112 protein-coding genes and 1 pseudogene (1 of these 113 cut by a window edge) are annotated in these 115,343 nt (G+C 29.7%); 82 read left to right on the top strand and 31 right to left on the bottom strand.

From position 1 onward, the window contains the following. From RSD37_RS03735 to RSD37_RS03710, 6 genes are all read left to right on the top strand, one after another. A protein-coding gene (locus tag RSD37_RS03735; protein ID WP_346945349.1) for a GNAT family N-acetyltransferase crosses the window boundary here: on the top strand, positions 1-665 show its 3' portion. Its footprint begins 334 nt before the window's first position; 665 of the gene's 999 nt are visible here — the last part of the coding sequence; its start codon lies beyond the left edge, outside the window; it ends in the stop codon at positions 663-665. A 5-nt stretch (positions 666-670) separates the two neighbouring features. Beyond that, positions 671-2,113, top strand: a complete 1,443-nt coding sequence (locus RSD37_RS03730) for a polysaccharide deacetylase family protein (protein WP_346945348.1) — start codon at positions 671-673, stop codon at positions 2,111-2,113. Between the two features lie 70 nt (positions 2,114-2,183). Then, positions 2,184-3,575 (top strand): O-antigen ligase family protein, encoded by a 1,392-nt coding sequence (locus RSD37_RS03725; RefSeq protein WP_346945347.1) that lies wholly within the window; start codon positions 2,184-2,186, stop codon positions 3,573-3,575. A gap of 1,086 nt (positions 3,576-4,661) precedes the next feature. Beyond that, the gene (locus tag RSD37_RS03720; RefSeq protein WP_346945346.1) at positions 4,662-5,684 is read left to right on the top strand and encodes a glycosyltransferase family 2 protein; all 1,023 of its coding nucleotides are present in this window, start codon (positions 4,662-4,664) and stop codon (positions 5,682-5,684) included. Positions 5,685-5,905: 221 nt separating this feature from the next. Next, on the top strand, positions 5,906-6,076 hold the full coding sequence (locus tag RSD37_RS03715; protein WP_346945345.1) for a transposase: 171 nt from the start codon (positions 5,906-5,908) through the stop codon (positions 6,074-6,076). 445 nt (positions 6,077-6,521) lie between these two features. Next, positions 6,522-8,003 carry an IS66 family transposase gene (locus RSD37_RS03710; RefSeq protein ID WP_346945370.1) on the top strand — a complete coding sequence of 494 codons (1,482 nt, stop codon included), beginning with the start codon at positions 6,522-6,524 and terminating at the stop codon, positions 8,001-8,003. 155 nt (positions 8,004-8,158) lie between these two features. On the opposite strand, the gene RSD37_RS03705 is transcribed toward RSD37_RS03710, so the two are convergent. Both RSD37_RS03705 and RSD37_RS03700 read right to left on the bottom strand, forming a co-directional pair. Further along, complete coding sequence (locus RSD37_RS03705) at positions 8,159-8,662, bottom strand: group II intron maturase-specific domain-containing protein (protein ID WP_346945344.1); 504 nt, start codon at positions 8,660-8,662, stop codon at positions 8,159-8,161. Then, positions 8,611-9,294: a reverse transcriptase domain-containing protein gene (locus RSD37_RS03700; RefSeq protein ID WP_346945343.1), complete on the bottom strand. Its 684-nt coding sequence runs from the start codon at positions 9,292-9,294 to the stop codon at positions 8,611-8,613. Before RSD37_RS03700 ends, RSD37_RS03705 begins: the two co-directional genes overlap by 52 nt. 462 nt (positions 9,295-9,756) lie before the next feature. Here RSD37_RS03700 and RSD37_RS03695 point away from each other — a divergent pair. From RSD37_RS03695 to RSD37_RS03655, 9 genes and pseudogenes are all read left to right on the top strand, one after another. Then, positions 9,757-10,103, top strand: a pseudogene (locus RSD37_RS03695) (ATP-binding protein). 840 nt (positions 10,104-10,943) lie between these two features. Next, positions 10,944-12,668, top strand: coding sequence for a methyl-accepting chemotaxis protein (locus RSD37_RS03690; RefSeq protein WP_346945342.1), 1,725 nt, complete (start codon positions 10,944-10,946; stop codon positions 12,666-12,668). Between the two features lie 493 nt (positions 12,669-13,161). Continuing rightward, positions 13,162-14,637, top strand: coding sequence for a Na+/H+ antiporter NhaC (gene nhaC, locus RSD37_RS03685; RefSeq protein ID WP_346945341.1), 1,476 nt, complete (start codon positions 13,162-13,164; stop codon positions 14,635-14,637). A 518-nt stretch (positions 14,638-15,155) separates the two neighbouring features. Continuing rightward, positions 15,156-15,569, top strand: coding sequence for an adenosylmethionine decarboxylase (speD, locus tag RSD37_RS03680; RefSeq protein WP_346945369.1), 414 nt, complete (start codon positions 15,156-15,158; stop codon positions 15,567-15,569). Positions 15,570-15,583: 14 nt separating this feature from the next. Next, positions 15,584-16,429 (top strand): polyamine aminopropyltransferase, encoded by an 846-nt coding sequence (gene speE / locus RSD37_RS03675; RefSeq protein WP_346945368.1) that lies wholly within the window; start codon positions 15,584-15,586, stop codon positions 16,427-16,429. 335 nt (positions 16,430-16,764) lie between these two features. After that, on the top strand, positions 16,765-17,547 hold the full coding sequence (locus tag RSD37_RS03670) for a M15 family metallopeptidase (protein ID WP_346945340.1): 783 nt from the start codon (positions 16,765-16,767) through the stop codon (positions 17,545-17,547). Between the two features lie 149 nt (positions 17,548-17,696). Further along, positions 17,697-19,454, top strand: a complete 1,758-nt coding sequence (locus RSD37_RS03665) for a DUF4153 domain-containing protein (protein WP_346945339.1) — start codon at positions 17,697-17,699, stop codon at positions 19,452-19,454. A 108-nt stretch (positions 19,455-19,562) separates the two neighbouring features. Further along, on the top strand, positions 19,563-19,988 hold the full coding sequence (locus RSD37_RS03660) for a hypothetical protein (RefSeq protein ID WP_346945338.1): 426 nt from the start codon (positions 19,563-19,565) through the stop codon (positions 19,986-19,988). Between the two features lie 371 nt (positions 19,989-20,359). Continuing rightward, entirely contained in the window at positions 20,360-20,725 is a 366-nt protein-coding gene (locus RSD37_RS03655) for a helix-turn-helix domain-containing protein (protein WP_346945337.1), read from the top strand. A 122-nt stretch (positions 20,726-20,847) separates the two neighbouring features. Here the strand turns inward: RSD37_RS03655 and RSD37_RS03650 are convergent, their stop codons facing one another. Then, positions 20,848-22,014, bottom strand: a complete 1,167-nt coding sequence (locus RSD37_RS03650; protein ID WP_346945336.1) for an iron-containing alcohol dehydrogenase — start codon at positions 22,012-22,014, stop codon at positions 20,848-20,850. Between the two features lie 334 nt (positions 22,015-22,348). Here RSD37_RS03650 and RSD37_RS03645 point away from each other — a divergent pair, with 334 nt between their 5' ends. The 9 genes from RSD37_RS03645 to RSD37_RS03605 all read left to right on the top strand — a co-directional run bounded on the left by RSD37_RS03645 (position 22,349) and on the right by RSD37_RS03605 (position 30,588). Then, a complete protein-coding gene (locus RSD37_RS03645; protein ID WP_346945335.1) occupies positions 22,349-23,500 on the top strand; it encodes an MFS transporter in 1,152 nt (383 codons plus the stop codon). Between the two features lie 177 nt (positions 23,501-23,677). After that, a complete protein-coding gene (locus RSD37_RS03640) occupies positions 23,678-24,568 on the top strand; it encodes a serine hydrolase (protein WP_346945334.1) in 891 nt (296 codons plus the stop codon). Between the two features lie 232 nt (positions 24,569-24,800). Beyond that, entirely contained in the window at positions 24,801-24,968 is a 168-nt protein-coding gene (locus RSD37_RS03635) for a hypothetical protein (RefSeq protein WP_346945333.1), read from the top strand. A 95-nt stretch (positions 24,969-25,063) separates the two neighbouring features. Next, a complete protein-coding gene (locus tag RSD37_RS03630; protein ID WP_346945332.1) occupies positions 25,064-25,897 on the top strand; it encodes a class I SAM-dependent methyltransferase in 834 nt (277 codons plus the stop codon). Positions 25,898-26,226: 329 nt separating this feature from the next. Continuing rightward, on the top strand, positions 26,227-26,931 hold the full coding sequence (locus tag RSD37_RS03625) for a response regulator transcription factor (RefSeq protein WP_346945367.1): 705 nt from the start codon (positions 26,227-26,229) through the stop codon (positions 26,929-26,931). A gap of 121 nt (positions 26,932-27,052) precedes the next feature. Then, positions 27,053-27,973: an ABC transporter ATP-binding protein gene (locus RSD37_RS03620; RefSeq protein WP_346945331.1), complete on the top strand. Its 921-nt coding sequence runs from the start codon at positions 27,053-27,055 to the stop codon at positions 27,971-27,973. After that, complete coding sequence (locus RSD37_RS03615) at positions 27,966-28,745, top strand: ABC transporter permease (protein ID WP_346945330.1); 780 nt, start codon at positions 27,966-27,968, stop codon at positions 28,743-28,745. The genes RSD37_RS03620 and RSD37_RS03615 overlap by 8 nt, the downstream gene beginning before the upstream one ends. Before the next feature lie 21 nt (positions 28,746-28,766). After that, positions 28,767-29,708, top strand: coding sequence for a HAMP domain-containing sensor histidine kinase (locus tag RSD37_RS03610; protein ID WP_346945329.1), 942 nt, complete (start codon positions 28,767-28,769; stop codon positions 29,706-29,708). Between the two features lie 142 nt (positions 29,709-29,850). Continuing rightward, a complete protein-coding gene (locus RSD37_RS03605; protein ID WP_346945328.1) occupies positions 29,851-30,588 on the top strand; it encodes an alpha/beta hydrolase in 738 nt (245 codons plus the stop codon). Positions 30,589-30,776: 188 nt separating this feature from the next. Here RSD37_RS03605 and RSD37_RS03600 read toward each other — a convergent pair whose 3' ends face one another. Further along, positions 30,777-31,478 (bottom strand): hypothetical protein, encoded by a 702-nt coding sequence (locus tag RSD37_RS03600; protein ID WP_346945327.1) that lies wholly within the window; start codon positions 31,476-31,478, stop codon positions 30,777-30,779. Positions 31,479-31,501: 23 nt separating this feature from the next. Beyond that, complete coding sequence (locus RSD37_RS03595) at positions 31,502-31,660, bottom strand: matrixin family metalloprotease (RefSeq protein ID WP_346945326.1); 159 nt, start codon at positions 31,658-31,660, stop codon at positions 31,502-31,504. A 232-nt stretch (positions 31,661-31,892) separates the two neighbouring features. Here RSD37_RS03595 and RSD37_RS03590 point away from each other — a divergent pair, with 232 nt between their 5' ends. The 3 genes from RSD37_RS03590 (at position 31,893) to RSD37_RS03580 (ending at position 33,645) form a co-directional block, all read left to right on the top strand. After that, a complete protein-coding gene (locus RSD37_RS03590) occupies positions 31,893-32,054 on the top strand; it encodes a DUF4351 domain-containing protein (protein ID WP_346945325.1) in 162 nt (53 codons plus the stop codon). 264 nt (positions 32,055-32,318) lie between these two features. Beyond that, positions 32,319-32,513, top strand: a complete 195-nt coding sequence (locus RSD37_RS03585; protein ID WP_346945324.1) for a DUF4177 domain-containing protein — start codon at positions 32,319-32,321, stop codon at positions 32,511-32,513. 325 nt (positions 32,514-32,838) lie between these two features. Next, positions 32,839-33,645 carry a protein phosphatase 2C domain-containing protein gene (locus RSD37_RS03580; RefSeq protein WP_346945323.1) on the top strand — a complete coding sequence of 269 codons (807 nt, stop codon included), beginning with the start codon at positions 32,839-32,841 and terminating at the stop codon, positions 33,643-33,645. Positions 33,646-33,881: 236 nt separating this feature from the next. Here RSD37_RS03580 and RSD37_RS03575 read toward each other — a convergent pair whose 3' ends face one another. Continuing rightward, positions 33,882-34,211: a hypothetical protein gene (locus RSD37_RS03575; RefSeq protein ID WP_346945322.1), complete on the bottom strand. Its 330-nt coding sequence runs from the start codon at positions 34,209-34,211 to the stop codon at positions 33,882-33,884. A 232-nt stretch (positions 34,212-34,443) separates the two neighbouring features. Between RSD37_RS03575 and RSD37_RS03570 the strand changes: the two genes are divergently transcribed. The 9 genes from RSD37_RS03570 to RSD37_RS03530 all read left to right on the top strand — a co-directional run bounded on the left by RSD37_RS03570 (position 34,444) and on the right by RSD37_RS03530 (position 40,322). Next, entirely contained in the window at positions 34,444-34,653 is a 210-nt protein-coding gene (locus RSD37_RS03570) for a DUF6774 domain-containing protein (RefSeq protein ID WP_346945321.1), read from the top strand. Positions 34,654-34,971: 318 nt separating this feature from the next. Further along, positions 34,972-35,841: a DUF4037 domain-containing protein gene (locus RSD37_RS03565; protein ID WP_346945320.1), complete on the top strand. Its 870-nt coding sequence runs from the start codon at positions 34,972-34,974 to the stop codon at positions 35,839-35,841. 128 nt (positions 35,842-35,969) lie between these two features. Then, positions 35,970-36,539 (top strand): hypothetical protein, encoded by a 570-nt coding sequence (locus RSD37_RS03560; protein ID WP_346945319.1) that lies wholly within the window; start codon positions 35,970-35,972, stop codon positions 36,537-36,539. Positions 36,540-36,702: 163 nt separating this feature from the next. Beyond that, positions 36,703-37,554 (top strand): hypothetical protein, encoded by an 852-nt coding sequence (locus RSD37_RS03555; RefSeq protein WP_346945318.1) that lies wholly within the window; start codon positions 36,703-36,705, stop codon positions 37,552-37,554. 78 nt (positions 37,555-37,632) lie between these two features. Continuing rightward, complete coding sequence (locus RSD37_RS03550) at positions 37,633-37,812, top strand: hypothetical protein (RefSeq protein WP_346945317.1); 180 nt, start codon at positions 37,633-37,635, stop codon at positions 37,810-37,812. A gap of 118 nt (positions 37,813-37,930) precedes the next feature. After that, a complete protein-coding gene (locus tag RSD37_RS03545; protein WP_346945316.1) occupies positions 37,931-38,362 on the top strand; it encodes an N-acetyltransferase in 432 nt (143 codons plus the stop codon). A 45-nt stretch (positions 38,363-38,407) separates the two neighbouring features. Beyond that, positions 38,408-38,563 (top strand): DUF4351 domain-containing protein, encoded by a 156-nt coding sequence (locus RSD37_RS03540; RefSeq protein WP_346945315.1) that lies wholly within the window; start codon positions 38,408-38,410, stop codon positions 38,561-38,563. A gap of 225 nt (positions 38,564-38,788) precedes the next feature. Beyond that, complete coding sequence (locus tag RSD37_RS03535) at positions 38,789-39,358, top strand: hypothetical protein (RefSeq protein WP_346945314.1); 570 nt, start codon at positions 38,789-38,791, stop codon at positions 39,356-39,358. A 73-nt stretch (positions 39,359-39,431) separates the two neighbouring features. Beyond that, complete coding sequence (locus RSD37_RS03530; RefSeq protein WP_346945313.1) at positions 39,432-40,322, top strand: hypothetical protein; 891 nt, start codon at positions 39,432-39,434, stop codon at positions 40,320-40,322. Positions 40,323-40,665: 343 nt separating this feature from the next. Here the strand turns inward: RSD37_RS03530 and RSD37_RS03525 are convergent, their stop codons facing one another. Further along, positions 40,666-41,976, bottom strand: coding sequence for a helix-turn-helix transcriptional regulator (locus tag RSD37_RS03525; protein WP_346945312.1), 1,311 nt, complete (start codon positions 41,974-41,976; stop codon positions 40,666-40,668). Positions 41,977-42,372: 396 nt separating this feature from the next. Here RSD37_RS03525 and RSD37_RS03520 point away from each other — a divergent pair, with 396 nt between their 5' ends. The 21 genes from RSD37_RS03520 to RSD37_RS03420 all read left to right on the top strand — a co-directional run bounded on the left by RSD37_RS03520 (position 42,373) and on the right by RSD37_RS03420 (position 64,911). After that, a complete protein-coding gene (locus RSD37_RS03520; protein WP_346945311.1) occupies positions 42,373-42,564 on the top strand; it encodes a hypothetical protein in 192 nt (63 codons plus the stop codon). 399 nt (positions 42,565-42,963) lie between these two features. Further along, complete coding sequence (locus RSD37_RS03515; protein ID WP_346945310.1) at positions 42,964-43,113, top strand: hypothetical protein; 150 nt, start codon at positions 42,964-42,966, stop codon at positions 43,111-43,113. A 177-nt stretch (positions 43,114-43,290) separates the two neighbouring features. After that, positions 43,291-43,866 carry a C39 family peptidase gene (locus RSD37_RS03510; RefSeq protein ID WP_346945309.1) on the top strand — a complete coding sequence of 192 codons (576 nt, stop codon included), beginning with the start codon at positions 43,291-43,293 and terminating at the stop codon, positions 43,864-43,866. An 87-nt stretch (positions 43,867-43,953) separates the two neighbouring features. Further along, entirely contained in the window at positions 43,954-45,162 is a 1,209-nt protein-coding gene (locus RSD37_RS03505; RefSeq protein ID WP_346945308.1) for a hypothetical protein, read from the top strand. A 378-nt stretch (positions 45,163-45,540) separates the two neighbouring features. Next, on the top strand, positions 45,541-46,257 hold the full coding sequence (locus tag RSD37_RS03500; RefSeq protein WP_346945307.1) for a replication initiator protein A: 717 nt from the start codon (positions 45,541-45,543) through the stop codon (positions 46,255-46,257). A gap of 65 nt (positions 46,258-46,322) precedes the next feature. After that, positions 46,323-47,621 (top strand): replicative DNA helicase, encoded by a 1,299-nt coding sequence (gene dnaB / locus RSD37_RS03495; RefSeq protein WP_346945306.1) that lies wholly within the window; start codon positions 46,323-46,325, stop codon positions 47,619-47,621. A 101-nt stretch (positions 47,622-47,722) separates the two neighbouring features. Further along, the gene (locus RSD37_RS03490) at positions 47,723-49,240 is read left to right on the top strand and encodes a type I restriction-modification system subunit M (protein WP_346945305.1); all 1,518 of its coding nucleotides are present in this window, start codon (positions 47,723-47,725) and stop codon (positions 49,238-49,240) included. A 13-nt stretch (positions 49,241-49,253) separates the two neighbouring features. Beyond that, positions 49,254-50,498, top strand: a complete 1,245-nt coding sequence (locus RSD37_RS03485) for a restriction endonuclease subunit S (RefSeq protein ID WP_346945304.1) — start codon at positions 49,254-49,256, stop codon at positions 50,496-50,498. A gap of 20 nt (positions 50,499-50,518) precedes the next feature. Beyond that, positions 50,519-51,040, top strand: a complete 522-nt coding sequence (locus tag RSD37_RS03480; RefSeq protein WP_346945303.1) for a hypothetical protein — start codon at positions 50,519-50,521, stop codon at positions 51,038-51,040. 200 nt (positions 51,041-51,240) lie between these two features. Next, a complete protein-coding gene (locus tag RSD37_RS03475; RefSeq protein ID WP_346945302.1) occupies positions 51,241-52,188 on the top strand; it encodes an ABC-three component system protein in 948 nt (315 codons plus the stop codon). 15 nt (positions 52,189-52,203) lie between these two features. Next, entirely contained in the window at positions 52,204-52,440 is a 237-nt protein-coding gene (locus tag RSD37_RS03470; protein ID WP_346945301.1) for an ABC-three component system middle component 6, read from the top strand. Then, positions 52,431-54,173: a DUF2326 domain-containing protein gene (locus tag RSD37_RS03465; protein ID WP_346945300.1), complete on the top strand. Its 1,743-nt coding sequence runs from the start codon at positions 52,431-52,433 to the stop codon at positions 54,171-54,173. Before RSD37_RS03470 ends, RSD37_RS03465 begins: the two co-directional genes overlap by 10 nt. A 231-nt stretch (positions 54,174-54,404) precedes the next feature. Next, positions 54,405-56,126 carry an AAA family ATPase gene (locus RSD37_RS03460; protein ID WP_346945299.1) on the top strand — a complete coding sequence of 574 codons (1,722 nt, stop codon included), beginning with the start codon at positions 54,405-54,407 and terminating at the stop codon, positions 56,124-56,126. After that, positions 56,123-56,866, top strand: coding sequence for an HNH endonuclease signature motif containing protein (locus RSD37_RS03455; RefSeq protein ID WP_346945298.1), 744 nt, complete (start codon positions 56,123-56,125; stop codon positions 56,864-56,866). Before RSD37_RS03460 ends, RSD37_RS03455 begins: the two co-directional genes overlap by 4 nt. Before the next feature lie 253 nt (positions 56,867-57,119). Further along, positions 57,120-60,314, top strand: coding sequence for a type I restriction endonuclease subunit R (locus RSD37_RS03450; RefSeq protein WP_346945297.1), 3,195 nt, complete (start codon positions 57,120-57,122; stop codon positions 60,312-60,314). Positions 60,315-60,342: 28 nt separating this feature from the next. Further along, positions 60,343-61,056 carry a SprT family zinc-dependent metalloprotease gene (locus RSD37_RS03445; RefSeq protein ID WP_346945296.1) on the top strand — a complete coding sequence of 238 codons (714 nt, stop codon included), beginning with the start codon at positions 60,343-60,345 and terminating at the stop codon, positions 61,054-61,056. 31 nt (positions 61,057-61,087) lie between these two features. Next, positions 61,088-61,639: a DNA-3-methyladenine glycosylase I gene (locus RSD37_RS03440; protein ID WP_346945295.1), complete on the top strand. Its 552-nt coding sequence runs from the start codon at positions 61,088-61,090 to the stop codon at positions 61,637-61,639. A gap of 135 nt (positions 61,640-61,774) precedes the next feature. Then, complete coding sequence (locus tag RSD37_RS03435) at positions 61,775-62,398, top strand: dihydroxyacetone kinase subunit L (RefSeq protein WP_346945294.1); 624 nt, start codon at positions 61,775-61,777, stop codon at positions 62,396-62,398. A gap of 53 nt (positions 62,399-62,451) precedes the next feature. Beyond that, a complete protein-coding gene (locus RSD37_RS03430; RefSeq protein WP_346945293.1) occupies positions 62,452-63,450 on the top strand; it encodes a dihydroxyacetone kinase subunit DhaK in 999 nt (332 codons plus the stop codon). A 149-nt stretch (positions 63,451-63,599) separates the two neighbouring features. After that, positions 63,600-64,523: a 3-hydroxy-5-phosphonooxypentane-2,4-dione thiolase gene (gene lsrF, locus RSD37_RS03425; protein ID WP_346945292.1), complete on the top strand. Its 924-nt coding sequence runs from the start codon at positions 63,600-63,602 to the stop codon at positions 64,521-64,523. Positions 64,524-64,590: 67 nt separating this feature from the next. Beyond that, positions 64,591-64,911 carry a hypothetical protein gene (locus RSD37_RS03420; RefSeq protein ID WP_346945291.1) on the top strand — a complete coding sequence of 107 codons (321 nt, stop codon included), beginning with the start codon at positions 64,591-64,593 and terminating at the stop codon, positions 64,909-64,911. Between the two features lie 126 nt (positions 64,912-65,037). Here RSD37_RS03420 and splB read toward each other — a convergent pair whose 3' ends face one another. Then, positions 65,038-66,060, bottom strand: a complete 1,023-nt coding sequence (gene splB / locus RSD37_RS03415) for a spore photoproduct lyase (protein WP_346945290.1) — start codon at positions 66,058-66,060, stop codon at positions 65,038-65,040. A 196-nt stretch (positions 66,061-66,256) separates the two neighbouring features. On the opposite strand from splB, the gene RSD37_RS03410 reads away from it, so the two are divergent. Continuing rightward, the gene (locus tag RSD37_RS03410) at positions 66,257-66,568 is read left to right on the top strand and encodes a DUF1540 domain-containing protein (protein ID WP_346945289.1); all 312 of its coding nucleotides are present in this window, start codon (positions 66,257-66,259) and stop codon (positions 66,566-66,568) included. Between the two features lie 507 nt (positions 66,569-67,075). Continuing rightward, positions 67,076-67,933, top strand: coding sequence for a YitT family protein (locus RSD37_RS03405; protein ID WP_346945288.1), 858 nt, complete (start codon positions 67,076-67,078; stop codon positions 67,931-67,933). A gap of 372 nt (positions 67,934-68,305) precedes the next feature. Here the strand turns inward: RSD37_RS03405 and asnA are convergent, their stop codons facing one another. After that, positions 68,306-69,319: an aspartate--ammonia ligase gene (gene asnA / locus RSD37_RS03400; protein WP_346945287.1), complete on the bottom strand. Its 1,014-nt coding sequence runs from the start codon at positions 69,317-69,319 to the stop codon at positions 68,306-68,308. Between the two features lie 213 nt (positions 69,320-69,532). Then, complete coding sequence (locus tag RSD37_RS03395) at positions 69,533-69,703, bottom strand: 4Fe-4S binding protein (protein ID WP_346945286.1); 171 nt, start codon at positions 69,701-69,703, stop codon at positions 69,533-69,535. 249 nt (positions 69,704-69,952) lie between these two features. Here RSD37_RS03395 and RSD37_RS03390 point away from each other — a divergent pair, with 249 nt between their 5' ends. The 5 genes from RSD37_RS03390 (at position 69,953) to RSD37_RS03370 (ending at position 74,857) form a co-directional block, all read left to right on the top strand. Then, positions 69,953-70,690, top strand: coding sequence for an SDR family oxidoreductase (locus RSD37_RS03390; RefSeq protein ID WP_346945285.1), 738 nt, complete (start codon positions 69,953-69,955; stop codon positions 70,688-70,690). A 137-nt stretch (positions 70,691-70,827) separates the two neighbouring features. Further along, the gene (locus RSD37_RS03385) at positions 70,828-71,157 is read left to right on the top strand and encodes a hypothetical protein (protein WP_346945284.1); all 330 of its coding nucleotides are present in this window, start codon (positions 70,828-70,830) and stop codon (positions 71,155-71,157) included. A 179-nt stretch (positions 71,158-71,336) separates the two neighbouring features. Further along, on the top strand, positions 71,337-72,023 hold the full coding sequence (locus RSD37_RS03380; protein WP_346945283.1) for a response regulator transcription factor: 687 nt from the start codon (positions 71,337-71,339) through the stop codon (positions 72,021-72,023). Next, entirely contained in the window at positions 72,024-73,421 is a 1,398-nt protein-coding gene (locus RSD37_RS03375) for a HAMP domain-containing sensor histidine kinase (protein ID WP_346945282.1), read from the top strand. After that, positions 73,418-74,857, top strand: coding sequence for a hypothetical protein (locus RSD37_RS03370; protein ID WP_346945281.1), 1,440 nt, complete (start codon positions 73,418-73,420; stop codon positions 74,855-74,857). Before RSD37_RS03375 ends, RSD37_RS03370 begins: the two co-directional genes overlap by 4 nt. Before the next feature lie 306 nt (positions 74,858-75,163). Here RSD37_RS03370 and RSD37_RS03365 read toward each other — a convergent pair whose 3' ends face one another. The 5 genes from RSD37_RS03365 to RSD37_RS03345 all read right to left on the bottom strand — a co-directional run bounded on the left by RSD37_RS03365 (position 75,164) and on the right by RSD37_RS03345 (position 79,429). Next, positions 75,164-77,038, bottom strand: a complete 1,875-nt coding sequence (locus tag RSD37_RS03365; RefSeq protein ID WP_346945280.1) for an FtsX-like permease family protein — start codon at positions 77,036-77,038, stop codon at positions 75,164-75,166. Then, positions 77,031-77,699 carry an ABC transporter ATP-binding protein gene (locus tag RSD37_RS03360; RefSeq protein WP_346945279.1) on the bottom strand — a complete coding sequence of 223 codons (669 nt, stop codon included), beginning with the start codon at positions 77,697-77,699 and terminating at the stop codon, positions 77,031-77,033. Before RSD37_RS03360 ends, RSD37_RS03365 begins: the two co-directional genes overlap by 8 nt. Next, the gene (locus tag RSD37_RS03355; RefSeq protein WP_346945278.1) at positions 77,686-78,282 is read right to left on the bottom strand and encodes a hypothetical protein; all 597 of its coding nucleotides are present in this window, start codon (positions 78,280-78,282) and stop codon (positions 77,686-77,688) included. The genes RSD37_RS03360 and RSD37_RS03355 overlap by 14 nt, the downstream gene beginning before the upstream one ends. Before the next feature lie 79 nt (positions 78,283-78,361). Continuing rightward, complete coding sequence (locus tag RSD37_RS03350; protein WP_346945277.1) at positions 78,362-78,757, bottom strand: hypothetical protein; 396 nt, start codon at positions 78,755-78,757, stop codon at positions 78,362-78,364. A gap of 177 nt (positions 78,758-78,934) precedes the next feature. After that, positions 78,935-79,429: a VanZ family protein gene (locus RSD37_RS03345; RefSeq protein ID WP_346945276.1), complete on the bottom strand. Its 495-nt coding sequence runs from the start codon at positions 79,427-79,429 to the stop codon at positions 78,935-78,937. A 486-nt stretch (positions 79,430-79,915) separates the two neighbouring features. On the opposite strand from RSD37_RS03345, the gene RSD37_RS03340 reads away from it, so the two are divergent. Further along, complete coding sequence (locus RSD37_RS03340; RefSeq protein WP_346945275.1) at positions 79,916-80,677, top strand: Nif3-like dinuclear metal center hexameric protein; 762 nt, start codon at positions 79,916-79,918, stop codon at positions 80,675-80,677. Between the two features lie 327 nt (positions 80,678-81,004). Next, positions 81,005-81,559 (top strand): AAA family ATPase, encoded by a 555-nt coding sequence (locus RSD37_RS03335; RefSeq protein ID WP_346945274.1) that lies wholly within the window; start codon positions 81,005-81,007, stop codon positions 81,557-81,559. 260 nt (positions 81,560-81,819) lie between these two features. Here RSD37_RS03335 and RSD37_RS03330 read toward each other — a convergent pair whose 3' ends face one another. Further along, entirely contained in the window at positions 81,820-84,801 is a 2,982-nt protein-coding gene (locus RSD37_RS03330) for a vitamin B12-dependent ribonucleotide reductase (RefSeq protein ID WP_346945273.1), read from the bottom strand. Between the two features lie 521 nt (positions 84,802-85,322). Between RSD37_RS03330 and RSD37_RS03325 the strand changes: the two genes are divergently transcribed. The 4 genes from RSD37_RS03325 to RSD37_RS03310 all read left to right on the top strand — a co-directional run bounded on the left by RSD37_RS03325 (position 85,323) and on the right by RSD37_RS03310 (position 88,615). After that, a complete protein-coding gene (locus RSD37_RS03325; RefSeq protein WP_346945272.1) occupies positions 85,323-85,835 on the top strand; it encodes a gamma carbonic anhydrase family protein in 513 nt (170 codons plus the stop codon). A gap of 30 nt (positions 85,836-85,865) precedes the next feature. Then, positions 85,866-86,363 (top strand): GAF domain-containing protein, encoded by a 498-nt coding sequence (locus RSD37_RS03320; protein ID WP_346945271.1) that lies wholly within the window; start codon positions 85,866-85,868, stop codon positions 86,361-86,363. 62 nt (positions 86,364-86,425) lie between these two features. Continuing rightward, a complete protein-coding gene (locus RSD37_RS03315) occupies positions 86,426-87,262 on the top strand; it encodes a S1-like domain-containing RNA-binding protein (RefSeq protein ID WP_346945270.1) in 837 nt (278 codons plus the stop codon). A gap of 393 nt (positions 87,263-87,655) precedes the next feature. Continuing rightward, positions 87,656-88,615, top strand: coding sequence for a hypothetical protein (locus tag RSD37_RS03310; RefSeq protein ID WP_346945269.1), 960 nt, complete (start codon positions 87,656-87,658; stop codon positions 88,613-88,615). A gap of 115 nt (positions 88,616-88,730) precedes the next feature. On the opposite strand, the gene RSD37_RS03305 is transcribed toward RSD37_RS03310, so the two are convergent. From RSD37_RS03305 to RSD37_RS03295, 3 genes are all read right to left on the bottom strand, one after another. Beyond that, on the bottom strand, positions 88,731-89,318 hold the full coding sequence (locus tag RSD37_RS03305) for a hypothetical protein (RefSeq protein WP_346945268.1): 588 nt from the start codon (positions 89,316-89,318) through the stop codon (positions 88,731-88,733). Between the two features lie 140 nt (positions 89,319-89,458). Next, positions 89,459-90,541: a hypothetical protein gene (locus RSD37_RS03300; protein ID WP_346945267.1), complete on the bottom strand. Its 1,083-nt coding sequence runs from the start codon at positions 90,539-90,541 to the stop codon at positions 89,459-89,461. Continuing rightward, entirely contained in the window at positions 90,525-91,061 is a 537-nt protein-coding gene (locus tag RSD37_RS03295) for a sigma-70 family RNA polymerase sigma factor (RefSeq protein WP_346945266.1), read from the bottom strand. Before RSD37_RS03295 ends, RSD37_RS03300 begins: the two co-directional genes overlap by 17 nt. 254 nt (positions 91,062-91,315) lie before the next feature. Here RSD37_RS03295 and RSD37_RS03290 point away from each other — a divergent pair, with 254 nt between their 5' ends. The 4 genes from RSD37_RS03290 to RSD37_RS03275 all read left to right on the top strand — a co-directional run bounded on the left by RSD37_RS03290 (position 91,316) and on the right by RSD37_RS03275 (position 93,646). Next, positions 91,316-92,191 (top strand): metallophosphoesterase, encoded by an 876-nt coding sequence (locus RSD37_RS03290; protein ID WP_346945265.1) that lies wholly within the window; start codon positions 91,316-91,318, stop codon positions 92,189-92,191. A 192-nt stretch (positions 92,192-92,383) separates the two neighbouring features. Continuing rightward, positions 92,384-92,833, top strand: coding sequence for a DUF2975 domain-containing protein (locus tag RSD37_RS03285; protein WP_346945264.1), 450 nt, complete (start codon positions 92,384-92,386; stop codon positions 92,831-92,833). Between the two features lie 38 nt (positions 92,834-92,871). Continuing rightward, positions 92,872-93,066, top strand: coding sequence for a helix-turn-helix transcriptional regulator (locus RSD37_RS03280; RefSeq protein ID WP_346945366.1), 195 nt, complete (start codon positions 92,872-92,874; stop codon positions 93,064-93,066). Between the two features lie 64 nt (positions 93,067-93,130). After that, positions 93,131-93,646, top strand: coding sequence for a hypothetical protein (locus RSD37_RS03275; protein WP_346945263.1), 516 nt, complete (start codon positions 93,131-93,133; stop codon positions 93,644-93,646). A gap of 192 nt (positions 93,647-93,838) precedes the next feature. Here RSD37_RS03275 and RSD37_RS03270 read toward each other — a convergent pair whose 3' ends face one another. From RSD37_RS03270 to RSD37_RS03240, 7 genes are all read right to left on the bottom strand, one after another. Then, positions 93,839-95,347, bottom strand: coding sequence for a UDP-glucose--hexose-1-phosphate uridylyltransferase (locus RSD37_RS03270; RefSeq protein WP_346945262.1), 1,509 nt, complete (start codon positions 95,345-95,347; stop codon positions 93,839-93,841). A gap of 436 nt (positions 95,348-95,783) precedes the next feature. Then, positions 95,784-96,854: a tetratricopeptide repeat protein gene (locus tag RSD37_RS03265; protein WP_346945261.1), complete on the bottom strand. Its 1,071-nt coding sequence runs from the start codon at positions 96,852-96,854 to the stop codon at positions 95,784-95,786. A gap of 250 nt (positions 96,855-97,104) precedes the next feature. Continuing rightward, positions 97,105-97,239, bottom strand: a complete 135-nt coding sequence (locus RSD37_RS03260) for a hypothetical protein (protein ID WP_346945260.1) — start codon at positions 97,237-97,239, stop codon at positions 97,105-97,107. A 78-nt stretch (positions 97,240-97,317) separates the two neighbouring features. After that, entirely contained in the window at positions 97,318-98,592 is a 1,275-nt protein-coding gene (locus tag RSD37_RS03255; protein WP_346945259.1) for a helix-turn-helix domain-containing protein, read from the bottom strand. 277 nt (positions 98,593-98,869) lie between these two features. Then, the gene (locus RSD37_RS03250) at positions 98,870-101,521 is read right to left on the bottom strand and encodes a cation-translocating P-type ATPase (protein WP_346945258.1); all 2,652 of its coding nucleotides are present in this window, start codon (positions 101,519-101,521) and stop codon (positions 98,870-98,872) included. 335 nt (positions 101,522-101,856) lie between these two features. Next, positions 101,857-102,411, bottom strand: a complete 555-nt coding sequence (locus RSD37_RS03245) for a chromate transporter (RefSeq protein ID WP_346945257.1) — start codon at positions 102,409-102,411, stop codon at positions 101,857-101,859. After that, positions 102,412-102,981: a chromate transporter gene (locus tag RSD37_RS03240; RefSeq protein ID WP_346945256.1), complete on the bottom strand. Its 570-nt coding sequence runs from the start codon at positions 102,979-102,981 to the stop codon at positions 102,412-102,414. Positions 102,982-103,082: 101 nt separating this feature from the next. Here RSD37_RS03240 and RSD37_RS03235 point away from each other — a divergent pair, with 101 nt between their 5' ends. Next, a complete protein-coding gene (locus RSD37_RS03235; RefSeq protein ID WP_346945255.1) occupies positions 103,083-103,505 on the top strand; it encodes a YaaR family protein in 423 nt (140 codons plus the stop codon). 218 nt (positions 103,506-103,723) lie between these two features. Here the strand turns inward: RSD37_RS03235 and RSD37_RS03230 are convergent, their stop codons facing one another. The 3 genes from RSD37_RS03230 to RSD37_RS03220 all read right to left on the bottom strand — a co-directional run bounded on the left by RSD37_RS03230 (position 103,724) and on the right by RSD37_RS03220 (position 107,700). Beyond that, positions 103,724-105,628 carry an NAD(+) synthase gene (locus tag RSD37_RS03230; protein WP_346945254.1) on the bottom strand — a complete coding sequence of 635 codons (1,905 nt, stop codon included), beginning with the start codon at positions 105,626-105,628 and terminating at the stop codon, positions 103,724-103,726. 51 nt (positions 105,629-105,679) lie between these two features. After that, positions 105,680-106,501: a flavin reductase family protein gene (locus RSD37_RS03225; RefSeq protein ID WP_346945253.1), complete on the bottom strand. Its 822-nt coding sequence runs from the start codon at positions 106,499-106,501 to the stop codon at positions 105,680-105,682. A gap of 170 nt (positions 106,502-106,671) precedes the next feature. Continuing rightward, complete coding sequence (locus RSD37_RS03220; RefSeq protein WP_346945252.1) at positions 106,672-107,700, bottom strand: aldo/keto reductase; 1,029 nt, start codon at positions 107,698-107,700, stop codon at positions 106,672-106,674. A gap of 231 nt (positions 107,701-107,931) precedes the next feature. On the opposite strand from RSD37_RS03220, the gene RSD37_RS03215 reads away from it, so the two are divergent. Both RSD37_RS03215 and RSD37_RS03210 read left to right on the top strand, forming a co-directional pair. Next, positions 107,932-108,507: a TetR family transcriptional regulator gene (locus tag RSD37_RS03215; protein WP_346945251.1), complete on the top strand. Its 576-nt coding sequence runs from the start codon at positions 107,932-107,934 to the stop codon at positions 108,505-108,507. Positions 108,508-108,590: 83 nt separating this feature from the next. Then, a complete protein-coding gene (locus RSD37_RS03210) occupies positions 108,591-109,259 on the top strand; it encodes a hypothetical protein (protein ID WP_346945250.1) in 669 nt (222 codons plus the stop codon). A 122-nt stretch (positions 109,260-109,381) separates the two neighbouring features. Here RSD37_RS03210 and RSD37_RS03205 read toward each other — a convergent pair whose 3' ends face one another. Continuing rightward, positions 109,382-109,606 (bottom strand): hypothetical protein, encoded by a 225-nt coding sequence (locus RSD37_RS03205; protein WP_346945249.1) that lies wholly within the window; start codon positions 109,604-109,606, stop codon positions 109,382-109,384. Positions 109,607-109,994: 388 nt separating this feature from the next. Between RSD37_RS03205 and RSD37_RS03200 the strand changes: the two genes are divergently transcribed. The 3 genes from RSD37_RS03200 to trxA all read left to right on the top strand — a co-directional run bounded on the left by RSD37_RS03200 (position 109,995) and on the right by trxA (position 112,610). Then, a complete protein-coding gene (locus tag RSD37_RS03200; protein WP_346945248.1) occupies positions 109,995-111,440 on the top strand; it encodes an ABC transporter permease subunit in 1,446 nt (481 codons plus the stop codon). A gap of 14 nt (positions 111,441-111,454) precedes the next feature. Then, complete coding sequence (locus RSD37_RS03195) at positions 111,455-112,192, top strand: amino acid ABC transporter ATP-binding protein (RefSeq protein WP_346945247.1); 738 nt, start codon at positions 111,455-111,457, stop codon at positions 112,190-112,192. 106 nt (positions 112,193-112,298) lie between these two features. Beyond that, complete coding sequence (gene trxA / locus RSD37_RS03190) at positions 112,299-112,610, top strand: thioredoxin (RefSeq protein WP_346945246.1); 312 nt, start codon at positions 112,299-112,301, stop codon at positions 112,608-112,610. Positions 112,611-112,960: 350 nt separating this feature from the next. Here trxA and RSD37_RS03185 read toward each other — a convergent pair whose 3' ends face one another. Continuing rightward, complete coding sequence (locus tag RSD37_RS03185) at positions 112,961-113,122, bottom strand: DUF3006 domain-containing protein (RefSeq protein WP_346945245.1); 162 nt, start codon at positions 113,120-113,122, stop codon at positions 112,961-112,963. Positions 113,123-113,317: 195 nt separating this feature from the next. Between RSD37_RS03185 and nudC the strand changes: the two genes are divergently transcribed. Continuing rightward, complete coding sequence (nudC, locus tag RSD37_RS03180) at positions 113,318-114,154, top strand: NAD(+) diphosphatase (protein ID WP_346945244.1); 837 nt, start codon at positions 113,318-113,320, stop codon at positions 114,152-114,154. A 344-nt stretch (positions 114,155-114,498) separates the two neighbouring features. Further along, entirely contained in the window at positions 114,499-115,254 is a 756-nt protein-coding gene (locus tag RSD37_RS03175) for a 4Fe-4S dicluster domain-containing protein (RefSeq protein WP_346945243.1), read from the top strand. Positions 115,255-115,343 lie beyond the last annotated feature (89 nt).

The raw sequence follows: 115,343 nt of genomic DNA, 5'->3' as shown, positions 1-115,343 counted from the left end.
AAAATTTTAGCTATAATTTTAAAAATTGGTTACCTCTTTACTGGAAAGAATTTAAGCAGACTACCCGATACAGCTATATAATAAATAAAAATTGTGATATTGAAGAAGTATATAATAATATAGATTCTAGTACTAAAAATTTAATAAGAAAAGCAGAAAAATCTGTTATAGTCAAAAGAGATATAAGTATATATGATTTTTATAAAATTAATTTAATGACCTATTCTCGGAAGAATATACAAATTCCATACTCTTTTAAGTTAGTCGAAGATTTAGATAAAGAATGTGAAAAACGAAATTGTAGAAAAATACTGGCTGGTATTGATGAACAAGGAAATATACATGCAGCTATATATATAGTTTGGGATAAACAGTATATGTATTATTTAATGGGTGGCGTTAATACGGAATTTAAGGCATCTAATGCTACTTCATTATTGTTATATAATGCAATCCAGTTATCTAAAGAAAAGAGATTGAATTTTGATTTTGAAGGTAGTATGGATGAAGGAATAGAAAAGTTCTTTTCTTCATTTGGTGGAGAACAAACAGCCTACTCTAATATTTCAAAGAGGTATAGGATGAATTTAAAGAGTGAATTGTCTAGATTTATATCTAATACACAATATTTAAAATCTCTTTTAGGCAAAATCAAAAGGAGGTAATATTAATGATTTATATTGATGTTGAAAAAGATGAATTTTATAATCAAGCTAAGTATGCATTAGAAGAATTATTGAGAATTACCGGGATAACTTATAAGCAGTATGAATTAAGTTCTTTGTCAGAAAATGACATTCTTATTACTTATGGGCGTAGAAATATAAAAGTAATAGGATGTAAAAATTTACATATAAAAAATTGTGGTAAATTATTTAATGATTTTTATAAAACAGAGAAAACATTACCTAAAGATGTATTTAATTATGAAGATGTTTTTTCTTTTTATTCAAATAGTGATTTAAATATAGTAATTCATCAAAAAGATTTTATAGAGATAAATATCGACATTATTTCAGATATTTTCTTTATGTTATCTAGATATGAAGAGTATATAATTGGAAATTCAGTTGAAAATCACAAAAGATTTTCTTATAAAGATTCAATCTTTTTCAAGGAAAAACTTATGAATAGACCGTTGGTTAACGAGTATGCAAATTTATTATTTGATTTGTTAAAAAAATTAGATAACAACATAATTTCCAATAAAAATTTAAAAGACAAAGATTTTATTCTTTTAATAAGTCACGATATTGATTCTATATTTAAGTATAAGGATAAAGCTTTAAAAAATATACTTATAAAAATTATAAAGGAAAGAGATTTAAAAGGAGCCTATAAGTTAATTCGTAATTATATTAAAGTTATGCAGAATTTAAGTAGTGATCCATATTGGACATTTGATTATTTGACGGAATTAGAGAAAAAGTATGATATGTCAGCATCTTATTATTTTATGTCCGGAGGAAATAGTTGGCGAGATAACTATTACAAAATTAGTAATAAAAACTTAAAAAGTGTTATGAAAAAAATTAAAGATCAAGGATCTGAAATTGGATTACATGGGAGTTTTAATAGCTATAATAATAGGGATTATTTAAAAAAAGAAAAAGAAATTCTAAGCAAATATGCTAATGTTAAAGGCATACGTCAGCATTTTCTGAGATTTAGTGCTCCAAATACATGGATAGAGCAAGCTTCAGTTGGTTTAGAATATGATAGTACGGTAGGATATGCCGAAATTCCGGGATTTAGATGTGGAATTTGTACACCGTTTAAGCCATTTGATTTAAATAATAATTGTAGAATTAATATTTGGGAAATACCATTAATCGTAATGGATACAACTTTAAATAATAATTCATATCAAGGATTTGATATTGACCAAGCTGTTGAGTATTGCAATAATATGGTTGATGTTGTTAGAAAGTATAATGGTGTTTTTTCATTATTATGGCATAATTCATCATTTGATAATGAAGGAGATTGGAAAGGCTGGAATAAGGTGTATGAAAAAATTATCAAGTATTCTATAAGTAAAAATGCTTTGTGTATATCAGGAGAAAAAGTTATTGAGTTAGTTAAAATTACGGAAGAAAAAGGTGGGGTTTAAAATAAAAATTAATAAAAAGATAATTAGGTATAATGTTGTTATTTGTTTATTCTTAGAGGTTTTATTGTTTATGACACTAGGTAAAACAGGAGGGATATTTACTCTGCTGAGTGGAGCAGTTTCGATTCCAAGTGTAATCTTATTGTTAAATATTATGTTTTATTCGCTTGAGAGTGCATTATTAGTTACTATATTTGCACTGCCATTACTACCAGTTTTAGGTTATTTAATGAATAGAATAAATTTATTACAATATCAGTGGGTTGGTTATTTGGCATTTTATATAGTAGTATTTATTTTACTAATACATAATGGATTATTAAATAGGATTAATCTAAATAAAATTATTATTAAAAACAAAATAATAAAACTATTATTATTGTTTTTAATAATGATAAATATTATATTTGCATATAATAAAACTTTATCATTTATGATAGTTTCATTATCGTTCGTACCGTTTATAATGTATTTTTTGATTTTAAAGAGTGTTGAAATTAGTAATAAAAAAGAATTTTATAATAAAGTTATAGTAGCATTTTCATTAGGATGTATTATTTCATCTTTACCAGATATGATAATATTTATATATACTTGGATTAATGGAAATAAGTCTATTAGATTGTTTGGGCCATTAGGTTCTAATTTTATTTTAGTATATGATTTAATTATGTTTGTAATTATAATAAATAAGTGGGTTAGAAACAAGGAAATAAAAAGTTATTGGACTATTTTAGTTTTATCATTAGGCTTTATAGTTTCTATGCAAATGTCTAGAGGGGCATTGGTATCGTTCATAGCTATATTTATAACTTATTTGATTTTTGATTCTAAGAACTGGAAAAAATATATGTCTGTGATGCTTGTGTTTGGAACTATTCTTACACTGAATGTTTCTACTAGAGGAGATATTACAAATGACGAGAATATTAAAGAGTTTGGAGAAACTATTTCATCAAATAAATTCGAACACCCAAATGAAGAGTTCTTTACTCAAGGCGCATTTGGAGAGATTATAGTAAAAGTAATGAACAGTCAAAGTAGATCAAGACAAATAATTTGGAAAACGGCTATATCAATAACGAAGGATTACTCAGCTACTGGAATTGGAATAGGTAATTTCAAATATTTATTTGATGAATATTCTGGCACTAATAAAGGATACAGTGATGCTCATAACATTCTCTTAAATATGTCATCAGAATTGGGCGTTCCTTTTATGTTACTTGGATTATTGTTACTTATTATAATTGGATTAGAAGCTTTAATCACATTCTTTAAAGAAAAGGATACAGATAAAAAACTAAAACATTTATCACTTATCATTATAGTTGGCGTTATATTTTTGTATGGAAATTTTACAGGAATTGCATTTCAAACAACTAATTTAATATATAGCTTTTCTCCAACTTTAATAATTTTATTTATTCTATTTTACAGAGATTGTTTGGACGAGTTTTAAAAGAGTAAAGAAGCATAATAAATTAATGTTAGTATAATATTATGGACACGGAAAGTCGAACACTTTAAACTATATATAAGATAGGGAAGTGTTAATGGTGGCAATAATTAACAAATGATATACATATGAATTCAAAAATACCATATTAAAACTTTATAATTCTGGAAAGAACTTATCAGAGTTAAGCAGTGAATATGTCCTATAAAAATCAACAATTACTGGATGGATAAAGAAAAAGCAACATATTAATATGTATAATGATACAATCATAACTTCAGAGGAATATCAACCAATGTTAAGAAAAAATGCAAAGCTTGAAGAGGGAATAGAAATACTAAAAAAAGCTATGGGTATATTAGCAAGGAAGTAACAAGTATATTTGAATTCATTGCTAGCAATAATAAATATTATGATATTAAGCTTATGTGTAAGGTTTTAAAAGTTCTTACTACAGTTATTTAAATAGAAAACCCTCTAAACGTGAATTGAAAATCCAAACAATATTCGCTAGGTTTTGGATATACATATTGCTAATGGAAAGCTATACGGTGCGCCTAAAATCTATAAAACCCTTGAAGCCAAAGGTATTATTATAAGGCTTAAAAGAACTCAAAGAATTATGTGCAAACTTGGTATTAGGTAAATAGTTGTAAAAAAACATAGATACAGAAATAGATATAGGTGCTGTAAAGAATGCTATATTACTAAAAAAGTCTATTGCTACAGTAATTTTGGATGCCAATATACTAGCAATGAATTTCATACGTACATAGCAAATTCAAAGGTACTTACGCATTCATTCAGAGGTAAAGGATGTCCATATGACAATGCTTGTATAGAGTCGTTTCATGCCTCATTAAAGAAAAAAGAAGTAAAAATTGTTACCTATTATAACTTTGACGTAGCAAAACTAGCAATATTTAAATATATCGAGACTTGTACAATAATAAAAGAATCCACAGTAGTATAGGGTACATAACTCCATAACAATGTGAAAATAATGTCTAATATATTGATATAGGTCCAAATTATACAATATTGTATAATAATTATAGCTTAGATTAAACTTAAATAGGATGTGAAATAATGACTAAAACAGTTTCAATAGTTATACCATGTAGAAATGAAGAAAATTTTATTGGTAAATGTATAGATTCATTTATGATACAAAGTTATCCTAGAGAGTTAATTACAGTAGTAATTGCTGATGGGATGTCCACCGATAATACGAGAAGTATAATAAAAGATTATAAAGAAAAATACAGTAATATAATTTCAGTTGATAATTTAGACTTTATAGCACCTAAGGGAATGAATAGGGGCATAGAGGCTACATCAAGTGATATAGTTATTATTTTTGGTGCTCATTCTTTTGCTGATAAAGATTTTGTATTAGAGAATGTTAAGGCTCTAGAAAATGAAGAAGTTGCATGTTCAGGAGGATCAATTACAACCATAAATGATAGTGACAAAGGAACGGCTATAGGACTTGCAATGAGTTGTCCATTTGGAGTAGGAAATGCATTGTTTAGGTTTGCAGATAAGGAAACTTTTGTGGACACAGTAGCATTTGGGGCTTATAGGAGAAAAGTTCTGGAGGAAATAGGTTTATTTGATGAAGAACTTACAAGAAATCAAGATGATGAACTAAATTTAAGAGTTACAAATGCTAATAAGAAGATACTACTTACACCTAAGGTTAAGTCTACTTATTATGGCAGAGCGTCCTTTGGTAAGCTTTGGAAACAATACTTTCAATATGGGTTTTGGAAGGTAAGAGTTATACAAAAACATAAGAAACCAGCAGCTATAAGGCATCTTATACCACTACTATTTGTGTTATATTTAATAGTTTGTGGAGCTTTAAGTATATTTTCAAAGCCAATAAGAATAATATTCTTATGTGTTTTAGCATTATATATATTAATGGACATATGTTTTGCGATTAAACTATCGTTAAAAAAAAGACTTAAATATATACCGCATATTGTAATAACATTTCCGCTATTACATATCTCTTATGGTCTTGGATTTATATTAGGAATATGGAATTTTTATATTGTAAAAAGTAAAAACATAGTTAAAAACAATACAGATATGTCTAGATAAAATTTGTAAGTTAAAGTCAAGAGAATTATTTTAAATAGTTATTAAAGAATTCTAACACATGTGGATTTTAGAAATCATTTTTTAGACGTAAGCGGTAAATAACTAGTCACAGTGACACACTTTGACGCTTATCTATTTTTACTCTATGGTGTTAGTATATAATTGTGGACATAAAAAGTTGAACAAAGTAAAATATAACTATAAAAAGGAGATGTTCAACAATGCCACAGAAAAAATATACAGAAGATTTCAAACAGCAAATAGTGGACCTATATAACATGGGCAATAAATCCATTAGTAAATTAGAGGGTGAATATGACATTTCTAAATCAACAATGAATGGGTGGATAAAAAAATATCACCAATTAAGATTAGTGAGTCAGAAACTGTAACAATGAAAGATTATAAAGCTCTTCAGAAAAAAATGAGAGAGTTAGAACTTGAGAATGAAATATTTAAAAAAGCTATCGCCATATTCACAAAAAATCTATAGCTGAGATTGTTAATTTTATTGATAAATACAAAGAAAAGTATACAGTAAAAAGGATATGCAAAGTAATTAAGTTTCCTAGTGTAAATTTTATAATGGAAATGTGTAATAGTTCCAACGTAAGAGTCAAAGTATGTCCTGAAGAATTGGTATAATATAGGTAAATAAATTGAACTAATGAGGTTATAAAAATGGATGGTTTAAACATAGAAAATCAACTTGATGAAGCTACAAAAGAATTAATTATAAATATGGAAAAACAGCTTGAATAAAAGGCTTCTGAATTAAAATCTAAAGATAAAGAAATCAATGATTTAAAGAATCAGTTGGCATATCTTTAAGGTCAGATTTTAAATAAAAATAGAAAGATATTTGGACAATCTAGCGAACAGGTAGATTCTAGCCAAATATCTATTTTTGATGAGGCAGAAAAGAATAGTGATCCAAAACTACCAGAGCCAGAAATAGAGGAAGTAGTTTATCAAAGAGTTAAACCATCTAAAAATATAGGAAAAAAGGATAACTTAGCTAATTTAGAACGAGTGGTAATTGAGCATAAGCTATCGCAAGAGGAAGCAATATGTAATGAATGTGACAGCAACTTAGAAGTAATAGGTAAAAAATCCAAGGAAGTCTTGAAATATGTTCCAGCGAAGGTATATATAGAACAACATATTACCTATAGCTATGCTTGTAAATCTTGCGAAGCAGCTTCAGGCGAAGCCAATATTCAAACAACTAAAGGCTATGATAGTGTTTTATATAAGAGTATGGCATCTAATGAGTTATTAGCTCATGTACTAAACATGAAATATCAACATGCTATGCCGCTTTATAGACTTGAAACTTATTTTAGGATGCTTGGTGCAAATCTTTCAAGGCAAACTCTTTCTAATTGGGTTATGGGAGTTGCGGATGCAATTGCACCTATCTACGATATAATGAGAGAAGAACTGTTGAAATCTCATTATATCCAGGCAGATGAAACTACTCTTCAAGTTATCGAAGAAAATGGTAAGGATTCGAAGTCTAAAAAGTACATATGGTTATATAAAACGGGTGCAACTACAAACCCAATCATACTATATGACTATCAAAAGACTAGATCTAGTTCCTGCCCAAAGGAATTCTTAAAAGGATTCAGTGGATATTTACAAACGGATGGGTACTCTGGGTATAATAGAGTTGAAAATATTAAGAGACTTTATTGTCTAGCTCATATCAGGAGAAAATTCCATGAAATTATAATAACTTTAGATGAAGAAGCCCTAAAAAAATCACGTGCAATTATAGGGTTTAATTTGTGTGAGAAAATTTATAGTATAGAAAAGCAGGTAAAAGAACAGTATGGTAATGATGCTGATTTCTATGAAAAGCGATATGAGATAAGAATTGAAAAGACAGCTCCGCTACTTACCGAATTCGAAGAATATGTGGAAAGAGAAATTAAAGATGCTCTACCTAAAAGTGCATTAGGAAAAGCATTAGAATATACTAAAAAGCTATTGCCCGATATGAAAACACTACTAGGAGATGGGATGCTAGAAGTAGATAATAATGGCTCGGAGAGAGCGATAAAACCTTTTGTAATTGGTAGGAAAAATTGGTTATTCTCAAATACATCTAAAGGTGATAAGGCTAGCGCCATGATCTATAGCCTCATTGAAACTGCCAAATCTAATAACTTAGTAGTAGAAAAATATCTAGTATATCTATTTGATATGCTCTCTAAATCAGATGTGAAATCTAGAGATGAACTTCTTGAAATAATGCCTTGCTCGGCAGCACTTCCGGAGGAATTTAAAATTTCAAATTTTAAAAATAAATAAGTATGAAAACCCCAGTAGGTCATGTGAAAGTCCTTACTGGGGTTAATTATATGCTTTTTAAAATCAATACGTCTAATTGTCGAGTAGATAAGGGGACTTTCACCCCAAACCTCTCACAGAACCGTACGTGAAAGTCTCCCTTCATACGGCTCTTGTTATCCAATCGTTGGTACTATCCCAATCTGCCAGTGATAAAATAGAGTCCTCTTTGTTTTAGCAATATTAGCTATAAATTTAAATGCTTTTCTATTACTTTTTCCTATTCTTTTATATTTTCGCTTAACCCATCTTATCAATGTTAAATTAATATAGTCTAAAACTTTTCTTGCTTCGCTTGCACTGTACTGTGAAAAATAATTTGCCCATCCTCTTATTATTGGATTTACAACTTCAGCTAATGTTTCAATAGATAATGTTTTTGTTTCCTTCTTTATGTTCCTAATCTTTTCTCTGAATTTTTGTGATGCTTGTTTACTCACAGAAGGAGTAAAAGCATTAAAAAAATTCCCATATTTACTTTTTACATACCTTCTTCTAAAAGTGTACCCGAGAAAGTCAAAAGATTCATGTTCATGTCTGCTATTGAATTTATCACTTCTACAATATATTATCCTTGTTTTGTCTGGATGTATTTCAAGTTTACATTCTTTTCCATCCATCTATCAAAAGTATAGTGTAGAAATAAATTTGCAAGAATAGGACTAATTACCCCACCTTGAGGAGTCCCAGACTCTCGTCTGTGCACTTCACCATTTGGCATAAGTATAGGTGCATTTATAAAACGTTCTATATATAATATAACCCACTTATTATCTGTATGCTTTTTAACAGCTTTCATTAGCAACTCGTGGTCTATATTATCAAATAAACCTTTAATATCAAATTCTAAAAACCACGGTTTTTCCCAACACCTTTTACGAATAATGCCTATTGCATCAATAGCTGAACGATTTGGTCTATACCCATATGAATCATCACAAAATATTTCTTCTATTGCGGGCTCAAACTCCATTCTAACTACCATTTGAGCAATTCTATCTTCTATAGTTGGTATCCCCAATAGTCTCTTCTTTCCATCTTTCTTTGGTATTTCAACACCTTTAACTGCTTTTGGAAAATATGCTCCTGAGGACATTCTATTCCACAATTTATACAAGTTATTTTTCAAGTTTCTTTCATAAGTCTCAAACTCTATTCCATCAATGCCTCCGGCTCCTTTATTTGCTCTTACGCATTTATAAGCTTTAAACACTTGATGCTTTGATATTACAAATGACTTTCCTTCTTTCATAAAATCCTCCCATTTCTTTTCTTTGGTTGTCTTATTTCCGAAGTATAGATAACAGAATTCCTTCGCTCCATTAACATTACATCAACTTCACCACTACTATGAATTCTTCCGCATCTATATTTTGCTTCGCTACTTTCATCCTTGACTTTTTACGGCTTGGATTTTTCACTTATCATCAAAATACAGACTTCTCCTGTTCCTTATAAAAGCCTATACCATACTCCTGTAGCCTATACGCCGACAGCCATCTGAACAGTAATCAGGTTTCTTTCAGATTTATCCCAGCAGTGTCAAAATCCACTGGTTTTGACTGTACTTCGTATTAACGACGCTTCATCGGCTCTTCACTTTCGTTCAGCTTTATGGTACTCACCTGACTAATTTATTTAGCCTTTTGCCTTTACGCTCAGCACCATAACTTTTGACTACAGCACCTAAAGGTGGTTTGAAACCTACACCTGAATGTTGATTTCGAGGGGCCCTCCCTCATCTTTTATAAAGCATGAATTAACATTAGCTAATTCTTCAGGACGCACTTTGACGCTTACGATTATAGATGAAATTGGTTATCTTCCTATTGATAAATTAGGTGCAAACTTATTCTTTCAATTAATTACTAAACGTTATGAACATAATTCAACCATTATCCAACAAATCAACCATTTAGTAGATGGGGAGATGTGTTTTCTGATATCACACTGGCTAACGCCATACTTGACAGGTTACTACATCATTCACATGTAATAAAAATTGTAGGGCCTTCTTATAGAACTAAAGATATTATGGATCTAATGAAAGAATCCCAATAAAAAAGCACCTTGTATTTTTATTGCAAAGTACTATAAAATATTTATACATTTCCATGTTGAAACTTTTCTGCATTTTCATATTGACATTTACAGTAGACGAGCACTATATGCTGTCGTATTAGCATCTATAAGAACTAATCGTAACAGAGTTCCAATCAATAAAGTTTTACTGGATTATTATCAAACTAATCTTAATGGTAAAAAAGCTAAAGTTGCCTTAGTTGCTATAATGTATAAAATACTAAATTATATTTTTGCAGTACTCAGAAATCAAGAACCATTTAAACTAAAAGACTCTAGACTTCATAAACAAATGTTTCTAAAGAACAAAGTGTTAGCTAATGCTGATGAGACAATCCATTTTTTATAACTTGAAGGGCAGTGTAGTTTTTGTTCTAAGCGCTTCTAAATCATTAATTCTAAAGCCTAAAGAGATTAGTTACCTACACAATATGATTTACATCGTAGAAATAGGAAAGAAACGGAGCTGTTTACTAAACAGGTAGAAGATGAAGTGTATAGATCATAAAACTGACATTGATAAAGTGATGTATCTAGATATGGATAAAACAATATAGTACATAAGAAATAGTATTTAAATGGGCTCGTTTTGGTGCTCAAGCTCCAATATAGGGAGCTTATGCAATAAATAATATATCATAGTGTGTATCTGTGATATACATAATGTGGGGAAAGACATAAAGTTATGTAAAGAACTACTCGATATATATATATAGGCTTAATACTTTAATAAGAGAGTGAATAAATTGTTGTTTAAAATATAGTAGAGTATTAAGTTTTAATAAAATTTTCATAAATCAACGAGGGGGTATACTAGATATGAAGGGGAAATTCTACAGCTTAAAATTTAAACTTAGTATGATATTAGCAGTACTTATGGGGATGGTGCTAATAATTAGTTCTATTATTACAATAGGAATGATAAAAAAACTTAATGTGGAATCTTATGGGAAACAAGCATTATCTATAGTTAAATCAACAAGAAATAATATTGATGGTGATAAATTTGAGGAAATTGCTAAAAATAAGAATGCAAATGATCCTTATTTTGAATCCCTTAGAAAATATTTAATAAAGGTTAAAGATGACACTGGATCTAAATATCTTTATACAATGAGCAAAATATCTGATGATAAATTTATGTATGTTGTTGATGGGGATGAAGAGGATTATGAACAAATGGGAAAAGAAGAGGAAATTTCAGAATATGGGGAAAGAATAAAAACAGCTGTAAATAGTGGTAAAGATGATTATTCAGAAATTCAATACACAGAAGAGTATGGTTATTTAATTACTGGTATGGCAAGGATAGTAAACAGTTCAGGTGAAGTTGTTGGCTTTATATGTTGTGATTTTGCACTAAGTGATATGGAAGCAACGGTGAGAAGTTATTTGATAAAAGTTGTAGGTGTAAGTTTACTAATCACAATTTTAAGTATTATTATAATGTTTTATTCAGTGGGTAAGAGATTGAAATATTTGGATATATTAAAAGGAAATTTAGATGAAATATCTAAATTCAATCTGGCTTCTGAAGTGGTTAAAGTTAATACAAAAGATGAAATGGAAACTATGTCAATTGCAATTGAAAAATTAAGAACTGAATTAAGAAGTTTAATTAATAGCATAAAAGAAAACTCTAATAGTATTGATTTACAGCTTAGTGAATCGGTGAGTAATTTAGCAGAAGTGGATGAAGAAATTTCAAATTTATCTGCAACAACGCAAGAACTTTCTGCAAATATGGAAGAAACAGCAGCGTCAGCACAAGAAATGTCTGCAACTTCACAAGAGATGGAAAGTGTAGTTCAATGCATAACAGATAAATCACAAGATGCTGAGGAAAAAGCGATAAAGATAAGCCAAAAGGCAAAAAATATAATGAATAACTCAGAAGACAGTAAAAGAGAAACGGAAAAAATATTTAAGGAAACAGAAAGTAGCTTAAAAGAATCTATTGAAAAAGCTAAGGCAGTAGAACAAATAAATATTTTGGCAGATTCTATACTACAGATAACGGCACAAACAAATCTTCTTGCTCTCAATGCAGCAATTGAAGCAGCAAGAGCAGGGGAAGCGGGCAGAGGATTCAGTGTTGTTGCAGAAGAAATAAGAAAGCTTGCAGAGCAATCTAGTGATACTATAATTAAAATACAAAGTACAACAGGGATTATATTATCTTCAGTTGAAGATTTAACTGTTAATTCTAATAATATGCTCGAGTTTATAGAAAATAAAGTATTAAAAGATTATGAGACTTTAGTTAACACCAGTAAGGAATATAATAATGATGTTTTATATTATAAAGATTTCTCTAAGGAATTAAGTGAAACTATGGAAGGATTTTCAACATCTGTGTATGATATATTAAAAACTATAGATGGAGTAGCTGGAGCAGCTAATGAAGGTTCAGGAGCAACTACAGACATAGCAACTAGGGTTTCAGAAATTAATAATAAATCAAATCAGATAGTAGAACAATCTTTAGAATCAAAGAAAAGCGCCCAAAAACTAAGGGAAGAGGTTTCTAAATTCAAAATATAAAGATTAATATTCATATTAAAGTAGCCCTTTAGTTGGGGCTACTTTTTTTGCTATTTATATTGATTTTCAGTAACAAATATATTCATTTAAATAGAAAAGATGTGATTTTTGTAAATCGACAATGAATTAATAAGTTTTTAACATTGCATATAACATAAATATATTAAAATATATGAAATATAAAATATTTAGAAAATTTTGAATAAAGTGAAAAAAGTCTCAAAATATTTCGATATATCAATATAATTAAAGGAAAATTTGATATATTAATATAATTAAACAAAATATTGATTTTTAAGTAAAATCATGGTATATTCAAATTGACAAATATATAACAAATATTGCATGAAAAATATTTCGTACAATCAATATTTAATTAATATTAATTGAAAATATAAATATAATCATTACGTAAAACTTTCATGCTTATAGGTATTTCATTTTAAATGAAATACTTAAAGATAAATATTTAATGAACAAGGGGGAGAAAATAATGAACAATGGGGAGAAAACAATGAACAAGGGGAAAGAAATTAAAAAACCATCACTATTTGTATCGGTAATACCATTCATATGCTTAATTTTCTTTATGCTAATGGGTGTATTAGTTTTTGATGCAGCACCACAGATACCATTAATAATATGTTGTATTGTTACAGCGATCATAGGAAAGTTTTTAGGACATAGTTGGGATGATATGGAGCAGTCAATGATTAAGACTAACTCTATGGCAATGCAAGCAAATTTTATTATTATGATAGTTGGATGTCTGGTAGGAACATGGATTGCTGGTGGAGTAGTTCCAGGAATGATATTCTACGGACTTAAGTTATTTACACCAAGTATGTTTTTATTTCTATTACCAATAATATGTGCCATAGTTTCAGTTTCTACAGGGAGTGCATGGACTACTGCAGGAACTATGGGAACTGCGGCAATGGGTATAGGAGCAGGACTTGGGATACCGTTACCAATAGTAGCTGGAGCAGTTGTAACAGGAGCTTCTTTTGGAGACAAGTTATCACCACTTTCAGACAGTACAAATTTAGCTGCTGGTGTAGCGGGAGTAAATGTATTTGATCATGTAAGGCATATGCTATATACTACAATACCAAGCTTTACAATAGCAGTAATTTTATTTGCAATTATAGGTCTAGGATTTAGAGATGGAGTAGCAACTGATACCACTCAGATTACTGCTATCTTAGATACTATACAAGCAAACTTTAATGTTAGTCCAATAATATTTATAGCACCACTTTCAGTGGTATTAATGATTATATTTAAAGTACCAGCTATACCTGGTATGATAGGTGGAGCGGTTGTAGGAGTTATATTTGCATTCGGGCAAGGAAGTTCTATATCTGAAGTTCTAAAATCATTATTTTACGGATTTGAAATGAACTCAGGAAATGCCATGGTTGATTCACTTCTTAATAGAGGTGGGATGCTTGGAATGATGGAGACTATTTCATTAGTTATATGTGCATTGTGTTTTGGAGGTCTTGTTAAACAAATAGGATGTTTAGATACAATTATTTCAAAAATACTTAAACACTGCCATAGTAGAGGAAGTATTATCTTATCAAATATAATAAGCTGTATAGCGATGAACTTCATGGCTGCAGATCAATATATGTCCATAGTTATACCAGGACAAATGTACAAGCCAGTTTATGAAAAGTTAAACCTAGATCCAAGAAATTTATCTAGGGTACTAGAAGATTCGGGAACCCTAACATCTGGATTAGTTCCATGGTCAACCTGTGGAGCAGTATATTTTACAACCTTGGGAGTAAGTGCATTTGCATATGCACCATTCCATTTCTTGGGATTAATAAATCCTATTGTATCTGCAATTTATGGATATACAGGTTTTGCACTAAAACCATTGGATGAAAGTAAGCCAATAGTTAAAACATTATCAGTTGAAGAATATAATCATAAAGATGAAGAGATATCAGCTTAATATAATTAATAGTGTATGATTAAATTTAGAAGAGGGAGATTACTGAAATAAAAGTTCAGTAACCTTCCTCTTTGTTTTTATAGTTAATTATATAGAAAAATTCAAAATATAAATATTCATATTAAAGTAGTCCTTTAGCCAGGGCTACTTTTTTGATTAAATCATATAGTATTTGTGGGGTCATGTTAAAAGATATAAGAATATTTTAACTTGAAGAGAGTGAAAATATAATAATATATGTTATATTTTATCAAATGATTATGAATCCTATATCAATAATAAGATATATTCAAGAATTATTTAGAATAAAGGGTACATGGAAATAGTAATAGTATAGATTGACATTATAGGTGTTGCTTGATAAAATATAAACGATTAGTATATATCAACTTTAAGTTTACAAATAGTAAACTTTTATAGGATTAGGAGGTTACATGAGCGAAGCATTTTTGTTAATTAAATATTTATCTGTTGGATAGACCTAAAAATTATATTTACGGAGGGATTTTATTATGAAAATTGAACAATTAGGAAGACATATTTTAGTGGAGTATTATAACTGTGATGTAGAAATTTTAAAAGATCATGCAGTTATAGAGGAGTATATGAAACAAGCAGCAATAGAAGCTAATGCTACTATAGTTACAAGTTGCTTTCATAAGTTTAATCCCTGGGGAGTCAGCGGTGCTGTAATAATCCAGGAATCACACCTTACAATTCACACATGGCCAGAATACGGTTATGCATCAGTAGATTTATTTACATGTGGAGACACCGTTAATCCTTGGGTTGGATTTAAATATCTTGAAAATGCTTTAAAAGCTGAAAGAAGTGAATCAACAGAGGTTTCTAGAGGATTAGTAGATAAAATTAAAATTTTTGCCAATGGAAAATATGATGGCAAGAAAATGAATTATAAAATGGAGGCATAATTAAAATGGCTAATATGGAATTATGGTATACAGAAAACCAGACTGACAACGTAAATTTTTCAATGAAGGTTAAGGAACATCTTTATTCAACTCAAAGTGATTTTCAAAAAATTGATATTTTAGATACTTATGAGTTTGGTAGAGTACTTGTAATCGATAATTGGACAATGGTTACAGAAAAAGATGAATTTATTTATCATGAAATGATAACTCACGTAGCTATGGCTACAAACCCTAATATTAAAAATATTCTAGTAATAGGTGCTGGCGATGGTGGTACTGTAAGAGAATTAACTAGATATCAAAGTGTAGAAAAAATTGATATGGTTGAAATAGATGAAGTTGTAGTAACGGCAAGCAAAGAATACTTACCTTTCACAGCAAATAAATTAACGGACAAACGTGTTAATTTATATTTTGAAGATGGTATAAAATTTATTAAGGGTAAAGAAAAGAAGTATGATTTAATTATTGTTGACTCTACTGATCCAATAGGACCAGGAGAAGGATTATTTACAAGTGAATTTTACACTGATTGCTATAATGCTTTAACAGAAAAAGGAATACTAATAAATCAATGCGAGAGTCCGTACTATCCTAATAATGCAAGGGAAATGAGAAGATCATTTTCTAAGTTAAAGGAATTATTTAATGTGTGCGAAGCTTATCAATATCATATGCCAACATATCCATCAGGTCATTGGATGTTTTGTTTTGCATCAAAGGAACTTCACCCAATAAAGGATTTTAATGCAGAAAGATGGAATTCTCTTAAGCTTGATACAAAATACTATAATACAGAATTACATATAGGAGCATTTGCATTACCTAACTATGTAAAGGAATTGCTTAATAAATAAGTTGTTTATAACTTGTATATTTTTGTACAATTGAATATAGATAAAAAGTAGTTTTATTTGGTTAAGACGGTTTGGGTTGTTAATTTAAGTTTTTAGCAACATATACTATCTTAATCAACTAAATTACTTATTAAATTATTAACATAGTTGATATCTTTTCAGAAGAAAGTGTCAGCTATTTTTTATTTAATATTTCATAAATTTGTTAGATAATTTAAAGGTAAATGTAGGTTGAAGATAGAAAATGTAATAGCAGATGATAAATTCTTAAGATATAAGTAATAAAGTTTGACATTAAACACTTTAAAATAAAGGAATAGGTGAGGAGTGGGTTTATGGAAAAATCAAATGTAAATAGAACAAAAGTAAGTGTAAATAAAAGTAGAAATATAAATAAAAGTAAAAATACAAATGTAAATAGAAAAGAAGCTATTAACAAAAGAAAAAGGATTAAGAGAAGGAAAAGGGTAATGAAAAGATTTATGATACTCATATTCCTAGGGATAATTACAGGAGTATATTTTATGAATCATTCCAAAGGTGAAAGTGAAGGGTATTTTCTTATAAAGGATTCAAATTTAATTCTTGCAAATAAAAATTATGTGCTAGAAGATGGCTATATACCCAAGGATTTAGTAAAGGTAAATGTAGAGTTTTCCGAGGGAGTCACAGAGGAAGAAACATATATGACTAAGGAAGCGGCAAAAGCACTAGAGAAACTGGTAGAGGGAGCTAGTGAGGAAAATATAAATTTATATGGACTTTCAGGGTATAGATCCTATAGCACTCAAAAAAACTTGTATGAATATAATGTTCAGACTCAAGGAAAAGAATATTCAGATAAATATGTAGCAAAGCCAGGGGCAAGTGAGCATCAGTTAGGAGAAGCTATGGATTTAGCTGCGGACTGGGGATGGATATATGAAGGGTGTGCTGAGGCTACATGGATTGCTAATAATGCATATAAATACGGTTTTATAGTAAGATATGAACAGGGAAAAGAAAATATAACTGGCTATAATTATGAACCATGGCATGTAAGATATGTAGGAAAAGACACGGCTAAACAGGTTTATAATCAAGGATTGACCTTAGAGGAATATGCTGGAACTTATTAAGCATAAGTTGTTCAAGATAATAAAAGTATAATATTTAAAACTAATTCATATAATTAGATTAACTGATAAGAAATTAAATTAATATTTATTTTAGGTTGTGTTTTAACTCAATATACAAGGTGGTCTTATTTTAAAATGGAGGTAGTTCAATGAGTATAAGTGGATTAGTTAATAGAGGGAAAAATGCTATAAAGGAATCTATGAAGAGATTTCCTATAGCAATACTTTTATCTGTGGCTACAGTTATTATTTTAATTTATATATCTGAAACATCCAAGTGGCAATGGGATAACGGGTTACAACGTATTGCTATGGTTTTAGCTTTGGGGGTTCCTGTGTATCTTTGTATTCAATTATATTTAGAAAGAAAAAATAAACAGGATGAAAAAAGTAGATTTATATATTACGGTATTGCAGCCTGTTGCCTTATAGCCTATGGTTATTTCTTTTTAAAGGATTTGAATATGGTTGAAATAACTAGATATATAGGATTTATTATTGTATTTTTGTTGAGCTTTTTATTTATTCCATATGTAGATAAAGATGATAACTTTGAGATGTATGTAATAAAAATTTTGGGACGATTTTTTACAACTGTAGTATACTCAGTGGTTTTATATCTAGGATTGGTAGCAATACTATTTACAGTTAATTATCTTCTAGAAATTAGAGTTGAACCAGAGTTTTATTATTATACTTGGCTTATAGTAGTAGGAGTTTTTGCACAATGCTTCTTCCTTGGGGGTATTCCAAGTAAGGGAGAAACCATCACTGTTAAGCAATATCCAAAGGGTTTAAAAGTGCTTATGCTTTATATAATCATGCCATTGATTTCTATATATACAGTTATACTTTATATATATTTTGGTAAGATAATTGTTACTATGAAATGGCCAGAGGGGTTAGTTTCTCATTTAGTGTTATGGTATGGAGTAATATCTGTAGGAACATTATTTTTGATTTCATCAATGATTAATCATAGTGGGTGGGTAAAAAAATATACAAATGTATTTCCAAAAGTAATACTACCACTTATAATAATGATGTTCGTTTCTATGGGAATAAGAGTTAATGCTTATGGAATAACTGAAAATAGATATTTTGTTTTAGCATTAGGTATTTGGGTTTTTGGAATAATGTTATATTACTCATTTAGTAAAAGAAGAAAAAATATAATCCTTCCAATATCCCTTGCTATAATTACATTTATATCAATTTGTGGACCATTAAGCAGTTACAGTCTATCTAAGTATAGTCAAAATAAAAGGTTTGAAAAAATAATTACAAGAAACAATATGGTTGAAAATGGTGAAGTTATAAAAGCAACAGGAGAAGTTTCTAAAGAAGATCAACAAGAAATAAGTAGCATCTTACACTACTTTGAACGAAATCATCATTTAAAGGATGTTAAATATATTCCAGATAACTTTAAAATAGGAGATATAAAAAATAATTTAGGGATAAGTGACTCTGAGGATTACTATATGGATAACTATGAATATTTTTATTTTACTGTGGAGGAATCATCAAAACCAATAGAAATAAAAGAATATGATTACTTATTTGATTTAACTAGTTACCAAATTGATAATAAAAAAAGTGATGTTGGTGTTACAGTATATTATAATAAAGCATCCAGTAAATTTATAATATATAAAGAAGGGAAAGAAATATACTCTAATGATTTAAATGAGTATATTAGAATCTTAAAGGAAAAATATGGAAATAATAACAATGGAAATGGTAAGAGTGGACTCATTCCTAGTGAGGATATGAGTTTTAAAGATGAAACGGATAAAGTTAAGGTAGAATTTAAATTTAAAAATATATCAGGACGTAAAACTTCACTTAATGGAAATATAGATTCAAAGGAACTTCAATTTTATATTTTGGTGAAGGTGAAGTAAGGAATATTAGAAATAGGGTAATAACTATTAATAGCACTTTTTAATATAGAAGCATAGTATATTATAGGTATGTATTTATCTATGACTATAATTAAAGGAGTGTTGTTTATGAGTTCTGGCTGTGGATGTGGCTGTGACTATAATTATATTAAAAATCTTTTCTGTGAATATAAGAAAATGGAAGCCATGTCAGATGAAAAGTTTGATGAAGCTTTAAGACAATTACACTGTGCTATTGAAAATTTAGAAAAGGGTATATGCTATAATGAAAAAGGGGAAGAGATACTAGAACAAATTCAAGATTGGCTTGAATGCTACGGCTGTCAATGTGGTTTAAATGTAGATTCATGTAGATGTGAGAAAATAGCTAAAGAAATAGAAAGACTTATTTGTATAATAGCAAAATTACAAAAAGAAAGTTTATGTTTTGCAGAAAAAGCTTATGAAAAATTATGTGAATCAAGAAAACTTGAATGTCAATTAGAAAAACTACAAAGGGAATATATACATTGTATTACAAGGTCTGATTGCTAATTTAAAATTAAAATATAAAGTAAAACCAGGGAAATCCTGGTTTTATTTACGTTAATTATTATTTACATAAGAAAAAAGAGTTATACAATAAAAGTAAAATAAGTAATATAATTATTGGTAATGTTTTTAATGTAAAATGAAGCTTTAAATATTAGTGGTTCTCCAATAAAGAATGGAGACTAAATGACTTTAGTTAACGAAATGATAAAATATCTTCATGATGAAGGTAATGTAAATATAAGTTATAGTTAATATGTTGTTTTCGCTTGTGTGTTTGTATATAATTGAACTATATTTTTATATACTTTAGAGATTAGAATAGGGTACAATAAACTATAAAATTAAATTATCTTATACAAGGAAGTGATGTTATGCCAAAAGATAGATTAAATAAAGTTAGTTGTAATAATTATAGATGTGAAATAGAAGTTACTTTAGAAATTTTAAGTGGCAAATGGAAAGCTCTTATTATTTGGAATCTTAACATACATAAAGTTATAAGATATAATGAATTTAAAAGATTAATTAAAGGAATAACTCAGAAAATGTTAAGTCAACAATTGAAAGATTTGGAGCAAAATGGGCTAGTTAATAGAACTATTTATCATCAAGTGCCCCCTATGGTTGAATATTCACTTACGCAAAGGGGCGAAGATTTAATTCCTATTTTGGAGGCAATGGACAATTGGGGAAAAGATTTTGTAGATAATTATCTGCCATCCAATAATAAGTCTTAAAAGATATTTAAATTTCATAATGTAAATGAAAAAGGAAGTCAAATTTGACTTCCTTTAAATACATATAAAAGCTTAATTTTATTTTAACATATTCATTTGCATACTCTCATAAATAATTAAAGTTAAAAGGTTACTTCTGTTCCATAATAAGAAGCTTCAAATAACTTCTTCATTTCTTGTACAGATATTTCCCTTGGGTTTGTACCTGTACAAGCATCACTTACTGCACCCACAGAAATTTTATCTAAGTTAGACTTAAAGTCTTCTTCTGATACTCCAAATTCTTTTAAAGTAGTAGGCATATTCATTGCAACTCTAAAATCTTTAACTAGTTGAATTAATGATTGAACTAATTCATCTGTTGTTTCTCCTTTTAACCCTAATCTCTTAGATATATCAGCATAGGCAGCTCCAGCTACTTTAGCATTAAACTGTATAGCGGATGTTAGATATATTGCATTTGCACATCCATGAGGAATATTGAATATTTTTCCTGTTTTATGAGCCATGGAGTGAACTATTCCTAGTATTGCATTTGCGAATGCCATTCCAGCCATACTTTGTGCGATATGCATTTCTTTTCTAGATTTCTCTTCTCCTTTGAATGATTTAACTAAATTATCAACAGTCATTTCTATTGATTTCATAGCTACTGCATCAGTTATTGGATTTCTAGCTTTTGAAACATAAGCTTCAAAAGAATGAGTTAAAGCGTCCATTCCAGTATTAGCCACTAATGTTGGAGTCATACTTTGAACTAAATTAGTATCAACTATAGCAATATCTGGTGTTATGTTATAGTCAGCTATTGGGTATTTAATTCCTGTTTTATTATCAGTTATTATTGAAAATGAAGTAACTTCTGAACCAGTACCACTTGTAGTTGGTATAGCTATAAATCTAGCTTTTTGTCTTAACTCTGGTAGATTAAATGGCTTAGCAGCCTCTTCAAAAGTGAATTCTGGATACTCATAAAATATCCACATTGCTTTAGCAGCATCTATTGGTGATCCACCACCGATACCAACTATTAAATCAGGATTGAATTCTTTCATAGCTTCAACCCCTTTCATAACTGTTGCAACTGAAGGGTCGTTTTCGATTCCTGAAAATATTAAAGTTTCAATATTAGCTTCTTTTAATAATCCTTGTATTTTGGGAACTGTTCCATCCTTTATTAATCTTTGGGAACCAATAACTAACATAGCCTTAGTTCCTTTCACTGATTTTAAATGCTCTAGAGCATTTTCTCCAAAATAAATGTCTCTTGGTATAGTAAATCTTTGCATTTATATTTCCCCCTTGATTGTTAGTAAATTTATTATTTAGAGTTTGTTTTTCTTTGTGTCCTTAACACAAGTATTAGTATAAACCTAATAATTTCAAAAAAAAAGAAGCCACTTTTCGGTAAGGCAGTTTCAAAAAGGTAGGAAATGTGGTGATTTCAATACTGACATGATTAACTTTTTATATGCACATTTTAGAGTTCAAGAAATCATATACAATCTTTCTACTTTTCTTATCTAATACACTTAAATATATATAATTGGTTGTAAATACAATAAAATACAATTACAATTAATGAAGGAGTAACTATAGTATTAGATTTGGGGGGAGAAAGTAATGAATAATCAAGGTAGCAATACCATTAACTTAAGAAGACCAATAATGCTAATCTCATTATCAGCAGGAGTGATGTCCTTTTTATTATCTATATATAGTAAAAAACTTAGTATGAATGCTATAGAGATAACAGGATTATTCTCTGTATTGTCATTTGTACTACTAATTATGAAACCCATCATTGGTAAAGTAGTTGACAAACTTGGGCGAAGACCTATTTTAATTACATCTATGATAGTTTATGCAATTGCATTTGGAGTATTTTCAATGGCAAATTCAGCTATAGAAATATATATAGCTAGAATATTTCAAGGATTTGCATCGGCTTTAATGACAATTTCAACATATGCAATTATTTCTGATACAACAAAAGAGGAGAATTTTTCAGAAGGGTTTGGGAAAATAGGTTCAGCACAATCAACTGGAATTTTGTATGGAATTATTATATCTTTTATAGTATTTTCAACAACTGAATTTATGAAGTCATGGAAGATTTTATTTGCCATATTCTCATTAGCTGCAATTTGTTCAGCATTCATTGTTATAAAAGAAGTTGTAGAAACTAAAAATGGTTCAATCACTATAGGAGAGAAAAAGAAAAAACTTTCAAAAGACACAATAAAGATCCTGATAATAAACTTTATAACATCTCTAGGGTCATCAATACTAGGTCCAATATTTATGATATATCTACTTGATAAGTTTCAAAATGACATTACTTTAGTAGCATATGCATATATACCTTCACTTATAATTGAAAGCATATTATCTCAAAGAATAGGTAGGTTTTCTGATAAGAATGGAAAGAAAAAATCTATGATAATGGGAATTATTATATGTGCAGTTGTAACTATAATTACTCCAGGAACTAATTCAGTTGTTATGCTGGCAATATTATGGTGTGTTTCTTCTTTAGGTGGAAGTTTATATAACTTATCTGAACAAGGAATATATACAGAGGTAACAAATGAATCTTCAAGAGGAGAAATGTATGGAGTATATACTATGGTTGGAAACTGTGCTGGGGTGGTTGGACCTTTAATTGGAGGGATTCTTTATGAAACTGTATCACAAGCAGCACCATTTTATTTAAATGGAACTATCATGTTTATTGTAGCTATATTAACCTTAGTTATGATAAAGAATAAATAAGGTGTCCTTAAATAGTGAAAGAAGTTGTGGTAAGGAGAAGCGTATCATAAATAAGTACGGTTTTTCTATTGAAGAAATTTGAATTAAATTATATACATGATAAAATATGGTTATGGACTAAAATAGGGTATTGGAATAACAAGAGAGATGATAGAATAAATATGCTGGAGGTGTGTAATGGGGATATTAACAGATTTTAGATTAACAGTTTTAGAGAATAACCTTGGTGTTTATGGCATTCACGTTCATCAAAATGGTAGGATGATTGCTGAACATAGGTTTAGAAGTGATGATAGAGAAAATTTGTATTCTGCATCGAAGACTTTCGTTGCCGTAGCTATTGGTATTGCGGAATTTGAAGGACTTTTATCCACCGATGATTTTGTATTTAGTTTTTTTTCAGAATTCAGAGATGTTGCAAGCAATGGTACTGAGCACATCAAAATCAAACATCTTCTGATGATGGCTTCAGGCCATGTGGAGGAGGATTATAAAAAATACAATGAAATGGATCGTGCAGAATTATTCTTTTCAACAGAAGTTAAAGCAAAACCCGGAACAAGGTTTTACTATGAGGACTTATGTAGCTATATGTTAGGTCGTATAATAGAAAAGCTTAGTGGTGTAAATTTATTAGAATATTTGAAGCCACGTTTGTTTGATGAACTGGGTATTATTAACCCACAGTGGCACAACTGTCAAATGGGTTACACTGCCTGCTCTGGTGGTTTATTTCTAACCACAGAGGAATTTTCACGGCTGGGTATTTTACTTCTCAATGAAGGAAGATATGGTAATCAACAGATTCTTTCTTCAGAATACGTTGATAAAATGCATACTAATTGGATAGATACATCATTTAAATTGGATTCTGAATCTCAACAAGGGTATGGTTATCAGGTTTGGAAATGTACGTTACCTAATACATATAGAGCTGATGGAATGTATGGCCAGTATTGTGTGATTCTAAAAGATTACAATGCGGTAGTAACTGTTACTGGACATCATGAGGAGTATGGGAAGGATGTACTTCGGGCGATTTGGAAAGACATAGTTCCTCATCTCTAAAAAGGAAGAATATTAAAAGGCTAATGGGGAGTCGGATAATCTCATAGTGCCATAAAAACACTAAACAAAGTAATAGAAGGTGGAAGAATAAGTTATGTGGTTGATGCTGATATTAAGGGATTTTTTAATAATGTAAATCATGAGTGGATGATTAAGTTCTTAAAATGCAGAAACCTTTGACTTTCTTGGGTTCACACATTATTGCGCAAAGAGCAAAAAGGGATATTTTAGAGTGAAGAGAAAAACACGTAAAAAGAAATTTAGAGCAAAGGTTAAGGAATTTAATCAATGGATTAAATCTGTTAGGAATGAACTTCATATTGCTATATCCGTAATTAATTATATTGATTGCAGTGGTAAAATGTGGTATAATATATATAGAGGCATTAAGTGTCCCTAGGAGATATACCTACTTGGTATATCTTTGTTTTATTTATAAGAGAAAGCCGCCATTTTTTTATGGTAGGCTTTTTTTATTTTGAAAGGAGTGTTTTTATGAGTTTGGAAATGTTTAAAAGGAATGAGATGTTAGAAGGGATATTTAACAGAGTAGCGACAAATTTTGATAGTATAGGCCCAAAATACTTTACTTATTTTGGGGGAAGGTTGGTTGAGCACTTAAGAGTCAATGAAGGAGAAACTTTACTAGATGTAGCATGTGGTAAAGGAGCTTCATTATTTCCAGCTGCCCATGGTGTTGGAGAAAAAGGGCAAGTGATAGGGATTGATTTTTCAAAAGAAATGGTGAAAGAGGCAGGATCATTAATTTGTGCACAGGGATTGTGTAATGCTAAAGTTCTGCAAATGGATGCTGAAAAGCTAGATTTTCTTGAAAATAGTTTTGATTATGTTCTATGTGCATTATCAACATCGTTTTTCTCCAATTCATTAATTGCTCTGGAGGAGATGTATAGAGTATTAAAATATGAGGGTATGATTGGATTAAGTACATGGAAAAAGAAAGAGAAGAAAGGAGTGTTAGAAAAAGCTTATACTAAACTTTTTCCTCAAAATCAGAACAGGAGTTTAAACAACATTAGTGGAAGTCCTGATTTTGGATCAGTTGATGGAGTGGAAAAAATATTAAAGAATATAGGATTAAAAAATATTGATATAATTGTAGAAAAGAAAACTTTTTATTATAAGGATGAAGAAGAGTGGTGGCAGGAGCAATGGACAAATGCATCACGTGGATTATTCGAACGCATAGAAAGTACTGGTGACATAGACAAATTTAAAAAGGCAGCATTTATTGAACTTAAAGAATATAAAGATGTTCATGGAATACGTTTTGATTCAGAAGTCATATTTAGTTTTGGACAGAAATAAGGCATTAAGCACGAATAATATAATGAAAGGGTAGATTGAATTACAACTAAAAAAGTCTACGTTATGCGTTTGGAGGAGGGGAAAAGATGGAGATAAATTCAAAGTCTTACCTATTCCCATAATAAAGGATGCTTCGTCTATTTTTGCGTTGAAAAAGAGTTGATTACCTTTAAGATATTTACCATAGTAGTAATTAGTAAGAGTGAATAGAATGTTAATCAATTGGGAGGGGGAAGTTATGTGCTGACGCACTGAAAATTATATGGGATTTAAAGAAAGTATTGGATTAATTTTGCTTAAAGATGTAAAATTTATTAATATGGGGGGTTATTATGGAAAGAGAACATATTTTAGTAGTTGAAGATGATGTGGATATTAATAATTTAATTAAGAAGACTTTAGAAAAGAGTGGCTATGAAGTGACTCAAGCTTTTTCAGGAAGTGAAGCTTCTTTAAGATTAGAAATAAATGATTTCAATATGATTTTACTAGATTTAATGTTACCAGGAATTACTGGAGAAGAACTTATAAAAAACATTAGGGCTAGGAAAGATATACCTGTGATAGTTATTTCAGCAAAAAGTTCTTTACAGGATAAGGTTAATGTTTTGAATATTGGTGCTGATGATTATATAACAAAGCCTTTTCAGGGTGAGGAAGTTATAGCTAGAGTAAATTCCCATCTAAGAAGATGCAGAAATACTATAGTTGAATGTGAGGTTGAAGAGAAACGACAATATAAATTTAAAGATTTAGTTTTAGAAGAGGTTTCTAGAGAAGTAAAGCTTGGGGGAGTAAGCTTAGCTTTAACAGGACATGAGTTTGAGATATTAAATATATTAATACAGAATCCAGACAAGGTTTATTCAAGAGAAATATTATATGAAAAGGTGTGGAAAAACGGATATTACGGTGAAGATAATAGTGTAAATGTTCATATAAGCAATATTAGAAGAAAAATTAAAGAAGTAGAGCCAAATGAAGAATATATAAAAACAGTATGGGGAATTGGATTTAAAATGTGTAAAAATTAAGAAAAAATCTTTAGACTTTCTTTAAACTTTCTTGAAGATTTATTTAAGGTATTTCTATATCATTAATAGTGTAGACAGGAAATATTAAAAATAATTTATAGAGGGTTTGGAAGGGGAAAATATGAGAGAAGTAATAAAGACTAATAATTTAGTCAAAGAATACGATGGGAATACTGTATTATCTAATATAAGTATTACTGTTAAACAAGGTGAAATTTATGGATTAGTAGGGGATAATGGAGCAGGTAAAACTACATTTCTTAGAATTTTAACGGGACAAAGTATACCTACCGGTGGAAGTATTGAATTACTATCTAAATCTAGTGAAAAAGATTTAAGCAATGCTAGAAGAAGGATGGGAACCATTATTGAAAGTCCAAGCTTTTATCCTAAGATGTCAATTGAAGAAAATATGGAATACTATAGACTTCAAAGAGGGATACCAGGCAAGGAATCCATTAATAAAGTTTTAAAAGAAGTGGGATTATTAGAGGCAAGGAAAAAGAAATTTTCCAATATATCACTAGGCATGAAGCAAAGATTAGGACTTGCCCTTGCATTAATGGGAGAGCCAGAGGTATTGCTTTTAGATGAACCAATTAATGGTTTAGATCCAAGTGGTATTATAGAAATTAGAAATTTATTATTAAAACTAAATAGAGAAAAGAAGATAACAATTATTATATCAAGTCATATATTATCTGAGTTAGCTAATGTTGTAACTTGCTATGGTTTTTTAAGTAAAGGAAAGTTAATAGAAGAATTAACAGCAGAGGAATTAAATGAAAGATGCAAAAGTTATTTAGAAATTAGAGTTACAAATGCTAAAAAATTATCTGCCCTTTTAGAAGAAAAGTTAGGATATAAAAATTATAAGGTTATGCCAGATGAAGTAATCCAATTGTTTGACAAGAATTTAATAGTAGAGGATATAAGTGAGTTAGCTGTAGTTAATGGAATAGGAATTAAAGGACTACATGAGAAAGCTATAGATCTTGAAAGCTATTATATGTCTTTGATTGGAGGAGTTAAAAATGCTTAATTATATTAGAAGTGAAATTTATCGTAATTTACGTTCAAAAGGAAATTATAGATTTATAGGTGGAGCCATGGCATTTGTTGTTTTATTAAATGTGATTTTGGGCATGTTTTTAAAGATGGATGCGGCTTTTCCATATGGAAACACAAAGTTTGCTTTTAGCAGTCTGTATGCAAGTTTAGCATTTCCTTTGATGCTTTGTATTGCTATAGCTAGTCTTGCCTTTGGTCAAGAATACAAGAATAGTACTTTAAAGAATTCAGTTTCTTTTGGTATTTCAAGGAGCAGCATTTATTTTAGTAAGTTTTTAATGAGTATAATATTATCTGTAATATCAATTGTTTGCATTAGTTTTGCTTTTATTATTAGTGCCTATGCACTTTTAGAAAATAGTGGAGTGGAGTATCTAAATATCTTAATTAGTTCACTAATGTCCTGTGCTCCCTTATTTTTAGTCAGCTTAACTGTAGCTCATTGTTTTTACTTTATTGTGGATACCGAGATGAATGTAATTGGGTTTTGGGTAATGATAGTTGCAGTAATACCCCAATTATTATCAATGGCGGGTCGTAGAAGTGAAATATGCAAGACCATAGCAAGTTATACTCCTTGGGTTATGGTAAGTGATGTTACTTTTAGTGAAGTTACTAATGAATTGGTTTTAGGATGGAGCACTCCAGGTGGACTATTAAAATGCATTATTGTAGGGATAGTAGGTTCGGCAGTATTTTATATGATAGGATTAGAGTTATTTAAGAAAAAAGAAATCAAATAAATTGAAGGAAGTGTGTAGAAAATGATATATATAATTACAATTTTAATTTTAATAATATTTTGCGTGTATTTTTCTACACGCTTTTTCTTGCTTTCTAAGAACATCAAAGTATCAACAAAGGAGTTTAGGGAAATTGGTGAAAATATTGAGTTAAATAGAAGGCTTACATATTTATCAGCAGACAAAAACTTTGAGAAATTATTAGTTGAAGTCAATGGATATTTAGAAAAAGCCCAGCTTGATAAAATTAGATATATGAGAAGAGAAAATGAGATAAGGCAAGAAATTGAAAATATATCTCACGATTTAAGAACTCCTTTAACTTCTATTTTAGGGTATTTAGAGCTTATGGATGATGAAGATTTGAGTGAGAAAGATAAAAAAGAATATTTATCAATTATAGAAAGAAGAGCCAAGGGACTGCATAAGTTGGTTCAGACATTTTATGATGTATCTAGGTTAGAAGCTAATGGATATAAGATGAACATAGAAAAGGTAGATATAAACAAAGAGTTAAAAGAAAATATACTTTTATTTTATAATGACTTTGAAAGTAAAGGCATAGATGTAGAAATAGAATTGTTAAATGAAGAATTATATGTAGAAGCAGATAAAAATGATTTAGATAGAATTTTTACTAATTTACTACAAAATGCAATTAAATATAGTAAATCTATTTTTAAAGTATCTTTAGAAAAAGTAGAGGATAAAGTAGTTATTACATTTTCCAATAATACTGAAGGAGTAAGTGAAGAAGAATTTCAGTGTCTATTTAATAGATTTTATATGAAGAACACTTCAAGAAATAATTCAAGTTCAGGCCTTGGTCTTACTGTTACAAAGCTTCTAATAGAAGAAATGGGCGGAGAAATCCAAGCTGAAATAAAAGAAAGCGGTGAAGAAATTAAGGCTGAAATAAAAGAAAATTGGATAAGATTTACTGTGATTTATCCAGTATGTTAAGTATAGCAATGTGGAAATTTAATGAATTGTATATATGTTTTAATTTTATATATTCTGGTAAGAGGCATACCTAGTATTAATAATAGTACACCTAAATTAATACTAACCCATTACATGTATAAATATATCTAAGGGGGATTATATGTTTATAAGAATAAAAAAAATGAAATTGTCGAGGCTATATGTGAATTGTTATGGAAAAGGGAATCCAACTGTCGTATTTGAATCAGGGCTAGGTTGTACTCATTTTGACTGGAAGGTAGTGCAAAATCAAATTTCAAAAGATACAAGAACCTTTTCTTATGATAGAGCAGGTCTCGGAAATAGTGATAAAGGTGATTTGCCAAGAACCAGCTTAGACCAGGTTCATGAGTTGCATACTGCTTTAAATAAAGCAAAGGTTAAAGCCCCTTATATTATAGTTGCGCATTCAATTGGAGGATATAATGCAAGATTATTCGCAGGTACATACCCTGAAGAGGTATCTGGCATTATATTTGTTGATTGTTCACATGAAAATCAATTTGAAGATAGGTTGAAACGTTCTTCTGTAAATGAAATAGAAGTGGTGAAAAGCCAGTTGATTGGTGAAGAGCAAACTTTTGATGAACTACTAATTAGTGCTAAGCAAGTAAAGGAAATAAGAAAAAAGGATGCATTAAGGAATATTCCAATAATTATCCTAACGGCGGACCATAAAGGTGAAGAATCTGCTGCCATTTCGGAAGAAATCTGGTTAAACTATCAAAATGACCTAGTAACATTATCAGATTATAGTAAACACATCATCGTTGAGGATTGTGGTCATTATATACAGAAGGATAAGCCCCAGGTTGTAATTGATGCAATAAAAGAGATAGTTAATGGAATGAGTAAATAGATTCAGCAGTATATGATATTTCAATACACTATGAGAGATTAGTTGAAAATAAGTTTCAATAAGTTTAAATATAAAAATATGATATATAGTAATATGTTATCAACCATGGGTTTTGTCGGAAATGTTGGCTCTACACAGCTCAGATGATATTAATATAGATTGCCTAGTACAATCCCTACATCTGAAATTTATTTTAACATATCGACAATCTCATCTTTAGATTTCATCTTATCTTTATATCCACCTTCAAACTCTTTTGGTATTTGTTGCTTCCAATTAGAATTTTCTAGCTTATATTTGCCTTGATATTCACCTACTGGTGCGTAACATGGATTACCATCTAATGGTGGTGTTTGTAAAGCAAATATTATTACATGCTCATTTATATCCATAGGTGCAATCCCATCTGTTATGAGTTTGGTTGGTTTCATATCCTTTAATGAAATGGCTTCATTTGGAAACTTCTTCTTATATTCATCTAATAAAACTTCTGGTGAGAAAATTCCTCCTGTTTCTATAACACATATATTTTTTTCTTTTTCTAATGTACCATCATTTTTAAAAATTTCTACTATTTCTACGTTTGAAACTGTATAAGGTATATCTTCAATCATTCGTGAACTTGTATTTTTAACAATCCCTTCTACAATTATAGTTGGATCTTTTTTTAATTCGTTTATACTATCGTATTTCTTAGTCAAACCTAAATGCGAGTCTATAATGTCATATTTAATATCGTCATTAAATAATCCTATTGTATTATTTAAAACTGCTAGATTATTTGTATCTAAATTAGACTCTGAATCCTTAATCTTACTATAAGTATTAAAATAAAATATAGTAATTATTAATACTATTGTTATACTAGAATATTTTATTGTTTTTTTCATTTTAATTTTCTCCATTTACTTTATTAATATATTCTATTTATAGCTTTACAATCTTCCACACTAGGTCCCCCATCTAAAATTCCTGCAAGATGTCTATACATAACACTTCCTGGAATCTCATTATCATCTAATCCGAAGCAATGTCCAATCTCATGTGCTGCTGCAAATACCTTAGTACTCATAAGTAAGCTGGTAATTATGCTTATTGTGATTATTAATCCCCTTTTTTTTACTTTTCATACCCAATTATAGATTGTACACTTTTAATATTAAAGCTTACCTTTACGATATTTACCACTAGCTTTACCCTAACTTGCTATATTTTTACTTACTAGTCTTGCATAATACTATCCATATTATAAACATAGAAGAAGAAGGCATCCAAGCTTCTACCTGAATAAAATGTACCCTATAATGTGGACATGTTTACTTATAAAACAACTAATTAAGAAATTTAAAGTTTTGCCAGATGAGTATAGAGAAAAAATAAAAGAACTATCTAGTGAGACTCTTGAGGTTATAGGTACAGAAATCTTTGATATGGAGTCCGTTGAAGATTTAAAGAAATATCTTTAGACGGGTGAAAATTATCATGGCAGATATCAAATGTGAAATAGAAAAAGAATTAAGGTAGAGTATACGGTACACAATTTATAGGTAAAGCAAAACAGATAATAAAAGAGAATCTTTGAAAGTAGAATAGTATGATATTTTTAAATATGTTATAATATGGATATTAAAATGGAGGTTTAAAATGTAATGGTAGATAATTACGTATAATAATATATAAGTTATTTATTATTATATAGAAACTAATAGTATTATAGGAGGAATTTTATTTTGGAAAAATGGGAGTATACAACTATTAAAATTCAACTTCAGGGATTTCAGGGAGGTATATTGGAAATAGAAGATTTTGACTACGAACTCAATAAACTCGGACAACAAGGTTGGGAATTAGTATCTTGCTTTTCTACAAATGCAGCACAGGGTTATGGCAGAGAGGCAATAGCAGTTTTTAAGAGAAGAAATTAGTAGGAGTTTTCATTGGTAGTCCCTGTGTCACATTATTCTTATAACATTCAAGAATTATAAAATTAAATGATTTCTCAAATGCCGTATTATTCAAAGTGAATATGCAGTATTTTTATTGTGCAATTTATAGGTAAAGCAAAGCAGATAATAAAAGAGGATCTTTGAAAGTTGAATAGTGTGGCATTTGAAAATATGTTATAATATGGATATGTGCGAGCTGTGAAAAGCACTCGATAGAGTGTGGATTCCACTTAACAATTAAATGAATAATTGTAGAAAAAGACGTACTAAATAAGTTATGTATTCTATTTTAGGGGGTGGACTTGTGACTGATAACAATAGGCTTTATTGGCTTGGAAATGAAGATATGTCTCTTAATAAACATACAATTAGAATATGTGGAGAAATAACTCTTGGGTACTATGGAGGTAATTCTGATAGTGGTGCATATAAAAATGAGGATGCTGCATTGATACTTTGTAGCAGTGACAGTGCTTGGCGATTTGCCTTGCTACTTGATGCACATGCAACAAGCGAAAGTGCTAACTTAGTTCTTGAAACAATAAAAAAAGAACAATATCATTTAGAGCAAATTTTAGATATGCCAATTCAGAATGTTTTTACACAATTGCATAAGTTCTTTTTTAATATATTTAACAGTAAAGAATTTAAAGAAAAGTGTAAATATATAAAAGGCGAGACTGCATGCCTAATAGTTGCTCAAAAAGAACAATATCTCTGGTGGATGTCTATAGGAGATAATCTTGTATATTTATTTCATCCAGAACTTATAGAATTAAATCAATTCGCACTTAACCAAAGACAATTCTATGAGTGGGTTGGCAAAGTAAATACTTTTGACTTAGATATTCCTTGCTATACAACAGGAACGAGATTATTAAGAGAAGGTCAGAACTACATATATTTAGTTACTGACGGAGTATTAGAATGTGGAAATAGAACATTTGAAAATGGCAAACAATTATGTGAAATACTAACATTTGATAGTAGTATATCCCAAAATATATCAAGAGTTTTTAATGAGGTGCATAAACAAAAAGGTAGAGATAGTGCTACGATAATTGGTTGGTCTTATTTTAATAATCATGAGGCACCAAAACCTACTGGTTAATCCCCCTCATAGTTATTATATTTTAAAGACAAATCTCATATCAAAAATTAGCATAGGCTTTATTTCGCAATGTTCTTTTAACATTCAACAATTGTAAAATTAAATGATTTCTCAGCATACCGTGTTATTCAAAGCGAATATGCGGTATTTTTGTTGTGCAATTTGAAATTACGTAGTAGACCATTTTGTTGACCTCAACAAAATGATAGGAGGAAGTTAAATAATAAAAGGACACTCTATTGTGTCCCTTTATCAATAAATATTTCACCGTTACCAACTATTACAATTCTATATTCAGGTTTAAGGGGAATCAAATTATATTTAGCTGAATTAGGTTCTAGACGAATAGATTGTATTATAAGTTGATTTTCATCATAAAGAGTAAGGTAAACACTATCAGTTGGTGAGATGTTTTGGACGATATAAGTTTCATTTGCTGAAAAATTAAAATCAGCTGCTTTATAAACGCCCTCTTTAAATGTGTTGGCAGCAAATGCGGGAGTTGTAATAAATGTACTAAATACTAATGTCATTAAAATTAATAACATAGTAGCAATTTTTTTCATAGTATAACCACCTTTCAAACTTATTTTGTGTAATATTAATAATAATATACAGATTTGTGGTTTAAGAAATAGGTTATATATGGTGAATAATTCAAGGATAAAGTAGAGCAGACAATACAACATAATCTTTCTTTAATACTGAAACATTAATTTAATATTTAATACACATAGCATTTTTAAACTAAACATTATATATAAATATATTATAATCTATTATTTGAGGAAAACATTTATGGATATTTTTGATTTATCTCCAGAAGACCTTTCTGCCTTAGCATTAGCTATATCTATAGGATTGGCAAAACAATATACTGAAGACCAATTGGAAATACTATCAGCCCTTTTGAATATTATAGGTGATACCTTAGGTTTAATTCAAACTCAGAGGAGCAATTTAGCTGAAAAGTATAATTCAAGTAAATCAGATTCTAAAGAGGAGTGAATTCTGTAGTTGCAATAATGAATAACATCATTATAAGACGTAATAACTATAAAACTAACTAATTTCGTAGATACCGTATTATTTAGCAAGGAACTGACCACTGTTTACTTGACAGGGGACAGTTTAAATGGAATAGTATGGTATTTGAAAATATGCTACAATATGGATATAACAAACGGATTTAAATTGTAGTTGTAAGGTAGTGTGAAGCGTTAAAATTAAGAATTTGATTATACATTTAATGGTATATAAGTGGGCTTGTGTATATAATAATTATACTGTTTTAATAAAAAAAACTATGAGGTAGGGGGACTTATCATGTCAAAAGATATATTTAATAAAGAGTGTGAAGCTAGAATTAAGTTAGCAAGAGAAATTGCGAGTAAATGTTCAATAGAATATGGAAGGGAAATTATTATTGTTGGTTCTGTTTCAAGAAATCTTGCAGATGAAGATTCTGATATTGAAATAGAATTTTTAGTAGATAATTTAATATCAGAAGAAAATATGGTTAATTGGATTAAACATATTGGAGGAACAGATATACATCCCTATGGTGTACCAATAGGGGATGGCTCAGTTTGGATAATATTCAAGTATAAAGATTATTGGATTGAAGCAGGATGGCAGACTATTAGTAGCATGAAAAATAACATAAATTCAATTATAGAAGGTAAAGTAATTACCCATGATAAACTTATTCTTGTTTCAGTATTAAAAGATGTAATTTTTATCAGAGATAATGGTATATTAAGTGATTTACAAGGACAATTAAATCTTTATCCAGAAGAACTTCAGAAAGATATTATAGCAAACACAATTGAACCTTGGACTATGGGTTTGGCAATAGAAGTTAGAAAAATGCTAGCTAAGAGAGAGGATAAAATGCCATTCCTTCAAAGAATGATACCAGATATTCAAAAGATTTTAAGAATATTATATGCAATAAATAGACAGTGGGAACCAGATTGGAAATGGACAAAACATATAATCAGTAATCTGGAGATAAAACCACAAAATCTAGAAGAGCGAATAGATTCAATTATATGTATAAAAGATACTAAAGAGAATTTGAAGAATTGTTTTGAGTTAATAAAGGATACATTATTACTTATACCAAAAGATCTTGAACTAGGTGAGACAGTTGCAGATATATTAAAAAATATTGATACAACTACAATAGTATAGTATTGTACAGCAATTATAAATTTATTAAGAAAGTAGGGATAACATGGAAAATTTAGTTGTATTAGAAATGGGAAAATATATGATTGATAACTGTGTTGATTTATTTATTTTTAGAGAGGTAATTTAAAATGAGAAAAAAATATTTAATTGTTATGGCAATTACTTTTATTTTTTGTATTACTGGTTGTAGTAATTCAAGTTCAAATATTGATAATTATCTTAATAGTGGGACGTGGATTGATTCAAAGGCAAAAGACATTATGCCAAAGCTGGAGGATTTGCCTGAATATGAGGATATCAAATACAAATATAAACATAAGTCCATGTTAATTTTTTCATCTGACTCCGTTGCCCTTGTTGTGAGCTATGATGATAATACATTTGATAGTGAAAAAGAGAAATTAGATGAACAATATACTTTTTTAGATAAAAAAATCAAGTCTAGTTTTGATGAAAGTAAATATTACATTCCTGAATATGAGTTTTCAGTAGAGAGTTATAATTTTAGAGTTATAGATGAAAATGGTACTTCTAACACGGAATTTCCTAAATTTTTTGGAATGATTGGAATATCTGAAGAGAAAAAAAGTATAGCATATTTGTATTTTTGTGATGGAGATTTAGATTATATAGGAGTAGAAAATGAAAAAAATCCTATGGCTGATTTTGTTAAGCAATATTTTAAATATAAATTTTAGCTATAAATTTTATTTTGAAGACGCTAATAGACAAAACATATAATTATATCACCATTCTCTGATATTGCAATAAGAGTGATAGGTGGCATAATGCTTATTGATTTATGTGTTTTAAGTTATAGCACAGTAAAGTTAAAAAGTAACAGTAAGTAAGGAGATTAATATGTGTACGAAAAGAACAGTATACTTTATTGAAGGATTACCTGGCACTGGAAAATCAACTATTTCTAAGTGGCTACATGAAAAAACTGGTGCAAAATGTATTTTAGAAAGCGACTTAAATTATCCTAATGATTTATGCAATGTAGCAGGTATTCCATTAGATGTTTATAAGGCAATTTATTGCAATTTTCCAATTATATCCGATTTTATTGAGCAACATGGTATGTATATATATGTAAATATTGAAGAGGTAAGAAACTGTTTTCCAAATGAACATAAATTATTGAGTATATTATCGGAATGGGATATTGGAGATGAATTTAATCCACATATGAAACTTTCACATTATATTCCATGTAGTTTAGAATTTTTTAATAATCGTTTTACTCAATTAGAGCAAAATTATCATAGCATAATATTTGATAGTGTGTGGCTTCAGAACCCTATAAATGAACTTCTTTCAAGAAATGCAGATAGTGAAACTATAATAGAATATTGTTCTTCACTCGCAGAAATGTTGAAAAAGTTTAGCCTTTCCTGTATTTATTTAAAACGAGATAGTGCTGATGAAACAATTAAATTTGCAAGTTATGCAAAAGGAGAAGGATGGACACCTCGTGTTACTGAGTTGTTCACTAAGACACCTTATGGAATCACTCATAAATTAGAGGGATTTAATGGCTTAATTAAATATTTCTTAGAAAGATCAAAAATTGAAGAAGAAATATTATCCCGTAGAATTATAAAGTGTTTACAATATACTGTTGATGAAAATAATTGGGATAAAGTAAAAGAATTAATATGGGAAGATTTAAAGAATAATAGAATTATTCAAACCTATACGGGTAAATAATAAGCTATGCAAATACAAGGGGGATTTTCCCTAATTAAATGTTAGAAATAATACAAAATATAGAAAGGGATGGTACCTTTGAAACAAATAAGGATATTTAAAAATACCAATAATGTTTGTTTAATGACCGAGGTAAATGATTTTATCAAGAGTAATAAAGTTAAAATTAATGATATTCAATATAGCTCCACCGGTGGTAGTTTTATGTTTTCAACTGAATATTCTGTTATGGTTGTTATTGAAGAAGAGACTATATAAAGTTAATACACATTCTTCTTTTATATTGTGTAAATCTAATAAATACTATACATGCAACTTTGTAATTTAAAGAGTAATAAACATCTGTAAGCATATAAAAAAACACGAGGTGATTGAAGTGAACGATGAAATAGTAATTCGTGAAATGAAAGAATGTGATTTAGATGAAGCCCTTAAATTATGGATAATATCTTTCAATGCAGGGTTTTCAACAAATTTTGATACCAAAGAAATTCTAATAAAGTACCTAAATAGAAATCCTGAATTTAGTTCAGTAGCATGTACAAAGGACGGGAAAATAGTTGGTGCTTTAATGTGTGGACATGATGGTAGAAGAGGATCTATTTATCATACAGCAGTTTATGATGAATATAGAAATAAAGGTATTGGGAAAAGGATGGAGCAACGTTCTTTACAAGAATTAAGGAGAGTTGGTATTACTACAGGATTTTTATTTGTTAACGTCAATAATCCTGGTTCAGAAGAATTTTGGAACTCCATAGGATGGACTGTTATCCCAAATATAAAATATTTATATAAGGAGTTTTAGGTTAGTTCTCATTCTCATATTACTTTAAAGCAGCGCCAAATATTTTTGGACAATAAGATTAAACAACTAATTAAGAAGTTTAAAGTTTTGTCAGATGAGTATAGAGAAAAAATAAAAGAATTATCTAGTGAGGTTCTTGAGGTTATAGGTACAGAAATCTTTGATATGGAGTCCGTTGAAGATTTAAAGAAATATCTTTAGACAGGTGAAGATTATCATGGCAGATATCAAATGTGAAATAGAAAAAGAATTAAGGTAGAGTATAATTAATATACGATCTAGTGAACGATGGTATTAAATTATGAGCAATTTTCTCATATGGGAAGTGATTATTATTTATATTTGAAGGGGTGATAGAAAAAAGAATAATTCTTAGTTTTCCTAGTAAGAAGTAAGGATAATTTGTTTTTAGAGAGGTGATTTTAAATGAGAAGAAGATATTTAATTCTTATGGTAATTGCTTTTGTTCTTTGTATTACCGGTTGCAGTAATTCAAGTTCAAATATTGATAATTATCTTAATAGTGGTACACAGATTGATTCAATGTCTAAAGATATTATGCCAGAGCTAGATGATTTGCCTGAATATGAGAATATCGAATACAGATATAAACATAAATCCATGTTAATTTTTGCAGCTGACTCCGTTGCCCTTGTTGTGAGCTATGATGATAATACATTTGAGAGTGAAAAAGAGAAATTAGATGAACAATATACTTTTTTAGATAAAAAAATTAAGTGTAATTTGGATGAAAGTAAATATTACATTCCTGAATATGAGTTTTCAGTAGAGAGTTATACTTTTAGAATTATAGATGAAAATGGCACTTCTAATACGGATTTTCCTAAATCCTTTGGAATGATTGGAATATCTGAAGAGAAAAAAAGTATAGCATATTTGTATTTTTATGATCAGGATTTAGATTATATAGGACACGAAAATGAAAAAAATCCTATGGCTAATTTCGTTAGGATATATTTTAAATATAAATTTTAATCAAAAATAAAGATAATGTTTAATCTTCAAAATGTGTAGTAGGATTATTTATCTAATAAAGGGGGATAGCAAAATGGATAAAAACAAAAAAGTAGTGGTAATTATAATATGTGCATTTATGATGGTGAATACTTGGACAACACTATCAATGAAAGAACAGATAAAAAATCTAGAAAATGAGATTGGCACCATGCATTCTCGATTTAGCAATGAAATTATTAATACTGGTCAGGATATAAATAATTTGAGAAATGATTTGGTAAGTAAAATTGAAAAAGGTGAAAGTCTTTTGTCATCTTATGAAACAGAAGCCGAATACAAAAACCAGCAGATTGTATATACAGTTAAAGTTGTGCCAAAAGAAAAGCGTATTGATGAAATAATATTTCTGTCTTTAGGAGATGAAAAGAAAGAGGCCATTTCTACTAATGGTTCAGACTATACAGCAAGTTTTGTGATTACAATGCCTCAAAAGATTATTCCTATTATTTCATTTGAATCACCAACAGGCGTGAGGCAAGAAGTTTTATCAGAAACAAATCTACATGAATTATTTTCCTTAGGTTTTGAGAGTAGTTGGGAAAATCAAAACAGTTCTTCTGAGAAGGATAAAGCAATGCTTGCACTTACAATCTATGCTCAAGATGAAAGGTCACATTCTCTACTAAGCGAAACACCTACTGCTACAATTGTAATTAAAGATATTTCTACTGATACTGAGATAGGTCGTATGGAGATGCAATCCACAGAAGTCAACCCAATGTTCAATAAAGAATTAAATGCTATTTCCTTTAATGCAGATTTAAGTGATTATAGCAAAAAAGAAGGTTCATACAATGTCTGGATAGAAATAAAAACTAACGGCGATATTTTTTATTGTGAACAAATTGCTACTTTTAATTATGATGGAAAGTACAGTTCAGGATTAGGGAGCTCGTCAGGAATATTATATCCTGTTTGGTAACACTCTTTATTGAATAGAAAGTGAAAAATTATCAGAATTAATGGGGGCAGTAGACGGTGTAACAGCTGCCACAACAATAAAATTTATAGAGCATAAATTATTACTTTGGGACTATTTTTAGTCCCATTTTTTATTGCAAAGTAAAGATATAATAAGTTGACTTTTTATCGAAAAATACATAAGTCAAATTAAAATATCATGGATAAAATATAGTAAATACAACCATTGAAAGCACTTGTTTCAGTTATGAATCAATTACTATGTGCACTTATAATTTTAAAAAAATATTGTATATAAAATAGAAGTAACCCTAAAATATTTAAGGGTTACTTAAAAGGAATAGTTAATCTTTTCTGGAGTCTAATATAAACTTTAATAAATCACTTACGCTTTCTTTATCATTAATATCATTATAGAAATCTAAAAGTTTAAATACTGGTGTTATACTAGCATCGACAATATTTAATGAGATAAGTTCCAGAAGTTCATTTTTGAAACTATTTATTTTAGATAAGTTTTCTTCTTTTATAAGTATATCTAAAAGCTCAGTTAGAGATTTAACTAGTATAACTATATTTTTATGATATTTAGCAACCTTTATAGATTTTTCATAGAATTGAGTGGAAAGGTCTAGATTACTGATTAAATTACTAGATAAGCCTATTTGATTATAAGCATTTGCACTATGAGAACTTTCCTCTACCTCACTATAATTATTCATTAGATAAATCAGTTTATCTATATAAATTCTCACATTCTTCGTATCCTTTAACACGGTATAAATATCAAGGATATTTCCCGTAATTAATATGATGTTTTCAGTGTCATTATAATCTAAAGTGCTTAACATATGTTCATTTAATTTAAAGGCATCATTATAAAATTTTTTATATCTAAGGCAATTTACCTTTAACACATTAAGTTCGAAAACATCTTTTTTAGTTAAATTTTTAAAGGCGGTTTCAATGTGTTCAAGTTCAATTAAGGCCTTATCATATTCTTTAAGATACATATGAGCTAAGATGTTATTATGCAATGCCTTATATTTTAAGTCTACTGGTATGGTGTCATTGTATACTAGGGCTAAATTATTAAAATCCATAGCTTCCTTATATTTGCATAGACGCAAGCATACATTTCCTATCTTTTGAAGAAGTTTAAATAGTCTAATATCGTTAAATAATCTATTATGGTTTTCAAAAGCCTTTATATAGTAAACATAACTCCTATTATAATCCTTTTGTTTTCTAAGTATATCTCCTATTTTTTCATATATAATCATTTTCTTTTCAGGAACATCAAATTTGATTAAAAATATTTCTATTTCCTGAATATCTTTAGTGAAATCTTTTGAAATATTATCTTCATTGATGGATAAAAAATTTATATACTGGCTAGCAATTTTGTTAGTTTGAGAGTTTATGTCCTCTAGTAAGTATTCTGCATTTAAAGTAAAATCTATGCCTCTTTCTTTGCATATTCCATTTATGTTATATGCAATTATACGTGCTACCGTGGGGGTAAGGTTCGATCTATCATTTTCAATTATACTTATAAGCTCACGGGTTATGTCGCCTCCTGCAATTTCCTTTTGGTTAATTTTCAACTCTTTTCTAATTCTTCGAATTTTTTGACCTGGTGATAAAATTTCCATATTATTAATCTCCTTGTTAGTATTTAATGCTAAAAAAACTTTATGTATCAAGTGATTCTTATATTCAGATGGAGCCTGCTTAAGAGGAATACAAAACTACAGCTGGATGTTAGAAGAACTTATCTAGGGTCGTGCCCGCTGTTATCCCACATTTAAAAAAAGATGGGGGTGTTACAGCGGCTAGACATCAGATAAACAAAATCAAAATACATTTTTGTATATTAATACTATATTAAAAAAATTATCATACCATTTAAAATAAAACAAGTAAAACAAAAGCTTTACAAAAAATACACATTATGGTATATTGAAAATGTAAAAGAAAAATATTACAAAAATATTATGAGTTTACATTTTAATATTTAGTGTTTATGCAAAAAAAAGGAGAGGTTTAAAATGAGAAAAAAAATAATATCTTTGTCAATGGCAGTAGCTTTATGTCTAACAGTAGGTTTATATTCAATGAATAAAGTTTTCCAAGGTGAAAATAGTTTTAATAGCAATAATAATATGAAATTATTATCAATGGGTTGCGATTTAGATAGTACACCAAATACAACCGATCCAGGCATAACAGAACCTAAATAAAAAAGATTTTGTTTTAAAATATAAAATCACTTAAATATAGTATCAAATTAATTATATATGGTTAAAGAGGCACTAAAACGCTGAATCCAACACTGGTTTAATTATTGGTGCGTGGATGGGCTCATAATAAATATCAATTACACTAGATGGTAAAAAATAAAAAGTAAAAAAATATATTTACATACAAAATTTGCGGAAGTGCAATCGATGTGTAAATAAAACAACATCACATTTTAAAAAAGCGATATAGAAAAGTAGGTGATGATAATAGTAATAGATAATAAGAAACATTAATCTCAATTTACTGGTATCTTTTAAAAATATATTTATTAATTGAGGTAATAATTTTTAATTATTATATATAGTAGATCAAATTAAAGAAGTTTAAAGGGGGATAATATGAAGAAAAAAATATCAATGCTACTTACATTATCATTAGCTTTATCATGTATTGGAATGGCCATAACAGCCGAAGCAAGTACTGGTGAGAAAGTTTACAAGACATATCCTGTAACTCAAGAACTTTCAGAATTAATAGAAGTGAAATAAAATCTTGCTGACGAATATTATCAGTTTAAAATAGGTAATATTACCGCTACTGAATATTCTGAAAAAGAAAAACAGATATTAAGTTCAAAATCTTCAAACATAAAACAAACATTAAGTTTAAGTTCCAATAACCCAAACCTTTTATCTGATTCAACTCAATCAAAAGGGACGACTACAATGACTTCTGATGCTATAGCATATAGTAGTGCAAGTGGAAGATTAAGCTCTGTTGTACATCAATCACAAGCTAATGGTTACTATTGTGGTCCTGCTACAGCTGCAATATTAATCAAAGCCCGTACAGGAACATCATATTCTCAATCTACAATGGCCAGTTCACTTAGAACAACGACTGATGGAACTGGATGGTATGATGGTGGTGGAAAAACCGGATATCCAATGCCAGATACAATTAACAGCTATATAGGTAAAACCTTCTATGCTAAATATGGAACATCAATAGATCCAAATACTTTTAAATTAAATGTTATGTACGATATAGATCTTAACTACGGATTAGCCGGTAATGCATATGAAGTTGTTGGTGGACCTCATTTAGTAGGACATCCTAATGAAAAGATCTACCACTGGTTTGCAATCGATGGATATGCTAATTATGGAGACACTATTTGGTATGTTGACCCAGTTGCGGGCTGTTCCGCTATAAGCTGGTCTAGTAGTGTACCTCCATATTCTAGCATGAATTATAAAACACTAGCCACTATAATTGATGGAAGAGGACTTATCTGGTAATACAATCATTATAAACATTAAAACTTAACTTGTGGTGTTTTATAATAATTCTAAGCATATTTAATTTTATTGCATTTGGAGGATATCATGAAAAATAAACAATTTATAATATTTTTTATAATATTAGTAGTAGCTATAATAGGAGTTTGTATATATCAAGGTGTTAATCAAGATAACATTTTAAAAAATCAAACTGATAGCAATGTGAATACCTCGAATGAGTTTTCAAGCAATTCAGTGGATAATCAAATAGATGATATCGTGGAAGAAAATTTAGATTCAAGTAAACCGCTTAAAATACATGCTCAGTTAGATGATGGACGATGTTGGGGTCAACTTGCTATTGAAAACTCTGGAAACATTTTAGGGTTTACACAAATGGAAAATGATAAGCCAAGTGAACTATTTCTATATAATATTAACAATAGTGAAGTAAAGCCTTTCTATACCTTGGAACCTAATTGGTCTCCAGCACCAGCACAAATTAATGACAACTTTATATTATGGGAAGAGTATTTAACTGAAGAATCTGACTTACGTCCAATGCGAATAATGCTCTATAATAGAGATACAAATGAAGTTACTAAAATTCACGAAGATTTAAATTATAATAAGAACCTTCCATTTATAAGAACATGTTTAGGTGAGGATACCGCATATTGGTCCACAGGCTATTTTAAAGATGATACAATTATTCACTGTATCATGAAATATGATATTTTATCAAAAGAAAAATGCTTGTATAAGGATATGGCTACTGCACCAGCTATAAACGATAACCACTTTATTTGGCTAGGTCCAGAAGATGACACTTTAACAAATACAGCTGCATTTCAGGAAAATCTTGATACTAAGGAAATAACTAGAATAACTTCAAGTAAATCTCCTAATCATATAGTTGGTAGCGATGAGCGGGTTATATTTAGTGGATTAGATAAACCTTCATCTTATGATAAAAATATTAAAGATGTATGGAGTATTTGCTTATATGAAGATGGTATTATAACTAAAATTAGAACCTCCTCAGGCTCTGATGATATTTTTGAATTTCCCCAATTCAATGGAAAGTTTGTAGGATGGCGAGGAACTGATAAATTGAGACTATATTCGGTTGATGAAAAGAAGAGTTATATATTAACTGATAAATGTGCAAATTATACAGAGGTTACATTATGTGATAATTATGCTTTATGGAATAGTCCTGTAATAGATGATGAAAAGAAAGCAAAGGAAGATGCCATGGAAAGAGGTATGTATGATTCATATATTTATATATTACCTTTAGATGACATGTAATCATCAAGTTTAGAAGATTCCTATGATAATATTCAACTTAAAATTAAGCGATGCTAAATTTAATAAAAAATAATGGGAGAAGGACTAGCTGATAAGCTGTTCCAACTTCCATTATTTTTTATTTACGTCAACAACCCTTACGTAGGTAATCTGAAAGCTAAGACATAATCTTCTTATAAGGTTCAATGACTATAAAACAGAAGAATTTATTTATAAAAATAAAAGATATCAAATAGCTAAATTAATAAATGCTATTTGATATCTTTTTTTAATTTCAAAAAAGTTTCCCAAAAACTTTCGAAAAATTTTACACTATAAGCTTTTACTGCATATATGTTCAGTGAAAATAATAATTAACAAATGTAGGGAGAGATTAATATGGGTAAGTTTGTACAGTTGACAGAGGAAAATATGGATAGGGAGAAATATGGAACTTTTCCACATGCTTTATATAGATTAGAAAAATATAGACAGGTTCTTAGTAATGATTCTATATTACTTTATGGAATTTTAAAGGACAGGCTTAATCTTAGTTTTATGAATGATATGAGAGATAGAAATGGACAAGTTTTTATCATAGCTTCCTTAGAGTGTATATGTGAGAAGCTAAATGTATCAACTTCCACTGCAAGAAAGTTAGTAAGGGAACTTGAGAATGCTGACCTTTTAAGAATTGAAAAATGTGAAGGTTATAATGCTTCAAGAAGATTTTACTTAGGAGATGTAAATAGGGATGAGGATAATTCAAGTGATGAAAATTGCCAAAAGGATAAGCTGGAAATTAACAGTTCAGGGGATGAAAATTATCATAAGGAAGGTGTGAAAAGTAATACTTCCAAGGGCGAAAAATTAAACCCTAATAAACCTGATCTAAATAATCCTGATATTAATAACCCTAATATTAATAAAGATAAGCCAAAGGCTAAAGAAAGTTATAAAGGGAATTACAAAAGGAATTACAAAAGGAATTACAATAAGGGTTATAAGAAGAATTATCATAAAGGGAATTACAATAATTTATTAACTGATGACAACGGCAAGAATGATAATTCTAACTATGAGTATTTAAAACCTTTTAATTTTGAGGATTTCTAGTTTACACCACTATAAAAGAGTTCAGGAATATTGTTTTTATTATATAGATTTAGGGGGATATGAATATGGAGTTACCAAAAACATTACAAGGGGAGCAAGCAATCCTAGGGGGAATGATTTGTTATCCTAAGATAATAGATGAAGTTATAGAAAGAATAAAGCCAGAGGAGTTTTATTATGAAAATCATATAAAGATTTACAGGGAAATATCTAGACTTTATGAAGGGGGCATAACTGTAGATATACCAACCCTTGGTGAAGCACTAAATAATAAAGATCAGCTTAAGGATATTGGAGGTATTAGTTACATAACAAAGTTATACGAAAGTAGTACTTTATCGGACAATATTAAATATCATTGTGACAATATAAAGGATAGGGCTGTAAAGAGAAAATTAATTCAGATATCTAATGAGATTCTTAGAAAAACTCAAGATAACAGTGTTCTAGGAACTGATATTATCGGCAAAATGGGAGAGGAACTATATAAGGTTACAGAAGAGAGAGGAAGAATGTTTACAATTTCAGAATGTCTTAATTCATCTATAGATGGTATAGAAAATAGATTTAGGAATAAGGGATCAATAGTAGGAGCTACAACTGGTCTTAAATCACTAGACAAGATAACAGGAGGGCTTCAAAGGGGAAATCTAAACATTATTGCAGGGAGACCATCTATGGGGAAAACTGCATTAGCTCTAAACATTGCAGCCAAGGCATCTATAGAAAATAGAGTTGCCATATTCTCCTTTGAAATGTCTAAGGAGGAACTGACAGATAGGCTACTTAGTGAAGAGGGAAACATACCACTTCAAAAAATAAAATCTGGGAAGTTAGAAGAAGATGAATTCGGAAGTTTAATGAATGCAGCAGCTAGACTTAGTAGTAGATATGCCTTTGTATATGATGGAGGAGCTTTAACTGTAGGAGAAATAAGAGCAAGAACTATGAAGGAAAAGTTAAAAGGTGGATTAGATGTTATAGTTATAGATTATCTTCAACTTATACAGGGAGATAAAAATATAAATGGAAGTAGATATAATGAAGTAAGTAAAATATCTAGGGATTTAAAAAATCTAGCTAGAGAACTTGATATATGTGTGTTAGCATTAGCCCAACTTAACAGAGCCTCTGAAGGTAGAGGAGATAAAAGACCAACAATTTCAGACCTTAGAGATTCAGGAAGTATTGAACAGGATGCAGATATAGTAATGCTACTTCACAGACCTGATTATTACAACGATGACAGTGAAGAAAAAGGTATTTGTCATGTTATAGTAGGAAAAAATAGAAATGGAATCACAGGAACCTTCAAATTAAAATGGAAACCTGAGGTTCAGAGATTTTATGATGAACTTAGATAATTGGTTTGAAAGTTGTTTTGGTTAATGGGGATAGTAACTATTATATGGAATTTAGATGTGATAAAATTAAGGATATGAAATAGCAGAGGAGAGAGACTAAAATGGCTAAACTTACACTACAGGAATTAGAATCAAAACTTTGGCAATGTGCTGATATTCTAAGAGGAGAATTATCAGGGGCAGAGTACAAAGATTATATATTTGGAATGATGTTTTTAAAGAGATTAAATGATGAATTTGATGAAGAAAGAGAAATAAGAAAGAAAGAGTTCTCATCAGAGGGTATGGATTTAGAAGAAGTTAATGAACTTTTAGAGGATTCCTCTATATATGAAACCTTCTATGTTCCAGAGCAAGCTAGATGGGAAAATCTTAAGAATCTAACTTTAAATATAGGACCAGAACTAGATAAGGCATTTAAAGCCATTGAAGATGAGCCTAAAAATGCAGAACTTATAGGGGTATTAACTACAACTAACTATAATGATAAGGAAAAAGTTCCAGATAAGAAATTATCACAACTTTTAATTCTATTTAGCAGTATTAATGTAGCTAACTCAAACCTAGAATCTGAAGATTTACTTGGAGATGCTTATCAGTATTTAATTAAACAATTTGCTGATGAAGGTGGTAAAAAAGGTGGAGAATTCTATACACCTACTGAAATTGTTAAGATTATGGTTAACCTATTAAAACCAGAGGAAAGAGATAGAATATACGATCCAACCTGTGGTTCGGGTGGTATGCTTATTCAATCCATCGAATACATAAAGGAACATGGTGGAAATCATAAAAACCTTTCTCTATTTGGTCAAGAAATAAACCTTTCTACCTGGGCAATATGTAAAATGAACATGCTTTTCCATGGAGCTAAAGGAGCAGATATTCAAAAGGGTGATACTATAAGAGATCCAAGACACACAGAAGGTGGAGTATTAAAAACCTTTGATAAAGTACTTGCAAATCCTCCATTCTCATTAAAAAACTGGGGAACTGAAGAAGCAGAACATGACGCCTTCCATAGATTTGATTATGGAATACCACCAAAATCTTACGGAGATTTAGCCTTTGTAGAGCATATGATATCAAGCTTAAACATGAAGGGTAAAATGGCATCAGTAGTACCTCATGGAGTTTTATTCAGAGGAGGAGCAGAAGGTAAAATAAGAACAGGCTTCATAAAAGATGATTTAATAGAAGCAGTAATTGGAATACCACAAAACATATTCTACGGAACAGGAATACCAGCAGCCATCATTGTTTTAAATAAAGCTAAAGCAGTGGAGAGAAAAAATAAAATACTATTTATAGATGGAAGCAACAACTTCGTTAAAGATGGAAATAAAAATAAGCTAAGAGAAGAAGACATAGCTAAAATAGTAGAAGCCTTCGATAACTACGAAACTGTGGAAAAATATGCAGAAGTTGTGGATATAAAAACCATAGAAGAAAATGACTGCAACTTAAACATAAGTAGATATGTAGACACAACAGAAGAAGAAGAGCAAGTAGATATTCAAAGTGTTTTAGATGAGATAAAAGACCTTGAAAAGAAAGAAGAAGAAACTAAGGAGAAGCTTAATGGATATCTAAAAGAATTAGGCTTTGAGGTTGTTTAAGGTGGTGGATGGAGTGAAGGAAGTTAGAGAAGGGTATAAGATGAGCGAGCTGGGGGAGATACCTGAGGAGTGGGAAGTTAGAAGTACTGGAGATGTGTTTAATTTCTCTGGAGGATTATCTATTTCAAGAGCTAAATTAGGTGAATATGGAATTAATTATTTACACTATGGAGACATACACAAGAGAATTGAAAATTATATAGATACAGCTACTGATGAGGAATGGTTACCTAAACTTAATGATAATTATGAGAATATAAAATCAGGAGTAAAATTAGAAACGGGAGATGTAGTATTTGCAGATGCATCAGAAGATTATGAAGGTATAGGCAAAAGTGTAGCTATATTTAACAGTAATAATAAAGAGTTTGTTGCTGGATTACATACTATAGTTGCAAAAGATAAAGAAAAATTATTAGATAGTAACTACAAAAGATATTGTTTTACTACCAATGCTGTCAGAAGTAAGTTTAGGTTTTTAGCTACAGGTACTAGTGTATATGGAATATCAAGAGAAAATATAAAGAAAATTAACATCTTAGTACCACCATTAAAAGAACAAGAAAAAATAGCCCAAATTCTTTCTACAGTAGATTCTCAAATAGATAATGTGGATGCACTTATAGAGAAAAATAAAGAACTAAAAAAAGGACTAATGCAGAAGCTTTTAACCGAAGGTATTGGACATAAGGAATTTAAGAAGACGGAGATTGGGGAGATACCGAAGGCGTGGGAGGTTAAGAGTCTTGGGGAGGTTTTTAAATTATCTAGTGGAAATTTTTTATCTCAAAAAGATATAGTTCAGGGCAAATATCCTGTTTATGGTGGAAATGGAGTAAATGGGTATCATAATAAATATCTATTCGAAGAATCAAAATTGGTTATAGGGAGAGTTGGAGCTAAATGTGGATGTGTTCATGTTAGCGAACCTTATTGCTGGATAACAGATAATGCACTATATATAGATAAAAAAATTGAAGGCTTTAACAATATGTATATGTATTATTTATTAGATTATATAAATTTAAATAATTATGCAAATCAAAATGCTCAGCCTGTTATATCAGGACAAAAAATATATAGTATTAGTATTGGAATGCCATCAATAGATGAACAAAAACAAATAGCATCAATACTATCATCAGTAGATGAAAATATAGAGCAATATGAAGATAAAAAATCAAAGTTAGAAGAAACTAAAAAAGGTTTAATGCAGCAGATTTTAACGGGGAAGATTAGGGTTGTTATTAAAAGATAATCTTAACAAAGGAGATAAATATGGATAATGTGTGGGAGTTGGGAAGCAAAATACTTGAAGGATTGGGGTGGGCAAGCATAATAGTAATAATTATTAAGATTATTACTAGAAACGTGATTGATGATAAATTTAATGATATAACAATAATAGCAAATCCAAGTGAAAAAGAAAAAAATGTTTATCACAGTTATCAAAGTTATGACGATTTACAGTTGTCAGGGGAATATACTTTGATAGCGCCAGTAAATAATATTTTTAAGAATATAAAAGTTTACGAAATAAAACTTACTGATAAGGGTAAATTAAAAAAAGGTAATATTTTATATTCATTAAAACTATTAGAACCTAATAGAGCATTGCTCTTAAATATTTATTGCAGCTGTGGAGCACCAGCAAGATGCATAGTGTGGGAGGACAAGAGTGGAAGAAAATCAGAATATTTCTTCCGAGAAAATGGATTTAATGGAAATAGGAATCATTCGATCATAAGATATAAGAGTTCTATTAAGAATTATATTTTAGATTTTATTGATTTACTTTAAAAATATGTTATACCAAACTACACCAAACAAATAAGTGGTGTAGTTTTTTTATTCTAAAATATCTAGATATCATACCTTTGGTAATAATTAAATCTGAATTAGCACTATGTTAAAGGTTGCAAATTTAGTTTATTTATTGACAGAAATAATGTAGAATTAGATTATATATAATAAAAAAAGATTGGATGAGGAAATGATAAATGGATAGAGATGAAAAGTATTTAATCAGAATAATGTTTCAAAATAAAATATACTCAGCTGATGCTCAAGGGTTTGAAAATTTATTTACAAAAATTATGGAGTATAAGCATCCAGATTTCAGAGCTGTTAAACCTCAAGGATCATTTGGAGATATGAAAAATGATGGTTATATACTTAATTCAGGTATGTTTTATCAAGTCTATGGTCCAGAAGATATATCTAAAAGTATTGATACTGCTATTAATAAATTAGAAGAAGATTTTAATGGATTGCTACAAAAATGGAGTAATGAAGTAGAAATAAAAGAATTTAACTATGTAGTTAATGATAAGTATAAAGGCGTACATGTAACAGTACATAAAAAATTACTCAAACTAAAAAATATTGTTACAGAGCTAGGTAAAGAACATGTGTTAGTTACGGGACTAATAGTTGCAAAAGATTTGGAAAATAGATTATTTGAGTTAGATGAAGATAACATGATAGCAATAGTAGGATTATCACCAAGAACAAGTGCTATTTATGATGTTGATTATGATTCATTAAATGATGTTATAGAGCATATATTTAATTTGCCAGCAAAAGACTATAATGATGATGAATTATATGTACCAGAGTTTGATGAAAAAATAAGATTTAATGGATTAAGCAAAATAATAAGTAGAAGACTAGAAGCAGCTGCAATAAACTATGGGGATGTGGAAGTCTATTTTGATAATCAAGGAGATTTCTTAAGAGAAGACATTAAAAATAGATTTAAAGATTTATATATAGAATCAAAGAAAGCAATAAAGGATGATGAAGAGAATTTTGCAGATAGAAGATATATGTACATATTACAAAAGAGTATGCCAAAAGAAAGCAAACAATCTGTTCAACAGGCAGTAGAATGTTTAATGGCTTTTTATTTCGAGAGTTGTGACATATTTGAGATGCCAGAAATTTGAAAAGGAGGTGAGGAAATGATATTACCAAAGAAACATATAAAGCTATCAGAATCATTATTTGCATTAGGAGCTATTATTCTAAGTGAGCTAAAAAAGCAAGGAAGTGTTGATTCAATTTGGGAAAGCGTATCCTCTAAGTCAGATTTTAATATTAGGATTACATTTGATAACTTCATTTTAACTTTAGATTATTTATATTCAATAGGAGCAATTGATATTAATGAAGATGGAGGTGTTTTTAAATGTACTTAAAAAAATTAAGTTCAAATAAATCACAATTCCACACAATAGAATTTAAAGAAGGATTAAATTTTATAATTGGGAGAAGACAAAATCCAGAGATAAAAAAATTAGAAGAGACATATAATGGTGTTGGGAAATCTCTAATTATAGAACTTATACATTTTTGCTTAGGTAGTAACAAAATTGATGTGTTCGAAGAACATTTAACAGGATGGACTTTCACACTAGAGGTTGAAATAAACGGGGAAGAATTTATAGTAACTAGATCTTGTGATGAACAAACCACATGTATTGTTAATGATAAAGAAATGAGTATTTCAAAATATACAAGCCTATTAGCAGAAAAGGTTTTTAAAATTACAAGTAATGATAAAATAAGTAATGTAACATTTAGAAGCTTAATTTCTAGATTTATAAGAAGATATAAATCTAGTTATAATAAATATGAAACTTATATAATTAAGGAAACTCCTTATGCAAAACTAGTTAATAATTCTTACTTACTAGGGTTAGATGCTGAAATGGTTCAAAGTAAGATGAAGCAAAAAAAACAAATAGATGAGCTAGTAAAGAGTAAAAGAGCTGTAGAAAAAGATCCGGTTTTAAAAGAATACTTTGTAGGTAATGAAGATTTAGATATAGAAATAACAGACTTAAAAGATGATATTAATGAGTTGGAAACAAAATTAAATGAATTTAAAGTGGCTGAAAATTATAGAGATATTCAGAAACAAGCTGATGAAATATCTTATAAAAAAAGAGAATTAGCTAATCAAATTGTACTTGTTCAAAATTCTATAAGAAAGGTTGAAAAAAGCTTGGATATAAAACCGGATATAGAATTAGGAAGTATATTGAAAATGTATGATGAAGCTAAATTAGTATTTGATGATAATGTAGTTAGGAATTTAGAACAGGTTACTGAGTTTCATAACAAACTATTAGCAAATAGAAAAACACGACTTGAATCACAAAAACAATCACTTCTAAATAGTAAAAACGATTTAGAAAAAAATGCAAATAAGTATGCAAAAGAACTAGATAGGTTAATTGGATTTCTAGGTAGTCATGGTGCATTAGAGGAATATACAGCACTAAGTAAAGAAATAAATGAATTAAGACTTAAGTTAGAAAAAGCTAATGACTATAAAAATATTCTGGAAACATATGATGATAAGTTAGCTGAGGCGAATATTAATATAGAACAACAAAAGTTAGCAGCAAGTAAATATGTAAAAGAGAATAAAGCGTTATTAGAAGATATAATGAATACATTTAGAAGTTATTCAAAAACTTTTTATAAGGATAAATCTAGTGGGTTAGATATAAAAGTTAATGATGGAAATAACCAATTAAGATTTGATATTAATGCAAAAATAATAGGGGATTCTTCAGACGGAATTAGTGAAGTTTGTATATTCTGTTTTGATATGACACTATTAAAACTAAAAAATCATAATGTGGATTTTATTTTCCATGACAGTAGATTGTTTGCAAATATGGATCCGAGACAAAGGTTATCACTATTAAAAATTGTAGAATCAGAAACTAAAAAAGGTAAGATGCAATATATAGCTTCTCTAAATGAAGATTTAATATTAACATTAAAAGATATTGTAGCGGAAGAAGACTATGAAAACTATAAGGCATTAATTGACGAAAATACTATTTTGGTATTAACAGATACATCAGATGAAGATAAACTTTTAGGTATGACTAAAGATATTCCTTATGATATATAAGGGTAAATTAATAATTGTAAGCAGCGGATTAAGCCATAGAGAAATCTATGGCTTTCCTTATACTAATAAACATAGTCATTAGTTTTCTTATGTTTATTAGTTGTCCTAAGTGGGGTATAATATAGATTATAAATATATATTATTATATGGTAAAAATTAACTTAATTGAGTATAATATAGATAATAAATGAAATATAAGGAATGTGAATAAAAAGTAGCGGAGGTGAAGTTATGTTCTTTTTCTATTTTGAGAATAAAGATATAAATCAAATACTGGTTGATAAGATAAAAGCATTTGTCACTTTAGGGGAAAGTAATAACTTTACATTTGAAGAAGACAAAAACAAATTGAATGTTATATATAAAGATTATGGTATATGCACTTTAAAGATAGAACAACTATCAAGTGATAGCGTGAAAATTAAGATAATAAAAATGTCAGGTGATAAATATAAATCAATCCGCTTAAAGAGTCAGTTTGATAAATACTGGAAAGAAAATATTCCACAGAAAGAATTTAATGTTGGATTAGAAAATAATGGTGAATTAAAAAAAGTATTTGATCTTATTATAGGGATAAGAGACACATTTGTTTCAGATATTACTGTTGATTTTAGAATTAATGAAATCTCATTTAAAGATTATAGAGGATTTAAGAATGAAGAATTTAAATTTAATAAGCAGTTAACAGTGTTGATAGGGAAAAATGGATGTGGAAAAACTTCTATTCTAGAAGGTGTTGCGGTAGGAATAGGAGCTTTCCTAAATGGAGTTGATGATGTAACTGACTCAAAGAATATTTATAAGGAAGACATAAGATTTTCACTGGAAGATACTGAGGAAATGCCAGTAAGATATGATTATCCACCAACTATGGTAAAATTTAAGAGTAAATTCATAAATCAAGAAATTCAATGGTCTAGAGTTAAGGCATCTTTAGAAGGTGCTAGAACTAGCACAAAAGATTCAACAATAGTTACAACGGTAGTAAGACAATTAGTGAGTGATATTAGAGAGATTAATTCAAGAGAAATAATATTACCTATTTTTTCTTACCATGGAGTAGGACGAGTTGCAAGTTTTACACGTGACATGAGGATATTAGAGAAAACAGAAAAATTATCAAGGTTTGTGGGTTACAAAGATTGCTTAAAACCTGCATCAAATTACAAGTTCTTTGTAAATTGGTATAGAAAGATGAAATATAGAGAATTTGAATACTCAAAAAAGATACCAGTTTTATCAGCTGTTAATGAAAGCATAAAAAAGGCATTAACAATGTTAACTGATGGAGAAGAAAACACTGTTAAAGATATTTTATTTAATGAAGGTGAAATTGCAGTATTGTTTAATAATGGTAATATAATTCCAGTATCTTATCTTAGTGATGGGTATAAAGATGTAGTTGGTATAATTTCCGATATAGCATATAGAATGGCAATTTTAAACCCTAAACTTGGAGTAGACGTGCTTTTAAAAACACCGGGAATTGTATTAATTGATGAAATTGAAGTTCATTTACATCCAATGTGGCAACAAAGAATATTGAAAATATTAAAAGCGGTATTCCCTAAAGTACAATTTATTATATCAACTCACTCTCCAATGATAGTATCAACTACAGATGAAAATGAAGCAATAGAATTATTTAGAGAAGAAGATAAAATTAAATATATTAGTGTAGGAAATCCTAAGGAATGGTATATGAGTGATATATTAAGAAATGTTTTTGATATTACTGAAAAGGTTAAGCCTATTAATGATATGTTGATAGTTGAAACATTGGAGGAAAAGTTAATAAGATATAGTGAAATGGTTAAGGCTTATGTATCATCAAAAAATCCTGAGTTGAAAAACGAAATTGAATCATTGTATGAGGAGCTAATACCAAGTTTACCTAAGGGTAATCCAAGGAGACGTGTACTGGAAAGATTAAAGGAGCTGGTTCAATGATTTCCTTTGATAGAAGTTTAATAACTAAACCAACAAAATTGCTAGACAATGAATATAAGAAGAGAATTTATTTGGATTTGTATGATAAAGATGGTAATGTAAAACCTAGATGGAATAGTATTAGAGAAAATAATATTAGAGTAGTAAGGGATTACCTAATAAATATTACAAAAGGTTGTTGTACTTATTGTGGAAAAAAAATAAAAGATAGTGATATGGATGTAGATCATTTTCTTCCCTCACACGAGTATAATTATTTAGCATATTGCTTGGATAATTTAGTTCCAAGTTGTAAGAAATGTAACCAGAATTATAAAAATAAATTTGTACCTAACGAAATTAAAGGTAAAAAAATAATAGAAGCATGTATGGAGCAAGAGTTAGAAGAGTTTGATTATATTTATGACAAAGATATAATCTTAAATGAATTATGTAGTGAAAGTAGATTAATTGAACCCACCTTTGATAATGTTGAAGAGCATGTTAACTTTAATCCAGAGTTCTATATGTATGAAGCAAAAACTAAAATAGGTGAGAATACAATTAGCATGTTTTTTGATAAATCAGAGTTTGTAGGGGAATTAGAAGAAATAAGTAACATGGTAAAGGAAATAGTTGAAAAAAATAGAGATGATAACTATGAAATAATTGAATTTTTGATAAGGGCACAAGGATATGATTTTTATTATAATAAATTTTATGAGTATTGGCAAAATGAAAAGGTCAATAATAGGTTGTAGAAAAATTGTGTATTAATAAAGTAGTGTAGTAATAGATAAGAACTTATTTATTACTAAAAATTTAATGAAAAATGAAATAGTAATAAAGTAATAAAGAAAAGCATAGAGAAATCTATGTTTTTTTACGATTACTGACGTATTTATTTTAAAAATATTATAGAAAAAAGTGGAATATATTATATATATTTGTTTATGAATTGCAACATAGTGTATAATTGAAGTAATTAAATTTATAGAAAATAGGGTGGATTGTATGGGCTACTTGGGAAATGAAGAAACATTGGTTGAGTTACCAGCTATTGATTATATAGAAAATAAATTAGGTTATAATTTCATTCATGGTAAGGCGTTGACCCCTGAAAGTGGTGCTAGGGATTCTTTATCTGATGTGGTTTTGAAGAATAGATTAAGAGATGCTTTAAAAAGACTTAATCCTTGGATGGATGAGGGAAATTTAGATAGAACTGTTAGGTATATATCAAGGGCAGATAGTTTGGGTACAAGCTTACTGGAGATAAATGAAAAACTTTATGATGCTATTGTAGATTTGAATTATACTGTGGAGCAGGATATCTATGGCAATGGTCAAAAGAAGCATCAAACAGTTAAGTTTATAGATTTTGATGATTTTGATAATGCTGAGAATAATGATTTTTTAGTTACTAGACAGTTTGAGGTTCGAACTCTTTCAGGAAAATCTATATTTCCGGATATAGTTGTATTTATAAATGGTATTCCGGTTATTGTTTTAGAGGCGAAGTCACCTTTTTTAGAGAAGGGTAAAAATGAGAGCATCGGGAAGAAACAAGCTTTTGAGCAGCTCAGAAGGTATATGAATGAGAGAGATTCATCCTTAGGTGAAGGTGCTCCTAGATTATTTTATACAAACTTTTTTACGGGGATTTTAAATAAGTATCATGGTTATGTTGGAACTATAAGTTCAAAGTATAATCATTATTTAGAATGGAAAGATCCATATCCCTTTAATAAAGAAGATATAGGGAATGTTGAAGATTTTGGACAAAATATATTCCTTCAAGGCTTTTTAGAGAAGAAGAATCTTTTAGATTTAATGAGAAACTTTATAGTTTATGAAGCTGAGGGTGGAGCTATTATTAAAAAGGTTTGTAGGTATCAGCAGTTTAGGGCTGTTAATAAAGCTATAGATAGAATAACAGGAAATAAAGATAAAATAGCTCGTGGTGGAGTTGTTTGGCATACTCAAGGTTCGGGAAAATCTTTAACCATGGTTTTTTTAGCTAGGAAGATTAAGAGAACGGAGCAGCTTATGGATTCTACCATAGTAGTTGTTACAGATAGAATAGATTTGGATAAACAAATTTATGCTACCTTTGATAGAACTTTATCTAAGATTACTACACCAGTAAGGGCGGATAAGATTTCTATTATGAAAGAACTTTTATCAAATTCACAGCCACAGATAATTATGACTACTATCCAAAAGTTCCAAAGTGAAACTGAGGAGAGAGAAGTGGTGCAAAATGGGGAGAGAGTTAAGCAAATCTACATTAAGGATTATGATGTTTTAAGTACAAAGCAAAATATTATAGTCCTTGCAGATGAGGCTCATAGAAGTCAGTATAAGGATACTGCTACAAATATGAGAACTGCACTTCCTAATGCTGTGTTTATTGGATTTACAGGGACACCTATTGATAAGGAAGATAAGTCTACTAAAAGAACTTTTGGTGGATATATAGATAAGTATTCTATTAAACAAGCTGTAGATGATGGTGCTACTGTTAAGATTGTTTATGAAGGTAGAAGGCCAGATTTGCAAGTTCTTGGGGAGTCTTTAGATTCTTTATTTGATGAAGCTTTTAATGATAGAACCGATGAAGAGAAGGAAGCTATAAAACAAAAGTATGCTACAAAGAAGGCCATAGTTGAATCTGATGATAGAATAGATGATATAGCTAGAGATATGCTTAAACATTATAAGGAACAGATTCTTCCTAATGGGTTTAAAGCTCAAATAGTTTGTGTATCTAGGGATTCTTGTGTTAAATATTATGATGCTATAAGTAAGCATGTTGGAGAAATATTAGGAGAAGACTTTGAAGCTCAGGTTATATTTTCAGGTGGATTAAATGACAAAACTCATTTAAAGAAACATTTTACGACTAAGCCAGAACAGGAAGCTTTGATTAATAGATTTAAGCAACCAGTGGCTAAGGATAAGCTATGTTTTTTAATTGTTAAGGACATGCTTTTAACAGGCTTTGATGCTCCTATAGAGCAAGTTATGTATCTTGATAGACCACTAAAAGAACATACATTACTTCAAGCTATAGCAAGGGTTAATAGAACTTCTACTAGAGAGATAGAGAGAATTCTTGAAAGTGGTAAAACTAAAAAAGAAACTATAATCAAGCAATGTGGTTATGTTGTAGATTATTACGGTATATCAAACTATTTAGAAGAGGCTCTAGCTGTATTTGATGCAGAAGAATTAGGAAAACCTATGGATTCTATAGAGGATATGTATAATGAAATGCTATCTTATAGAGAAGCTATTATGAATATGTTTAAGGGTGCGAGTAAAGATAATTTAGATGAACTTGTTAATCGTATAGAACCAGAGGATAAAAGGGCAGAATTTGAGCTGGTTTATAGAAAGTTCTCAGGAGCAGTTGAAGGGTTATTACCATCAAATGTAGGAACAGAGATAATAAACGATTTAAGATGGGTATCCTATATAAGAGCAGCAGCAAAGGCGAAATTTGCTCCAGGGGAAGAGATGGATATAGCAGACTGTGGAGAAAAGGTAAGAGAAATAATAGATGAGCATTTGAAATCACTAGGTGTTAGAACTTGGATAGAGCCTATTACTTTATTTGAGGATGATTTTAAAAGTAAAGTAAATACATTAAAATCAGATGAAGCTCAGGCATCAGCTATGGAACACGCTATTAAGCATACCATTAATGTTAAAGGACATGAAAACCCTGTTTATTATCAATCACTACTGGAAAGGCTTCAAAAGATATTAGATGAAACCGTTAATGATTGGATTGAAAGAAAGAAGCAGTTAGAGGAGTTCATTAATAGAGAAGTAAATAGTGGGGTAACAAGTAAAGCTAATGAACTAGGTTTAGATGAGAAGGAGTATGCTTTCTTTGAAGTTATAAAGAAGTATATTTTAGAAGAGAATGTAGAAGACGGTGTAGTTAAAGAACCAGATGCGCTATATATAGGAAATGATATTATAGAGTTGTCTAAAGATATAGCTAAGGATACTAAGAAAGTAGTTGAGGATAACTATGTTATAGATTGGGCTACAAATAACTCTAAGACTAATGATATAAAAAGAGAAATAAAACTAATGCTTATAAGAAAGCATAGAGCTGCTATAAATAAAGATGTAAGAGAAAGAATAATGGAACCATTACTAAATTTAGCAAAAGTGCATTTTCATGTAATTTAAAAGGTTAGTAAATGCCATTGGAGAAAGTATGAAACTAAAAATACAATTTGGAACAAAAGAATTAGAGTTTTATGTAGAATATAGAAATAGAAAAACCATTAGTATATCAGTGGAGCCACCGAGTAGTATTACTGTGGTAGTACCACTAAATACTCCAGAGAATCAGATAAAGGAGATAGTAAAATCTAAGGGTGCTTGGATAGTTCAAAAACTATATTCCTTTAAAAATATGGAGCATAGGAAAATAGAGAGGGAATTTGTAAATGGAGAATCCTTTATGTATTTAGGGAGAAATTATTCACTACAAATCCATGTAGATTCTTCACAACAGGTTTCATCGGTAAAACTCTTTAGAGGTAAGTTCCATGTAACAGTTAATGAAAAGAATGATAGTTTAATAAGAGAAGCCATGGAACTTTGGTATAGAGAGAAGACAGAAGAACAAGGAAGAAAAAGAATAAAGTATTATCAAAGCTTCTTTAAAAAGAAACCAGTAGATATAAAAATAAAAGAACAAAAGAAAAGATGGGGAAGTTGTACAGCAAATGATGAACTTCTATTTAATTGGAGGTGCTCAATGGCAAAAGCTAATGCACTAGATTATATAATAGTCCATGAAATGTGCCATATGTATCATAAGAATCACTCACAAGAGTATTGGGATTTGCTCGCATCTATAATGCCTGATTATGAAGTGAGAAAGAACTGGTTAAAAAATTATGGTGTAAGATTAGATTTATAAATGAGAGATATGAGAATAGGGGAGATAAAAGATGAACAGATGTGATTGGTGTAAATCCGATGAATTATATATAAAATATCATGATGAAGAATGGGGAGTACCTGTTCATGAAGATAAAAAGCACTTTGAATTTTTAGTATTAGAGTCAGCACAATCAGGACTAAGTTGGCTTACAATCTTGAAAAGAAGAGAAAACTACAGACAAGCTTATGAGGATTTTCAAGTTAATAAAGTAGCTGAGTATGGAGAAGATAAAATCGAAGAATTGATGAATAATGTAGGTATAATAAGAAACCGGAGAAAAATTGAGGCATCCATAAACAATGCACAAAAATTTATAGAAATACAAAAGGAATTTGGGAGCTTTGATAAATATATATGGAGCTTTGTTAACAACGAACCTGTTGTAAATAGTTATGAAAATATATCTCAACTACCTGCAACATCAGCTCTTTCCCATGAAGTTTATAAGGATATGAAAAGAAGGGGCTTTAAATTTCTTGGATCTATAACTATATATGCACATCTTCAAGCCACGGGAATTATTAATGACCATATAGATAGTTGTTTTAGAAAAATATAGATGAAAAACGCTTGAAAGCAGTATGAAAATTACTGTTTTCAGCGTTTTATTTATTTAGTTATAAGTTCAGGAATATTCACCATCCCTTATAAATATACTTATTACAAAATCACAGTATGTTTTGGAGGTGTTAGGGTGATTTTAAATATAGAAGATTTTAAAAGAATGTTTCTAAAATCTTGTGAATTGCTAGAGGATAATGTTGATACTTTATCTGAAATAGATTCTAAATTTGGAGATGGAGATCATGGAGTAACAATTGGTAAAATCAGTGGAGTTATACGAGAAAGTATAGTTAATCATAATGAAGATTCTATAAAGGGATTTTTAGAAATCATGGGAGATAAAATAATGAATGTAAATGGAGGGTCAGCGGGACCTCTTTGGGGTACCTTCATTGTTGGTTTATCAGAGGGCATAGAGGAAGAGAAGGAAATCAATGAAGAAAATTTAAAGGATATGCTACTAGCTTCTCTTATAAATATGCAGTTGATTACTAAGGCTAAGGTTGGAGATAAAACCATGATGGATGTGCTTATTCCTGTAGTTAATGGGGCTAGGTATTCAAAAGAGAAACTTCCTGAGTTATTAAGAGATATAGCAGCTTCTGCGGCTAAGGGTGCTGAGGATAGTAAGAATTATGTGGCTAAGTTTGGTAGAGCAAGATTTTATAAGGAACAAACTTTAGGGTATATGGATGCAGGAGCTATGTCATTGTCTCTATTATTTAAGGGCTGGGCAGAAGCATTAGGCGTTTAAAAGTGTAAGTAAATATTAAATAAATTAAGATAATTGTTTTGGGGGTATGAGTTATGAAAATGAAAAAATTTATCAATAATCCAGAAAACTTAACCAGTGAACTTTTACAGGGGCTTGCTCTTGCAAATTCAGACATTTTGGAGTTAAGGGAAAATAATTTAGTGGTGAATAAAGCTTTAGAAAATGCAGATAGAGTTACTATTGTAACATCAGGGGGAACTGGACATGAGCCAGCTATAAGTGGTTTTGTTGGAGAGGGGATGGTTGATATATCTGTAGCGGGAGATGTTTTTGCAGCACCAGGACCTAAGGCTTGTGTAGAGGCTTTAAAGCTTGCGGATAAAGGAAAGGGAGTATTATTTGTAGTTCTTAACCATGCTGGAGATATGCTCACTGGGAATTTAGCAATGAAAGGCGCAATGAAGGAAGGGTTAAATGTTATAAAGGTGGTTACTCAAGAAGATATTGCTAATGCTCCAAGGGAAAATAGTGATGATAGACGTGGGCTTGTAGGATGTATTCCAACCTATAAGATTGCAGGGGCTGCAGCAGCACAGGGAAAAACCTTAGAAGAAATAGCAGCTATAGCACAAAGATTTGCAGATAATATGGCAACTTTAGCAGTGGCAGTGAGAGGTGCTACTCATCCAAGTACAGGATCAATGATTTCTGAGCTTGGTGAGGATGAGATGGAAATCGGTATGGGACAACATGGAGAAGGTGGCGGCGGAAGACAACAACTAAAGACAGCTGATGAAACCGCAGAAATAATGGTTGATGCCCTTATCAAGGATTTAGATGTTAAAGAGGGAGAAAAAATACTTCTAATACTTAACGGAACTGGTGCTACAACTCTTATGGAACTTCTAATAGTTTATAGAAAATGCTTTAACTATTTGAAGGAAAGAAATATTGAGATAGTAGCAAATGTGGTAGATGAACTTCTAACAGTTCAAGAGCAAGCTGGCTTCCAGATGATGATGGCAAGAATGGATGATGAGTTATTGAGCTATTGGAATGCACCATGTAATACTCCATATTTAAAAAAATAGCTATGTTTTAATTAACGGTTAGTAATGGCATCATATTATCCTAGCTTGGGTAATATTAATGCCAACTTCAACAGTCTATTAAAATTTAGAAGTTATAGTGTTAAGTAAATTGTAATTATGCTATTAAGTAAATTGGGGTGTGTTTTTATATGGCAGATAAAGATGGAAATGATTTGAGGAAGGATTTTAAATTAGATATTCCTTATATAAAAAGTGGATTTCATGTTAAGGGGATGGAAAATGTAGATTTTGGCATGAAGGATAGACTTTCAAGAATATTTAATCCGAGAAGTGGAAAAACAGTTATGCTAGCCTTCGACCATGGATATATAATGGGGGCAACTTCAGGATTGGAAAGACTTGATTTAGCGATTCCGCCACTACTAAAAGATGTGGATGTAATTATGGGAACTAGGGGAGCTATAAGAACTTCAATACCTCCAACTTGTAACAAGGCTATTGCTCTTAGGTGTACCGCTGGAAGTTCAGTATTAGATGAGGATATGAGCCATGAAGTTATAGGAGTAAATATTGAAGATGCTATAAGAATTAATGCTTCATGTATGGCAGTTCAAGTCTTTATAGGGGCTAAAGGGGGAAAAACTTCTATAGAGAATTTGGTGAGAACAGTGGATGCAGGAAATAGATATTCAATCCCAACACTAGGAGTAATAGCTGTGGGAAAGGAAATGGAGAGAACCTCTAAGTATTTTCTTTTAGCAACTAGGATGGTAGCAGAGTTTGGAGCACAAATAATAAAAACCTATTACTGCGATGATTTTGAAAAGGTGGTGGCAGCTTGTCCAGTACCTATAGTAATTGCAGGTGGAAAGAAGATTCCAGAGGCTGAAGCACTAACAATGGCTTATAAAGCAATTTCCCAGGGTGCTGCTGGAGTTGATATGGGAAGAAATATATTTCAAGCCGAAAGTCCAAAAGCTATGGCTAAAGCTGTGGGAAATGTGGTCCATGAAGGCTTTACAGATAAAGAAGCCTATGAATTTTATTGTGATATGAAGAATAATTTATATAAGGAAGAAGCTAAAAGTAATGTTCAGATGAAATTTTTTTAGGGAAAGTAAGTCTATGGTTTAACTAAATGTTGATTATGGCATTACATTATTAAGGGGGAAAAGAATTATGGAATTTGTTCATATAGGAGTACCTACAAAGAAGGTACAAGAAAACGAAACTTATATAGAGGGCATGAAGGTTTATGTTACAGACCCTGAAAATCATGACTATAAATTTGAGTATCTTCGCTTTGATGAGGATTCATGGATGCCAAAGAAGATGCAAGGGAATCCGCATATTGCAATTAAAGTACATTCCATAGAAGAGGAATTAAAAAAATGTGAGGAAATTCTTGTAGAACCTACAAAGGTGAATGAAAACACCACATTATGCTTTGCAGTTAGAGATGGGGTTATATTTGAACTTATGGAAATCGCTAGTAAATAATTATAGATTCTAAATCTATATTAGTAGTGAATTTTGGTTATGAATAAAAATCTTATTAATTAAGTAAAGTAGAGAATTCACTGATTCTCTACTTTTTTTATAGTTATATTACATCATAATGGAGTGTTAAATAATATACTTTATATCCCCATCCTTAAATAGATCGTTTATCTCTTTAGTGAAAAACTCTTTCATTTCCTGCAGTTGTTCCTTAGTATATACAAATTTCCCATAGCCAAATTGACCATATTTATATTTTCGTTCTTCGTCTTCCATTGGAAGGGTATTTTCAGGGAATACCTCTAGGATTATGTTTTTAGCTTTTGGAGTGTATCTATGGGATATAACCTCAAAGGTTACAGGGGTAGATAAGTTCTTTGGTAATTTATCATGTAGATCAACCAGTAGTTCTCTATAATCCTTCTTCCAATCTTCATAAAGAAATACGGGTGCGATTAAAAATCCTAGAGGATAACCTGCTTTAGCTACCTTAACGCTGGCTTCTATTCTTTTATCTATAGAGGCAGTTCTATTCTCAAAGTCAGTTATTACCTTTGATGTATTTAGGGTGAAACGAATTTCTGTATGTCCATTATGTTTTATATTTAGAAGGCTATCTACATCATTATATTTTGAAACAAATCTAAATCTCCCATTTTCGCTACTAGCAAAGAACTCTATGGTTTTCTTCAAGCTATGGGTATAAGGTTCTACAGGAATTGGATCAGAAGTTGCAGAGCCTTCAAATAAAGTTATTTCAGGAAGCCTTTCATCAATGTATTTTTGTGCTTGATTTAAAATGTCATCAATATTTACATTAACTTTAGTATAGGGTTTATCTCCAAGATTGGTATTTAAATAACAGTATTGGCAATGACCAATACAGCCAGAAATGAGTGGCAATTGCCAGTGAGCTGATGGTTTACAAGATTGAAACTTGAAGCCTTTTTTTATACCTACAACTAAGGTATCCTTACCTTCTCTATAAAAATTATATAAGTCATCACCAGGAATTCGGTCTTTGATTTTATTAGAAGTTAATTTTATTATTTCTACATTTTTATTATCTTTAAAGGTATTATAAATATTTTTAGCAATATCATAATCTAGAGCTCCTTTTTCAAAGAGTATTCGTTTTGGAATAAACATTTAATAGCTTTAGCAAGGGATATTATAAAAATTAAACCTTACTAAAATTCACCTCACCTTCATATATATTTATAGGGTTATTTTTCACATGTAAGTTAATATTATGTGCAGAAATAAAATGTATATAATATGGTAAGAATAAAATTTCTACTATAAGAAACAATAATGTAGAAATAAACTTTAGGAGGAATGTATCATGACTAAATTAAAATGTGATGCTTGTAGTTGTGCACATAATAATGACTATTATTGCTGTGTGAATTCTATAGAAGTAGGTGGAAAAAGTGCTACTAAACAATCATCCACTTGCTGTGAGAATTTTGAAGAAAATAATGGTGCGATGACAAATTCTACTGAATCACCTAATCCTCAAATGGAGATTGGTTGCCAGGCTACTAATTGTGTTTACAATGGAAATTTCAAATGCGAAGCTAATGAAGTATCTATTGCTGGAGACCATGCATGCAGCAGTAGAGAAACACAATGTTCAACATTTAGCTGTAGATAAGGCATGTTCAATTTACATCTTTGACTTATTATTTATTTTCAGATGCCTAATTAGAATTCTTATCTTCGATCTTAAAATAGATTGAAGTAATGGAGCGGATAGACGTAGGTATATTTAGTAAAAGAGTTATCTCAGATAGAAATTTGAACTTACTATAGTTCATAATTTCTTAATGGAGATAGCTCTTTTATTCTATAGAAATAGGAAAAAACATATATAAAATATTTGAAGTAATTTCATGGCTTTTATAAAAAATGAGAAATATAATCTAAGGCAATTGAAACAGAATGTATAGGGCAGAAGAATATAGATTGAATTTACAGACAAGTGTGACAAATTTATTGTAATGTTATAACAAGTGAGATATGATTAAATTAGGGTGATATTTTAATTACATAATATATGAAATCAAATAGCTAATTATCCTAAAATAGTTTCCTTTGAAAACATATACAATAAATTTAAAGGGAATTTTATTTTAAGGAAGTTTAGTTAATGAAGGAGGGGATGAAATTGAAAAAAGAAATTAAAGATTATATAGTAATAACCTTTGGATTATTACTAATTGCAGTTGGAATTCATTTTTTCTTAGTGCCACATAACCTAGCAGCAGGTGGACTTACTGGTCTTGCAATGGTAGCAAACCATTATTGGCCGAGCCTTAGCATAGGTATGATAATGCTTGTAGGTAACATATTTTTCTTTGTTATTGGATTTATTTTTATTGGAAGAGGATTCGGTACAAAAACAATATATGCAAGTCTTATGCTTTCATTTATAATATCAATTTTAGAAAAGGTTGCTCCTGTAACAAAGCCAATATCAGATGATATGCTTATAAGTCTTATCTTTGGAATATTGATTGGAGCTATAGGAATGGCAATAGTATTTAATAGAAATGCATCTACTGGTGGAACGGATATACCAGCTAAGATACTAAACAAATATGCACATTTAGATATAGGTAAAGGTCTTTTAATTATAGATTTTACTGTAACTGCTCTTGCTGTAATAGCTTTTGGAGCTACCACAGGAATGTATGCACTACTTGGAGTTATAATTAATGGATCAATGGTAGACTTTGTTATAGATGGACTTAATGTAAATAAGAGAGTTGAAATTATGAGTAGTCATAGTGATGACATAAGAAAGTTTATTATAAAGGAATTAGAGAAGAGTGCTACCATATATCGTGCTGTGGGAGCCTACAATTTAGATAAATGTGATGTTATAGTAACTGTGTTAGGTAAGAAACAATTTATAAAGCTTAAGCAATTTATAAAAGAAGAAGATCCCCATGCTTTTATAATAACTCATAATGTTCATGAGGTTTTAGGGGAAGGTTTTACAAGTATATCAGAATAGATAATATTTAATAAAAGAGGCTGTCTCAAAATTGAACATGTTCTAAACTAGTGTTGAAAGTGGACTTATATTATTGCCGCTAAGCCGTTTCGGAACCTTGATTTACTAAAGGCTCTATTCAAGGCTAATCCTAAAATACAACAACTCGCATTCGCTCAAACAGGTTGTATTTTTTTACGGATTAACCATTCATATAGCCTAAGTAAATTCAAGAACCTTGCAAATGGCTTTGCTATCAATAATATTTAAGTCCACTTTCAACATTCAGATAAAACATAAGTCAATCATTTTGAGACAGCCTCTTAATTTTATTTATTAATTATGATAATAGAACCTGTTTTCTGGAAAACTCATTCTCATATGCATTCGAACTTAGAGTAGGTTTATACCATGCTCAGTACATATATCAATATTTTTCTTATCCCATATAGTGGATTGTACTTCTCCAATATGAACTTTGTTTAAAAAGTACATACAGATTCTTGATTGTCCAATACCACCACCTATAGTGTAAGGTAGAGTTCCTTCAAGTAGAGCTTTGTGGAATGGTAAGTTTCTTCTATCCTCAGCAGAAGCTAGGGTTAATTGTTTATCTAGAGCTTCTTCATCAACTCTAATTCCCATGGAAGATAATTCTACGGCTCTATCAAGTAGAGGGTACCAAAGAAGTATATCTCCATTTAAGTTCCAATCATCGTAGTCAGGGCTTCTTCCGTCATGCTTCATGCCTGAATTTAAAAGTCCACCAATTTTCATTATAAATACAGCACCATACTCTTTACAGATTGCATCTTCTCTTTCCTTTGATGTTAAACTAGGGTATTTATCCTCTAACTCTTGAGTTGTAATAAAGGTAATATCCTTTGGTAGTTTATTTTCAAGTGAAATTAAGTTGGTGTTTACGAAATTTTCAGTCTCTTTAAATACTTCATAAATAGAGTTAACTATTGATTTTAATGTTTCTTCTGTTCTGTCTTCCTTTGAGATTATTTTTTCCCAATCCCATTGGTCAACATAGATTGAATGAAGGTTATCAAGTTCTTCATCTCTTCTTATGGCATTCATATCTGTATATAAACCTTCATTTAATTTAAATCCGTATCTATGTAAGCTAAGTCTTTTCCATTTAGCTAAGGAGTGTATTATTTCAACATCTGTTCCAGTAGCTAAGACATCAAAGGATACTGGTCTCTCAGTTCCATTTAAATTATCATTAATACCTGTATTCGTTTCTACGAAAAGTGGTGCAGATACTCTTATTAAGTTTAGTTTCTTAGATAGATTATTTTCGAAAAAATCCTTAATCTTTTTAATATGAATTTCTGTTTCAATAAGTGTGCTGTTGCTATGATAGTTATCTGGAATTATAATACCATCAATGTTCATATAATACCTCCTATATATTAAAATTAATATAACTAAAAATTATGAAAATTTTTTAGTTGTTCCAATTATACTTTAATAAAATATTCTTAACAATAGTAAGGTCAATGTAAACCATATCTAAATTAAATATAAAAAAATTAAATATAAAAAAATTAAATATAAAAAAAAGATGTACTTAATAAAGTACATCTTTTTTAGTTGCTGTGTTCAAAATTAGTCTTGAACTGGAGCAGCTACTGGACAAACGCTAGCGCAAGCACCACATTCGATACATGTATTTTCATCGATAACATATAGTCCATCTCCTGCGCTTATGCAGCTAACTGGGCATTCGCTTTCGCAAGCTCCGCAAGATATGCAAGTGTCTAATATTTTGTAAGACATTAAAAACACCTCCTTTATTTTTTAATCATCAATATCATATCATAATATGGTATAATAATAAAGAGAATTTGGATACAAGTAAGTAAATGGTTTAGACAATACCCATTATATTTACATGAAATTGTATTAAATAATTAAATTTAGAATTTTTTATTTAAATTTATTTAATTTGATTACTAATTTTTTAGAATATACAATGTTAAAATAACTTTAGGATTCAAGAAAATAATATATGATAGAGGTACAAATATGAGTTTAAAAGGCAAAGTGGTAGTAATTACTGGTGGAACTAGGGGAATTGGTAAAGGTATAGCTTTAGAGTTTGCTAAGGAAGGTGCTATGCTAGTATTAAATTATTTAAATGATGAAGAGAGTGCCCTTAAGACTTTAGAAGAAATAAAGTCACTTGGTAATTATTGTACTATTATAAAAGGTGACATAAGTGATTATAACTTTTCAAAAGTTTTAATAGAAGATACAATAAATAACCTTGGAAAAATAGATGTTTTAATAAATAATGCAGCAATTTCTAGAGTTGGATTATTTATGGATGTAAACGAGGTGGAGTTTGATAAAATAATGTCCATTAATTTTAAATCTGTATTTAATACTACAAATTCTGTGGTGAAACACATGATTTCTAGGAAGGAAGGTAGTATAATTAACATATCCTCAATGTGGGGCGAAGTTGGTGCATCCTGTGAAGTTATATATTCTGCATCAAAGGGAGCAATGAACTCATTTACAAAGGCTTTAGCTAAGGAATTAGCTCCAAGTAATATAAGGGTTAATGCCATTGCCCCAGGAGTTATAGATACAAAGATGAATAGATGGATGGGTGAAGAAGAAAGAGAAGAACTTACTTCTGAAATACCACTTGGTAGATTTGGACATGTGTCAGAAATCGGAAGAGCCGCTGTGTTTTTAGCAAGTAAAGAAAGCAGCTATATTACCGGTGAAATTTTAAATGTAAATGGTGGGTTTTAGAATTTGAATTAGGATGATTTAGGTATAATAGATTTATTGCATTAAAATATTCTTTTACGAGGATATTCATATACCTAATATGTAAAGATGTTAGGATTAATATTAAAATTTAGATATATAGAGGAGAATTAATATTTATGAATAGTGTTGATATGAAAACATTAATTAAGATTATAATTGGATGTGTAGCTTTATTTTTATTCTCACCACTTATTTTTGGCGTAATTGGCATTGTGTTTAAAGGTATAATGTGGATTATTTTAGCGGTAGTCCTTACAATAACCATTACTATAATGTACTTTAAACATAAGATTAAAAAAGAAACTAGCCAATATTATGCTACCCATGATAAGAATGAAGTTAAGACTGATGCCTATGAAGCTTCAAGTGAAAAGGCTGACATAGATTATAGTGATGCTACAATTATAGATGTGGAAGAGTATGAGGAGACTCACGAAGATAAATAACATACTGAAACATCTAAATAAACATAAAAAATTTAAAATATATAAATGGCAAAATAAGAAGGACTGTCTCCAAATAATTAAAATATGTTTTATCAATAATATTTAAAGTCAATTGCAATATTATGATAAAACATAATCAATTAGGAGAGAGTCCTTTTTTACACAGTGGAGGTGTAGAAATGAGTAAGATATTATTAATTGAAGATGAAGAAAATATAAGAAAATTTGTGAAGATAAGTCTTAAGCGTGAAGGCTTTGAGGTTATAGAGGCAGGAACTGGAGAGAGTGGTATTGAGGAAGTGGCAAAGGAGAATCCCGATATCGTAATTTTGGATATAATGTTGCCTGGAATTGATGGATATAAGGTTTGTGAATTTCTTAAGAAAAATTATCCACAGATAGGTATAATTATGCTTACTGCAAGGGCTCAAGATGGGGATAAAATCATGGGTTTAGAGTTTGGAGCAGATCACTACATAATTAAACCATTTAATCCCTTAGAGCTTATAGCTATAGTGAAGTCATTGCTTAGAAGGATTAATTTGGATGATAATCTTAAGGTTATAGATTTAACTTCAGGAGTATTTAGGATAGATTTAAATAGTAAAACTTTATATAAAAACCATGAGGAAATTGAACTTACTCCAAAGGAATATTTACTTATGAAGATATTTATAGAAAATCCTAATAGAGCATTTAGTAGAGATGAACTTTTAGATATGGTTTGGGGTTACAATTATATAGGTGAAAATAAAATCATAGATGTAAATATAAGAAGAATTAGAAGTAAGATTGAGGATAACTCCTCTAAACCTAAATTTATTGAAACCGTTTGGGGAACAGGATATAAGTGGAGGGAAGAGTAAGTGAAGTCAATAAAAAGGAAGATATCAAATAGTTATATAATTGTAATAGTAATAACTGTTATAATTATACAACTCATGGTTTATACAATAATTAGAGGCTATTATTATAGTGGTTTAAAGGAGAGTGTATATGGTCAGATTAAGATATCCGCTGACTTCTATAATACATATTTATCTGTAAGTCCTCTGGAAGAAAATATTTTCAATAATGTTGATATGTTTTGGAGTAATACAGATTGTAGAGTGCAAATAATTGATTTAGATGGTCGTGTTATTATGGATTCTTCAGGGGATATGCCAAAAGAAAAAATGGTAACTGATGAATTTAGAGTTGCATCTGCTGGAAACATAGAGGGAGAAGCAACGGTGCAGCAAAGCAGTGATACAGAAGAACGAAGCATAAGTGTAGCATATCCTCTTTATTATGATACTGCTATAGCTGGTGTTCTAAGGTTTACATCATCAACCTCTGGAGTGGATGAAAATATTAAAAATATAATTCTTATAATACTATCACTAGGGGGATTAGTAATTTTAATTTCTTCAACTGTTAGTTTATTTATATCCTCAAGTATAATGAAACCCTTAAACCGAGTGTGCCTAGGGGCGGAGAAGATGGCTAAGGGGAACTTCACTGATCATATACCAAAGTATTCTATGGATGAGATTGGAAAACTTGCAGATACCTTGAATTATATGTCTGGAGAAATCTTAAAAAATGAAAGGCTTAAGAATGAATTTATTTCTTCTATATCCCATGAACTTCGTACTCCTTTGACATCTATTAAGGGGTGGGCAATAGTTTTAGAGTCCTCAGATTTAGAAGATAAAGAGGAAGTAAAAGATGGTCTGAAAATTATAGAGGAAGAGGTTGAAAGACTTAGCTATCTAGTTGAGGAACTATTAGACTTTTCAAAGTTAATATCAGGGAAAATTTCCTTAAGAAAAGAAAAGGTGGACATTAGTGAATTTACTGAGGGGATAATAAAGCAACTAAATCCAAGGTTATCAAGTAGAGGAATTCAGGTGAAAGTAAACAAATCTACTATTTCACCCATACAAGTTGATAGAAATAGAATGAAGCAAGTTTTAATAAATATTTTAGATAATTCTATAAAATTTTCTCCCAATGATTCTATGATAGAAATTAATCTGATTAATGATAATGAATATTTAAAGATTGAAATTGCAGATAATGGCTATGGTATTTCACCAGAGGATTTACCTCATATAAAAGAAAAGTTTTATAAGGGGAAAAATATAAATTCTAGTAATGGTATAGGGTTATCTATATGCGATGAAATTGTGGTATTACATGGAGGAAGCTTACAGGTAGATAGTACTTTAAATGAAGGTACTAAAATTACAATATGTTTACCAGGAGGTGATTTAATATGAGAAAAATAATAAGTATAATTCTTGTATTCACAATTGCTTTTATGATGACAGGTTGTATTAGTAGTTTTAAAGTTGAAATTAAAAGTCCTAGTACAAAAACTATTATAGAAGGACAGTGGAAGGTTAAAGAGTATACTTCAATTAATGAGGATCATGTTAGTGACTGTACTCTTACTGGAAGTGTTGTAAGCTTTAGTAATGAAGAAGTATTTATGTTTGAGAGAGCATATAATAACATAACCTATAAAGCAAAGGTGGTTAATGGAAAAGATTACATTTATAATACTATAGGTTTTATTCCTCAGGATATTGAATTAAAGGATGAGGATATAATAGTTGTAACAATAAGTACAAATAACACTTATTTAAAGGATATAATAGTCAACGGTGATAATATGCTAATAATTCAAGATGATATTATATTAAACCTTGAGAGGATTAGTGATACTCCAATTGCAAATACTAGTTATATGATTAATAGCACTGAAGAAGATGAAGGGCACAAGGATAGTAGTGGTGTACTTTTAGGGCTAAAGGCTCCTAGTGATGAAGGTTTCATATATAAAACTCTGTGGATAACTTATGATGGAAAGAACATAGCAAGTAAGGAATTACCCTATATTTTATTGCCGAGGAAAAATGGATTTTTAAAGGTGGATAATAATAGAATATATAATGAAGATAGGTATTATGATAATATAGAATTTTCATTTTTAAATGGAACTATTAAACAAAAAGAAGAAGTCACAACAAAAGATTCATCAAGTGTAAATAGGGAAGAGGATATAACATTCATTGGAAATGACTATATGAGTGTCAGAACTGTAGAACATGATGAAGAATATAGTAAAGAGTGGTTAAATACCTTCTTAACGGATATGAATAATAGTGAAGAAAAGGTATCTGTAGATTTAGGGAAGATAAGTGATCAAAGAAGTATAAAGGATTTAACTATATCTAACCCTAATCAGTCCCATGATATATATATTAAAGATATAAATACCTTCACTAACTTCGCCATAGAAAGAATACAAGGAAGATGGGCATTTTTTACTTTAGATAGTAAGAAGACTATTAAAGATAATAGTACAGAGGATGAAGAAGAGGGAAGTGTAAGTAGTAATATTGAAATACCTTTAAGGGTATCAAACAATATAGCAAGACACGATGAATTATTTATTCCATGGCAAGGGATAAAAAATGAAGTGCCAGCAGCTATAGATGCAATCTCTTCACCTAATAAAAACATGGCAATAATAAAGACAAAATCTAATCTATATGTTTATAAGATTAATAATAATAAATTAGAGAAAGAGCCAGAGCTTACTATACCGTTAGAAGGATATGAAAATGTAATCATGGCTGAGTGGGCCATGGCAGAATATGTGGGATATTGGACAGAGGAAGTAGACACATTACTTAAGGATAATAAATAGAAGTAACTTAAAGAAAGAGGCTATCTCAAAATTGAATATGTTTTAAACTAGTGTTGAAAGTGGACTTATATTATTGCCGCAAGCCGTTTCGGAACCTTGATTTACTAAAGGCTCTATTCAAGGCTAATCCTAAAATACAACAACTCGCATTCGCTCAAACAGGTTGTATTTTTTTACGGATTAACCATTCATATAGCCTAAGTAAATTCAAGAACCCTGCAAATGGCTTTGCTATCAATAATAATTAATTCCACTTTCAACATTCATATAAAACATAAGTCAATCATTTTGAAATAGCCTCTTTTTCTAAAATTTATTATGCGTCCTCATTACATTCTTAACTTGTTTTGTTGAAATATAATAAGCGATGAGCGTTGAAATAATCATTGCAATTATATAAAGTCCTACATCAAAATAAGGAAATTTATATACCTTGATGAAATCGCCTTTGACATATACATTATATGCAATGATGCTGGAAGGTATTCCTATAATTAAACCCACTAGTAATGATGAAATCATATAAAATATAAGCTCCATAGAAATAATTTTATTTATATCTCTTTGCTTTATACCAATTGATTTATAGATTAAGAATTGCTTTGATTTTGCAATGATATTTCCAACCATCATATTAACTGTTATTATTACTCCTACTAAAAATAACATTAGTGTGAAGAATAAAAAGATATATTTGATAAACTCATCTTCTTGTCTAATTGATCTTCTATAATCTATTAAGTTGTCATATTCAGATAAACGTCCTTCATTAATTTCATTTTGAAGGAGTTTCTCCATTTCTTTTTCATAAGACTTATCTTTAAGTTTTATTTTTAAATTATTTGTGCCTGATTTATTGAAAATTCCATCGAAGGTTTCATTAGATACTATAAAATATACACTACCCTCAATATGAAGACTGGGCGAATAAGGCAAGGAGTTCACTATAGCCTTTACTTCAGTTTCATACATACCATGTTTTGACGGTGATAAATCTAAAGAAATTTTATCCCCTACATTTAAATTAACCAACTTCTCAGTACATACATTATTATTAATAACATCCACCATTGATTCATTTACGTATACAATACATCCATCATTTAGGCTTTCTACATTTATATCTCCTTCTACAATATACTTTTTACATTTATTTAGTAGTTCATTATCATAAGAAAGAAGAGATGTTTGTATATCACCAATTCCATCCTTATAGGGTGTATATAGAGCGTAAGGATGATTCATATTTACTTTTTCTTCCTCAACTTTATATATAGCCATATAATCATCTACAATGCTAACTGATTTTATTAATTCATTTGATGATAAATAAGAAATATATTCTTCGGTAAAACCTGATTTATTAATAATTTCAAAATCAAAAGCATAAACTCTAGAATTACTACCAAATTCATTTGTATAGCTAAAAACAGCAGAAAAAACTGTTACTAAAACCAAGCTTATTGAAAACACTATAATTATAAATGCAGATTTAGATTTATTACTGATAATATCAGTAAGGACTAATCTAAATTTGTAGTTTGAAAACTTACTAGCAAACCTTAGTATATAGCCATCATTATGAGTAGATTCAATAGAAGTAATATTATTTATAGCTTTTATAGGAGATACTGATGAAGCTAGTATTGCTGGATAAAAAACTGAAATTAAAATAGATACTAATCCATAAAATATGGACATAATAACTGAATGGGTAGTTAATACAATAGGAACATCAACAGAATAAAACATTAAAAATGTATCAGCAAGAGCTACAAAACCTTTGCACACAAAAAAACCAAGACATAAACCTATAGGTATTGAAATTATTCCGTAGAAAATTCCTTGCAAAACTACTGAACAGAATAATTTACTTTTTTTTATCCCTATAGCTCTTAGAATTCCGTATAATTTTGTATTTTCCATTACATAGATTTTAAATGTTGAGTAAATGAATATAATAACAACAATACCAACGATAAGTGATAACACAAATAAAATTAAAGGTGTTTCATCCATCTTACTGCCTATATCATTCTTCATAGCAATCTTAGTTGAAGTTATTAAGATATCTATACCCATCATAAGAGAGATAGATATTATTATAGATATACAAGTGACAATACTTCTACTTTTATTGAATAAAATATTATTTTTCACTATTTTATTTAAACTATTCATATAAAACTCCATCCATCATATTAAGAATTCTATCTGCATATTTTGCTATTTCCTTATCATGGGTAATCAATATGATTGTCAAGTTCATTTCCTCTGATATTTCCTTCAATAACTCTATAACGGCTTTAGAATTTTTGGAATCCAAATTACCTGTAGGTTCATCTGCTAAAATTATTCGTGGTTTATTTACAAGTGCTCTAGCTATAGCAACTCTTTGCTGTTCTCCACCAGATAACTGAACTGGATAATGATTTGATCTCTCTTTTAAGCCAAGTTTAGATATGAGCATATTAATATACTCTATATCCTTTTTCTTATTCTTTACCTCGTTGGGTAGAGATATATTTTCCCTTGCAGTAAGCATGGGTATAAGGTTGAAGAACTGAAATATAAATCCTATTTTATGCAATCTAAAATCTGATAAATTGTTATCATTAAGTTCAGTTATATCTACATTATCTATAATTATTTCACCTTTATCTGGGAAATCCATTCCTCCAATCATATTAAGAAATGTACTCTTCCCAGAGCCACTAGGTCCCAAGATAGCTACAAACTCTCCTTGCTCAATATTAATATTTATTCCTTTTAATACTTGTACTTTAGCAACTTCATCTTCTGTATAAGATTTATAAAGAGACTTTACTTCAATAATATTCATTATCTATGTCCTTTCTTTCTTTCTTTAACATTAATAGGCATTTTTTATATACAAAAATGTAATATAGATTATATAAACTAATTCCTAAAAAAATACTTATTATCTCTATCAATATATCATCGATAACCAGATTTTTGAAAATGTAACCAAAAAATAATGTAAGTATGACTTTTAATGTTATTGAAGATAGTGGAATTAAAAAAGATATGAAAATTTTAACCCGTTTTGGGAATTCCATATAGATATAGCCTATTAAAAAACCTACTGGAGCAAGACAAATTAATCTAAGTAAAATATATCTTAACACATTTTCAAAAGAACTATTTGTGTATATCATACGTATAAAACTAAACGGTATAAAATTTATAATATAATTAGAGGTTTCTTTGAATAATTCAATTGTGTCACTTTCAATAGGTAATGGTAGAAGACTTGCTGTGTAATAATAAAAAAGGAAAAATGAACAAAGACATATTGATATAATCTGCCAAAAACTTTTATTTTTCTTTAAATTCTTATAGACTATGAATGTTATAATAATTAAATATATAAAAATAATAGGAATATGATGTCTTCTTAACATAGGTTATCCTCCTAAATGTTAAAATATAATACTATTATAGTATTATATTTTAACATTTTTAATAATAGTAAATAAATATTTAAGCACCGCCATATGAATTTATAGTTCCATATCCATTTATATAATAATTATATGGAACATGAGCCATATAAGTATAATATTTTCCAGGAATTATATTGTACCAAAATACTGTTGCTGTTCCATTTTTAGGAAGTGAAGTTGATGAAATTTTTGTATCGCTCATCAAATTATCTTTATATAAAGTTACAGCAAAACTTCCGGTAGATTGAGAAGAGCTTGTCCCTCTTAAACTAATAGTATTGCCTGCAAACGCCCTACTTGCTCCAGTTAATGTTGAATTGAAGTTCCAAGAAATAGAATAGTTTTCCCCGCCTGCCGCATAAGCACTTATTCCTAGAAATCCACTTAATACTGTTGAAATAATTAATGATTTTAATAATGTCTTTTTTTTCATAATATTTCCTCCTTTAATACCATAATTTTACATTTGGCTTACTACAATTTTAATTTGTTTTTTGCTAATTGTCAAATAATAACTTTTTTAAAATTATAATAATTTTTTACAATATTTTAATAGTTACATTGAGAAAAAATATTGTAAGTGTATATTTAATGTTCACTTGAACAAAAATTATGATATAAATCCTCTATACTGATTAGAGTTATTGGTACATAATCGTCCTATAAAATAACCTATAACTGCACCAATTACATTTAACAGTACATCATCAATATCATAACAACCGATACCAGTAAATAATTGAATTAGCTCAAAAGATATACTAATAATGAATGAAATTATTAAGATATTACGTGGGCGTCTAAACATTTTAAACAGCTTAAATACAAAAAAACCTAATGGGGTAAATGCTAGTATATTTCCCAATATATTTTTAATAGAAATTAATGTACTTTCATTTCCAGATAAATAGTACCAAATAGTTTTCATAGGAATGATATTACTATTAGTTATTCTAAATGACCAACTTTCATTTCTAGTTTTGAGCAAATCATAAATAACACATGGTGGATATTTAAAAAATATTACCTTAATTAACACCACCAAATACACAATAAAAAATACCCATAGCATAATTCTCTTTGTATTAATTTTATTTTTTTTCACTTCAGCACCTTCCTTCAATTATTGTAACTATTCAGCTACCTGCATCAATTGTAAAATATATACAAAGAAATAACAACGTATTTTGGAAAATAATTGTAGATTTTTAACTGAAGAGTACTAACTAACCACATTGACCTTTTGTATGTTTTTATGTTCTTATGTTTTTGGACTGTTAACTCATTGGTACTACTGGGTTTGATCCTTATAGAGGGAATGTAATTTAATTTAATTATAAAAATAATATAGCCTTTAGAATATTTATATTAAGTGTGTTCATAGTTGTAAAAGTGTGAACTTTAGATTATTTGTATTCTATTTTTTATTAGGGGAAAAAACATTATTGTAAAAATATGACATGAGAATTTTTTCATGATATAATAAGTACAACATTTCTTTGTATTATGATGTAATACAAAGAAATTGATTACAACCAAAGTAATAATGAGAATCGAAGGCAAAACATGATGAAATTGAGGAGGTAAGTATATGGACGTTTCACATATTGTTGAAAGAATTAATGATCTTTTTAATGTAACAAATAAGGAAATCTATTCTAGTGAATCTGGGATTACATACCGTGCAGATAAAAAAGTTAAAAAATTAGGATACTGTGTTAACCTAACGCTTGAAACTATAGAGGAAGCAAGAATTCATGGAGTTGATATGATGGTGACACACCACGATGCATGGGATGAAATATATGGATTAAAAGAGGCATGTATAGAAAAACTAGCGGAGTATGGTATAAGTCACTACTATAATCATTTGCCACTTGATGACTGTAACTTTGGAACAAATGATAGTTTATTAAAAAAATTGAATTTAAAAAATGTTAAAAGAACCCACGAATGGGAAGGGTTATATTTTGGTAGAATCGCAGAATATGATGAAGAAATTGAATTTAATGAATTAGTAAAGAATATTGAAAATCTACTTGAAGAACCAGTTAAATTTTGGCAGTTTAATGACAAAAAGGTGAAGCGAGTGGGCTTGGTCTGTGGGAATGGAGGGCCAACAGCTTGTCTTAAGGAATCAGTTGAAAATAAGTGTGATGTATACATTACAGGTGAATGTAACTTGTATACGATTCAATATGCTAAGTTTAAAGGGATAAATCTTATCATTGGCAGTCATACTTTCACAGAATTCTTTGGAATTCAAAGCTTAGCATTGAAATTGAATGAGAATAAAAAAGAACTTGAAGTAGTGGCACTTAATGAAGAGCATTATGAAGCGAATATAAAATAAGAGATTTACTGCTTGTTTTTATTTTTTATTTCAGTTTTAATTTATTTATATAAGGCAACAATGAAACCCTCCACAATACTTAATGTGTAAAGTGTTGTCGAGGATTTTTATGTTTATAGGTTTTAGAATAATAAATAGTGAACCGTACCATAAGTAAATGAGCTTTATAGCTTTAAGAGTTGATATAACTTGTCTAAGGCTATTTTTACAAGTGAAAATACCGTATCGTAAGCAATACTGTATTTACAAAATATGTTATAATTAAAGCGAAAGAATAATTTTTATGTGTAAGACAAATAGGAATTTTACGTTAAGGTGGTAAAAGAAATGGCAAGAGGAATTATTATTTTTGGTTCATCTGGTTCTGGAAAAACAACATTGGGGAAATTGGTTGCAGAAAAGCTTGATTTCTCTTACTTTGACATAGACGATTATATTTGGAGAAAAGATACAGATAAACCTTTTACCGTTATGTATACTCGTAATGAAAAAATTAATAGATTAATGACAGATTTATTAAAAGTAACTCATTTTGTGATGGCAGGTTCAATGGATAGCTTTAATGCACCATTTGTTCCATTATTCGATTTAGCAATACATATTACCGCATCCATTGATATTAGAATTGCCCGAATTAATAGGAGAGAATATGAAGTGTACGGAGAGAGAATTATGGAGGGTGGCGATATGTATGAAGGACATTGCCGATTTCTTGATAACTCAGCAAGATATGATACCGATGGTTCTCCGTGTATGAGTATGCATGCGCAATGGGCTAAGGCGTTACCTTGTAAAGCACTTCAGCTAAATGGAGATGAGGACTTAAATAAGAGTGTTAAAATAATAGTCCATGAATATTTGAAGCAGAGTTCTCAAGGATAAGTTTATTGAAAATTTTCATGTGAAATTCCAATTTAAAAGTGCTACTCTTTGCAGGATGGGGCACTTTTTTCTTTGCTTTTAACTTCTATATCAAGACCAAGGAATTTAATCTTAATTTTTAAATGATATATAAAAAGATTATGTTTTAGAATTATCCCTCACAATATTAAAAGGAACTGTCCCTCATGACTAAAAATTAGTCATGAGCTACAGTTCCTTTTATTTAAATTATAAATTTGCTTCTATATAAGTATATTATTTTAGCTACATCCAGTGGTAGTACCACAATCTCTACAAACCTTACAAGTTCCGTTCTTCACAAGATTTGTGCTTGAGCAGGTTGAGCAAGTTTCAGAGTAGATACGCTCTCCCTTAATTTCATTTGGCTCTGTAGTTACAGATACTTCAGTGTTGCGACTTCTATAAGTTGTAACTTCATTCATATCAGGCTTGATTTGGCAACGAGAGTAGTCTCCAAGCTCTATATCAATTACTTTACTTATTAAGTCAGAGATTGAACTAACACTCTTAATGTATGGGTGTTTTTGAACGAAGCCATATGGTTCGTATTTTTGCCCTCTAAGCATTTTAGCAATGTCTGCTGCTGGAACATGGTATTGAAGCATTACAGAGATTGATTTTGAAAGAGAATTTAAAAGTCCAGTTATAATAGTTCCTTCTCTATCAGTTGTTATATAAATCTCAGAAATATCTCCATTTGCTCGTCTATTTACAGTAGTATATATTTTTACATCATCTATTTGAGCTGGGTGAGTTGTTCCAATTCTGATACCCATAGGTTTTTCTCTTGTAGATATATTTGATTGCTGTTGTAATTCTTTAGCCTTCTCTAGAAGTCCTTGATAAGTTAGCTTTTCTAAGTCTGCATCGTTCTCTTCTTCTAACACAGTGTTTAGAGGTTGACTAGCCTTGCATCCATCTCTGTAAAGTGAAATACCCTTTACTCCAAGCTTCCAAGAATCTACAACTACTTTTTTAAAGTCTTCTATAGTAGCATTCTTAGGAAGGTTTACTGTCTTTGAAACTGAACCAGAAATAAGTGGAGTAATAGCAGCCATCATTAAAACGTGACCCATTGGCATAATGTATCTTTTTCCACTTCCACACTTGTTTGCAGTATCAAAGATGTGTAGATGCTCTTCCTTAAGGTGTGGAGCACCTTCGATTTTACCATCTATAATCTTTTCATATTCATATCCATTATCATTAACCACTTCTTTTCTTAAGATATAGTCAATTATGTCTTTAATTTCTTCATCTGAGTATCCTAGGTTTGCAAGAGCATCCTCAATTATTGGATTTACAATAGTCATAAATCCGCCACCAGATAATTTTTTATATATAAAGTGTGAGAAGTATGGCTCGATAGAAGTAGCACCGCAGTCCATAGCAAAGGAAATTGTTCCTGTTGGGGCAATAACTGATACTTGAGCATTTCTATAACCAAACTGTTCTCCTAGAGAAATAGCTTCTTCCCAAACTTCTTTTAGAAGACTTGATAGTTCAGAGGCTTCTTCTCTCTCAAGAATTTCATGATCAACTTTAACTGGAGCATAGTGTAAATCTTCATAATCACTATCTAGAGCACCAGCAACTCTTGCGTGGTTTCTTATAACTTTTAGCATTGAATCTTTATTTATTTCATATTTTTCAAAAGGACCTACTTTTTCAGCCATACGAGCAGAAGTTGCATAGGAAACTCCAGTAAGTACGCCGATAAGACCAGCTGTTAGAGCTCTTGATTCATCTGAGTCATAAGCATATCCCATTACCATTAAAAGTGATGCTAAGTTTGCAATTCCAAGACCTGTAGTTCTAAATAAATAAGTCTTTCTTGCAATGTCTTCTGTAGGGAATTGGCCCCAGTGAACAGAAGATTCTAGCATAAGTTGTAGTAATGATACTATGTGAACATATCCATCTAAATCAAATACCTTACGCTCTTTATCATAGAATTTATATATATTTATTGAAGCTAGGTTACAAGATGTATCGTCAAGGAATGCATACTCACCACAAGGATTAGTTGAGTTTAATCTATTATGCTTTGCTCCTAGTTCACCATCTTCACCACTTGGGCATGTATGCCAAGCATTAAAGGTATCATCAAATTGAGGAGCTGGATCAGCACATTGCCATGCAGCTAGATTAAAGTCATTCCAAAGTTTACTTACTTTAACATCTCTATTAATACTATCATCAATTCTTCCCTTTAAAGTTAAAACTTCATCAGGGTTCTCAGATAGGTTTTCTACTTTATTCATAAACTCATCACTAAGTCTTATTGAGTTATTACCATTTTGTCCTGAAACAGTTTCGTATGCTTCTCCTTCAAAGGATGCATCATATCCCATTTTTCCAAGAGCACGAACTTTATCTTCTTCTTTAGCTTTCCAGTTTATGAATTCAGAGATTTCAGGGTGATCTATATCAAGACAAACCATCTTAGCAGCACGTCTTGTAGTACCACCAGATTTAATTGTTCCTGCATTTCTATCAAAGCCCTTTAAGAAACTCATTACACCAGAAGAAATTCCACCAGCAGAAAGACTTTCTTCCTTAGCTCTAAGGGAAGAATAGTTAGTTCCACATCCAGAACCACCTTTAAATAGTTTAGTTTCAGTTACGTATTGCTCAGAGATTGAGTGAGGTCCTAGAAGTTTGTCTTGTATAGAAAGAATAAAACAAGCTGAAGCTTGAGTTCTAGTGTAATTATCTATGCTCTTAACAACTTCTTTAATTTTTTCATCATAGTAAAAATGACCTTGGTGTTGACCAGCAATGTCGTATGAAAGTTTTAATCCAGTGTTAAACCATTGAGGAGAGTTTGGCGCATACATTTGATTTAAGAAGCAGTAAACCAACTCATCATACAGTATAGTAAATTCTTCATCAGTAGATATTAAGCCTTCATCTTTTAAAGATTCGCACCAAAAATTAACTAGTCTATGTGCTACCATCTTAAGACTGTTTTCATAGCCTACTTCATTTGGAACTAATGCTCTTTTAAAATATTTAGACGCAATTATATCACAGGCATTCTGAGAATACTCCACTGGAAATTCTAAGTCATGCATATCTAGAAGCACTGTACCTTTTTTATAATCTTTAAGGACTACATCAACCTTTTTCCACTGAAATAAATCATAGACAGTCAGGTCTTTATTAGTCTCGAGTTCCTTAGTGTAGTATCGTTTAATCATATTATTTATATTCTCCATTATAAAAGCTAATCACATAAATCAATGATTAGCAATTCACCTCCTAAATAGCCTGGACACTATATATTGTGTTTTAAATATGTCTTGGCACTATATGTTGTATTATATTACAAAAAAAATATATAATCAATATTGATTTTTCAAAAAAAGTGTGATTGTGAATTATAGAAATTATTCTTAAAATTATTATATTTAATAAAGTTTCATACTAATTAAAATCTTATATGAAAATTATCCATAAAATTATAATTTTATGTTGAGACAAGGAAAAACACGAAATTATTTTGGTGCTAAATTTGATGAAAAAAAGGGAAAGAATAATTTACTACACAATAAAGTCTGAAATTATGGTATCATTATTATATGTTAAAATTTTTTAATTTTAGGATTTAAATTTTAAATTTATAACTTAAAATTGTATTTAGGATTAGTAAAAAAAATTAGTAGAATAAGTTTTTTAGTTGTTTTTAATTTTGAAAATTTAACCATTAATATATATAAAATAAGGATGGGATGAGAAAATGATAAAATCAGTTAAAGGAAAAACACCAATGATAGAAGAATCATGCTTTATAGCAGAAAATGCAACGGTAGTAGGGGATGTAACTATAGGAGCTGGAGCTAACATATGGTATGGTGCTGTAATTAGAAGTGATTTAGATACTACAATAATAGGGAAAAATACTAATATACAAGAAAATTCAACATTACACGATGACTATGGCATGTCAAACACTATAGGAGATAATGTAACCATAGGTCATAACTGCATTATTCATGGATGTACAATAGGAAATAATGTTTTAATAGGAATGGGTTCAATTGTATTAAATGGAGCTGAAATTGGCGAGAATACAATGGTAGGGGCAGGGAGCCTTGTAACTCAAAACAAGAAGATTCCATCAGGGGTTCTTTGTATGGGTAGTCCAGCTAAGGTAGTTAGAGAGTTAACAGCGGAAGAAATAGAATCAATAAAGATATCTGCTATTCACTATGCAGAGCTTGGACAGGAACATAAGAAGACTCAAGAGTAATATAAAATGTAGTTATGGGAGGGGTTTGTTTTGGTAAAGTTAGATGCAGTAAAAAAGATGACCACAGAACAAAAATATAAGTACATGTTAATTTTACTAGAAGGGCAACTAAGCTCAGAAAGTGACATATACGCTAATATTTCTAATGCAGCTGCTATTATTTATGCTATAATGGATAAACTAAACTGGAGTGGATTTTATTTTCTTAGAAATGAGGAATTAGTACTTGGTCCATTTCAAGGAATGCCAGCTTGCAACAGAATAGCTATAGGTAAAGGGGTATGTGGAACTGCGGTAGCTGAGAGAAAGATTCAAAGAATAGGAAATGTCCATGAATTTCCAGGACACATTGCCTGTGACGGTGCATCTAACTCAGAAATTGTACTGCCTTTAATTAAGGATGATGTGGTTTATGGAGTATTGGACTTAGATAGTTATGAATTTGATACTTTTACAGAGTTAGAAGAAGAGTATTTAACAAAGTTTGTAGAAAAACTTAACAAGTATATTGATTGGAAAGAATTATAGGATTTAAGCCTAAGGGTTAAACCTATAAATTAAAATAAAACTAGAAAATAAGGAGAATATGAATGATAGAATTAGGAAAAGTAAATAAATTAAAAGTAGTAAGAAGCTGTGAATTTGGATTTTACCTTGATGGTAAAGGTCAGACTAGCTCAGATGATATTTTAATACCAAGAAAAAGCATAGTAGGAGACATAAACGTTGATGATGAAGTAGAAGCCTTTATATATAAGGATTCTGAGGATAGATTAATTGCCACAATGAAAAAGGTTGAGGCACATGTTGGAGACATTGCATATCTTGAAGTTGTAGATAAGTCTATAATAGGAGCCTTTATAAAGATAGGAATTGAAAGAGATGTTTTTGTACCTTTCAAAGAGGCAGCCTATGAACTAGAGGTTGGTAAGAGCTATTTATTCTATCTATATGTAGATAAAACTAATAGAATAGCCGCTACAACTAAAGTAGATCAATATTTAGAAAATACAACTGCTTACGAAGTAGGACAGGAAGTTGAAGGTGTAATCTACGGAAAACATACAAATGGCAATTTAGTAATAGCCCTTGAAAATATATATAAAGGTATTATCTTAAGAAATGAATACTTTAATGATATCGCTATGGGAGAACAAATAAAAGTAAGAGTAAAACAATACTTTGATGATGGTAAGGTAGAGGTTACTGCAAGAAAGCCACGTCTTGACGAAATGGGTGAGCTTGAAGAAGTTATCATGGATTACTTAAAGAAAAATCAAGGAGCTATGAGCTTTAATGATAAGAGTAGTCCAATGGATATTAAAAAGTACTTCAAAGCTAGCAAAAATGGTTTCAAAAGAGCACTTGGTGCACTTATGAAAAAAGGTCTTATCGAGCAAGATGCTACAGGAACTAGATTAAAGTAACAATTGAAGTAATGTGATAATATAATAGGGATTTATTCTTGTGATATTGTTTTTTCAGAATTGCTAAATCAAGAGATTAAGAAGCAGATAGAGTGATCTATAGCAAATAAAAATAAACTAGGTTGAAGTGAGGTTCACTTTAGCCTAGTTTGTTTTATTACTTGGATATAGATGTTTGAAAATCCTTGACGTTTCTATATAATAGAAACTAATGAGCAAACCTAAATTATTAAGAAAAGAATTCTAGCAAAATATTCTTATTAAAAAATCGTAAAGTAACGATTAAAGTTAAAGAAATAAGCCAATGATATTAAAAGTTTAAGTAAAGAGTTAACTGAGAATTATGGTAAATGATCCGTTAAAAACATAGTCAATAGAAAAAGGTGATAGAATTTGAAAACAAGAGAAATGACAGAGGCTGCTATGCTATCTGCACTATTTGTAGTAATGACCATAATAGCTATAACCACAGGAATTGCTTATTCTTTATATTTAGATATGGTAGTTCCTATAATTATTAGCCTTATATATTTAAGGTGTGGATTTAAATATACAGTTTTATCAGCTATAACGTCTTTGCTAATTATAGTATTAGGATTGGGAGATATAATATCAGGGATTTGGATGAGTCAAAGTATATTACTCGGATTCATATGTGGAATCTTTATACAAAAGGAAGGTTCTGTGATAGATAATATAGTTTATTGTTCTATACTAGGATGTATTTTAATGATATTCATAGATATATATTTTTCTACACTAACAGGGTATAGCTTTATAAAGGAATCAGAAGGCTATGGGGTAAGGTTGAGTAATTGGGCGATAAACCCCCAGGTTATTATTTATATTTTGGTAGCATGTCTACCGGCAGGAACTGTGGTAATAACTTATTTCGGTACTATGGTATTAGGAAATAAGCTTAATTTATTGAACCAATATGGAAAGAATAAATTTATGTTAATTAAAAACTTTAGAAAATATAGCTATTACATTTGTTGTTCTAGAAAAATTACAGCTATAGGAGTTACATATTTAGCAGTGTTAGGAATTCTAGAATTGTTTAATTATCATATAAATATACCTTATATCAATACTGTAGTAATGGCGGTAAAATATATATTCTTGTATGTGATTATCAAAGACTCTCATTCCTTTATAGGGAAATACATTTATATGAAAACCAAATCCAAGAAATTGTTTACCTTGGCTGGGCTAGGAATTTTAGCACTATTAATAATTAGATTTAAGATAACCACCTGCATAATGATATTATGTAGTAGTTTTATAAATTTATCTCTAAATATGAGAGAGAAGCAAATAAAGATGCTAAAGGAAAATGTTTTAGTTGTATAATAAATTAAATAACCATCTTAAACAAGGATAAATAAAAAAACAGGTAGTCAGTTTTGATTACCTGTTTTTAAAATCTCTTTTATATTTCTGGTATCATATGCTAAATCAAATGAGTTTATTTATTATTAATAAGTCTATTACCTAAAGCATTTAACTCTTCACAAGGTGCATATTTTGTTTTATAAGTCACATCATTTATAAGAATAAAAGGATTATATGCTCCGATTTTTAAAGTAGCTCCGCTTTCTAAGGTTAAAGTGTATTGAACAAGCTGTCCACAAAGCTGTTCACAATATTGAGTATTTGAAGGAGCTTCCTCATAGGTTACAACTTTATTTAATATGTCAACAACTTGGTTAATTTCTTCCCTATCTTCAATTTCTATAGTTTTGCCAGGTAGACATACATATAAACTAATTTTTTCAACTTCAGTAGCTTTCAAATCTTTAAAGGGCATATCACCATTTTCAGTTTTAGGAGTCTTTGTTCCAGTTACTTCACTAGGAGCAATTTTTGAAACTTCTCCAATTTCATTGCCGATATATTCCTTAGGAATTATTGTATTAGTATTTTCATAAGATATGTTATTCCATTTAAGAAAGTCAATCCAGTCAATAAGTGTGACTGCTTTCTTTGAACATCCTATAAAGGTTAATGAAATAACTATAAAGAGAAGTAGAGTTAAAAATTTATATTTTTTCATACAATCCCTCCTATTTTTATAAATATCAATATAAAAAATAAGTTTTACTCAGTATATGGTGAATAAATAAAGATTCTAATACTTAGAATTTATTTGAATTTATATTTTATATATTTATTATTATTCTTTATGATAAAATACTACTTGTATCTTTCAATTAAAGATTTTAAATCATCTATAAATTTATCATCACTTCTAAGTTTCATTTTATCATTATAGAAGTTTTCCTCAGCAGTTTCAGAATCCATTACCACATCTACAGTTTTATCATTTATTAGACTTTGCCAACCATCATGGAATAAATACTCATTATCTAGAGTTACCTCAATCTGTGGTGCAAATTGATAGGCAATACCATATTGTCCATCACGGGTTATATCCCCCTCAGCATAATCATCAAAGGAATATAGAATAGTTTCACCAGCAGAGTATAGAGGAAGAATATATTGTCGGTTTACCTTTAGCTTAAGTAGTGGTTCATCCGTTAAGTAGCAACCGTTAAAGCAGCGATCTTCAATTTTTATAACATCCCCAACTTTAACATCACCATTATTGTAATATAGGTCATCAATTCTAACTTCATAAACTACGGTTCTATCCCATTGATGCAATCGTCCATTGGGTTCAAACTTATCACTATAGGTATCATACTTATAATCTTTGAAGTACATATTAAGAAGTGTTACCTTGCTCATTATAGAAATATCGGCTAGAATATCTTCCGAAAAGGCTACTATAGATAGAGATTCACCACCGTACAGATTAGTGGAATCATCCTTAGATGTACCGTATAAATCATCTAAGGGGGCAAAGTTTAGGTTACTATAATTCACAGGGGAATTATCAAAGGACTTAGTGGAATCATCCATATCAGTATTGGAATTATTAGCTGTACCAGTATCAGCAATACTATCTTTCATATCATTAGTAGATAAGGCAGTATCGGAGTTTCTTTCATGGGTTTTAGTTATAAATCCTATTCCAAGGACTAAGACAATTATAGCAGCTACTCCAGAAAATCCTTTAATATATTTAGAGCCTAAAGGCTTTCTTTTATTGGAATTAATATGGGTGGAATTCTTTGATGAAATATTTACTATATTAGTGATGTCTGAAGAGTTTTTATCAATTTCATTACTTATCCTATCCCATAAATCTGGTGTATTTGATTTTGACATATTTATAATGTTTTCTTTTAATTTATCTTCACTTAATTTCTTCATATTCATATCTCCTTAACTTATTAATAGCATTTTTGTATTGCCAAGCTATGGTACCAAGAGGTTTATTTAAAATGTGACTAATTTCTTTAAAGGTTAGGTCTCCTAATATGCGCATATTAACAACTTGTCTTTCGGTATCCTTAAGTTTACTAAGAGCATTCTCAAAGATAATTTTATGATGAACATGATTTTCAAAGGAATTTTCATTCAGATATCCTTCTTCAAAAATTTCATCAACCAATACTTCACTCTTATTTTTCCTAAGAAAATCAATGGCCATATTATGAGCTATGGTTATAAGCCATGATTTATGTTTACAACTAAAGTTATAGAACTTTGACTTGTCCCATAGTTTTATAAAAAAATCAGAGGTGATATCCTCAGCATTTTCTTTGTTTTTCACAATGGACAGAACTACAGAATATATAACCGTAATATATTCATTATAGATTTTTTCAAGGCCTATTTTGTTTCCAGTTTGTATAAGTTTGATGCTAGCTTCAAATTCTACATTAGTCATTTTTTTCACCTCTCTTTCTATATACGTTTGAGGAGTAGAATTTTTATGGGAAATTTAAGGAATTTATTTATAATCTAATAATATAAGAGTATGAGGAAAATATAAAGAGTAAGACATCATCAAGTGAAAGTCTTCTCCAAGGATTAAATCAAAGATTTAGATTCTCACTTAAATGTTAATTCAATTGTAATTTTTGAATTCTTCATAATAGGGTATAATAGTAATATGACAACCATGAAGAATATGGAGGAAAAATGATTGATAAATTAAGCATTATGACCACTGTGATACCAGCCTTAGTTGCTGTTGGAGTACCGATATATTGTGATAATAATATGTTAACTATATCAAGATATAATATAGTGTCAACTAAAATACCATCATCTTTTAAAGGATTTAAAATTCTACAGCTGTCTGATTTACATTCAAAGAGTTTTGGGAAAGGCAATGATAGATTAATCAAAATTATAGAAACGGAAAATCCGGATATTATTGTTATGACAGGAGATATGATTAATTCTAGAGACAATAACTTTGATATATTTTTAAACCTAGCAAATAACCTTGCTAATAGTTATAAAGTTTACTTTATCTTAGGGAATAATGAGCAAAAGTTAGATATGGATAAAAATGATTTTCTCATGAAAAAATTAAAAGAGTTTGGAATAAATATATTAAATAATCGTAAGGTGAAGTTAACTAAAGGGACGGATATAATTAATCTTTATGGCATGTGGTTTAGTCTTTCCTATTATAGAGATGTAAATAGTGAATATTCTAAGGATACCTATTTTAAAGAAGAGAATATGAAAAATATATTAGGAGTGAGCAAAGAGAAAGAGTATAATATTCTACTTACACATAATCCACTTTATTTTGATACCTACGAAAAATGGGGAGCGGACTTAGTAATATCAGGCCATATTCATGGAGGATTAATTAGATTACCTTTTGTAGGAGGACTTTTATCTCCAGAAAGAAAGTTTTTCCCAAAGTATAGTGCGGGGGAATATTCCATAGGTAGTAGCAAATTAATTTTAAATCGAGGCTTAGGTAGTAAGGTTATAATACCTAGAGTATTTAATAGACCAGAGATTTCTGTTATTACTTTAAGTAACTTAGTAGATTAAGTTGTTATAAATTTAATAATAATACCTTATTGTAAAGCAAATGAATTGTTTTGCAATAAGGTATTGTTTTTTACATATATTTTATTTATCCTAGTACACATACTTCTAAATAATAAATTATTATTGAATAACAACAAAATATTGTTGACATGCAATGTGGAATATGGTATTTTTTATATAGAGGTGATAAATTTGAAAAATATTTTATTTAGAAAATTAATCTATGTTATATCAGTTTTATCAGTAGGTATGACTATAGTTGCTGGATTTACACTACCAATGTTAGTAAATTGGTATTCTAAAAATGTAGTAAACAGTGAAATACACTTTAGTACTACTATGTTTTTATATTTAACATTCATTCCATTTTTAATAATACTTATGTCAGTAATGAAATTAAGCAAAAAATTATTGCAAGGTAAACCATTTTGTGAAGAGAGTATCAATGAACTTAAAATAATAAGTATTTGTTCCTTTATAGATTTTGTTGTGTATCTTCTAGGAACACTATTTATTTATCATAACTTGCTTTGCTTTATCTTAACCATTGCAACTATGATGGTATTTATCATTTCTTCTGTAATAATGGAGCTTATAAAAAATGGTATAGAACTTAAAGAAGAAATTGATCTTACTATATAAAGGCGGTGGATTAAGTGATAATTATTAATTTAGACGTAATGATGGCCAGAAGAAAGATGAGCTCCACGGAACTTTCAGAGAAAGTTGGAATAACTATGGCAAATCTATCCATACTGAAAAATGGTAAGGCTAAGGCTGTTCGTTTTACAACATTAGAGGCTATATGCAAGGCCTTGGATTGTCAGCCAGGAGATATTTTAGAATATAAAAGTGATGAAGAAGAAATAAATTAAAATAGGTTATTTAGGGGTTTAGATTAAATTTAAAATACTTTTCTAAGAATTTGGGGGCGTAAAAATGAAGGGAAGGAAGAAAGTAATTAGTATATCACTTATAGCGGGGGTAGTTATACTATGTTGCATTTCTATAGAATCATACCTAAAGATGGGATTAACATTATTTCCAACTCACATAGAAAAAATAGAATGTAATTGGAAGGTTAAATTACCTAGACCTGATAAGAATACATTGATAGGAAGTACTAGAGGTAGATTTCATGGAGATGGAGAAGAAGTTAATGAATTAATATATAATGATAAGGAAGACCTAGAGTATTTAAATAATTCATTTCAGTGGTTTGGTTATGAAGAGATACCTTTTAAGATGACCTACGATGTAGTGACGTTGCTTAGTCCCATAGATGAGAAAAATAAAAAGAAATTTAATGAAAAAGTTGAGAATCCAAGGCCCATGATAAATGGATTAAACAAAAGTGCTAAATACTTTTATCTGAAAAAAGCTAATGAGAATAAAGATATTATTATATTTGTATTAAAGGATAATAAATTGACCATATATGAATCCTATATGTAGATGAGTTATTTATATCATATATAGCTTTTACTAATTTGCAACTCACCTTAACTGTAGACTTTCAGTAATATTAAAATCGGGAGTATTTCAAAATGATTTTGAAACACTCCATTTTATTATAAGATCATATGTGGTTTTTATTTTCTATATTATATAGAAAATGTAGGAATTACGCTTTTAGCATTTATTTATCTAGATATGCTTAGCACCAAGGGTATGAGCAAATTTTTTAAAGCCTTCAATTCCATGGGGAGTTTGTTTAAATACTCCTGCATCTTCAAGAAGTCTAATGAATTTATTACCAATTTCAACTTCAATGAATCTGTTAATTTCTAAAGTGGAACTATATTTTTCTTTAAGTTCTACAGCCCAATTTCTATGATACTCAGAAACCTTCGAAAGTGGTTTTTCAGAATTAGTGTCATCACTAAGAATAAATTTCTTAATGTCATCTAGTTCTGTTTTTAGTCTTCCAGGAAGAATTGCTAGACCCATAACTTCTATAAGACCTATATTTTCCTTCTTTATATGTTGAACATCCCTATGGGGATGGAATATTCCCTCGGGGAACTCTTCAGAGGTTCTATTATTTCTAAGAGCTAAGTCCATAACATAATATTCATCTTCCTTACGGCAAATAGGCGTAATTGCGTTGTGAGGAGTGCCTTCTGTAGAGCTGATTATATCACGTTCTTTATCACTATAAGTTTTCCAAGTTTCAAAGATGTAGCTTCCGCATTCCACCAGGTCGTCTATATTTTTACCCTTTAATCTAAGGGTAGATAGTGGCCAATTTAGAGCTGACATATCAATATTTTCATAGCTTTTAACCTTAAAGGAGAATAAATTCTCAGCCCTATTTATAGGGAAGATATAATTTCCACCTTGATAATGTTCATGTGCAAGGATTGAACCACCTACTATAGGTAATCCTGCATTAGAACCTAAAAAGTAGTGTGGAAAGACTTCAACAAAGGATAATAAAGTCCTAAAGGTTTCCTTACTTATATTCATAGGTTCATGTTCATCAAGGAGAACTATACAATGTTCATTGTAATATACATAAGGAGAGTATTGAAGTCTCCAATTTTTATTATTTATATTTAATAAAATAGTTCTATGATTTCCTCTATCAGGATTAGTAACGGTACCACTATAGCCTTCATTTTCTTTACATAATAGACACTTAGGATAATTTCCACCAACAATAGTTTTTTCAAGAGCAATCTGATTAGGGTCCTTTTCAGGTTTAGATAAGTTTATTGCAACATCAATATCTCCATATATGGAAGGGGTTTTAAAAAAGGAGTTCTTAGCAATTCTATCCATTTTAATATAATTTGAATTTTTGCTTAGGTTATAAAAATAGTCTGTAGCAGATGTTGGTGAACTTTTATATAACTCATAAAAGTTTTTATTTATAACAGAAGGCTTATCTAAGAAACAGTTCATAAGGTTACTAGAAAAAATATCTCTTTCATATAAATAATTATTAATAATCTCCTTTTCCACAGCTATATCTGTTAATTGTTCTAAAGTTTCAGAAAAATTTGTGGATAATTTTGAGTTTTCTAAAAAATCATTTTCATTAAACATGAAGAGAATTCTATTTCTAACGTAAATTTCATCTAAAAATCCTATAAGTTTATTATCTATAGAAATTTCAACTAACCTATTAATTAGTGAGTAAAGTGAATTCATCATATACCTCCAGTGTTATATTCTAAGAATTTCATGGTAAACTTTAGAATATAAAAGCTTAGTGTAAAATTAAATTTGTAATTAATATCTTTAATTATATAGTTCCCATAAATAAACTTCATTAAGGCATCTTCAAAAAATAAATAAATCAATCTCCTAGGCTATTTTGAGTGATACGTCGTCAGAAGAACCCTTAGATAGTTCTACTATCTGTGGAACCTGCTTCCTTGTCTAACTCAAAATATCCTTCACATCTTTGACTTATTATTTATTTTCAGATGCCTAATACTAACTAGTGTAGTATTAACTTCCAAGTAAATTTAATATAGAAACCTAATTATAATTACTATATCTTAGTTTAAGAAAATAATTTAATATATATATTACAGATTTCAAATAATTGGATCTTAATAAAAATAAGATGGCTTCAATGGGGTTACATCATTGAAACCATCCCTATATTTTCTTGTGATTGATTTTTAAATAAAAACTCAGCCCGTTTTTCATAATTTAAATAACTAGGATTTAGCATAGATAATTTCATATATATATCTAACAGCTTACAATTATCAATGTCATCTAATGTTTTTAGGGAACGAAGGTAAACTTCTTCAAGTTTATCGTCATTACCTAAAGCTATGTAAGCTTTTTCTAGTAATTTATATCCGTTTAGCAAGTACTCCTTATCAGAATATTCTTCGGCTAAAGTTAAGCCTTTTTCTAATAAGGATATGGCCTCATGGTATAAGTTTTGTTTCATATAAACTCTAGACTTATCTATGAAAGAGCTAGCTAAATTAATGTTATTAAAAGCTGATTTAATTGAAATTGCTTTATTAAAGCAGTTTAAAGAATTAACAAGTTCATTTATATCTAAATAAATTAATCCTAAATTATGATATATATATCCTAATAGTGATCCTAGTTTGTCACCAAATTTATTTAGAGTGTTCATATAAATTTCTATAGCAATATTATGCTGATTTTTCTCAATATAGCAGTTAGCCTTTAGTATGATGGTTTCAATATACTTATCAAAATTATCATGAAAATCCCAGGAGTCTAAAAGCTTATCAATATACAAAATTGCATTATCAAATTCCCCTAGCTTTTTATATGTTAGTGCTAGATTAAAAATACAGCTACGAGTAACAAAAGTATCTTTAAATTGTACTGAGTAAGAATAACATTTACAAAGATAAGCTAAAGCGTCTTCGTAATGGAGAGTCATAAGTTTGCATTTTGCCAGCTTATTATATATATACATTTTATCTTTATCGCTAAGGGCATTAGATACAGTTAAAGCATCATAATATTGTAAAAAGGCATTATTAAATAAGTTTTCTTCATACAGAAGGTTTCCTTGCATGATATAAGCGGAAGAGAGTACATCTAAGAAATTATGTTTTTTTCCAATATCTATGATTTCATCAAGATCATTAAAGTTTAACTTCAATTTTAACTTATCGTTACAATAACTTCTTGCTTTATGCTCTTCAGTTAACATAAAATCTTCATCTCCTTATTCAAGTAGTACCTACAATATTTAGCTTTAATCGACAAAATATTTAAGTCGTTACAGTTACATTTTATATTAAAATATGTGTAATTACAACATATTTTATAGAAAATTAAGGGAATTTATATTGAGGATAAAAAGAAAGAACTATTGAAGTATAATGATTTTATAAGTAATCATTATACTTCAATAGTTCTGATTCTTGGTTTAAGTAATTAAATATGAGATTTTAAAGGGATTAAGCATTTTCTACTAATGTTGGAGCTTGTCCTCTAGGGTTTGGATCTTCAGTAGCATAAGTACTTATTCCAATAAATACTGATACAGCTAATATACATAGACATACTACTGCTTTAGTCATTTTCTTTTTCATTAAAATCACTCCTTATTTTTATTATTTATATAAAGTTTTATAAGTATAGCAAATGGATTACTCAACAAACTTAAAATACTACTTTGGAAGTTTTTGAGCTTTAATTAAAAATTCTTTGCATTTTTCATAATGTTTGTTGTCTATATAAAGAACGGAAAGTTTAATATATATGTCTATTAATTTATCAGAATCGGTATCTTCAAGAATATCTATTAAGTTTAAATAAACATTTTCTAAATTTTCATAGTCATTTAAATCCAAATATATTTCCTCAAGTAACATGTATCCAACTAATATATATTCTTTATCACTATATTCTTTAGCTAAGGATATTCCTTTTTCTAATAAAGATATTGCTTCATGTTTAGAATTAAGTTTAATATACACTTTAGACTTATAAATTATAGGTCGTGATAGTGTAGGTCTATCTATATCTTTTTTTAGGGATATAGCTTTATTGAAATAATCTAATGCATTTTCTATTTCATTTATATCTAAATATATTAATCCAAGATTATTATACACATATCCTAATGATGCCCCTAATTTGTTACCATATGCATTTATAGCATCATTATATATCTTTATAGCTACGTCATTTTCATTCTTTTCAATATAGCAGTTAGCTTCTAAAATCATCATATCAATATAAATATCAAGATTATTATCAGCATTAAATGTTGAAATAAGCTTATTTACATATAAAAGGGCATTGTCAAACTCACCCATCTTCTTATAGGCAATAGCTATATTAAAAATACAATTTTGATAATTAGTTTTATCATTGCCTTCATTTAAGTGGAAATGACACTTGAAAAAATATGCGAGAGCTTCCTCATAACAAAGAGTTTTAAGTTTACATTTTCCTAGATTATTATATACATGGGCTTTTGATAAATCATCTGTGTTAGAATTATAAATTTCTAATGCATTATAGTAAAATATAACGGCTCTATCAAATAAATTTTTATCATATAAAAGATTACCTTTTAGAATATAGACCTTTGGCAACACATCCAGTAATTTATATTCTTCACCAATAAATATAATTTGGTCAATTTCCTCGGAATTTAAATTAGACATTAATTTATCATTACAGTAATTTCTTGCTTCATCTTTTTTGCTTAAAATTAAAGTATTTTTATCTAGATTAATATCAACATTTAAAGCATCAGCTTTATTTTTGAAAAATTCAACTAGTTTTTCTAGCGTTTCCCCAGAAAGATTGCGTTTATCGCTTTCCACCATGCTTATATAGTTTCTAGAGACACCTATTTCTTCAAGCTCAATCTGTTTAATGTTTAGTTGATTTCTTAGTCTTTTTATTTTTTGACCTGGGCTGAAGAAATTCAAATGTTTTCATCTCCTTAGTTTGGTAGTTGTAATAAACATACAAAAATTTATTTAATTTGTATTAACTACATTTTATATCATATTATGTATAAATACAATATGTTTTAAATAAGAAGTAACGAAAAGTAACGAAAAGTAACAAAAAGTAGTTGCTTTAAGCAGAAATCTACAAAAAAGTTTTAATTATACAATAGAAACATAAAAATCAAGAGATATAGGTAGAGAAGATAAGAGTATTAAAAAAAATGGTAGGGAATTTAATCCCTACCAATTCTTTTTATTTATCCTTAATAAATAGTTTTATTATTTCATTAATAACTAATGGAATTAAGCTAAGAATTATTACAAGTCCCCAGTCTGCTAGATTTAATGGTATTACATTAAATAAATTAGCAATTGGTGGAATGTAGATAACTGCTAACTGTAAGCCAACTCCAAGTAGTATAGCATAAATTAAATACATATTTGAGAAAAGGCCAATTTTAAATATTGATTTATTAGAACTTCTCATATTTAGAGCGTGAATCAATTGAGTTCCACTAAGAACTACAAAGGCTATAGTTTGAGCATGCATTAATGCTGTAGGGTTATTTGCTATATTCGAAAGGTTCACACCTACATCACCATATTTCATAACTCCATACACAAATCCTATAAGAGTAAGTGAACCAATTAAAGCACCATTAAATAGAAGAGTGAATAATGAGCCTTTGAAAAGACTGTCCTTTGGATTTCTTGGTTTATGCTTCATTACATCCTTATCACCAGGGTCTACACCAAGGGCAAGAGCTGGGAAGGAGTCGGTAATTAAATTAACCCATAATATATGAGTTGCATTAAGTGGAGCTGCCCATCCAAATAGGATACCAAAGAAGAGAGCAACTATTTCACCTGCATTACAAGAAATTAAGAATATTACAGATTTCTTTATATTGTTAAATATATTTCTACCTTCTCCAATGGCTGCAACAATAGTAGAGAAGTTGTCATCAGTTAATACCATATCAGCAGCACCTTTAGCAACGTCTGTACCTGTAATACCCATGGCTACACCAATATCAGCAGCTTTTAGGGAAGGAGCATCATTAACTCCATCACCAGTCATGGATACAATGTTTCCTTTTGATTTAAAGGCTTTAACTATCCTAACTTTATGTTCAGGGGAAACCCTAGCAAAAACTCTTAGATTATCACATTTATTTGCAAGTTCTTCATCAGAAATATCATCTATTTCAGCACCGCTAGTTACCTGACTTATATCTTCTGCAATTAGAAGTTCTTTTGCAATGGCAAAAGCCGTATTTTTATGATCACCAGTAATCATTATAGTTTTTATTCCGGAAGTTTTACAAATTTCTATAGAATCCTTAACTTCAAGCCTAGGTGGGTCAATCATTCCTACAAGGCCAATGAAGGTTAATCCACTTTCTAAGGTATCAACTTCCACATGAGTTGAAGGAATTATCTTAAAAGCAGCACCTAGAACTCTTATAGCGTCATTTGACATGTTAGTTGCAGCTTCTAAGAAGTTATTTTTAATCTCCTCAGTTAGAGGAACAATTTCTCCATTTATATAAGCTGAAGTGCATAGAGGTATAAGGTTATCAGTAGCACCCTTTGTCATTACATAGAACTTATCATCATAAGTGTTTACTGTAGTCATAAGTTTTCTATCGGAATCAAAAGGAATTTCGTCAACTCTTTTATGGGTGCTATTTAAATCATCCTTATAGGTTTCAAACATATTACCTACATCTAAAAGCGCTATTTCCGTTGGATCACCAGTTTTAGAACTAGTAGTAGAAGTGGCATCATTACAAAGTACTATATTTTCAAGTAAAAGTTTATCGCTAGGTTTCTTCATATCGAAAGTTGATATTTCATTTAAGTTATTGTCTACAAAGAACTTAACTACTGTCATTTTGTTTTGAGTTAAAGTTCCAGTTTTATCAGAACAAATAATATTTACAGAACCTAGAGTTTCAACAGAAGGTAACTTTCTTATGATAGCATTCTGTTTTATCATCTTTTGAACACCTATAGCAAGAACTATAGTTACGATGGCTGCAAGACCTTCTGGAATTGCGGCAACGGCAAGACTGATAGAAATCATAAACATATCTGCAATTTCTCTGCCTTGGAATAATCCTACTGCAAACATTACAGCACATATAACAATGGCTGCAATTCCAAGAACTTTACCAAGTTGTTCAAGTTTCTTTTGTAGAGGGGTAAGTTCATTTTCACCTTCATCAAGCATTTTAGCAATCTTACCAATTTCAGTACTCATACCTGTGGCAACAGCAACACCAATACCTCTACCATAGGTAGCTAAAGTAGACATAAAGGCCATGTTCTTTTTATCACCAAGAGATACTTTTTCATCTTGAATAACTAAATTGGCATTCTTATCTACAGGAACAGATTCTCCTGTTAAAGCAGATTCTTCAACCTTAAGGTTGGCACTTTCTATAAGACGTATGTCACAGGGGATAAATCTACCTGCATCGATAACGATGATATCGCCAGGAACAACCTCTTCAGAGGCAAGCTCAACAAGTTCACCATTACGTTTTACAATTGCCTTAGGTGTTGATAGTTCCTTTAAAGCATCAAGAGCTTTTTCAGCTTTAGATTCTTGAATCATTCCTACAGTGGCATTAACAAGAATAACTATACCTATAATTATTGCATCACTGAATTCCTTTCCAACAACTACAGAAAGAATAGCAGCAACTATTAAAATATAAATTAGGATATCGTTTAGCTGAGCAAAGAACAGTTGGACTTTGGTTTTTTTCTTTTTAGAAGCAAGTTTGTTAAGTCCATACTTACCTTTCATTTCCTCTACTTGAGCAGATGTTAATCCAGTAGTAGGATTGGTATTGAAATTACTTATAACATCCTCGCTAGAATCATTAAAATACATAAAATCACCTCATAAATATTTATTGTTAAGTGACACTTCAAATCTATGATTTAATTAGTGGAACTTATTAATTTGAATGTATATAATATTAGCTAAAATATAATTACATATGTATGTAAAAAGAAAAGACTCATATATAGCTTATTGTGCTATATATGAGTCTCATTATTTAATCCAAGACCAGACTAAAAAAAGTCATGATGTTGATCTTGTCCTAGGACGTATCCTAGTAATTACTCCCTCATATGGAACTTATATCTTATGATAAAATTATAAGTCATATTTTGTTATAATGCAAGAGAAATTTGAAGGTACATTTCAACAAAATAACATTATTAAGTATTTAAATATGGAATAACCATAGGGACTATTCCATAGAACAAAATACCAAGTAGTGCCGCAATAACAATAATTATTATAGGGTGAATTTTAGTTTTATAAAGCAAAAATCCTATAATTACTGCTATTATTATACTATTTAAATCTCTATAAGATTCTAGGCTTAGACTTAAGAATACAGATATTATAAGACCGACAAGGGCAGGTCTCATACCTTTAAGAGCATTAGCTAGAACTTTAGAATTTTTAAATTTATTGAAAAAGTAGTTGGCAAAGGATATAAGAATAAAAGAAGTAGTAACAACTCCTAAGGTAGCAACTATACTACCAAGAACTCCAGCGGTGCGATAACCTACGAAGGTAGCAGAGTTTATAGCAATCGGACCTGGAGTCATTTGAGATATACCAATGATATCTATAAAATCAGCCTGGGAAAGCCAACCATTGTGATTCACGATTTCTTTTTGAATTAGAGGAAGCATAGCGTACCCACCACCAAATCCAAATGTCCCAATCTTTAAGAAAGCTAGATATAATTTTAAAAGTAGCATCTATTTTTCCTCCTTAGCTTCATTAGAATTTATAGCAGAGGAGTTATTTCGATTAATAAATATACCATAAATAGCAGCAATGAGAATTATATAAACTGGATTTACATTTAAGAATATAGTAAGAAGTATTGTAATTATTATTATCACAATATTTGTAGCAGTTTTATCAAGAACTTTAGCAAGACTATTTACTCCGACTAAAATAAGTATAGGAACAGCTGCATTAATACCCTTAAATATAAGTTCTATAATATACATATTTCGAAACTTACTAAAAGCTATGGCAATAAATAAGATAATAATAAAGGAGGGTAGAGCAACCCCAAGAAGTCCTAGAACGGCGCCTAAGGTTCCTCCTATTTTATAACCAATAAAGGTACAGCTATTTATAGCTAAGGCTCCAGGAAAGCTTTGAGATATGGCAATTATATCTATAAACTCATCTTTGGATATCCAAGAGTTTTTATCTACAACTTCTCTTTCAATAAGTGGAATCATTGCATAGCCACCACCAAAGGTAAATGATCCTATTTTAAAGAAGGTAATAAACATATTTAATAATTTTTTCATAATTTACCTCCAAGATTAATTTAATAACTTAACCATAAAATCTATGGTAAAACCCCATAAGTTTATTTATAATATAATTAGAATAGAGGGGGTGTGTTAGGTTGGAAATATCAAAGGTTGGGAGGAGTACTCCAATAAAAAGAGAAGGTATTGCTGTAACAGGTAAACAAGACTTCTCTAAAAACTTTAATTTTGCCAGAGAACAGAAATCAGAAGAAGATTTAAAGAAAATGCTTAAAAGCATAAAATCTAAAGGTAGTAGACTTGTAATTTCTAAGTGCTACGCTGATGTAAGAGCTTATAAAAGAGAAATAAAAGAATACCTAGAATCCGTACTTGCATTTATGTATTCTGTAAAAAAAGATATAAGCTTCTGGCAAACACAATATTTTGTAACAATTGAAACTGTAGATAATAAACTAGAAGAATTAACACAAATGTTACTAAGTGAAGAAAGAGAAAATCTAGATATAGCAAGTACCATAGACGAAATTTCTGGCCTTATAGTAGACATTTATAAGTGACACTCCAAATTTTACATTTGGCTAGTGGAACTTACTCATTGGAATGTATATGAGAAGGCGCTTTCTTTTAAATAAGCCACTGGAGCTAAAGTTAAATTTAGTTCCAGTGGTAATTTTAAGTGAAAGTCCAAATTTTACATTTTTAGAAACTGAAACTCCTTCTCACTTTGTTCGAATGAATAAGTTCGAACAACTAAATCATAGATTTAGGTTCTCACTTAAATAAAGCTGTTATAGCTTGCATCCGATGGCATTCTTAAATCTCCTCTAGGTGATAAACTGATAGAACCAACCTTAGGACCATCAGGTAAAGCGGAACGTTTGAATTGCTGTGTAAAGAATCTTGTCATGAATTTCTTTAGCCATTTTCCAATTTCCTCTTCTGAGTATAAATCTTTAAAGGCCACATTAGCCAAAAATTCTATACGTTCCTTAGATGAACCGTGCTTCATAAAGTGATATAGGAAGAAGTCATGTAGCTCATAAGGGCCAACTATATCTTCAGTCTTTTGAGCAATATTTCCATCCTTATCTTTAGGAAGAAGTTCAGGACTTACAGGTGTATCAAGAACATCAATAAGAATTTTGCTAACTTCAGAGCTACTTTCGTGATCAGCCACATAATCAACTAGATATCTTACTAAGGTTTTTGGAATAGAGCAGTTTACGGAGTACATAGACATATGATCACCATTGTAAGTACACCATCCAAGGGCTAATTCTGATAAATCTCCAGTTCCAATTAAAAGTCCACCTTCTTTATTTGCAAGATCCATAAGAATTTGTGTTCTTTCTCTTGCTTGAACATTTTCATAGGTTACATCATGTTGCTCTACAGGGTGACCAATATCCTTAAAGTGTTGAAGAGCTGCATCCACAATGTTTATTTCTCTTAAATCTGTACCGAGATTCTTGCAAAGATCTAGAGCATTGTTATAGGTTCTATCGGTAGTTCCGAAACCGGGCATTGTGATAGTCACTATATTTTCTCTAGGAATTTTAAGCATATCAAAGGTTTTTATTACCACAAGAAGTGCTAGGGTAGAATCTAGACCACCAGAAATTCCAATTACTGCTTTTTTAAGCCCAGTATGAGTAAATCGTTTTGCAAGAGCAGCAGTTTGAATATTAAAGATTTCTTTTGAACGCTTATCTCTTTCAAGAGGATTTCCAGGCACAAAAGGATGTTTATCTACATATCTATTAAAGTTTTCAATATTAGTACTGTTAAAAGTAAAGTTTATAGTTTCCATTTCAAATGGAATTAACACCTTGTTATCTCTAAAGCTTATGTTCTTTAATCTTTCAGCTTTTAGCTTATGGATATCAACAATGGCAGTTATAATTTCACTTTCTCGATTAAATCTTTCATTCTCAGCTAACATTGACCCATTTTCACTAATTAGAAGATGACCACTAAATAGTACATCAGTACTAGACTCGAAAACTCCACTTGAGGAGTAAATGTAAGAAGCCATACATCTAGCACTTTGATTTTTTATAAGGTCTCGTCTATAGTCAGCTTTACTAACTAGCTCATTAGAAGAAGAAAGGTTGCAAATTATATTACATCCAGAAAGAGATAGAAAACTGCTTGGAGGAATTGTAACCCATAGGTCTTCACAAATTTCAACTCCAACACTAATGTCTCTGCTTCTAAAAGTTAAGTTTGTTCCAAAAGGAATGTTCTTTTGGAAGGATAGATCAATTCTTCTTGAGACAATATTCAGACCACTACTAAACCAACGCTTTTCATAAAATTCAGAAGCATTAGGAAGATAACTTTTTGGAACAATTCCAAGAACCTTTCCATTAAATATCATAAAAGCTGCATTGTATAATACATCATCATATTCAAAGGGAGCACCTACAGTGAATAAAATATCTCTATTCTCAGAGTAGCCACAAAGATTCTCAATTGCTATTTGAGATTTTTCGAGTAATCGCTCTTGGAAAAATAAATCACTACAGCTATATGAAGTTATGCAAAGTTCTGGGAAAACTAAAACCTTAACATCTTCATCAATAGCCTGATTAAGGCATTTTTTTATTTCATCTAAATTGAAGTCTACATCTGCCACATTGGTAACAGGACAAGCAGAACCAACTTTTATAAAGTTCATTAAACATCCACCTTTCATATGTTATATCTGATATTATTGGTTATATTTTAGTTATATACGAGTTTTCATTTTAGTTTTTGTTTTTTTCGTCTTATTACTCTTGTTATTTTTATTATGTAATTTTGGGCTAGCATAAGATTCGTCCCTTGAAGATTTATTATTAATACCATCCTCAGAATAATGATTAACTTTTACATTAGATTTCTGATTTTTATAAGTATGCTTTTTCACTGTAGATGAAGAAGTTTTCACCGAGTCAGACTTAACATTGGTTGAATTAGTAGTGTTAACTTTATTTGAAGATCCAGAGTTTTTTGCAACAGAGAACCCAAACTTTCCAAGAGGAGTTGGATTCACAGCAAAATATTCTCCATGAGAATAGGTAAGTAAATCAGCTTTTTCAAAATGGATTTTACCATTCCTATCTATAAGATTATCATCAACATGACAGTTAACTACCTCTGCTAAAAATAAATCATGAGTACCAAGGGGAGTTATGGATTTTACCACACACTCAAAAGCCACAGGACATTGATCAACAATTCCACAATTTATTTCCTTCGCTTCACTTAAAGTAAGATTCATATCTTTAAACTTATTTGTATTTCTTCCGCTTCGTACTCCACAGTAATCTACAGCTTTAACCAGATTAGTAGAAGCTAGGTTTACAACAAATGAGTTTCCTTCTTTTATATAATCATAGGATAATCTTTCTGGTCTAATTGCTAGGGTAATCATAGGTGGTTTAGTACATGCGGTACCTATCCAACCCACAGTAAAAATATTGTCTTTGCCTTCAGAATTTCTACTTGTAATAAGTACTGAAGGAACTGGGTTTAGCATAATACTACCTTTAAAAGTAGTCTTAGACATAATATCACATCACTTTCTAATTTTAACACAATTTTATTTTAAATAAACTGAAATAGTATTTAACACTAAAGTATTAGCATAAAACAACTGTTTATATACTGAGAATAAAATTAATAACAATTAAAGTATTCTTACTTCATATGTATTATATAGCAAACTGGGTATATTTATCAAAAAAAATAAATATCTATATTACTCTTAAGATGTTTCATATTTTTCATTCCAACCATAGTTGAAAAAATACCATCAGTACTAGTTACATATTCTATTAAGTCCTTAGGGGTGAGATTTAAATCATCTAAGTCCTCCATTTGATTTAGAGGAGAACTTATAGTTACATTAAGTCCAAGTTCCTTTGCAGCATCTATAGCAGAATATAACTCCCCATTTGCATATTGATTTTTAAAAGTTTTAGCCTTAGTATTAATTGTATTATAAGGAAGTTGAATAAATTTAAAATGATGATTATCACCAAATACACTATTAACAATACCCATTACTTTTTCAAGAGAAATATACCAAGGAGAATTTATATCCGAAATAAAGGCATTCCAAGTAGCCATACCATAGAAGCGAATATGTCCAAGATTAACTTGTGCCTCGTAGAATTCTATTAGTTCTTTTAACTGAGTATAAAAAACCTCTTCACCAAGTACATGTTTAGAAACCTCAGGATTATGAATATAGTGAATATCTATAGTTTCAATACCAAGATTTTTTCGGCTCTGTTCTATAGTAAACTCATAAAATCTAGGATTCATTGTAAATCTAGCATTATCTATAATGTTCAGGTCTTCATATTTTATAACTCCATTTTTTATTAGGATGTCATCTATATATTTTGTTGGATAAATTCCTTTAAGAATATCACCGAAAATTTGGCCTCCCTTGGTGGATATAATAATTTCATCACGACTTAAAAGTTTCCTAGTAGAAATTAAATCCTTTAATACTATACCAATATCAACTTCAGAACGCATTCCACGATAGTTAACAGCTGTATCGATAAAGTTAATACCATTTTGTAATCCAAAGGTTAAAGTGTCTATATACATGTTTGAATCTTCATCAGAAAAATTCCCAAGGTGAGTGCCTATAGCAATTTTAGAGGCAGAAAAATAGTCACAGTTTTTGAATGAAACTCTTCTAGAGTTAAAATAATTTTGGGTGTCATTTAATGTAGCATATCCACTTATCATAGTAATCCCCCTTAAAATAATATATTTAAAGTGTATAGGAAAAATATTCAAAAAAACAGACTGTTTATTTGGAAAATGCTATGTTACAATTAATGTATAGACAGTGAAACTTTAGGTGAGAGTTATATTATAATAATTCTTACCTAAAGTTTTTAGTTTTATTATCTTGACGTAGTAAAATTTACGTTATATAATTAAAATGAACAGTGTTCAGATGTGAGGTTATTTTAAATGAATAAATTTTCGGAAACTCCAAAAGAAGTAATACTTCAAGCAGCAAAAGAGATTGCATTAGAAGAAAGTATTTCAGCAATCAATATTCGTTCTGTAGCTAGTAAGTGTAAAATATCTATTGGGACAGTTTACAATTCCTTTGCAACCAAAAGCGATTTGCTTGTAGCAGTAGTTGAAGATTTTTGGAGGGGTGCATTTATTAACTTCCATGAATGTTTACATGGGAGTAAAGATATTTTTGAAAAGATACAGGCATTATATGATAATCTTTTTATGTACCTAAATCAATTTCAAGAGAATTGGTTAGAGCAACTCTCTTTACTAAAAGCAAGTGAAAAATCTCTTGGAAGAAAAAAAGAAAATCAGTTTTTTGAAAGAATTTGTAAAAGTATTGTGGTATTACTGGATTCAGAAAAAACCATAAGTAATGAAACTTGGACAGAGACATTTACAAAGGAAAAATTAGCTGAATTTATTTTTAGTAATATGTTAGCTATGCTTAAAAGAGGAGAAGAGGATATTAGCTTTTTCTTGGAAGGTTTGAAGCGGATGATATATCAAAGTGAAATATAACTGGTGATTATGCCATACCATTGTATGGCATTTTATACACACTGAAAATGAACAGTGTTCAAATAAATTATGAGGTGAGAATTATGCAAGGAATTATGGAAACTCTTTTTGATATTATATATCTTGTAACAGTTATAACTGTTGGTATTATTATGATTAAGAAAAGTGGAAAAAACGAACAGTATCGTTTATTTGGTTTTATGGCAGTGATTTTGGGATGTGGGGATGCCTTTCATCTTGTTCCAAGAGCCTATGGACTACTTACAACAGGGTTGAAGGCAAATGCTGCGGCTTTGGGTATTGGAAAGTTAATTACATCCGTTACTATGACCGTATTCTATGTTATTCTATATTACATTTGGAGAAAGCGTTATGACATTAAAGGCAGGACAGGCTTAACAGCTTCTATTTATGGATTAGCAATTGTTAGGATTATATTATGTGCATTCCCACAAAATCAATGGTTATCATATAATGCACCTGTTTCTTGGGGAATTTATCGTAACATTCCCTTTGCAATTATGGGGATTATAATAATATATCTTTTCTATAAAGAATGTAAAAAGCATAATGATCGTGTATTCCGTTTTATGTCTTTAGCTATTATTTTATCCTTTGGATTTTACATTCCAGTAGTACTATGGGCAGATACATTACCAATTATAGGTATTTTAATGATTCCTAAAACATTGGCTTATGTATGGGTTGTATTTATGGGATATAATGAAATGAAATCAAGTTTAAAATCATAATAAGTGTGGATATAAAATTTAATTAAAGGTTATTTAAGTGAGGCTGTCTCAAAATGATTAAAGTATGTTTTAACATCAGTTTAAAACATACTTAAGTTTTGAGACAGCCAATTTTAATTTTACTAGTTTATATCTTTCTTTAGTATTTCAATAACTTGGTCTAGTTTTTCGTTAGTAGTACCTTGTTCACGTAATTTAATAAGTTCGTCTAATTTCTTGTTAGTAGCTTTAACTCCTTTATTAATACTTAAAATTGATACAACTATGCATATAACACCAGCTATTGCTCCCACAATTATTAGTATATTAAGTAAGCCCGCAATAAAAAAAACACCATTTAACTCCATTGTAATAAATTCCTCCTTATCAAGTAATACCCAGTATAATTATATAATATTGGGAATTTTAATTCTAGTATATGGTAAAATGTATCTGAAATATAGAATGGTTTAGAGCTGAGAAATATATAGTTGTAGGAATTAGAAGCCTCAATTACTTATAATAGGTATTATCCTGTGGAGTAATTGAGGTTTAAAATTTATGATTAGAACTATGTTTTAAAGGGAACTATAAATAAGATTATTAGTATATAAACTATCTTAATTAGTTAAGATTACTAACAAGTAACTAGTTGTAATTAAGATTATAAGTTGTTATACTATAACGACAAAATAAAACATAATAAGACAAATTATTTATAAAAAATATTTATAAAACAAATGAGGAGATAGTAAATTGAAGAAGAAAATAACAATAGTGATAGTGTTTATTTTACTTATTACAATTGGTGGAATTGGAATATTTAAAAACACTAACAAAGAAACAAATGAAAATAAGAAGCTCATTGTTGCAATGTCAGGTACATATTATCCATTTACTTTTTCAAGTGGAGATAAAGTAGAAGGATTTGATGTGGATGTTTGGAAAGAGATTGGGAAAAGGCTAGGCTATGACATTGAGTTTAAAACAGCTTCCTTTAGTGGATTATTTGGAATGTTGGATTCAGGAAAAGCTAACACAATTTCAAATCAGATTACTGTAACACCAGAAAGACAAGAAAAGTATTATTTTGCTGATCCTTATGTTTATAGTGGAGCACAAATTGTAGTACAAAAGGGAAATAGTAAAGGTATTAATTCCGTTGAAGATTTAGATGGAAAAACTATAGGTGTAGACCTTGGAAGTAACTACGAACAGATAGTTAAGGAAAAAGATATAAATCAGACCATAGATATTGTTACCTATCAAAGTACAGATGCAGCATTTAATGACCTTCTGTTAGGTAGAATTGATGGGGTAGTGATAGATAAAATTTCCGCTTTGGTTACAATAAATGAAAAGGGATTGGAGTTAGAGCTAGCAGGAGAACCTATAGAAGAGATTCAAAATGCATTTCCATTTCAAAAGACAGATGAAAATAAAGAGTTGGTAAAAGAAGTAAACAAAGTTCTTTCCGATATGAACATTGATGGAACCTTAGAGAAAATATCTAAGAAATGGCTAAATACAGATATTACATCAGATGGTTCTAGTAGTTATTTTATGAAATTAATATTATCAGTAATGCAAGGGCTTAAAATTACAATATATCTTACTATAATATCAATGATAATAGGTCTTGTAGTTGGGATAGCAATAGCCATTATAAGAGTATTTAAGATTCCCGTATTAAAGCAATTAGTTGGAGTACATGTTTCCTTCTTTAGAGGGACACCTCTTTTAGTTCAATTATTTTTATTGTACTTTGGATTACCACAGATAATTCCAGCATTGCAGAATATGAATGCTTTTACAGCAGCATACATAGGACTCGGACTTAATGCATCTGCTTACATAGCAGAAATATTAAGAGCAGCTATCAATGCCATAGATAAAGGTCAAATGGAAGCTTGTTTATCTATGGGAATGACCAAATCACAAGGTATGAGAAGAGTTGTATTACCACAAGCCTTTAGAATAGCCATACCTTCTTTAGGAAATATATTTGTAGACAATGTTAAGGGTTCATCTTTAGCCTTTACACTAGGAGTTACAGAGATTTTAGCAAGGGCTCAAATGAGTGCTGCTGCAAGTTATAGATTTTTTGAAAGTTATGTAGTGGTTGCTATAGTGTATTGGATACTAATAGGAATCTTTAACTATTTTCAAAGAATATTAGAAAGAAAGATTTCAGCCTATTAAGGAGAGAATAATTAATGATAAGTATTAAAAATTTAAAAAAAACCTATGAAAGCCTAGAGGTTTTAAAAGGTATAGATTTAGAGGTTAAAAAGGGTGAGGTTGTAGTAATAATAGGTCCATCTGGATCTGGTAAGTCTACATTTTTAAGATGTTTAAACTATTTAGAAACTCCTACAGAAGGAGAAATAACAATATGTGATGCAAAGATAAATGCAAAACACATTAACAGCAATGAAGTAAATAATTTAAGAAAACAATCAGCTATGGTTTTCCAAAATTATAACTTGTTTAACAATAAGACTGTTATCGAAAATGTAATGGAAGCTTTAATATTAGTTAAAAGGTTTGAAAAAAAGGAAGCAACAAACATTGCCATGGAAATGCTTAAAAAGGTAAATATGTATGATAAGAAAACCGTTTATCCTAAAAATTTATCTGGAGGACAAAAACAAAGAGTTGCTATTGCTAGAGCAATGGCAATAAATCCAGAGGTTATATTATTTGATGAACCTACATCAGCTTTAGATCCAGAATTAGTTGGAGAAGTACTAAATGTAATTAGAGATTTAGCTAAAGAGCATAGAACCATGATAATAGTTACTCATGAAATGGGATTCGCTAAGGATGTTGCAGATAGGATTATATTTATGGATGATGGAGTAGTTATAGAAACAGGAAGTCCAGAGGAAATATTTCTTAGTCCTAAAAATGAAAGAACAAAAAAATTCTTAGCCAATGTAAGGGGCTTATAAAAACAAGGTATAAGTCAGAATAAATAAACTACATTAAAGTTAAACTATATATTGAGTTTATGTTTAGGCAAAATTATAACTTATAAACTTATTAGGAGGAATTAAAATGGCAAAAGTAGTTAATTCAAATGATTTTAAAAATGAAATAGCAAGCGGTGTTATAGTTGTAGATTTTTTTGCAACTTGGTGTGGACCATGTAAAATGTTAGCCCCTATCTTTGAAGAATTGGGAGTAGAAATGGAAGGCAAAGTTAAATTTTTAAAAGCTGATGTAGATCAATGTGCAGATATAGCAGAAGAATTTAAGGTTGCTTCAGTTCCAACTATAAAAATCTTTAAAAATGGTGAAGTTGTAGATACAATGGTAGGGTTTTCACCTAAAGATAGTATTAAATCAAGAATAGAGGTTCATATATAATAGAATAAGTATAATGTAACATTAAATAATTATTCTAAGGATAAGCAGAGCAATATTCGTTAATGAGAGTGTGTTTATGTGAATCTTTATAATATGCAGTTATAACTTTATATGATAGTTAAATATTCATGGACAGGATACTATCTATATTTATTCAAGGGGCTATCTTAAAATAATTGAACTATGCTTTATTAAAATGGTGAAATTTAACTTAAGTATTATAAGGCATCTGAAAATAAATAATAAGTCAAATATCCTAGGAGATTGACTTATTTATTTTTTGAAGATGCCTAAGTAGAATTTCAACATAGGTTTAAAACATAGTTCGATTTTGAGATGGCCCCTTTTAGTTATATAATTGTGTACTCAAAGTTTTCAAATAGTATATGTGTTCCTTCTTTAATTTCTATTGGTAGTAAAGCTAATGCAACATTATTTTCATTGTTATTATCATCTTTCAAAACAGCATAATCTCCATTGAATGAGACTACTACATAATTTACTGTTAGCATACAAAACACTTCCTTGTATAATTAGATTAATATAAATATTATATATTTAAATAAGCTATATTCCAAGATTAATATTTTCTTTAAAGAGTATAATCTGATATAATTTATTAGAAATATAAAGATGAAACCTAAAAAATAAATTAATATAGATTGTGGAAAAAACAAAAACACATGGGGATGAAAGGGTGAAATTACATGATAGATAATAATGAAGCATACATTGATTTTGTACCATTAGTTCACGGTTCAAAGGAGCGAGTAGAGGATGAACTATGGTTTTTAATGGTTGATGGAAATTTAGTAGTGAGAGAAGAAGGAAATATACTAAGGATTCCTACTTGGAGTCATGTTAAAGAGTTAGAATTAGATATGGACAAGGCTCATTGTATAGGAGAACTTAGAGGGATAGCATGTTTTGGAGTTGAAATTTCCAAAGAAATTAACTTAGTTAAGGAACTAAAGCTAGTAGCTTTACGTGAATCAGGAGTATTACTAGATGAGGAAATGTTTACCCTAGCTGGTAGAGTTAATAATATCTTAAATTGGGACAAGAAAACTAAGTTCTGTGGAAAATGTGGAGCTCCAACTCACAATAGTGAGACTGAAAGAGCTAAAGTTTGTAATAGCTGTAGTAATATAATTTATCCTATACTTTGTCCAGCTATAATTGTTGGAATAACAAAGGAAGATAAATTACTATTAGCTCATAATAGAGGGTTTAAAGGTGGAATGTATAGCGTTATAGCAGGCTTTGTTGATCCCGGGGAGAGCCTAGAGGAGTGTGTAAAGAGAGAAGTCTTTGAAGAGGTTGGAATAAGAGTAAAGAATATAAGATACTTTGGAAGTCAACCTTGGTCTTTCCCCAATTCATTAATGGTGGGATTTTTTGCAGAATACGAAAGTGGCGAAATAAAGGTTGATGGAAGTGAGATAGCTAAGGCAAATTGGTTTACAAAAGATAACTTACCTACATTACCAGGGAGAGCATCTATTGCAAGAAGTATTATAGATAAGTTTATTGAAATAAATTAGGTAGTAGTTACTTTATATAATTAAAGCCTTGAACATTGCTAAGAGTTCAGGGCTTTAGCTATATAAAAATTATACTAGTATAATTTTGATGCCAAATTTAATAGTACTAAAAAATAGCCAAAATTTAAATTGCTTATCGTAACATAAGTTACATACAAATTATATGAATAAAGATATAATTAACTCATAGTTAAGGTTCAGAGTTTTAGAAACTAAATTTAAATCTGTAGGTTACCTTAATATTAAACTACATTAAGAACTAAAATTATAAATTATAGTATTATAGGATACTTTATAAATGAAATAGTAGATTTTAAATAATGAAAAATTAGGAGGAATTATTTATGAAAAGAAAAATAATTAAAATACATGATGATAAATGTAATGGGTGTGGATTATGTGTTACAGCTTGTCACGAGAAAGCTATAGATCTTGTGAATGGTAAGGCTAAACTTATAAGTGATATATATTGTGATGGACTAGGAGATTGTCTTCCTAATTGTCCAACAGGAGCTATTGAGATGATTGAAAGAGAAGCAGATGAGTATGATGATGATGCAGTAAAGGCAAGGATTTTAGAGTTGGGTGAGGAGAAGACAAAGGAAGTTAAGCCTGAAGATGATAAGAAAATGCCTTGTGGATGTCCTGGAACTATGGCAAAAACTATTGAAAGAAAAACTATAGCCACACTAGAAGTTGCACCTAAGAAAGTAGATTCTATAGAGAATAACTCATCAGAATTAAGACAATGGCCAGTACAGCTTAATTTAATAAACACATCTGCACCTTACTTAAATAATGCTAATTTATTAGTAGCCGCAGATTGTACAGCTTATGCTTATGGAAATTTCCATAAAGACTTTATGCAAGATAAGATAACTGTAATAGGCTGTCCAAAACTTGATGATGTTAAGCACTACGAGAATAAGCTAGCTGAGATATTAAAAAATAATAATATAAAAAGCATAACTGTAGTTAGAATGGAAGTTCCTTGTTGTTCTGGAATAGTTTCAGCAGTTAAAAGAGCGATGCTTACTTCAGAGGTAATTGTACCTTATACTGAGGTTACTATTACAAGTAATGGTGAGATTATAAAATAAGAAATATATTTATAAGTTAGATATATTAAATATTATTAGATAAGCGAGAAGAGTTACCTTGAAACTTTTGTGTTAAGGTAACTCTTCTT

Source organism: Clostridium sp. (assembly GCF_036646415.1).
Taxonomy (GTDB): Bacteria; Bacillota; Clostridia; order Clostridiales; family Clostridiaceae; genus Clostridium_J.
This window is presented reverse-complemented; position numbering and strand designations above follow the sequence as displayed.

Coding starts and splice junctions, on each gene's coding strand:
- RSD37_RS03730 (WP_346945348.1), top strand. CDS start 671: ATGATTTATATTGATGTTGAAAAAGATGAATTTTATAATCAAGCTAAG.
- RSD37_RS03725 (WP_346945347.1), top strand. CDS start 2,184: ATGACACTAGGTAAAACAGGAGGGATATTTACTCTGCTGAGTGGAGCA.
- RSD37_RS03720 (WP_346945346.1), top strand. CDS start 4,662: ATGACTAAAACAGTTTCAATAGTTATACCATGTAGAAATGAAGAAAAT.
- RSD37_RS03715 (WP_346945345.1), top strand. CDS start 5,906: ATGCCACAGAAAAAATATACAGAAGATTTCAAACAGCAAATAGTGGAC.
- RSD37_RS03705 (WP_346945344.1), bottom strand. CDS start 8,662: ATGGATGGAAAAGAATGTAAACTTGAAATACATCCAGACAAAACAAGG.
- RSD37_RS03700 (WP_346945343.1), bottom strand. CDS start 9,294: ATGAAAGAAGGAAAGTCATTTGTAATATCAAAGCATCAAGTGTTTAAA.
- RSD37_RS03690 (WP_346945342.1), top strand. CDS start 10,944: ATGAAGGGGAAATTCTACAGCTTAAAATTTAAACTTAGTATGATATTA.
- nhaC (WP_346945341.1), top strand. CDS start 13,162: ATGAACAATGGGGAGAAAACAATGAACAAGGGGAAAGAAATTAAAAAA.
- speE (WP_346945368.1), top strand. CDS start 15,584: ATGGAATTATGGTATACAGAAAACCAGACTGACAACGTAAATTTTTCA.
- RSD37_RS03670 (WP_346945340.1), top strand. CDS start 16,765: ATGGAAAAATCAAATGTAAATAGAACAAAAGTAAGTGTAAATAAAAGT.
- RSD37_RS03665 (WP_346945339.1), top strand. CDS start 17,697: ATGAGTATAAGTGGATTAGTTAATAGAGGGAAAAATGCTATAAAGGAA.
- RSD37_RS03660 (WP_346945338.1), top strand. CDS start 19,563: ATGAGTTCTGGCTGTGGATGTGGCTGTGACTATAATTATATTAAAAAT.
- RSD37_RS03655 (WP_346945337.1), top strand. CDS start 20,360: ATGCCAAAAGATAGATTAAATAAAGTTAGTTGTAATAATTATAGATGT.
- RSD37_RS03650 (WP_346945336.1), bottom strand. CDS start 22,014: ATGCAAAGATTTACTATACCAAGAGACATTTATTTTGGAGAAAATGCT.
- RSD37_RS03645 (WP_346945335.1), top strand. CDS start 22,349: ATGAATAATCAAGGTAGCAATACCATTAACTTAAGAAGACCAATAATG.
- RSD37_RS03640 (WP_346945334.1), top strand. CDS start 23,678: ATGGGGATATTAACAGATTTTAGATTAACAGTTTTAGAGAATAACCTT.
- RSD37_RS03630 (WP_346945332.1), top strand. CDS start 25,064: ATGAGTTTGGAAATGTTTAAAAGGAATGAGATGTTAGAAGGGATATTT.
- RSD37_RS03620 (WP_346945331.1), top strand. CDS start 27,053: ATGAGAGAAGTAATAAAGACTAATAATTTAGTCAAAGAATACGATGGG.
- RSD37_RS03615 (WP_346945330.1), top strand. CDS start 27,966: ATGCTTAATTATATTAGAAGTGAAATTTATCGTAATTTACGTTCAAAA.
- RSD37_RS03610 (WP_346945329.1), top strand. CDS start 28,767: ATGATATATATAATTACAATTTTAATTTTAATAATATTTTGCGTGTAT.
- RSD37_RS03605 (WP_346945328.1), top strand. CDS start 29,851: ATGTTTATAAGAATAAAAAAAATGAAATTGTCGAGGCTATATGTGAAT.
- RSD37_RS03600 (WP_346945327.1), bottom strand. CDS start 31,478: ATGAAAAAAACAATAAAATATTCTAGTATAACAATAGTATTAATAATT.
- RSD37_RS03595 (WP_346945326.1), bottom strand. CDS start 31,660: ATGAGTACTAAGGTATTTGCAGCAGCACATGAGATTGGACATTGCTTC.
- RSD37_RS03590 (WP_346945325.1), top strand. CDS start 31,893: ATGTGGACATGTTTACTTATAAAACAACTAATTAAGAAATTTAAAGTT.
- RSD37_RS03575 (WP_346945322.1), bottom strand. CDS start 34,211: ATGAAAAAAATTGCTACTATGTTATTAATTTTAATGACATTAGTATTT.
- RSD37_RS03570 (WP_346945321.1), top strand. CDS start 34,444: ATGGATATTTTTGATTTATCTCCAGAAGACCTTTCTGCCTTAGCATTA.
- RSD37_RS03565 (WP_346945320.1), top strand. CDS start 34,972: ATGTCAAAAGATATATTTAATAAAGAGTGTGAAGCTAGAATTAAGTTA.
- RSD37_RS03560 (WP_346945319.1), top strand. CDS start 35,970: ATGAGAAAAAAATATTTAATTGTTATGGCAATTACTTTTATTTTTTGT.
- RSD37_RS03555 (WP_346945318.1), top strand. CDS start 36,703: ATGTGTACGAAAAGAACAGTATACTTTATTGAAGGATTACCTGGCACT.
- RSD37_RS03535 (WP_346945314.1), top strand. CDS start 38,789: ATGAGAAGAAGATATTTAATTCTTATGGTAATTGCTTTTGTTCTTTGT.
- RSD37_RS03530 (WP_346945313.1), top strand. CDS start 39,432: ATGGATAAAAACAAAAAAGTAGTGGTAATTATAATATGTGCATTTATG.
- RSD37_RS03525 (WP_346945312.1), bottom strand. CDS start 41,976: ATGGAAATTTTATCACCAGGTCAAAAAATTCGAAGAATTAGAAAAGAG.
- RSD37_RS03520 (WP_346945311.1), top strand. CDS start 42,373: ATGAGAAAAAAAATAATATCTTTGTCAATGGCAGTAGCTTTATGTCTA.
- RSD37_RS03515 (WP_346945310.1), top strand. CDS start 42,964: ATGAAGAAAAAAATATCAATGCTACTTACATTATCATTAGCTTTATCA.
- RSD37_RS03510 (WP_346945309.1), top strand. CDS start 43,291: ATGACTTCTGATGCTATAGCATATAGTAGTGCAAGTGGAAGATTAAGC.
- RSD37_RS03505 (WP_346945308.1), top strand. CDS start 43,954: ATGAAAAATAAACAATTTATAATATTTTTTATAATATTAGTAGTAGCT.
- RSD37_RS03500 (WP_346945307.1), top strand. CDS start 45,541: ATGGGTAAGTTTGTACAGTTGACAGAGGAAAATATGGATAGGGAGAAA.
- dnaB (WP_346945306.1), top strand. CDS start 46,323: ATGGAGTTACCAAAAACATTACAAGGGGAGCAAGCAATCCTAGGGGGA.
- RSD37_RS03490 (WP_346945305.1), top strand. CDS start 47,723: ATGGCTAAACTTACACTACAGGAATTAGAATCAAAACTTTGGCAATGT.
- RSD37_RS03480 (WP_346945303.1), top strand. CDS start 50,519: ATGGATAATGTGTGGGAGTTGGGAAGCAAAATACTTGAAGGATTGGGG.
- RSD37_RS03475 (WP_346945302.1), top strand. CDS start 51,241: ATGGATAGAGATGAAAAGTATTTAATCAGAATAATGTTTCAAAATAAA.
- RSD37_RS03470 (WP_346945301.1), top strand. CDS start 52,204: ATGATATTACCAAAGAAACATATAAAGCTATCAGAATCATTATTTGCA.
- RSD37_RS03465 (WP_346945300.1), top strand. CDS start 52,431: ATGTACTTAAAAAAATTAAGTTCAAATAAATCACAATTCCACACAATA.
- RSD37_RS03460 (WP_346945299.1), top strand. CDS start 54,405: ATGTTCTTTTTCTATTTTGAGAATAAAGATATAAATCAAATACTGGTT.
- RSD37_RS03455 (WP_346945298.1), top strand. CDS start 56,123: ATGATTTCCTTTGATAGAAGTTTAATAACTAAACCAACAAAATTGCTA.
- RSD37_RS03450 (WP_346945297.1), top strand. CDS start 57,120: ATGGGCTACTTGGGAAATGAAGAAACATTGGTTGAGTTACCAGCTATT.
- RSD37_RS03445 (WP_346945296.1), top strand. CDS start 60,343: ATGAAACTAAAAATACAATTTGGAACAAAAGAATTAGAGTTTTATGTA.
- RSD37_RS03440 (WP_346945295.1), top strand. CDS start 61,088: ATGAACAGATGTGATTGGTGTAAATCCGATGAATTATATATAAAATAT.
- RSD37_RS03430 (WP_346945293.1), top strand. CDS start 62,452: ATGAAAATGAAAAAATTTATCAATAATCCAGAAAACTTAACCAGTGAA.
- lsrF (WP_346945292.1), top strand. CDS start 63,600: ATGGCAGATAAAGATGGAAATGATTTGAGGAAGGATTTTAAATTAGAT.
- RSD37_RS03420 (WP_346945291.1), top strand. CDS start 64,591: ATGGAATTTGTTCATATAGGAGTACCTACAAAGAAGGTACAAGAAAAC.
- splB (WP_346945290.1), bottom strand. CDS start 66,060: ATGTTTATTCCAAAACGAATACTCTTTGAAAAAGGAGCTCTAGATTAT.
- RSD37_RS03410 (WP_346945289.1), top strand. CDS start 66,257: ATGACTAAATTAAAATGTGATGCTTGTAGTTGTGCACATAATAATGAC.
- RSD37_RS03405 (WP_346945288.1), top strand. CDS start 67,076: ATGAAATTGAAAAAAGAAATTAAAGATTATATAGTAATAACCTTTGGA.
- asnA (WP_346945287.1), bottom strand. CDS start 69,319: ATGAACATTGATGGTATTATAATTCCAGATAACTATCATAGCAACAGC.
- RSD37_RS03395 (WP_346945286.1), bottom strand. CDS start 69,703: ATGTCTTACAAAATATTAGACACTTGCATATCTTGCGGAGCTTGCGAA.
- RSD37_RS03390 (WP_346945285.1), top strand. CDS start 69,953: ATGAGTTTAAAAGGCAAAGTGGTAGTAATTACTGGTGGAACTAGGGGA.
- RSD37_RS03385 (WP_346945284.1), top strand. CDS start 70,828: ATGAATAGTGTTGATATGAAAACATTAATTAAGATTATAATTGGATGT.
- RSD37_RS03380 (WP_346945283.1), top strand. CDS start 71,337: ATGAGTAAGATATTATTAATTGAAGATGAAGAAAATATAAGAAAATTT.
- RSD37_RS03370 (WP_346945281.1), top strand. CDS start 73,418: ATGAGAAAAATAATAAGTATAATTCTTGTATTCACAATTGCTTTTATG.
- RSD37_RS03365 (WP_346945280.1), bottom strand. CDS start 77,038: ATGAATAGTTTAAATAAAATAGTGAAAAATAATATTTTATTCAATAAA.
- RSD37_RS03360 (WP_346945279.1), bottom strand. CDS start 77,699: ATGAATATTATTGAAGTAAAGTCTCTTTATAAATCTTATACAGAAGAT.
- RSD37_RS03355 (WP_346945278.1), bottom strand. CDS start 78,282: ATGTTAAGAAGACATCATATTCCTATTATTTTTATATATTTAATTATT.
- RSD37_RS03350 (WP_346945277.1), bottom strand. CDS start 78,757: ATGAAAAAAAAGACATTATTAAAATCATTAATTATTTCAACAGTATTA.
- RSD37_RS03340 (WP_346945275.1), top strand. CDS start 79,916: ATGGACGTTTCACATATTGTTGAAAGAATTAATGATCTTTTTAATGTA.
- RSD37_RS03335 (WP_346945274.1), top strand. CDS start 81,005: ATGGCAAGAGGAATTATTATTTTTGGTTCATCTGGTTCTGGAAAAACA.
- RSD37_RS03330 (WP_346945273.1), bottom strand. CDS start 84,801: ATGGAGAATATAAATAATATGATTAAACGATACTACACTAAGGAACTC.
- RSD37_RS03325 (WP_346945272.1), top strand. CDS start 85,323: ATGATAAAATCAGTTAAAGGAAAAACACCAATGATAGAAGAATCATGC.
- RSD37_RS03315 (WP_346945270.1), top strand. CDS start 86,426: ATGATAGAATTAGGAAAAGTAAATAAATTAAAAGTAGTAAGAAGCTGT.
- RSD37_RS03305 (WP_346945268.1), bottom strand. CDS start 89,318: ATGAAAAAATATAAATTTTTAACTCTACTTCTCTTTATAGTTATTTCA.
- RSD37_RS03300 (WP_346945267.1), bottom strand. CDS start 90,541: ATGAAGAAATTAAGTGAAGATAAATTAAAAGAAAACATTATAAATATG.
- RSD37_RS03295 (WP_346945266.1), bottom strand. CDS start 91,061: ATGACTAATGTAGAATTTGAAGCTAGCATCAAACTTATACAAACTGGA.
- RSD37_RS03290 (WP_346945265.1), top strand. CDS start 91,316: ATGATTGATAAATTAAGCATTATGACCACTGTGATACCAGCCTTAGTT.
- RSD37_RS03280 (WP_346945366.1), top strand. CDS start 92,872: ATGATGGCCAGAAGAAAGATGAGCTCCACGGAACTTTCAGAGAAAGTT.
- RSD37_RS03275 (WP_346945263.1), top strand. CDS start 93,131: ATGAAGGGAAGGAAGAAAGTAATTAGTATATCACTTATAGCGGGGGTA.
- RSD37_RS03270 (WP_346945262.1), bottom strand. CDS start 95,347: ATGAATTCACTTTACTCACTAATTAATAGGTTAGTTGAAATTTCTATA.
- RSD37_RS03265 (WP_346945261.1), bottom strand. CDS start 96,854: ATGTTAACTGAAGAGCATAAAGCAAGAAGTTATTGTAACGATAAGTTA.
- RSD37_RS03260 (WP_346945260.1), bottom strand. CDS start 97,239: ATGAAAAAGAAAATGACTAAAGCAGTAGTATGTCTATGTATATTAGCT.
- RSD37_RS03250 (WP_346945258.1), bottom strand. CDS start 101,521: ATGTATTTTAATGATTCTAGCGAGGATGTTATAAGTAATTTCAATACC.
- RSD37_RS03245 (WP_346945257.1), bottom strand. CDS start 102,411: ATGCTACTTTTAAAATTATATCTAGCTTTCTTAAAGATTGGGACATTT.
- RSD37_RS03240 (WP_346945256.1), bottom strand. CDS start 102,981: ATGAAAAAATTATTAAATATGTTTATTACCTTCTTTAAAATAGGATCA.
- RSD37_RS03230 (WP_346945254.1), bottom strand. CDS start 105,628: ATGAACTTTATAAAAGTTGGTTCTGCTTGTCCTGTTACCAATGTGGCA.
- RSD37_RS03225 (WP_346945253.1), bottom strand. CDS start 106,501: ATGTCTAAGACTACTTTTAAAGGTAGTATTATGCTAAACCCAGTTCCT.
- RSD37_RS03220 (WP_346945252.1), bottom strand. CDS start 107,700: ATGATAAGTGGATATGCTACATTAAATGACACCCAAAATTATTTTAAC.
- RSD37_RS03215 (WP_346945251.1), top strand. CDS start 107,932: ATGAATAAATTTTCGGAAACTCCAAAAGAAGTAATACTTCAAGCAGCA.
- RSD37_RS03210 (WP_346945250.1), top strand. CDS start 108,591: ATGCAAGGAATTATGGAAACTCTTTTTGATATTATATATCTTGTAACA.
- RSD37_RS03205 (WP_346945249.1), bottom strand. CDS start 109,606: ATGGAGTTAAATGGTGTTTTTTTTATTGCGGGCTTACTTAATATACTA.
- RSD37_RS03195 (WP_346945247.1), top strand. CDS start 111,455: ATGATAAGTATTAAAAATTTAAAAAAAACCTATGAAAGCCTAGAGGTT.
- trxA (WP_346945246.1), top strand. CDS start 112,299: ATGGCAAAAGTAGTTAATTCAAATGATTTTAAAAATGAAATAGCAAGC.
- RSD37_RS03185 (WP_346945245.1), bottom strand. CDS start 113,122: ATGCTAACAGTAAATTATGTAGTAGTCTCATTCAATGGAGATTATGCT.
- nudC (WP_346945244.1), top strand. CDS start 113,318: ATGATAGATAATAATGAAGCATACATTGATTTTGTACCATTAGTTCAC.
- RSD37_RS03175 (WP_346945243.1), top strand. CDS start 114,499: ATGAAAAGAAAAATAATTAAAATACATGATGATAAATGTAATGGGTGT.